Source organism: Halorubrum tebenquichense DSM 14210, from assembly GCF_000337415.1.
GTDB lineage: Archaea > Halobacteriota > Halobacteria > Halobacteriales > Haloferacaceae > Halorubrum > Halorubrum tebenquichense.
Map to the genome: position 1 here is coordinate 1 of NZ_AOJD01000038.1, position 92,526 is coordinate 92,526.

A 92,526-nucleotide genomic window follows, 5' to 3' on the forward strand; every position below is an offset into this window, starting at 1 on the left:
TCACTCGACGAACTTACAACAGCGATCGACAGTGCTCTTGATCAGCTCTCGATTCCAAAAGTGAGTAATTATTTCTAGTAACTACTATAATAATTGCGTTCCCAATTGAGAATATCAGATTGACAGTGGGGTTTCTGGTGGATGATAGATTACGCCAGGGAACTGTTCGGGTTCGTATTTGACGTTCTCCAAACCAAGATGAATTATCAACGTTTCTAACTGAATGTTGGTCTCAACGTCCTCAGAAACGATAGCAAGGATATCTGCTTGATTACGGCTAACGTACTTAGAAACAGTTTGTAGTCTCAGCAGAGACACAAAAAACGGCATATCCCAGAATAACCCCTACTAATCAAACAGCAAAAGTCACAGCTAACAATCAGGTTGCCACACCACTTACAAACTGCTTCAAATCAGATACAGAGACATTCATTTTTGACTATTCACCTGACAGAGGCCCTTCTACGAACACATGTAATCCTTATTCCCCCAATTATTGAGCAAGTACAGGAGGACATTCGTACTCTTGGAGTAAATAAGCCATCCTCAGCTCAATAAAGATCTAGAGCCGATCGAATAGAACCTCACCGTGTCAATTATTAATGCATGAGCAATGGTCTTGGTTCACTGTGAATCGCCAGACGGAAGCGACCCCCGTGATGTGGCATTACGAACTTGATCCGCCGGATGGTGGGCTTCTTTATAAGGAAGTCTACGCCGTCCTGTGTTTCAGAAACGTAATGCAGCGACACGGGCGCGACGGGATTTGAACCCGCGGCATCTTGGTCCGGAACCAAGTGCTCTGTCCGCTGAGCTACGCGCCCTCACGACCGCGTATCCGCGGCGAGCGTTTAACGCTTCTGACTCGGGTCGTCCTCGGGCGGCTCCGGGGCGGTCTGCCACTCGAAGGCGTCGGCCTCGGGGTCGACCGCCGCGTCCGCCCCGCCGTCGGTCCGCGGGCGCTCCGCCGGGCCGCGGTCGTCGTCGACCGGCCGGTCGAGACGAAACGGCGGGAGCTGCGGCAGCGGATCGAGACGTGCGAGTCGGGGAAATCAGATCTGATAGACCGGTTGGCGGACGCCGAGACGACGGACGACGAGTTCTGGACCGCCGCGGTCGGGGCGGACGACTCCCTCGACCTGCGCTTCGGGCGGATCGACGCCGCCGAGGAGTCGATCGTCGTCGTCGCCACCGACGTGTCGGCGCAGTTCGACGTCGACCGCGAGGGGCCGGAGCTGCTCGACCGGCTCCTCGGCGCGATCCGGAGCGGCGTCGACGTCTCCGTGCCGCTCTCGCCGGACGTGTTCGACGACGCGCGCGCCGCGGTCGACGCGGACCGGGCGACGCTGACGATCGCGCAGGGGCCGTTCGAACTCCGGATCGCGGAGGACGCGTACGGGAACTTCTACCTCATCGACGGCGAGGAGGTGTGTCTGGAGGTGGCCGACCCGCTCGCGCCCGACCGGCTGTTCGGCATGCTCGACCTGCGCGACCGCGGGTTCGCGGCCCGCGTCCGCGACGGCTTCGAGGCCGCGTGGGCGGACGGGACCGTCGTCGACGACGTGTGACGCGCCGAGGCGCTCCGCGCCGCAGTTATCACGACTGATTCCGGCGGCGCGCAGCTTTATCATCCCGCGTCCGTACCGTCGGTAGAACTGACAGTGACGCTCCGCCCATCCGACACGTCGACGCCCGGCCCCGGCGGCGACGAGGGAGAGGTCCCCGACACGGACGACCGAACCGCGGCCGGCGCGCCCGCCGACGCCCGAGACGGGGCCGTGCCTCCGGCGGAACGCGCCGGGACCGACGAGCCTCCGAGCGCCTCCGCCGGTTCCGGTCGGGCGTCGGGAGAGGGAGACGCCGGCACGACGCCCGCGGGCGGCGCGTCGCGCCCCCGTGAGGCCGACCGCTTCCTCCTCGCCGTCGCCGTCGACGGGGAGGTGCTGTTCGCCGGGCCGTCGGTGCCTGACGTCGTCGGCGTGGAGCGCGAGGCACTCGTCGGGAGCGACCTCCTCGACCGCGTCCACCCGAGCGACCGCGATCCGGTCGCGGAGGCGCTGTCGGCGGTCGCCGCGACGCGGACGGTCACCCACCGGATCCGGCGCGCGAGCGGCGGGTACGCCTGGGTCGAGTCCGTCGTCGACGAGGAGCTGGCCGAGGAGTTCGGCGGACGGGTCGTCACCGTCCGGCGCGTCGACGTCGACCGCACCTTCCCGGAGCGCTACCGCGCCTTCCTGGAGTACGGGAGCGACCTCGTCACCGTCGTCGACGGGGACGGGCTCGTCGTCTACGAGAGCCCGTCCGTCGAGGAGGTGCTCGGCTACGAGCAGGGCTCGACCGTCGGACGGTCGCCGCTCGGGTACGTCCACCCGGACGACCGCGATCGGGTGACTGAGCGGTTCTACCGCGCGCTCAACGAGCCGGAGGCGGCACCGACCTTGGAGTACCGCTACCGCACCGCCGACGGCGACTGGGTGTGGCTGGAGTCGCGCACCCGATCGCTGCCGGCCGACAGCCCCGTCGGCGAACTGCTCGTCAACTCCCGCGACGTGAGCGAGCGGAAGGCCCGCGAGCGCCGGCTCACCGACCGGAACGAGCGGCTCGACCGCTTCGCGAGCATCGTCTCGCACGACCTTCGGAACCCGCTGTCCGTGATCCGCGGCTCCATCGAGATGGCACGGCTGCGCGGCGAGACGGACCCCCTCGAACGCGGCGAGCGGGCGGTCGACCGGATCGACCAGCTCGTCTCCGAGCTGCTCACGCTCGCGCGACAGGGGACGGGGATGGACGAGCCGACCGAGTTCGGGCTGGCGAGCGTCGCGCACGAGGCCTGGGAGACCGCCGCCGAGGGCGACGACGACGCGGAGCTGGCCGTCGCCCGCGACGCCCGGGTGTACGGCGACCGCGGCCGGGTGCGGCAGGCCTTGGAGAACCTGTTCCGCAACGCGACCGAACACGCGAAGCCGGACGCGACCGACGGGGACGGGGTCGTGGCCGACGACGCCCGGACCGACGAAACGCCGGCCGAGGACGCCACGACCGACGGCGACGGAGCCGACGCCGCCGACGGCGACGCCGACGACGAAGCGCTCACCGTCCTCGTGACCGCGACCGACGGGGGGTTCCTCGTCGCCGACGACGGGACCGGCGTCGACCCCGATGACCGGGAGTCGGTGTTCGACTCGGGGTTCACCACGCGGGCGGACGGAACGGGGTACGGGCTGGACATCGTCCGCGAGGTCGTCGAGTCCCACGGCTGGGAGGTGACGCTCCGCTGCGAGTCCGAGGGTCCGATTGGTCTCCCCGACGGGCGTCGACTCCGCCCGCCGGCGGGCGCGTGCTTCGAGGTGCGCGCTCCCGGGCCGGCCGACGCCGACCCGGACGAGCCGTGGATCGATGGGTAGGAGGAACCCGGCGCGCTTATTCCCCGCGGGCCGTAAACCGACCCGTGAGCGCCGCCGACGTGACGATCCGACAGGCCGAGCGCGCGGACCTCCTCGCGGTGGTCCGGATCGAGCGCGCCTGCTTCGCGGACCCGTGGCCGCACGACGCCTTCGAGCGGCTGCTCGGCGAGTCGGCGTTCCTCGTGGCGGAGCGGGCGGGCGCGGTCGTCGGGTTCGTGGTCGCCGACCGGACGCCGAACCACGGCCGCGACATCGGCCATATCAAAGACCTCGCCGTCCACCCCGACGCCCGCGGGGAGGGGATCGGCCGGACCCTCCTCCGGTCGGCGCTGGCCCGCCTCCGCGCGACCGGCGTGGCCGTCGCCCGACTGGAGGTGCGCGAGGGGAACGACCCCGCCCGGTCGCTGTACGCCGACGAGGGGTTCGACCCGATCCGGCGTGTCGGCGGGTACTACCCCGACGGCGAGGACGCGCTCGTCCTCGTCGTCGACCTCGCGGAGTGGGTGGGCGGCGACACCGAGTGACGCGGTGACGCGTCGCACGCCTATCGGTCCGCCGCGCGGGGTTTGCCAAGGCTTAGTGTGCGGGAGTCCGACTCGACTGGTATGAGTTCGGTTCCCGAGCGGTCCGAGATCGACGCCGAGTACAAGTGGGACTTGGAGGGCATCTACGCCGACGACGAGGCGTGGGAGGCGGCCCGCGAGACCGTCGCTGACCGGATCGACGAGCTCCGCGACTACGAGGGGCGCGCGACCGAGGACGCCGCGACCCTGCTCGAACTGCTCGAGCTGCGCGAGGAGATCTTCCGCGAGCTCCAGCAGGTGACCACGTACGCCCGGCTCCGCAGCGCCGAGGACACGCGGAATCAGGAGTATCAGGCGATGTCCGCGCGGGCGTCGTCGCTCGGCTCCGAGGCGTCGAGCGCGATCTCCTACCTCGAACCGGAGCTACAGTCGCTGACGGACGGGGACGTGGCGGCGTTCGTCGACGAGGAGCCCGACCTCGCCGAGTACGAGCACTACTTCGACGACGTGTTGCGAAAGAAGCCGCACACGCGGTCAAGCGAGGTCGAGGAGGTGCTCGCCGACCTGTCGGAGGTCACCGACGCGCCGAGCGAGATCTACTCGATGCTGACGAACGCCGACATGACCTACGGCGTCGTCGAGGACCCCGACGGGGAGGACGTGGAGATCACGCAGGCGAACTTCACCAAGCTCCAGACGAACCCGGACCGCGAGTTCCGCGAGCGCGTCCACGAGACGTTCTACGACGAGTGGGCCGACGTGCGCAACACGGTCGGCACCTCCTTGGAGAAGGCCGTCCGCGAACACGTCGCGAGCGCCGAGATCCGGGACTACGACTCCGCGCGCGCCGCCGCGCTCGACGGCTCGAACGTCCCCGTCGAGGTGTACGACACCCTCGTCGACACCGTCGACGACAACCTCGACGTGCTCCACCGGCACGCCGACCTGAAGGCCGAGGCGCTCGGCGTCGACCAGCTTCAGAGCCACGACCTCTACATGTCGCTGACGGGCGATCAGGGTCCCGACGTGGAGTACGAGCAGGCCCGCGAGTGGGTGATAGAGGCGGTCGCGCCGCTCGGCGACGCGTACCAGGAGCGCATGGCCGAGGGCCTCGACTCGCGGTGGGTCGACGTGTACGAGAACCGCGGGAAGCGCTCGGGCGCGTTCTCCTCGGGAACCTACGACACCCAGCCGTACATCATGATGAACTACCAGGACGACATCGCCTCGATGTACACCCTGGCCCACGAGCTGGGCCACTCGATGCACTCGGAGCTGGCGGGCGACGCGCAGCCGTGGCACGACGCGAGCTACGAGATCTTCGTCGCGGAGATCGCCTCCACCGTCAACGAGACGCTGCTCACCCACCACCTGCTCGACACCGTCGAGGACGACGAGCTTCGGACCCACGTCCTCGACGAGTACCTCGAACGCTTCCGCTCGACGCTGTTCCGCCAGACGATGTTCGCGGCGTTCGAACAGCGGATTCACGAGCGCGTGGAGGCCGGCGACGCGCTCACGCCCGACGCCCTCGACGAGCTGTACGCCGACCTGAAGGGCGACTACTACGCGCCGGCGGAGCTGACGGGCGGCATCGAGCGCGAGTGGCAGCGGATCCCGCACTTCTACTACGACTTCTACGTCTACCAGTACGCGACCGGCATCTCCGCCGCGGCCGCCATCGTCGAGCGCGTCTTAGACGAGGGCGAGTCCGCGGCCGCCGACTACCGCGAGATGCTGAAGGCCGGCGGCTCCGACTACCCGCTGGAAGTCGTCGAACTCGCCGGCATCGACATGGCCTCCCCGGACCCGATCGAGTCCGCGGTCGGGGTCTACGACGAGTACCTCGACGAGGTCGCGGCGCTGCTCGACCTGGAGTGAGCGACTGACCGAGTGCCGGGGTATTTTCTGTGCGGCCGAGGGCCTTCGACAGGCATGGGAATTCTCGACGCGTTCGGTTCGCTGGCTAGTGCGCTGATCGCAGGCTTCGTGATGTTGGCGTTCGCGGTGTTGAGCCTGTTCGTCACCGTCTTCGTCGTCGACATTGCCGCGTCGATCGGCGGCCTCAACCCGGACGACGGGTTCGTCGTCCTCGGCGCGACGATCCTCGCCGCCGCGGCGATCGTCGCGGGCGGCAGCGGGTTCGCGCTGCCGGAAGGCTCCTCGTAACGACTGCTGTCCGCCGCGATGCCGACTTTCCTTTCCGCCGATCGCGTCCGACCCGAGAGCGACGGGTCGATCGGTTTTAGCCGGGCGAGCGCGACCCACGGATATGGACGAACGCGTACGCGAGCACGCCGAGGTGCTCGTCGACTGGAGCGCGCGGGTCGAGGCCGGCGACGACGTCGTCGTGAGCGTCGCCGAGGACGCCCACGAGCTGGGTGTCGCAGTCGCCGCGGCGCTCGGCGAGCGGGGGGCGAACGTCACGACGCTGTACGGCTCCGACGAAGTCTCCCGAGCCTACCTGAAGGGCGTCGAGGCGAGGGTCGAGTCCGAGGGGGACGACGCGGTCGACGCGGACGACTTCGACTCGGACCCCGCGGTCGAGCGCGCTCTCTTCGAGGCCGCCGACGCCTACCTCCGGATCGGCGGCGGGCGCAACGTCACCGCGACCGCGGACGTGGACCGCGCGACGCGGCGGGCGCACGCGACGGCGCGGCAGGGCGTCCGCGAGGCGCGGATGGACACCGACTGGGTGTCGACGGTCCACCCGACGCGGAGCCTCGCCCAGCAGGCGGGGATGGCCTACGAGGAGTACCGGGAGTTCGTCTACGACGCCGTCCTCCGCGACTGGGAGGCGCTGGCCGACGAGATGGCGGAGATGAAGGCGGTCCTCGACGACGGCGACGAGGTCCGGATCGTCACCGAGCGCGACGACGCCCCCGACACCGACGTGACGATGTCGATCGCGGGCCGGACCGCGGTCAACTCCGCCGCCTCCGTCGCGTACGACTCCCACAACCTCCCCTCCGGCGAGGTGTTCACCGCGCCGTACGACACGGCGGGCGAGGTGTTCTTCGACGTGCCGATGACCATCGACGCGACGCGCGTCCGGAACGTCCACCTCGCTTTCGAGGACGGCGAAGTCGTCGACTTCTCCGCGGAGGCGGGCGAAGACGCGCTCGCGAACGTCCTCGACACCGACCCCGGCGCGCGGCGGCTGGGCGAACTCGGGATCGGGATGAACCGCGGCATCGACCGGTTCACGGACTCGATCCTCTTCGACGAGAAGATGGGCGACACCGTCCACCTCGCGGTCGGCCGCGCCTACGACGCCTGCCTCCCCGAGGGGGAGTCGGGCAACGAGAGCGCGGTCCACGTCGACATGATCTCCGACGTGAGCGCGGACTCCCGGATGGAAGTCGACGGCGAGGTCGTCCAGCGGAACGGGACGTTCCGGTGGGAGGACGGGTTCGAGGCGGGGGACTGACGGCGCGGCGCGTCAGTTCGTCGCCGCCTCGATGGCGTCTTCCAGGTCGGCGACGATGTCCGCGGGGTCCTCGATGCCGACCGAGAGTCGCACCATGTCGTCGGTGACGCCCGCGGTCTCCTTCTCCTCGTCGGTCAGCTGCTGGTGGGTCGTGGAGCTCGGGTGGATGACGAGCGTCTTCGCGTCGCCGACGTTCGCGACCAGCGAGGCGAGGTCCGCCTCCTCGACGGTCGCCCGCGCGGCGTCGTAGCCCGCCTCCAGCCCGAAGGTGAGCATCCCGCCGTAGCCGCCCTCCAGGTACTCGGTCGCCTCCTCGTGGGTCTCGTGGCTCTCCAGGCCGGGGTAGTTCACCCACGCGACCTCGTCGTGGTCTTCGAGGTACTCGGCGACGACCGCCGCGTTCTCGCAGTGGCGGTCCATCCGCAGCGGGAGCGACTCCGTCTGCTGGAGCGTGTTCCACGCGTCGAACGGCGACTGCTGGTCGCCCAGGTCGCGCAGCCCGCGGGTGACCGCCGCGAACGTGAACGCGGCGTCGCCGAACCGCTCGGCGAAGTTGATCCCGTGGTACGCGGGGTTGTCCTGTGCGATCTCCGGGTACTTCTCCGCGTGGTCGGCCCACGGGAACGAGCCGCCGTCGACGACGACGCCGCCGACGGTGGTGCCGTTGCCGGTGAGCCACTTCGTCGTCGACTCCCAGACGAGGTCCGCCCCGTGCTCCAGCGGCCGGCAGAGGTACGGCGTCGCGAACGTGTTGTCGACGAACAGCGGGACGCCGTGGTCGTGGGCGATGTCGGCGATGCGCTGGATGTCGGGCGTGACCAGCGCGGGGTTCCCGATCGTTTCGAGGTGGACGTAGGCGGTGTCCTCGTCGATGGCCTCGGCGTACCCCTCGTAGTCGAGCGGGTCGACGAACCGCGTCGAGACGCCGCGGCGCTCAACGGAGTGGGTGAGGTAGGTGTAGGTGCCGCCGTACAGCGCCGACGACGAGACGACGTTGTCGCCCGCCGAGGCGAGCAGGAACGTCGTCACGTCGAGCGCGGCCATGCCCGAGGCGGTCGCCACCGCGCCGACGCCGCCCTCCAGCGAGGCGATCCGCTCTTCGAGCGCGGCGTTCGTCGGGTTCATCAGCCGCGAGTAGACGTTGCCCGGCTCCTCTAGGGCGAACAGGTCGGCCGCGTGGTCGGCGTCGTCGAACTGGTAGGCGGTCGTCTGGTAGATCGGCGTCGCGCGGGCACCGGTGGTCGGGTCCGGCTCCGAGCCGGCGTGGACGCTTCGCGTGCTGAACTTTCGGCCGTCGTCCCCGTCGTCTGCTGGCATGGCTTCCCCTTCCGTCGCTGCGCAGTTAAAGCCGGCCGGCCTGTACCGGCGTTTCCGGTATCGCGGACATCGCCGAACCGGTCCGGGCGGGCCGACGGGACCCCGAGATCGCGTCGCCGACCGGGGGATCGGCGGACGCGACGCGCTCGCGGCCCGGTCTCGTGCCAACGGTTAACAGCGTCGGGCCGTAACCCCGCGTATGGGAACACAAGGTCCGCGCGGCGAGCCCGCCGAACTGGAGGAGCTGCTGGAGGAGATCCCGGACGGGGTCTGGCAGTACCTCGCGCTCGGCGTCGCGGTGCTCGTCGGCGTCGCCCTCCTCGGTCAGAGCCTCGTCTACGGCGTCGCGGCGCTCGCGGTGCTGCTGGCGGCCGTCACGGTCGTCAGCGCCGTCGAGATCGTCGACGCCTACGACAAGGAGGCGCTCACCGTCTTCGGCGAGTACCGGGAACTCCTCCAGCCCGGCGTCCACCTCATCCCGCCGTTCGTCTCCCGGACGTACGCGTTCGACATGCGGACCCAGACGATCGACGTGCCGAGCCAGTCCGCGATCACGCGCGACAACTCACCGGTGACCGCGGACGCGGTCGTCTACATCAAGGTGATGGACGCCAAGAAGGCGTTCCTCGAAGTGGACGACTACAAGAACGCCGTCTCGAACCTCGCGCAGACCACCCTCCGCGCAGTCATCGGCGACATGGAGCTCGACGACACGCTCTCGCAGCGGGAGCTGATCAACGACCGGATCAACGAGGAGTTAGACGAGCCGACAGACGAGTGGGGGATCCGCGTCGAGGCCGTCGAGGTCCGCGAGGTGAGCCCCTCCCAGGAGGTCCAGCGCGCGATGGAGCAACAGACCGGCGCGGAGCGCCGCCGCCGCGCGATGATCCTCGAAGCGCAGGGGGAACGCCGCTCCGCGGTCGAGCAGGCGGAGGGGGACAAGCAGTCCAACATCATCCGCGCGCAGGGCGAGAAGCAGTCACAGATCCTCGAAGCGCAGGGTGACGCCATCTCGACCGTGTTGCGGGCTCGCTCCGCCGAGTCGATGGGCGAGCGCGCCATCATCGAGCGCGGCATGGAGACCCTCGAAGAGATCGGCAAGGGCGAGTCCACGACCTTCGTCCTGCCGCAGGAACTCACCAGCCTCGTCGGGCGCTACGGCAAGGCGCTCTCCGGCTCCGACGTCCAGCAGATGGAGGGGTTAGAGGGCAAGGAGTTCGACGAGGAGACGGAGAAGCTGCTCGGCCTGGAGGACATCGAGAGCGCGCTCGAACAGCTCGACACCGTGGCCGACAGCGACCTGCGGACCGACGAGACCCGGGACTCGGACACCGCCCGCGACGTCGACCTCGCTCGGCAGGCGGACGAGGAGCGGGAGGCCGACCGCGACATCGAACTGGAGGCCGAGAGCGAGCGGCCGGGGGACTGATCGCCGGCCCGCGACGGTGGCGGCTCGGGACGGGAGACGGGGAGACTCGATTCAGGGCCGCCAGCGGTCGGGGTCGACCGCCCAGAGGAGGCCGACGGCGGCCGCGCCGCCGACGCCGCCGGTGACCAGCGAGAGTGGGTGAGAGGCCCCAACCGCCACCGCGGCGAGGAGCAGGATCGACCCCGCGAGTAGCGCCGGCGTGTCCTCGGTGACCGTCGCCTGAACCACCGGCGCGACGGCGCTACCGACGACCGCGCCGGCGACGTGGAGAGCGGGCAGTTCGGAGAGGAGCGCCGCCTGTGCCGCTGGGTTCGTCGCTGTTTCGGGAACCGATGCGGGCGCGAGGAAGAGACCGACGCCGAACGCGAACGCGGCCACGGTACTGAGCGCAGGCGCGACCAGCGCGGCGCGGGCGGAGGCGTCGGTGCCGCCCGCGGCGGCCGTACCGCCGACGAGCAGGACCGAACCGGCCGCGAGGAGCGCGGGAGTGGCGAGCGACGAGACGGGCGAGGGGGTGACGAACGCGATTCCGTCAGGCGCGGACGAGGAGGGGACGAAGCCGGAGGAGACCGTTCCGGCGAGACCAAGCGCGCCGACGCCGACGACGAGGAGGGCCGGACCGAGGAGTCGACTGCGGAGTGACATGGAGGGTCGAACGCGACGCGGCCACAAAACGATCGCGGGACGGAGTCGTGGTCGGAGTCCCGACCCCCGAGCCTCACACCGTGATTCCGGCGCGCCCGTCACCGATGACGACGATCACCCGCTCGGGGGGCCCGCGCTCGTCGGTGAGCCGCAACAGCAGCGTCTTGACGACCGGCTCGTCGGTCTCGACCTCGCCGCGGACGCCCCCTTGGTCGATCGCGATCCGGAGGGAGTGGTCGCCGGTGCGGCTGATCCCGCCGAGGCGGAGTTGGACTTCCGGGACCGTGAGCCGCTGGGCGATCACGAGGATCGCGTCGCCGCCGCCGCCGACGAACTCCGTGCGGTCGACGAACTCGCGGGACTCGGTCGCGTCGGGTTTGAGCGCGCTCCGGGCCGCGGCGGCGGACCGGAAGGAGGCGGCGTGTGTCAACAGTCCCTCGGGCCGGGCGAGGACGCTCTGGCTGTCGACCATCGGGTTGCCGTCGACGTACCGGCTCCGCACGCCGAGGTCGCGGGGGGTGGAGGCGGCGACGTCGTGGAGGCGGTCGACGCACCCGGCAGTGGCGACGGCGAGCGCCCCGGAGACCACTGCGCGGCGGTACATATCCCCGATTGTGACGCACCGAGGTAAAAACCCCGCCGTCACGGTGACGCGGACTGAGAATCGGGCGCTACCTGTCTATCGCCGGTGCCGGATCCTCACTCGTCTATCGCCGGTGCCGGAACGCCGTCGTCGTCCGCGTCGATCTCGAAGGCGCGCCGCAGCTCCGCGATCCGGTCGCGGATGTCGGCCGCCAACTCGAACTCTAAGTTGCTCGCGGCCTCGTCCATCCGGTCTTCGAGCGCCTCGATCTGCGCTTTCGCCTCGTCTTCGCTCTCCACGTCGCCGACGCTCACGTTCGAGGTGTCCGTCTTCGACCCCGGGAGGTTCGTCTCGCTGACCGGCTTGTCGATGGTGGTCGCCTCGTAGCCGTGCTCCTCGTTGTATTCGAGCTGGATCTCGCGGCGGCGCTGGGTCTCGTCGATCGCCGCCCGCATCGAGTCGGTCATATCGTCGGCGTAGAGGACGACCTCGCCGTTGACGTTGCGCGCGGCCCGCCCCATCGTCTGGACGAGGGTGGTCGTGGAGCGCAGGAACCCCTCCTGGTCGGCGTCGAGGATGGCGACGAGACTCACCTCGGGGATGTCGAGCCCCTCGCGGAGGAGGTTAATTCCGACGAGCACGTCGATGTTGCCGAGCCGGAGGTCGCGGATGATCTCGTGGCGTTCGAGGGTGTCCGTCTCGTCGTGCATGTACGCCACGTCGACGCCCGCCTCTTCGAGGTACTCGGTGAGGTCCTCGGCCATGCGCTTGGTGAGGGTGGTGACGAGGACGCGCTCGTCGCGCTCGATGCGGTCGTCGACCCGCTCTAAGAGGTCGTCGACCTGCCCCGTCGCGCCCGTCACCTCCACCTTCGGGTCGACGAGGTGGGTCGGGCGGACGATCTGTTCGACGATCCGGTCGGAGGTCTCGCGCTCGTAGTCGCTCGGCGTCGCCGACACGTAGAGGGTGCGGTCCGTCTTCTCCTCGAACTCCTCGAACGTCAGGGGGCGGTTGTCGTAGGCGGTCGGGAGCCGGAACCCGTTCTCGACCAGCGAGTCCTTGCGCGACTTGTCGCCCTCGTACTGGCCTTTGATCTGCGGGATCGTCTGGTGGGACTCGTCGACGACGGTGAGGAAGTCGTCGGGGAAGTAGTCGAGTAAGGTGTACGGCGCGTCGCCCGACTCGCGGTCGTCCATGTGGACCGAGTAGTTCTCGATCCCCGAGCAGTAGCCCGCCTCCCGGAGCATCTCCAGATCGAAGGTGGTCCGCTCCTCGATGCGCTGGGCGGCCACGAGGTCGCCCTGCCGCTCGAAGTAGCTGACGCGCTTCTCCATCAGGTCCTCGATCTCCGCGACCGCCTGTTCGAGCTTGTCGTCCGGGATCGAGTAGTGCTCCGCCGGGTGGAGCATGACGGCGGGCTCCTCCGAGACGACCTCGCCGTGCATCGGGTCGACCTTCAGCATGCGGTCGATCTCCTCGCCCCACAGCTCGACGCGCACCGCGTAGCGCCCGTACATCGGGTAGATCTCGACGGTGTCCCCCCGGACGCGGAACGTGCCCTGCGTGAAGTCCACGTCGTTTCGCTCGTAGTTCAGGTCGACGAGGCGGGTGAGCAGCTCCTCGCGGCCGACCGCCTCGCCGACTTCGAGCCGGAGCGCCATGTCCCGGTAGTTCCCGGGGTCCCCGAGCCCGTAGATGGCGGAGACGCTTGCGACCACGATCACGTCGTCCCGGGTGAGCAGCGAGCGCGTCGCGGAGTGGCGGAGGCGGTCGATCTCCTCGTTTATCGACATCTCCTTGTCGATGAACGTGTCCGTCTGCTCGACGTACGCCTCCGGCTGGTAGTAGTCGTAGTAGGAGACGAAGTACTCCACCGCGTTGTCGGGGAACAGCTCGCGGAACTCCTCGTACAGCTGGGCCGCGAGCGTCTTGTTGTGGGCCAAGACGAGGGTGGGCTGATCGAGTTCCTCGGCGACCCACGAGACCGTGTTCGTCTTCCCGGACCCGGTGACGCCGAGCAGCGTCTGTTTGTCCGCGCCCGACTCGAACCCCTCGACCAGCTGCTCGATCGCCTCCGGCTGGTCGCCCGCGGGCTCGAACGGGGCGTCGACGCGGAGGGGGCGGTCGACGGTCGGGCGGTCCTCCGAGAGGGGGGAGTCGGCGTCGCTCACGATACGCGTCGTTGGCGGCCGAGACACTTGAGCGACGCGGCGCGCGGTTCGTCGGGGACCGCGGTGGTCAGTCGCGTTCCGTTCCCCGCCGTCGGCGAGGGTCGACGAGGATCGCGATCGAACCGAGGAGCGCCAGCGTCGTTCCGGCGACGCCGAACGCGTGGTACGGGTTCGCGAGGTCCGCGATCGGTAGCATCATCGCCAGCGTGAACGCGGACCCGAGCAGACAGATCACCGTCGCCCGCGGGTCGGGATCGTAGTAGTCGCCGAGGCGGGAGCGGAGGGCGTTCGTCACGCAGTGGTGTCTCGGAGCGCGAGTGTATGTCTTGGGGTCGACCGCGCCGTCAGCGGAAAGTACCTGCCCTCGCCGGACCGACCGGCCGCAGCATGAGAAGACTGACAACTGGTCCGGTGGAACGTCCGGGTGTGTTCCCCGCCCTCACGCCCGCCGTCGCGTTCGGTGCGGCCCTCGTGGTGTTCGTCTGGGCCGCGATGGGTGCGTGGGTGAACTTCGACGCTCGCGCTCGCGGCAGCCGCCGCCCCGCGATCTGGGGCGTGTTCGCGCCGCTTTCGGGGATCGTGCTGTGCTACTACCTCCTGTGGTGGCGTCGCGGGCGGTCGCGCGAGTGGCCGCCGGGACGGGCGGAACGGGCCGCGGCGGTCGTCGTCGTCGCCGGACTCGGAGGACTGATCGTCGGCATCCTCGTCTCGCCGCCCGACCCGGCTTCACAGCTGACCACGTGGCCGGTCGCGGTCGCCGGCTGTCTCCCCGTCGCGTACTGGGCGGTGAGACGAGGCGTGTGAGCCGGCGGGTTCCGCGCGTCAGCGCTCGCGGACAGCTTCCGTTTCGGCCGCACCGTCGCTCTCGTCCAGAAGGTGGTCGCGCGCGGTCGATCGGTCCTCCGTTTCGAGGAGTCGCTCGACTCGCCGCTCGAACTCGTCTTCGGTCAGTTCACCGCGTGCGTAGCGGTCTCGAAGCGACTCCAGCGGGTCCGGTTCGTCGTCGGTCACGGCCTCGTCTTCCTCGTCGTCGATCCGATCGGCGAGGACGAACGACACCGCGATGGTACCGACGATGAGTCCGGTGAGGACCGCGCCGGAGATGCTTCCGGACAGGAGGAGGGCACCGACGATCGGGACGGCGATAGCGAGTGAGAGGAGGGCTGCTCCCGTTCCGTCGTCCATGCGTACGGACGGAGCAGCGAGGACGAAAACGTTTCCCCCCGTCCCCGCGACGCTCTCCGTATGCGCATCGCCGTCCCCAACAAGGGCCGCCTGCACGAGCCGACGCTCTCGCTGTTAGAGCGCGCCGGACTCCACGTCGAGGAGACCGCCGACCGACAGCTGTACGCCGACACCGTCGACGAGGACGTGACGGTGCTGTTCGCGCGGGCGGCCGACATCCCCGAGTACGTCCGCGACGGCGCGGCCGACCTCGGCGTCACCGGCCTCGATCAGGCCGCCGAGTCGGGCGGCGTCGTCGACGGGGCCGGCGCGGCCGCGGAGGGGGACCTCGTCGACCTCCTCGATCTGGGGTACGGCTCCTGTCGGCTCGTCCTCGCAGCGCCGGAGGACGGCGACATCGCGGCGGTCGAGGACCTGGTCGACAAGACGGTCGCCACCGAGTTTCCGAACGTCACCCGCGACTACCTCGACCGCGTGGGCGTCGACGCCGACGTGGTCACCGTGACGGGCGCGACGGAGCTGACCCCGCACGTCGACATGGCCGACGCCATCGTCGACATCACCTCGACGGGGACGACCCTGAAGGTGAACCGGCTGGCGGTGATCGACGACGTGCTCGACTCCTCGGTGCGGCTGTTCGCGCGCCCGGACGTGGTCGACGACCCGAAGGTCGAGCAGGTGCTGACCGCCTTCGAGTCCGTCCTCGCCGCCGACGGCCGCCGCTACCTGATGATGAACGCCCCGAAGGCGCGGCTCGACGAGGTGAAGGACGTGATCCCCGGGCTGGGCGGCCCGACCGTGATGAACGTCGAGGCCGACGCGGACGGCAACGGGATGGTCGCGGTCCACGCGGTCGTCGACGAGCGCGACGTGTTCGAGACCATCTCGGAGCTGCGGTCCGTCGGCGCGACCGGCATCCTCGTCACCGAGATCGAGCGGCTCGTGGAGTGACTCGGCGGGTCACTCGTCGCCGTCACCGTCGATCAGGCGCTCCTTCTCGGCGCGCGACAGCGACTTGATCGCGTACTCCCGCGACATCGCCGCCGACTTCGAGTCGAACGACTCGACGTGCCGCAGCGTGACGGGGGTCCGGCCGCGGGTGTACTTCGCGCCCTCCCCGGCGTCGTGTTCGGCGACCCGACGCTCCACGTCGGTCGTGTAGCCGGTGTAGAGGGTGCCGTCCGCGCACTCGATCACGTAGACGTGGTGGTCGGCCACGGGCGGCCGTGGGACCGCGAGGGCAAAGTGCGTGCGGATGTGCGCGGGCGCTCGGACGTGCCCGAACCGTCGGTGAGACGGCGCTGCCGCTCTCCGTGCGCTCGGTCTCCGATCGGCGTTTCGCCGGTCAGTCCCCGGTTTGAGTCCGCTCGCGAGACACCTCTGCGATGCCCGCGTTGGCGGAGCACTTCGGGCACGCGTTCAGGTCGCCGTGCTCGTCCGCGAAGACGCGAGCGAAGCGGTCCGAGACGTGCGACCCGCAGTGGTCACAGCGTGGCATGTGATACCGACGTTCGTCGGTAACATCCTTACGGACTGGACGAACAAATACCCTTTCTCGACCCCGCCGACTTCCGGTATTCGCGCGTTTAATGTGATCCGGTACCGGCGGCCTCCGAGGGGCCGATCGAAGCCGTCGACGGGGGTCGTCGGCCGCCGAGGACGGGGGCGCTCACGGGGCGCGCGCCGCGTCGACGGCGCGGGCGATCAGGCCGGCCTGCGCGCCAGCGACGAACCCGGCGTCGACGTTGACGGTCGTGAGCACGGAACACGACTGGAGCGCGCCCTCCAGCGCCGCGACCCCCTCGCCGCCGACCCCGTAGCCGGTCGAGACCGGGAGGGCGATCACGGGGGCGTCGACGAGGCCGGCGACGACCGTCGGGAGCGCCCCCTCGCGGCCCGCCGCGACGACGACGGCGTCGGCCTCGCGGATCCGGTCGGCCTGATCCAATATCCGGTCGAGGTTGGCGACGCCGACGTCGTCGACCCGGTCAACCGTCGCGCCGACCTCGCGGGCGACGACCGCCGCCTCGCCGGCGACCGGCGCGTCGGCGGTGCCGGCGGCCACGACCGCGACCGTCGCGTCCAGCGACGGCGGCTCGAAGTCGGCGGCGTGCGCGACGACGGTCCCCGTCCGGTCGTCGCGGTCGACCGTCGCGGACGCGTCGCCGTCCGCAGTCGACCCCTCCGGGCCGCCGACCGCGGACGCGACGGCCGCCGCGGTCGCCTCGTCCGCGCGGGTCACCAGCGCCCGGCCGGTGGTGTCGAGCGCGGTCGTCGCCAGCGCGGCGACCTCCGCCGGCGTCTTCCCCTCCGCGAGGATCGCCTCCGGGATCCCGCGCCGTCGCTCGCGGTCGGCGTCGAACCGCCCCGCGTCCGTGGTCGCGTAGCCCGCGAGCCGGGACTCCGCCTCCTCGACGCCGATCTCGCCCGCTTCGAGCGCCGCTAACGTCTCTCGCATGAGCGACCGTGGGGGACGGGCCCGGTCGAACCTGTCGGTTCGGCGTCCGTCGCTCCAGCGGCACCGGCCGGGCGCGAGCCGCGCACGCGAGGCGAGGGAAGCGGGTTCGCGACCGATTCCGCCGGGTTCGAATCGCGTTCGCGTCGGTGGGGAGACACGAATCTCACAAGATTTATAAGTGATTGTGCTCGCAACCCCCCGTGAACCGGCGGCACGGCGTCCCTCGCGGTCGAATTCAGGAACTCTTATTAACCATCACCGGGTAGGCCCGACCGCATGGCAGACCTTATTGTCAAAGCGGCCGTCAAGGAAGCCCTGGACGACAAGAACGTCGCTTCGGACTTCTACGACGCGCTGGACGACGAAGTGGACGAGCTGCTCGAAGACGCCGCGCGCCGCGCCGAGGCCAACGACCGGAAGACGGTCCAGCCTCGCGACCTCTAAGACGGACGCGCCTTCCGTTCTTCATTTTTTGAGCGACCGTCGACCGGCGAGCGACGCGTCCGTCGGCCGGGGGTCGGACCGCGGTCAGCGCCTCGCGACCCGGACGCCCGACGCGGTCCCGACGTGGACCTCGTCCGCGAGCCCGACGAAGAGCCCGTGTTCGACGACGCCGGGCGTCGTCGAGAGGGTCGTCGCCAGCGAGGCCGGGTCGTCGATTTCGCCGAACGAGGCGTCGAACACGAGGTTCCCGTTGTCCGTGACGACCGGGCCGTCCTTCCGTTCCGCGCGCCGCAGGGTCGGCTCGCCCCCGGCCGCCCGCACCGCCTCGGCGACCGCGGAGCGACCGGCGGGGAGGACCTCCACCGGCACGGACCGGTCGAGGACCGGCGTCTCCTTCGAAGGGTCGGCGACGACGAGGAAGCGGTCGGCCGCCGCGTCGACCAGTTTCTCCCGGGCGTGCGCGGCCCCGCCGCCCTTTATCAGCGGGCCGACCGCCGGGTCGTCGCCGCGGCCGATCGCGACCCGGTCGGCTCCGTCGATCGCGACGTCGATCCCCGGCCCGTCGGGACCGACCGCCTCGGGCAGGCCGAGGCAGGGGACGCCGGCGTCGCGGGCCAGTTCGCGGCTCGCGAAGGAGGTGGGGACGCCGCGCGCGTCGAGGCCGGCGTCGACCCGGTCGCCGATCCGGCGGATGGCGTGGGCCGCCGTCGATCCGGTCCCGAGCCCGACCACGTCGCCGTCGGTCACCGCCTCGGCCGCCGACTCGCCGGCGCGTCGCTTCATCGCGTCGCTCCCGCCGCTCGTCTTCATGCGACGAGGTGCGGGCGGAGCTATTGAAAAGGCGTCGGCGGTTCGCTCCGACCGCGCGACCGCCGAAATGTATTACTCGCGACGTGATCAGTCGGGAGTATGTCCTCGGCAACCGCTGTCCTCCCGCTGGTCGGCCTGACGCTCCTCGGCGCGATGTTCGTGATCGCGTCGCTTCGGGCGCGCGACGGGCTCCCGTTCGCGGTCCCCGAAGGCGCGTACGTCAGCGTCTCGATCGGTGCCGTGTTCCTCGTCGCGAACTTCCTCGTCGGGTCGGACCGAGAGACCGTCGCGATCCTCGCCGTCGGAGCCCTCGCGTGGGCGACCGGGTACGAGACGGCGCGCGGTGACGACGAGGGGTAGTCGCCGCCTACTCCAACCGGTCCAAGACGGCCTCCGCGTCGTAGGCCAAGGAGAGTTCGCGGGAGCGGCCGCGTCCCTCCACGTCGGCGTACTCGGCGTCGATCACGCCGAGCTGGTCGAGCTTGTTGGTGATCTCCGAGTAGCGGGTGTACCCCAGCCCGGTCGCGTCGTTGAACGCGTCGTACACCGCCCCGGCGCGCTCGCCGTCGTGTTCGGCGAGGACGCGGACGAGGTCGCGCTCGGAATCGGAGAGCCCGCGGAGCGACCGCGAGAGGTGGACGTGCTTCGACTTGTCGTACGCCTCCTCGACGTCTTCCTCCGAGATCGTCTTCGAGGCGCGCATCTCGGCGTTGAGCCCGGCCCGGCGCAGGAGGTCGATGCCGACCCGGAGGTCGCCGCTCTCGGCCGTGAGGTCGGCGACGCGCTCCAGTTCGGCGTCGCCGATCACCCCCTCGTGGAAGCCGCGCTTGGCGCGCTCCACGAGGATGTCGTAGATCTCGGTCGCGTCGTAGACGGGAAAGTACACCTCCTCCGGGCGGAAGACGGACTGGACCCGCGTGTCGAGGTCGTCGATCACGTCGAGGCCGAGGTCGGAGGAGACGACGATGACGCCGATCTTCGCGCCGGAGTGCGCCTCGTGGGCGCGCAGCAGCGAGTAGAGCGTGTCGGAGGCCTCGTTCTCGTAGAAGAGGTAGTTCACGTCGTCCAAGGCGACGACCAGGACCTCGTCCTCCTCGACGAGCCGGTCGGTGATCTGGCCGAACAGCTTCTTGAAGGAGATGCCCGAGGAGGGGGGTTCGTACTCGAATATCCCCTCGAACAGCCGGGAGAACACCGCGTAGCGCGTCGAGTCGACCTGACAGTTGACCCGGACCGTCCGCACCTCGGTGCGCGCGCCCAGCTCGCCGAACAGCTTCTGCACCGCGGTGGTCTTGCCGGTGCCGGGCGGGCCGCGGACCATCGTGTTGAGCGGGCGGGAGCCGCGGACCGCGGGGCGGAGCGCGTACTTGAGGTTCTCCAGTTGGCTCTCGCGGTGGCGGAACGTCTCGGGGACGTGGTCGATCTCGAACACCGACTCGTCGCGGAACACCGACTCGTCCCACGAGAGCATGTCTCCGGCGTCCCCGGTCATGCGAGTACCACGAGAGGCCGCGCACTTAACCGTTGCCCGGAGCCGAGGCGGAACTGAAACTTGTCGCACGAGCGCTCGATAGGGGCGATTCCGGCGATCGGTCGTTCACTCCCGGTCCGCCGGGGACGCGGCCGCGTCCGGCCGGCTCGGCTCCGCGTCCCCGCGGCGCAACACCAGCACATGCCGCGTCAGCGACCGGTGGACGCGGCGCTCGAACGCGGCGTCGACGGTCCACCCCGCCTCGTGGGCGGGGCCGCGCCAGTCGCGGTCGGCGACCAGCACCGCGCGCGGCGCGACGCGGGCGGCCTCTGCGAGCGCGCCCGCGACGAGGTCCGCCAGCTCGTGGCGCGCGATCTTCGACTGTCGGCCGTAGGGCGCGTCGAACGCGACGCCGTCGACGGCGTCGTCCGGGAACGGGAGCGCGGTCGCGTCGCCGCGCGCGACGTGCCAGTCCGGCGACCCGTCGGCGGGGTCGCCCACGTACTCGCGGAGGTTCTCGCGCGCGCCGCGGACCATCTTCGCCTGCGCGTCGCAGGCGACCGCGTCCGCGCCGACGAGCCCGGCCTCCAGGGGGAGGCCGCCGGTGCCGCACATCGGGTCGAGCAGGGTCCGGCCCGGGGCCGCGCCGGCGAGGTTGGCGTAGGCGCGGGCGTCCGCCGGGGCCATGCTCCCCGGCTGGAAGAAGGGGCGGTCGGTGGGGTCGGGCGCGAAGTCGCGGGCGGCCTCGGCGGCGACCCAGCCGAGCGCGCAGACGTCGGCGTCGCCGCCGTCGGCCCCGGCCACCGCGTCGTGGTCGGCGCGCGGGCCGGCCGCGAACAGCGCGCGGAGGACGTGGTCGGGGTCGTCGAGGTCGACGTCGAACCCGCGGTCGACGAGGACGCCGCCGAGCGCGCGCTCCGCGGCCGCCGTCGAGACGCCGGACGTCCCCCGGACGTTCCGGGCGCGGACCGCGACGCTCCCCGACCGGTCGATCGACGCCGCCCGGAGCGCGGCGACCGCGGCGTCGAGGTCGGCGTCGGTCCGGGCGAGCGCCTCGTGCGCCGCGCGGGTGTACGCGAGTCGGCGAACGCGGGAGGGGTCTATCCCGCCGGCGCGCGCGAGCCCCGGCGCGACGAGGTCGACGGCGGTCGCGGCGGTCGCGGCCTCGCGGGCGGCGAAGGCGTCGGTCTCGCCGGCGAGTTCGAGCCAGTACACGCCGACGGCTCCGCGCGGCGAGGGGAATAGCGTGGCGGTTCCGACCAGCCACCTTTTTACGGCGTTCGGGCGAGAACGTAGGTAATGACGGCCGATCCGAAGGAGACGATCACCGTAGAGAACGTCGTTGCCTCCACGGGGATCGGACAGGAGCTCGATCTCCAGAGCGTCGCGATGGACCTCGAAGGCGCGGACTACGACCCCGAGCAGTTCCCCGGCCTCGTCTACCGGACCGCGGACCCGAAGTCGGCGGCCCTGATATTCCGGTCGGGGAAGATCGTCTGTACCGGCGCGAACTCGATCGAGGCGGTCCACGGGAGCCTCGACATCGTGTTCGAGGAGCTGCGCGCCCTCCAGATCCCGATCGAGGACCCGGAGATAACCGTCCAGAACATCGTCACCTCGGCCGACCTCGGCGAGAGCCTGAACCTGAACGCGATCGCGATCGGCCTCGGCTTGGAACACATCGAGTACGAGCCGGAGCAGTTCCCCGGCCTCGTCTACCGGCTCGACGAGCCGGAGGTCGTCGCCCTGCTGTTCGGCAGCGGCAAGGTGGTCGTCACTGGCGGCACCAGCCCGGCGGACGCCGAGGCCGCGGTCGACGTGATCGTCGAGGAGCTGAACGGGCTGGGGCTGCTGGACTGACGGCGGTCCCGAGACGACGACGCCGGCGGGATCGACGCCGGGACGCGGCGGGCCGGAAACGGCGGCACCGCGGCCGCGTTCCGCGGCCACTTTTACCCCTCGTCCCGTAGACCGACCATGCTCTTACAGACGGTGACGCCGGTGTCCGTGCTCGGGACGACCGTCCTGTTGGCGCTGTTCCTCTCCCTGACGGCGCACGTCGCGGCCCGGAACGTCCTCGGCGACGTCGACCCGCGCCGCGCCCTCTACGTCGGCCCGCTCCCGGCGGTGATCAGCGTCGTCGGGAACGCGTTCGAACTCCCCGCGGCGCTCATCCTCCTCGCGGCGCTCCTCGTCGACGGGACGATGTTCTGGTGGAGCTACGAGGAGCCGCGGCGGGTCGTGGCCGGGATAACGCTCATCCACGCCGTGGTCACGACGCTGCTCGCCGGCGTCCTGATCCTGGTCTCCGTCCTGCTCGCGTCGATGCCCGGGTGAACTCGCCCGCGTCGATGCTCGCTCGCCGGACTCACGGCGACGGCGGCGGCCCGTCGTACGCGTCGTGGTCCTGATAGAAGTTGAGCATCGCGAACTTCAGCTTCTCGGGGTCGACGTCGAGTAGCTCCTCGCGCTCCTCCGGCGGGAACGCGGAGCGGACCGAGTACTTCCCCATGTCGGCGGTCGTGTAGCGGCGGTCCGCGAGGATGCGAACGCCGAAGTCCTCGGGCCCGCGGATCACCCGGCCGAGCGCCTGCCGGGTCTTGCGGATCGTCGGGATCTCGACCGCGTACGTCCACCCCGGGTCGCGGGCGCGGTCGCGGTCGGCGAACGCCCGGTCGTAGGCGTCCTGGACCGCCTCGGTGCGGTCCGAGAGGTGCGGGTACGGGACGCCGACCACGACGACCGTGCGGGCGTCGTCGCCGTCGAAGCTCACCCCCTCGCCGAGCGTTCCCCACAGCGACGTGAACAGCGCGGCACCGTCGTCCGCGACGAACTCGCTGCGGAGTCGCTCCTCGTCCTCGCCGGGACCGTCGAGGTGGATCGGACCGGGGTCGGCGGGGGCTCCGGCGTCACCCCGCGGCCCGGAACCGGCTCCGCCGCTCCCGGGGCTCGCACCGGTCAGGCGTTCGTGGTAGCGCTCCGCCTCCGCGTACGACGGGAAGAAGGCGAGCGTGTTGCCGGGCGTGAACCGGATCGCGTCGCGGAGCAGCGACGCCACCGCCTCCTGCGTCTCCGGATCGTTGCGGTCGGCGGCGAAGAGCGGCGGCACGTCGGCGGCGAACGTCCGGCGGTTCGCCTCGGGGTAGCCCATCCCGTAGGCCATCGACGCGACGTCCTCCAGCCCCAGCACGTCCTCGGTCACGTCGAACGGGCGCAGCGTCGCGCTCATCAGGACCGAGGCCGCCACCTCGTCGAACAGCTCGCTGGTGACGTTCCGCGGGATACAGGTGTACAGCTCCGCCCGGCCGTACACCTCGTCGGTGCCGGCGTCGCGGCGGACCGAGACCACGGGGAACTGCCCGAACTCGGTGCCGTCCTCGATCCACGTCGCGACGAACCGGGCGGCCGCGAGCGTCTGCGACTCCGACCGGGTCGTCGCCTCGCCGTCGCGGTAGCGGCGCTCGTACTCCTCGTCTATCGCCTGCCCGAGCTGGACGGCGAGCTCCGTCTCCGCGTCGATCCCCTTCCCCTCGTAGTTGCGGAGGAACGCGAGCGTGAGGTCGTCGCGGCGGTCGTCGTTGGCGATCGACACGTCCTCCCAGCTCTCGTCGACCGCGCCGAAGCCGAGCCCGTCCTCGTACGTCTCGACGAGGGCGTCGCGGAAGGCGCGGAGGACGTTCTCGGCCGGTTCCGCGCGGGAGTCGTCGCTGTCGGCCACCTCGTCGAGCGCGGCGTCGAGGGTGTTCTCGGTGAGGGTCCGGGTGGCGTGGTCGCGGGCGGCGTCCTCGATGTTGTGCGCCTCGTCGAACACGGTGATTATCTCCGAGGGGTCGCGGTCGATCCAGCGGAAGAACTGCTCGCGGATGTTCGGATCGAGCAGGTGGTGGTAGTTACAGACCACCAGGTCGACGCCCTCCATCCCCTCCTTCAGCAGCTCGTAGCCGCACAGCTCGCGCTCGTCGGCGTACTCGTACACGTCGTCGGGCGTCCGGACGTCCTCGAAGAGCCACCCGAAGAACGCCTCCGTGTCGCGGGTGAGGTTGTTGCGGTAGTGCTCGCAGACGTTCGCGGCCTCGTACTCGTCGACCTCGGCCTCCAGCTCGTCCAGCTCTTCCATGATCGCCTCGCGGGCCTCGGCCGCGCCCGCGTCGCCCTCGCGGCTCTCGGCCAGCAGCTCGCGCTGGCGCGACTCCAGTTCGCGGACCTCGTTCTCGGTCTCCACCATCTCGCGGGTGGTGTCCCGGAGGGTCTGACACTCCTGGTAGTCGACGTCGATGTGGCACATCGACGACTTCCCCTTGAAGACGACCGCGCGGATCGGTTCCTCGCGGGTGATCGCGCGGGCGTCCTCGACGAACTGCCGCATCTGCTGGTGGACGTTGGTCGTGATGACGACCGTGCGGTCGTGCTCGCGGGCGTGTTCGAGGGCGGGCACGAGCGCGGAGAGGGTCTTCCCCGTCCCGGGCGCGCCCTCGAACAGCACGTCCTGCCCCCGGTCTAACGCGTTGGCGACCCTGTCCATCGCCTCGCGCTGGTTCGGGTACGGCTCCTCGTACGGGAAGAACCGGAGATGCGACGACTCTGACACGGGGTGGGGTTCGGCGTCACCGGGCAAAAGGGGTCGGGTGGCGGGGCGGAAGTGGTCCGATCGCGACGCAGCCGCCTTTTTACCCCCGCACCACGACGGTCCGAAGTAACGAATGTTCGACGAGATCCTCGAGAAGTTCGAGGGGTCACCGAGCCAGCAGGCCGTCATCCGGCTGTTCTTGGAGCGCGGGTTCTCCGTCAACGAGGAGGGGCGCGTCGTCTCCGGCGGGATCGAGATCCCCTACACCGGCATCGCGCGCGAACTTGACGTGGACCGGCGCGTGGTGGACTCGACGACCGACGCAATCTTGGCCGACCCGGAGCTGGAGCGCATCTTCACCAACATCTCGTCGATCCCGAGCCTGATGGATCTGGCTCCGGTCCTCGATCTCACGGTCCTCACCATCGAGGTCGCCGCCGCCGACGAGGCCGGGATCGTCGCCGAGGTCACGTCGATCTTAGGCGACCGCGACGTGTCGATCCGGCAGGTGTTGAGCGAGGACCCCGAGTTCACCGACGACCCGAAGCTGTACGTGATCACCGACGCGGAGCTGCCGGGCGACCTGCTCGTCGAGATCCGCGACCTCGATTACGTCCGCCGGGTCGGTTTCTGAGCGGGCGGCCGCCGAGTTCCGGGACCGACGACCAGTTTCACTGCTCAGGAGATCCGCTCGCTCCGACGAGCGCTTCCGAGAGATGACGAGCCGCCAGCGAGCGGGATCGACGCCGGCTTTTCACTTTCACAAGGGTGTAAACCAGTCTTTATACCCGATGGCGAACAAGGGTCGAGTACATGCCCGAAGACGAACTCGAGGACCTCCCCGGCGTCGGTCCGGCGACCGCGGACAAGCTCGTTGACAACGGATTCGAGAGCTACCAGTCGATCGCGGTCGCCAGCCCCGGCGAGATGTCGAACACCGCCGACATCGGCGAGTCGTCCGCGAGCGACATCATCAACGCCGCCCGCGAGGCCGCCGACGTCGGCGGCTTCGAGACCGGCGCGAGCGTACTGGAGCGGCGACAGGAGATCGGGAAGCTCTCCTGGCAGATCGACGAGGTCGACGACCTCCTCGGCGGCGGCATCGAGACCCAGTCGATCACGGAAGTGTACGGCGAGTTCGGGTCCGGCAAGTCGCAGGTCACCCACCAGATGGCCGTCAATGTCCAGCTGGAGCCGGAGAACGGCGGCCTCGACGGCGGCTGTATCTTCGTCGACTCCGAGGACACGTTCCGACCGGAGCGGATCGACGACATGGTCCGCGGGCTCGACGACGAGATCCTCGCCGACGAGATGGAGCGCCGCGAGATCGAGGGCACGCCCTCGGACGAGGAGGCGCTCGAAGAGCTGGTCGAGGCCTTCCTCGACCAGATCCACGTCGCGAAGGCGTTCAACTCCAACCACCAGATCCTGCTGGCCGAGAAGGCGAAGGAGCTGGCCGGCGAACACGAGGAGACGGAGTGGCCGATCCGGATCGTCTGCGTCGACTCGCTCACCGCGCACTTCCGCGCGGAGTACGTCGGCCGCGGCGAACTCGCCGAGCGACAGCAGAAGCTCAACAAGCACCTTCACGACCTGATGCGGCTCGGCGACCTGTACAACACCGCCATCCTCGTCACCAACCAGGTCGCGTCGAACCCGGACTCCTACTTCGGCGACCCGACGCAGGCGATCGGCGGCAACATCTTAGGCCACGCCTCCACGTTCCGGATCTACCTCCGGAAGTCGAAGGGCGACAAGCGGATCGTCCGGCTCGTCGACGCGCCGAACCTCGCCGACGGCGAGGCCGTGATGCGCGTCCAGAACGAGGGGCTGAAGCCCGAGTAACCGCCGTTCGGCGGCGGTCGTCGACGGCGACGGCCCCCACACCGCCGTCGCTTCGCCGAGGGAGGCGGGCGAGGCGATCGGTCGGCCATGGAACGGGTTGACGAACGTCAATTTCTCACGAGGCGTCCCGAAACGCCCGAATTCGCCGCTACCGAGCCGTGTGACGGCGAACCGCGAGACGACGGAGTGGCAATACTCGCCAGAGGCGGCCGCGCACGCCCTCAAGGCCCCCCTCAACGGCGGATCGTGCCGAAAAGAATAGAAATTTTACACAACAGGCGTCGAGTTCGAGCGCAGCAATTGCCGCGAAACACCTGAGGAAACGTCCTTATATTCCATTGCCACGTCATTATATCGGACGCCCTCCGTATTATCAAGCGTTTTTGTTGTGAAACTCAACTCGAACGTTTATGTATGGCCGTTCCCCGCAGTCGAAACGTGATTCAACGCATGAACACGACTGAAATGCGGTTCGAACCGAACGAGCGTTCAGTAGAGGTGACCGAGGCGTGACGGGTGCGGTGCTCGCCTCGATCGATCCGAGCGTCCTCGCCGAGGGCGTGAACCTGATGTGGGTCGCGGTGGTCTGTTTCCTCATCTTCTTCATGCACGCCGGCTTCGCGATGCTCGAAGCGGGGCAGGTGCGCGCGAAGAACGTGGCGAACCAGCTCACCAAGAACCTGCTGACGTGGAGCGTCGGCGTGCTGGTCTACTTCCTCGTCGGGTTCGGTGTCGAGGGCCTCTCCGCCGGGGGGGGCTTCTCCGCGGCGTCCGCGCTCGGTGACGGCGGCTGGGTGAACAGCTGGCTGTTCGGTGCCGTCTTCGCGATGACGGCCGCGACCATCGTCTCCGGCGCGGTGGCCGGGCGGGCGAAGCTCCGCGCGTACGTGGCGTACACGATCGCTATCTCGGCGGTCATCTACCCCGTGGTCGCGGGCATCACCTGGGGCGGCGGCTTCCTCGGCGGTGCCGGCCTCGGCTTCACCGACTTCGCGGGCGGGATGATCGTCCACGGGATGGGCGGCATCGCCGGTCTCACTGCGGCGTACGTGCTCGGGCCGCGGATGGACCGCTACGCCGAGGACGGCTCCTCGAACGTCATCCCCGGTCACTCGATGACGTTCGCGGTGCTCGGCACGCTCATCCTCGCGTTCGGCTGGTACGGGTTCAACGTCGGCACGACCGCGACGGTGTTCGCGGTCGACGGCGGCGAACTCGTCTTGGACGGCTACGCGTCGGTCGGCCGCGTCTCGCTCGGCACGACGCTCGGCATGGCCGCGGGTGGCGTCGGTGCCGCGCTCGCGTCGGTCGCGCTCTCGAAGAAGGTCGACACGCTGTACGTCGCGAACGGGCTGCTCGCCGGGCTGGTCGGCGTGACCGGCATCGCGAACCTCGTCACGTGGTGGGGTGCCATCGCCGTCGGCCTGCTCTGCGGCCTCCAGCTCCCGCTGGTCTTCGAGTTCGTCTCGGACACGATGAAGATCGACGACGTCTGCGCGGTGTTCCCGGTCCACGGCTCCGCCGGCGTCCTCGGCGTGCTCGCGCTGCCGTTCGTCAGCATCAACGGCTTCTCGCTCGATCTCCTCATCTCGCAGGTGATCGGCGTGGTCGTCATCGGGGCGTGGACCGTCGTCGGGACGGCGGTCGTCTTCGGCGCGTTCAAGGCCACCGGACAGGCCCGCGTCACCCCGGAACACGAGCGCGACGGGCTCGACGTCAGCGAACACGGCGTCGAGACGTACCCCGAGTTCGGCAAGCCCTCCGTCACCACCGACGGCGGCCGCGTGGTCGGCGCGGACGCGGACGACGGCTCGCCCCGCGCGGACGGCGGCGAGGAGGACGGCGCAGATATCAAGATGGTCACCGCGGTCGTCCGCCCCGACAAGCTCGGGGACATCAAGCAGGCGCTCGCGGAGATCAACGCCCCCTCGCTCACGGTGACGAACGTCTCCGGCCGGGGCAGCCAGCCCGCGAAGAAGGGCCAGTGGCGCGGCGAGGAGTTCACGGTCGACCTCCACCAGAAAGTGAAGATCGACGTCGTCGTCGCCGACATCCCGGCCGACGAGGTCGCGGAGGCGATCGCCGACGCCGCCGAGACCGGCGAACCCGGAGACGGCAAGGTGTTCGTCCTGCCGGTCGAGGACGCGCTTCAGGTCCGCACGGGCGCGACCGGACCGGAGGCGGTGTAGGCGGGGCGCGCGCGAACCGACGGTCAACGGTTTCTCTCGGGCCGGTCGCGGGCCGGCCGCGTCGGGACCGGTTCGGCAACTACTTTCAGCCCGCCGACCCAACCGATCGGCATGAACCACGAGCGCTCGCGCGGGCTGTACGACCGCGCGCTGTCGGTCATGCCGGGCGGCGTCAACTCCTCGGTCCGGGCGAACATGCCGCACCCGTTCTTCATCGAGCGCGGGGACGGCGGCCACGTGATCGACGCCGACGGCAACCGCTACGTCGACTGGGTGATGGGGTACGGGCCGCTTTTGTACGGCCACGACCTCCCGGACCCGGTCGAGGCCGCGGTCCAGTCGCACGTCGCGGAGGGACCGATGTACGGCGCGCCGACGGAGGTCGAGATCGAACACGCCGAGTTCGTGGCGCGGCACGTCCCGAGCGTCGAGTCGATCCGGTTCGTCAACTCGGGGACGGAGGCGACCGTCTCGGCGGTGCGGCTCGCGCGCGGCCACACCGGCCGCGACAAGATCGTCGTGATGCAGGGCGGCTACCACGGCGCGCAGGAGTCGACGCTCGTGGAGGGGTCGCCCGAGGACCACGGCCCGTCGACGAAGGGGATCCCCGAGGAGTTCGCCGAACACACCCTCCCGATCCCGTTCAACGACCCGCAGGCGGCCAAGGAGGTGTTCGCCGAGCACGGCGACGACATCGCGGCCGTCCTCGTCGAGCCGATCTTGGCCAACATGGGGATCGTCGCGCCGATCGACGGCTACCACGAGACGCTGCGGGACCTCTGTGACGACCACGGCTCGCTTCTGATCTTCGACGAGGTGATCACCGGCTTCCGCGTCGGGGGACTGGGCTGCGCGCAGTCGAAGTTCGGCGTGACGCCGGACGTAACCACGTTCGGGAAGATCATCGGCGGCGGCTTCCCGGTGGGGGCGATCGGCGGGAAGGCGGATATCATCGAGGGGTTCACTCCCGCGGGCGAGGTGTTCCAGTCGGGCACGTTCTCCGGCCACCCGGTGACGATGGCCGCGGGGAAGGCGACGCTTGAGTACGCGGCCGAGAACGACGTGTACGAGCACGTCAACCGGCTCGGCCGGAAGCTCCGCGAGGGGATCTCGGAGATCTGCGCCGAGCGCGCCCCGGAGTACACCGTCGTCGGCACCGACTCGATGTTCAAGACGGTGTTCACCCGCGACGCGCCCGACGACCCGGACGCCTGCTGTGCGGGCGGTTGCCGGCAGGACCCGGACTGCGCCCGCTACGACGCGTGTCCGAAGACCGGCGCGGACGTGGCCGCGGCCGCGACCGACCGCTGGGAGCGCGTGTTCTGGCAGGAGATGAAAGACCGGGGCGTGTTCCTCACCGCGAACCAGTACGAGTGCCAGTTCACCTCCTACGCGCACACCGAGGAGGACGTCGAGCGGACGCTGGAGGCGTACCGCGAGGCGATCTGAACGGCCGGGAACCGCCCGGAGCGCCCCGATCGGCAAGTGTTGCGACCGATTTTCGGTGCGGAATATTTTTATACTGAAACGGGAGTAGCTACAGGTAGTGACCGCAGTGGCTCGTCTCGACGCCGCCTGCTTCCGAGGCCGACGAGCCCTGCGACCGCGACGAGACGTCCGACCGCCGCGACCGGCCTCCGGCGCGGCGCGACGACGAGGCCCCTCGGGCCGATAACACTTCATCCCTCGTCGCGTTCGCGCCGTTTCGTTCCGTGGAGTCTCGACTGTCGTCTCCGTGAGCGACCGCGTTCCCGCTTTCTTTCGGCTTCAATACCGCTGAATTTAAGGGCGTAGACCGTGTCTCCTCCGGTAATGACGAGCGTTGCACTCGCGTTCAGCGGGGGACTCGACACCACGGTGTGCGTACCGCTACTGAAAGAGGAGTACGGCTACGACGAGGTCATCGGCGTCAACGTCGACGTCGGCCAGCCGACCGAGGAGTTCGACGAGGCGGAGGAGACCGCCGAGGCGCTGGGACTCGACATCCACGTCGTCGACGCGAAGGCGGAGTTCGCGGACCTCTGTTTCGACGCGGTGAAGTCGAACGCCAGCTACCAGGGCTACCCGCTCGGGACCGCCCTCGCGCGTCCGGTCATCGCCGAGGCAATCCTGGAGGTCGCCGAGGAGGAGGGCTGTGACGCCATCGCCCACGGCTGTACGGGCAAGGGGAACGACCAGCTCCGGTTCGAGGCCGTCTGGCGCGGCTCCGACCTCGAAGTGATCGCCCCCGTGCGCGAGCTCGGGCTCACCCGCGAGTGGGAGATCGACTACGCCGCAGAGAAGGACCTGCCAGTCGAGGCCGGCGACGGCGGCGTCTGGTCCATCGACGAGAACATCTGGTCGCGCGCGGTCGAGGGCGGGAAGCTGGAGAACCCGGACTACGAGCCGCCGGAGGACATCTACGAGTGGACCGCGGAGCCGGAAGGGGAGACCACCATCGAGGTGACCTTCGAGGAGGGCGTCCCGGTCGCCGTCGACGGCGAGGCGATGGACCCCGTCCCGCTCATCCAGCACCTCAACGAGTACGCCGGCGGCTACGGCGTCGGCCGCACCGACGTGATGGAGGACCGCATGCTCGGGCTGAAGGTGCGCGAGAACTACGAGCACCCGGCCGCGACCGTCCTCCTGACGGCCCACCAGGCGCTCGAAGACCTCGTCCTCACCAAGAACGAGCGCTCGTTCAAGAAGGGGATCGAACAGGAGTGGTCCGAGAAGGCGTACGAGGGGCTCGTGTTCGCGCCGGTCGTCGACGCGCTGAACGCCTTCGTCGACGAGACGCAGGACGTGGTGACCGGCACGGCGACGGTGAAGGTCTCCGGCGGCGACTGCCGCGTCGTCGCCCGCGACTCCGAGTACGCCGTCTACTCGGAGGAGATGGCCTCGTTCAACACCGAGGACGTGGCCGGCATCGCGCAGTCGGACGCGACGGGCGTCGCGAAGTACCACGGGCTTCAGGAGCGCCTCGCCAACGACGTGAAAGCGAGCGTCTCGAAGCCCGAACTGGCGACGGACGGGTCGGGAGCCGACGCCGCCGAGACCGACGAGAACTGAATGACCGACGACGATCCCGGTACGGCCGACGCGAGCGCGGGCGACGACGGCGCGGGTGACGGCGACGCCGACGGCGGCACCGCCGTCCGCCGCGACCGCTTCAGCGGCGGCCCCGCCCGCGAGTTCCTGTCGAGTCTCGCCGCCGACGAGGCCATCTTCGAGGCCGACCTCGCGGTCGACCGCGCGCACGTGGTCATGCTCGCGGAGCAGGGGATCGTCGAGAGCGCGGTCGCGGGGGAGATCCTCGCGGCGCTCGGCGACGTCGAGGAAGCCGGACACGGCGCGCTCCCCGACGGCGAGGACGTCCACGAGGCGATCGAGACCGCGGTTATCGACCGCGTGGGTCCCGACGGCGGACGGATGCACACCGCCCGCTCGCGGAACGACGAGGTGGCGACCTGTATCCGCTACCGGCTGCGCGAGGATCTCCTCGCGGCGGTCGAGGCGACCGTCGCCGCCCGCGAGGCGCTCGTCGACGCCGCGGACGACCACGCGGAGACCGTGATGCCGGGGTACACCCACCTCCAGCCGGCTCAGCCGACGACGGTCGGCCACTACCTGCTGTCGTACGAGGGCGCGCTCGCCCGCGACACGGAGCGGCTGCTCGACGCGTACGACCGGGTGAACCGGTCGCCGCTCGGCGGCGCGGCGTTCGCGGGCACGCCCTTCGATATCGACCGCGACCGGACCGCCGAGCTGCTCGGGTTCGACGGCACGGTCCGCAACTCGACCGACGCCGTCTCCGCGCGCGACTTCCTCGCGGAGTCCGCGAGCGCGCTCGCGACGCTCGCGACGACGCTGTCGGGGCTGGCGGAGGACCTGATCGTGTTCTCGAACAAGGGCGTGATCGAGCTGGCGGACGCGTACGCCTCCACCTCCTCGATCATGCCCCAGAAGAAGAACCCCGACACGCTGGAGCTGACCCGCGGCGTCGCGGGCGACGCGATCGGCGAGGCGACCGGCACGCTGAGCCTGCTGAAGGGGCTGCCGCGCGCCTACAACCGCGACCTCCAGCGCGCCCACGCGAGCGTCTTCGCGATCGCCGACGACGTGCGCGAGGCGACCGAGGTCGCGGCCGGCGCGGTCGCGACCGCCGACTGGGACGAGGACGCGCTCGCGGCCGCCGCGGGCGAGGGCTTCTCGACCGCGACGGGCGTCGCGGACCTGCTCGCGGCGAACGGCCTCCCGTTCCGCACCGCCCACGAGATCGTCGCGAGCGCCGCCCCCGCGGTCGCGGACGGCGACGACCCCGCGGCGGCCGCCGCAAAAGTTGACGAGGCCGCACGGACCGTGCTGGGCGAGTCCCTCTTCGAGCGCGTGTCCCGCGAGGCGGTCGAACGCGTGCTCGACCCGGCGGAGAGCGTCGCGAGCCGCGACTCGGCCGGCGGGCCCGCCCCCGCGGCGGTCGCCGAGGAGTTGCCGGCCGCGACCGCGGGGATCGACGCGGACGCGGCGGCGCTCGACGAGCGCCGCGAGTCGCTCGCGGCGGCCGCCGACGCGCTCGCCGCGGAGGTGACGACGTATGCGTGATCGCCCGCCGCAGCCGGACCGGATGCGACGACCGCCGCGGTCGGCGGTCGGTCCGCGACCGCCGGCCGCGACCCCGCTCCCGCGAGGGGGCGAACCGGTGCTCGAATCCTGACAGTCGGTCTCGTCCGACCGGCCTCGGCCGCTCTTCCTCCGATAGCCGGTGCTCTAGTTAGTGTAAACTATTTGGTAAGTTCGGAACCTTTATGCGTTCCCGTCGCCGAGAACGTGGTACGATGACGAGCGACACCGACACGCTGACCGCGGAGGACCCGATCACGGGCGAGGAGATCGAGATCCCGGCCGACGTCGAGGTCGGCGAGATCATCGACAGTCCGGTCACCGGGACCGAGCTCGAAGTGATCTCACTCGATCCGGTCGTCTTGGAGGAGGCACCGGAACTCGAGGAGGACTGGGGCGAGTAGATGGCGACGAGCGCCGCGGACCCGACACGCGAGTGGTCGACATGCGCGTGAGCACCGACGCGAACGGAGGGGGATGGCCGTGCGCGTAGGCGTCCTCTACTCCCGGATACGGAAAGACGAGAAGCTCCTGCTCGGGGAGCTCCGCGAGCGCGGCCACGAGGTCGCGAAGATCGACGTGCGCGAGGAGCGGTTCGGGCTGGAGTCCACGACCGCCCCGGTCGACGACCTCGATCTCGTCGTCGACCGCTGCCTGTCGACGAGCCGGTCGCTGTACGCGGCCCGCTTCCTCGACAGCTACGGCGTTCCCGTGGTGAACTCCCCCGAGACGGGCGACGTCTGCGCCGACAAGGCGAAGAACTCGCTCGCGCTCGCCGAGGCGGACGTGCCGACGCCCGCCACGGAGGTGGCGTTCACCAAGGAGGCCGCCCTCGAGGCGATCGAGTCGTTCGGCTACCCCTGCGTCCTCAAGCCGGTCACCGGCTCGTGGGGGCGGCTGATGGCGAAGATCGACTCGCGGAACGCCGCCGAAGCGATACTGGAGCACAAGGAGACGCTCGGCCACTACGAGCACAAGGTGTTCTACGTCCAGGAGTTCGTCGACAAGCCCGGCCGCGACGTCCGCGTGCTGGCGGTCGACGGCGAGCCGGTCGCCGCGATGACGCGGTCGTCCGACCACTGGCTCACGAACGCCGCGAAGGGCGGCGAGACGGCGGCGTTCGACCTCGACGAGCGCGCGACCGAACTGGTCGAGAAGGCCTCCGACGCGGTCGGCGGCGGGATGCTCGGCGTCGACCTGATGGAGGTTGGAGTCGAGCCGGAAGCGGACGCCGGCGAGACCGGAGTCGACGGCGACGGAGCCGACGACTACACCGTCCACGAGGTGAACCACACCGTCGAGTTCAAGGCGCTCGACGCGGCCACCGACGTCGACGTGCCCGCGCGGGTCGTCGACTGGCTGGAGACGAAGGCGGCCGCGGCGGCCGGCGAGGGCGCGGAGGAGTCCACGGAGGCGACCACATGACCGACGAGACGTACACCGCGAGCGTCGTCGGCGGCACCGGCTTCACCGGCGGCGAACTGCTTCGGATCCTCGCCGGGCACCCGGACTTCGAGGTCGTTCAGGCCACCTCGCGGTCGGCGGACAACATGACCGTCGGGCGCTCGCACCCGAACCTGCGCGGGCTGGACCTGCGCTTCTCGGACCCCGACGACCTGGAGTCGGTCGACGTGCTGTTCGCGGCGACGCCGCACGGCGTCTCGATGGGCCGGATCGACGAGTTCTTCGAGGCCGCCGACACCGTCGTCGACCTCTCGGCCGACTTCCGGCTGCCCGAGGCCGACGCCTACGACGAGTGGTACGACGGCCACGAGTCGCCGGAGTACCTCGAACGCGCGGAGTACGCGCTCCCCGAACTCAACCGCGAGAACCTCCCCGGCGCGGACCTGATCGCCGGCGGCGGCTGTAACGCGACCGCGACGATCCTCGGCCTCGAGCCGCTGGTCGACGCGGGCGCGCTCGGCCCGGGGACGGGCGAGGTCGTCGTCGACGTGAAGGTCGGCTCCTCGGAGGGCGGCGCGGGCGGCGGCGCGGCCTCCTCGCACCCGGAGCGCTCGGGCGTCGTGCGCCCGTACGCGCCCACTGGCCACCGCCACGAGGCGGAGATCGAGGCGTACCTCGGCCTCTCCGTCTCGTTCACCGTCCACGCGGTCGACATGGTGCGGGGCGCGAGCGCGACCTGCCACGTCTTCCCCGACGAGCCGGTCTCGAAGGGGGACCTGTGGGGCGCGTACCGCGACGCCTACGCCGACGAGCCGTTCATGCGGATCGTCTCCGGCGGGGGCGGCGTCTACCGCTACCCCGAGCCGAAGTCGGTCGCCGGGACCAACCACGGCGAGGTCGGCTTCGAGCTCGACCCCGGCAACCGCCGGGTCGTCGTCTTCTCCGCGATCGACAACATGACCAAGGGGTCGGCCGGCCAGGCCGTCCACGCGGCGAACGTCGCGCTCGGCCTCGACGAGACCGCCGGCCTCGAGTTCGACGGGCTTCACCCGGTGGGATCGCCATGAACGGGACCGAGTCCGACGCGGGCGACGCGCCCGCGGACGAGCCGCCGGTCGTCGTCAAGGTCGGCGGCGCGAAGGCGGTCGACCCGGCCGGCGCGGTCGGCGACGTGGCCCACCTCGTCGCCAACGGCCGGCGAGTCGTCGTCGTCCACGGCGGCTCGACGGTCGTCGACGAGACGCTCGAACGACTCGGCATCGAGCCGGAGTACGTCGAGTCCGCCTCGGGCGTCACGGGGCGGTTCACCGACGCGGAGACGATGGAGGCGTTCGCGATGGCGATGGCGGGCAAGCTCAACACCGAACTGACGGCACAGTTCCGGTCGGCCGGAGTCGACGCGGTCGGCCTCTCCGGGGTCGACGGCGGCCTCCTCTCGGGGCCGCGCAAGTCGGCCGTCCGCGTGGTCGAGGACGGCAAGAAGAAGATCCGGCGCGGCGACCACTCCGGACGGATCGAGTCGGTGAACGCCGACCTCCTCGCCGACCTCCTCGCGGACGGCTACACGCCGGTCGTCTCGCCGCCCATGGCGGGCGACGAGGGCGACGGCGAGGTCACCCCGGTCAACGCCGACGCCGACCGCGCGGCCGCAGCCGTCGCGGGCGCGCTCGGTGCCGACCTCGTCCTGCTGACGGACGTGTCCGGCGTGTACGCCGACCCGGACGACCCCGAGACGCGCATCGACGCGGCCGCGACGCCAGACGAGCTGGCGGCCGTCGAGGACGCCGCCGAGGGGTTCATGGGTAAGAAGGTGATGGCCGCGCGGGAGGCGCTCTCCGGCGGCTCCGGCCGCGTCGTGATCGCGGACGCCAACGTCCGCGACCCGGTCGTCGCCGCGCTCGGCGGCGCGGGGACGACGATAGAGCGGTCGGCGCTCGGCGGCGAAGGTGAGTCCGGTGCCGAAACGGGAGGTGAGACCGCGTGAGCGGCTTCGTCTTCTCCGAGAAGCCGATCGAGATGGCGTCGGGCGACGGCGTCCACCTCACCGACACGAACGGGACCGAGTACCTCGACTTCGGCGCGAGCTACGCCTGTACGCCCGTCGGGCACTGCCACCCCGAGGTCGTCGACGCCGCGACGAGCCAGCTGGAGGAGCTCATGTACGTCCAGGCGTCGTACCCGCACGCGGCGCGGACGGCGCTGTACGAGCGCCTCGCCGAGGTCGCGCCGGTCGACGTCGACAACGTCTGGCTCTGTAACTCCGGGACGGAGGCCAACGAGGCCGCGCTGAAGTTCGCCCGGCACGCGACGGGCCGCGAGAAGATCGTCGCGACCACGCAGGGGTTCCACGGCCGGACGATGGGGACGCTCGCGACCACCTGGAAGGACAAGTACAAGCAGGGGTTCGGTCCCCTCGCCGGCGGCGTGGAGTTCGTCGAGTACGGCGACGCCGAGGCGATGCGCGAGGCCGTCGACGAGGACACCGCCGCCGTCATCCTGGAACCGCTCCAAGGCGAGGGCGGGATCAACCCCGTCTCGACCGAGTACCTCCAGGCCGTCCGGGTCGCCACGGCGACGAACGGGGCCGCGATGATACTGGACGAGATCCAGACCGGGCTCGGCCGCACCGGTTCGATGTGGGCGGCCGACCGCCACGACGTAGTGCCGGACGTGCTGACGACCGCGAAGGGGCTCGGCAGCGGGCTCCCCATCGGCGCGACGCTGTGTCGCGACTGGATCGCCGCCGACGCCGGCGACCACGGCTCGACGTTCTCCGGCGGCCCGGTGGTGTCGGCCGCGGCGGGCGCGACCCTCGACGTGATCGAACGGGAGGGCCTGCCCGCACACGCCGAGGAGATGGGGGAGTACCTCCGCGGCGAGCTCCGCGACCGCCTCGGCGACGACGTGCGCGACGTGCGCGGCGACGGACTGATGGTCGGCGTGGAGGTCCGCCGCGGGTCGAACCGCCTGCTGCGCGACCTCGCCATCGACCACCAGATCCTCGCGCTGCCAGCGGGCCGCACCGTCCTGCGGCTCCTGCCGCCGCTGACGGTCGAGCGCGAGCACGCCGACCGCGTGGTCGACGCGATAGCCGAGGTGATCGGCTGATGGCGGCCGGGAAGGAGCGGGGGGCGGAGCCGGAAGCGGATCCCGAGGACGCCGACGTCGTCGCCGGCGGCGGCTACCCCGCGGCCTGCGACACGGCCGCCCGGAAGCTGCTGTACGACATGGTCTCGATCCCCTCGCCGTCGGGCGAGGAGGGGCGGGCGGCCGAGCGCCTCGTCGACTTCTTCGAGGCGAACGGCCGGGAGGCGCGGATCGACGAGGTCGGGAACGTCCGCGCGCCCGCGGACGACGCCGTCCTCTTGACCTCGCACGTCGACACCGTGCCTGGCGATATCCCAGTCGAGGTGCGGCCGGCACCGCCGGAAGGGGAGCTTCCGGAGCCGTCTGACGTGCGCGTCGGCGACCCCGGCGACCCCGTCCTGTGGGGTCGCGGCGCGGTCGACGCGACGGGCCCGCTGGTCTCGATGGCGGTCGCGGCGGTGAAGACCGGCGTCTCCTTCGCGGGCGTCGTCCGCGAGGAGGTCGACTCCGGCGGCGCGCGCCACCTCATCGGCGACCGCGACGCCCCCGAGGCGGTGATCAACGGCGAGCCGTCGGGCTGGCAGGGGATCACCCTCGGCTACCGCGGCCTGCTGGAGGGGACGTACGTGAACACGAGCGAGTCGGGCCACTCCTCGCGGCCGGAGCCGAACGCGATCCAGCACGCGATCGACTGGTGGCACGGCGTCGAGGAGACGTTCACGCCGGACGACGCCGAGACCGCCGTGTTCGATCAGGTGACGACCAAGCCCATCTCGGTCGACGGCGGGCTGAGCGACGACGGCCTCGCCGTGGAGACGACGATGGACGTCCAGCTCCGGGTCCCGCCCTCGCGGCCGGTCGACGAGATCCACGAGCTGGCGGAGGCGGAGCTGTCGACCGGCTCGGTCCAGTGGGACGAGCCGATGCCGCCGGTGATGGAGAGCCCGCGGACCGACCTCGCGCGGGCGTTCCGCGTCGCGATCCGGTCGGCGGACGGCGACGTGCGCCTGCTGCGGAAGACCGGCACGAGCGACATGAACCTCTTCGCGGCCGCGTGGGACTGCCCGATGGTCACCTACGGCCCGGGCAACTCCGACCTCGACCACGCCCCCGACGAGCGGCTGCCGCTGTCGGATCTCGACCGCGCCGTGCGCGTCCTGACCGACGTCTGTCGCGAGCGACTGTAACGCCACCCGATCACCCGACCCGTTTTCAACATCATGCCACTCGCCACCGACGACTTCCTCGACATCGACGACGTGACGCCCGCCGAACTGGACGCCCTGCTCGACCGCGCCGCCGCGATGAAGGCGGGCGAGACCGACCCGCGACTCGGAGACGCGACGCTCGGGATGATCTTCGAGAAGCCCTCGACGCGCACCCGCGTCTCCTTCGAGACGGGCATGACCCGACTGGGCGGTCACGCGATGTTCCTCGGCCCCGACGACATCCAGCTGGGTCACGGCGAGCCGCTGAAGGACACGGCGCGCGTCCTCGGCCGTTACGTCGACGGCGTGATGGCGAGGCTGTTCGACCACGAGGACGTCGAGACCCTCGCCGAGTACGCCGACTGCCCCGTGATCAACGGGCTCACCGACGAGGCGCACCCCTGTCAGACGCTCGCGGACCTCCTCACGATCCGGGAGACGGTCGGCGAAGACGCGACGGTGGCGTGGGTCGGCGACGGCAACAACGTCGGGCAGTCGTTCGTCGTCGGCGCGGCGATGGCCGGGATCGACGTGCGGGTCGCCACGCCCGCCGACTACGGGATGGATCCGGACGTCTTCGACCGCGCCGCGGCGTTCGGCGCGGACGTGACCCCCACGAACGACCCCGAGGCGGTGGTCGACGGCGCGGACGTCGTCTACACCGACGTGTGGATCTCGATGGGCCAGGAGGACGAGCGCGACGAGAAGCTCGCCGCCTTCGACGGGTTCCAGGTGAACGCCGACCTGCTCGCCGGCACGGACGCGACGGTGATGCACTGCCTGCCCGCGCACCGCGGCGAGGAGATAACCGACGGCGTGCTCGAATCCGACCGCGCCCTCGTCTGGGACCAGGCGGAGAACCGGATGCACGCGCAGAACGCGCTGCTCGTCGAACTGCTCGGCGGCGAGTAGCCGACCGGCGAGAGCGAACGATCCGTCGTCAGCGACCCTCCGGCTGGTCGCGGTCGTCGACGAGGAAGACGCTGTCCTGATTCGGGTCGAAGTACACCTGTAGCGCGCGGAGGGCACCCACGTACGCCGCGAGCGCACCGATCACGAACGCGACCGCCGCCGGAACGAGCAGCGTGAGGACCATGTTCCGACTTTCCCGATCCGGAAACAAATACGTGCCGCGTCATTGGCGGCCGTGTTGGCTCATTTATAAACATACGGTTGCGGTGGCGCGTGCCTGCGAGCGGCCGACAGGCCGCGAGTCAGCACGCGCGAGGGACGCCGCGAGCGCAGCGAGCGGCGAGGCTGGGGAGGCGTGAGGCGCTGTGCGGAGCGGTCAGGGGCGGGACTCGAAGGGGCAGTCGCGAGGCGGACGGAGGCGACGCAAGCACCGCAGGAGCGAACGAAGTGAGCGACGAGGAGCGCAGCGAGCGTCCGTCCGCCTCGCGGCTGGGGCTTCGGAGGCACCCATGTTGGTTGAGTGTTTATAAGTGATAACGTCCAGCCGAGCGGCTGGGGCTTCGGAGGCACCCATGTTGGTTGAGTGTTTATAAGTGATAACGTCCAGCCGAGCGGCTGGGGCTTCGGTGGCGTTCGTGCCGATGGTTGATTTATAAGCAGAAACCGAGTCGTAGCGAGCGACTGAGGCTTCGGCGGAGATCACCGGCCATCCGCCAGCGATCACTTATAAACAAACGACCGGATCTAGTTGCCGGTCCAGCGCAGCATCGCGAGCGTCCCCTCGAAGAGGGCGATCATCGTGAGCGTCACGATGATCGGGGCCATTCCGGTCGGATCCGGGCTAAAGAGGAAGGCGATCCCGAGGAACGACCCCCAGAATATCAGCCGCTTCGACTCCAGCCACCGCCGCGTGACGAGGTTCATCATGATGGCGAGCATGATGAAAAGCGGGATCTGGAACACGATCGCCATGAACGCGAGCATCACGACGATCAGGTTGAACGTCTCCGCGAGCCCGAAGGCGATGGTCGCCGCGTCGGAGGTGTAGGTGGTGAAATACGAGAAGATCGTGGGCAGCACGATGAAGTGCGCGAACACGATGCCGACCCCGCCGAGGACCAGGCTCGTCGGCACCGCCGCGAGGTAGTAGCGCCGCTCCTGCTGGTAGAGCCCGGGGCGCATGAACCGGTACGTCTCGTAGACGAACGCCGGAAGCCCGACCACCACGCCCGCGAGGCCGGCCACCTTCAGCCGGGTGAGCGGGAGCTCCAGCGGCCCGTACAGCCGCGGCCGGTTCTCCAGCGGGGCCGGGATGTGGTAGCTCCAGAAGTAGTTGATGAGCTCCGTCGACTCGGTGACGACGACGAGCGTCGCCAGCCCGCCGACGAGGAAGACGACCGCGAGCCGGCGCATCATCTCCTCGATGTGGGCCGCAAGCGGCATCTCCTCGTCCGTCTCCGGCCCCTCGATGCCCTCGAAGGGCTCGTCCTCGCCGGCGGTGGCTGGGGCCGCGTTCGGCGACGCCGCGGGCGTGCCGCCGTCGCCGAGGCTCTCGGCGCTCTCGTCGTCGGCGGTCGTCTCCTCGTCGGCGTCGTCGGCCTCCGCGCCGGTGGTCGTCTTCTCGCCCGCGTCGCCGGCGCTCTCCTCGCCCGCGTCGGGCCCGATCTCGGCGGAGACCTCGGGCGTCACCTCCGACTCGACGGTCTCGGCGTCGGCCGGCTCGGATCCCGCGTCGGCGTCGGCCTCGTCGGCGGCCGGATCGCCGGCACCCGCCGAGTCGTCGTCGCGCGACCGATCCGAGTCGTCCATTCAGTTGCCCTACGCGACCGGGCCGTTATCAACCTTTTCGGATAGCGACGCCGCGAGGGGGCGATCGGGGCCCCGTGGCCGGACCGGCGGGGGTCACTGACCGGACCGGCGAGAGCTACGCACCGGACCGACGGTCTCCCCGACCGGGCCGCTCGCGGATGGCGCGGGGGCTCGCGTGCGAAACTGCCCGCGGTCGAAAAGGTTGATAACGGCCACGGCCTTCGGCCTCCGTATGGCGAGCGCCCTCGACGATGACACCCAGCGGTCGATCGCGGAGGGCCGCGAGACGGCGAAGGCGTTCCTTCGGTCGATCCAGAAGGACCTCCAGAAGGTGTTCGTCGTCTTCCTGCTCGGATTCCTGCTGTCGTTCTGGGCGCTGCGCGTCTACATCTGGGACTGGCTCAAGGCGGTGACGGAGTCGAACATGAGCCCCGCGGTCGCCGCGGAGGCGGACATCATCGCGACGACGCCGTTCGAGGTGATCCTCCTCCAGGCGAAGATCGGGCTTATCATGGGCGCGATAACCGCGATCCCGCCGCTGATCTACGTCACCCGCGACGAACTCCGCGCCCGGGGCATGTGGCCGCGGTCACCCGTCGCGCGCTGGAAGCTCGCGGGGATCGCGCTGCTCGGTGCCGGGCTGTTCGCCGCCGGCGTCGCCTACGGCGTCCTCGCGTTCTTCCCGCTGATGTTCGGCTTCCTCGCGGAGTTCGGGCTGGAGGCCGACATCCAGCCCACCTACGGGATCGTGATGTGGACGGAGTTCATCGTCTTCCTCTCGCTGTCCTTCGGGCTCGCGGGGCAGATGCCCCTGCTGGTCACCGGGCTGTCGTACGCCGAGATCGTCCAGTACGAGACGTTCCGCGACAAGTGGCGCTACGCGGTCCTCGCGATCTTCGTCTTCGGCGCGTTCTTCTCGCCCCCCGACCCGTTCACGCAACTGCTGTGGGCGTTCCCGCTGACGGCGCTGTACGGGTTCAGCCTCTACCTCGCGAAGCTCGTCGTCACGGCCAAGCGCAGCTCCGAACAGATCGACGTGCCGGGGGCCGTGCGGAACCACTGGAACGTCGTCGGGGGCGTGACCCTCCTCGGCGGCGCGCTCGTGTACGGATTCTACGAGTACGGCGGTCGCGCGGCGGTCAACGCCGTCCTGCGGCACCCGCTCGTCGACAGCACCTGGCGGTTCCTCGAACCCGGCGCGGGGCTCGGGGTCGACCCCGCGACGGCGCTCGGGGTCTACGCCGCCGCGTGGGCGCTGGCGTTCGCCGTGGTCGCGACGCTGTGGGCCGTGTACACCGACCTCGACACCACGAGCGCGGGCTACCGGTACGGCGACCCGACCGCGATCGACGTGGGCGAACTCGACGCGGCGGGCGTGCGGGCGGCCCCCGCCGACGCCTTCTCGGAGATGGAGGAAGCGGAGTCGCTCGCGCTCGCGCAGGCCGCGATGGAGGACGACGAGCCGGAGAAGGCGCAGGCGATCTTAGACCGGTTCGACGAGGTACACGAGGGCGGCGAGGACGGCGGTTCGGCCGACGGCGACGGGGACGGCGGTTCGGCCGACGGCGACGCGAGCGCCGGCGGCGACGGGGGCGGAGGCGACGACGGGCTGATCGGGTCGGTGCGGAACCGCGGGTCCCGTGCGGGGTCGACGTTCCTCGCCGAGTTCACTGACGGCGACGGGGAGGCGGCCGAGGACGACATCGGCGGCTACTACACGGACCTCAAGTTCATCCTCGACTCGCTGCGCTCGGGGTCGTTCCGGATCGTCGCCGTCTTCGGCGCGGTGATGGCGGCGGCGTTCATGTGGCTGTACCTCGGGGGGCTCGGCACGGTCCGGGGCGACCTCGAACGACGCGTGCCCGCGGAGGTCGAGGGCGGGATCAACATCATCACGCTCCACCCGGTCGAGGCGCTGATCTTCATGGTGAAGTTCTCGGTGGTGATCGGGATCTTCGCGGCGTTCCCGCTCGTCCTCTACTACGCGTGGCCCGCGCTCCGCGAGCGCGGCTTCGTCGCCGGGCGGGTGTACCAGGTGTACCTGTGGGCCGGGGCGCTCGGTGCCGGAATGGTCGGCGGCTTCGCGCTCGGCTACGCGTACATCGCGCCGGGGCTCATCGGCTGGCTCGTCACCGACGCGCGCCTCGCCGACATGATCATCACCTATCAGGTGAGCGACTTCCTCTGGCTCGTCATCTACACCACGGTCGGGATCGGCTTCCTCGCCGACATCCCGATCGCGATGGTGCTCATGAACAAGGCGGGCGTCCCGTACCGCGTGTTCCGCGAGCGCTGGCGCGAGGCGACGATCGCGACCATGCTGATCGCGACGGTGTTCACCCCCTCCGACGTGGTCACGATGTTCCTCGCGACGGTCCCGCTGATGGCCGCGTACGGCGTCGGCGTCGGGGCCCTCTTCCTCGTCACCTTCGGGGGGCGGCGGAACCTCTCGCCGCCGGCGGAGTTCGTCGGGCGCTGAGCCGCCCGACGCCGGGAGTCCTCCCTCGACGCCACCCCTGCGACCGACGGGTATTCCCGCGCGCGCCCGCAACGGAGGGATAGAAATGAGCAAGGACTACATCGAGGTCCGCGGCGCTGAGGAACACAACCTCAAGGACCTCGACGTCCGGATCCCGCGCGAGGAGTTCACCGTCGTCACCGGGCTGTCCGGGTCGGGGAAGTCGTCGCTCGCGTTCGACACCGTCTACGCCGAGGGACAGCGCCGCTACATCGAGTCGCTGTCCGCGTACGCCCGGAACTTCCTCGGGCAGATAGACAAACCGCAGGTCGAGTCCGTCGAGGGGCTCTCGCCGGCGATCTCGATCGACCAGAAGAACGCCGCGAACAACCCCCGGTCGACGGTCGGCACCGTCACCGAACTCCACGATTACCTCCGCCTCCTGTACGCCCGGATCGGCACCCAGTACGACCCGGTCACCGGCGAGGAGGTCGGCGAGCAGTCCGCACAGGACATGGTGAACCAGATCCTCGAACTGCCGGAGGAGACCCGCGCGAAGGTCGCCGCCCCGGTCGTCCGCGACCAGAAGGGGGCCTTCGAGGAGCTGTTCGAGGAGCTGGTGGGCGACGGGTACAGCCGCGTCGAAGTCGACGGCGAGTCCGTCGACCTGACCCTCGACGACCCCGAGTTAGACGAGAACTACGACCACACGATAGACGTGATCGTCGACCGGGTCAAAGTCTCGCCGGACGCCCGCTCGCGGATCACGGACTCCGTCGAGACCGCGCTGGAGGAGGCCGACGGTTCCCTCAAGCTGATCGTTCCCGACCCGCCCGAGGACGTGCCGTTCGCGTCGAACGCGCGCTCGACGGGCTCGCTCGCGGCCGACGCCGAGAGCGACGACCGGCTCGTCGTGGAGTTCTCCGAGGAGCTGGGCAACCCCAACTCCGACGTCCAGTTCTCCGCGATCGAGACGCGCTCCTTCTCCTTCAACAGCCCGTACGGGGCCTGTCCCGAGTGCGAGGGGATCGGCTCGACGAAGGAGGTCGACGAGGACCTCGTGGTCGAGGACCCGTCGAAGCCGCTCAAGCACGTGTTCGAGCCATGGAGTTACGACCGCACCTACTACTCGCGGCAGCTCGACAACGTCGCCGACCACTTCGGGGTCGACCTCGACACGCCGTTCGAGGAGTTAGACGAGGAGATTCGGCGGCAGTTCCTCTACGGCACCGACGACCTCGTCCACTTCGAGTGGACCACGAAGAACGGCACGCGCGAGAAGACGGAGCGGTTCGAGGGCGTCATCCCCAACTTGGAGCGCCGCCACGTCGAGACCGACTCCGAGCGCGCCCGCGACCACATCGAGGAGTACATGGCCGTGACGACCTGCCCCGAGTGCGACGGGACTCGCCTCAAGGAGCAGTCGCGGCACGTCCTCGTCGCGGGCACGTCGATCACGGAGGTGAACGAGCTGTCGATCGCCGACGCCCGCGAGCACTTCGAGGGGATGGAGTCCGACCTGAACGAGCGCGAGACCACCATCGCCGAGGAGATCTTAAAGGAGATCCGCGCGCGGCTCGGCTTCATGGAGGAGGTCGGCCTGGAGTACCTCACGCTCGACCGCGAGGCCTCGACGCTCTCCGGCGGCGAGAGCCAGCGCATCCGGCTCGCCACGCAGGTCGGTTCCGGGCTGGTCGGCGTGCTGTACGTCTTAGACGAGCCCTCCATCGGGCTCCACCAGCGCGACAACGACCGGCTCCTGAACACCCTCGAAGGGCTCCGCGACCTCGGTAACACCCTCCTCGTCGTCGAGCACGACGAGGAGACGATGCGCCGCGCAGACGAGATCATCGACATGGGGCCGGGACCGGGCAAGCGCGGCGGCGAGATCGTCGCGCAGGGCACCTTCGACGAGGTGGTCGAGGCCGACGAGTCGGTGACGGCCGACTACCTCGCGGGCCGGGAGGCGATCCCGGTGCCCGACGAGCGCCGCGAGGCCGAGGGCGAACTCGTGGTGCGGGGGGCCCGCCAGCACAACCTCGACGACCTCGACGTGCCGATCCCGCTCGGCACGCTGACGACCGTCACCGGCGTCTCCGGCTCCGGGAAGTCGACGCTCGTCAACGACATCCTCTACAAGGGGCTCGCCCGCGAGATGAACGACAACACCTCGGTCGACCCCGGCGAGCACGACGCGATCGAGGGGCTGGAGGGGATCGAGACGGTGCGGCTCATCGACCAGTCGCCCATCGGGCGGACGCCGCGCTCGAACCCCGCGACGTACACCGACGTGTTCGACCACGTCCGGGAGCTGTTCGCGGAGACGAAGCTCTCGAAGCGCCGCGGCTACGAGAAGGGGCGCTTCTCCTTTAATGTGAAGGGCGGCCGCTGCGAGGAGTGCGGCGGGCAGGGGACCGTCAAGATCGAGATGAACTTCCTCTCGGACGTGTACGTCCCCTGCGAGGAGTGCGGCGGCGCGCGCTACAACGACGAGACGCTCGACGTCGAGTACAAGGGGGCGACCATCGCCGACGTGCTCGACATGAGCGTCGCGGAGGCGTACGACTTCTTCGAGAGCCACCGCGGCCTCGAACGACGCCTGAAGCTGCTGAAGGACGTCGGGCTGGGCTACATGGAACTCGGCCAGCCCTCCACCACGCTCTCCGGCGGCGAGGCCCAGCGGGTGAAGCTCGCCGAGGAGCTGGGCAAGCGCGCGACCGGCGACACGCTGTACCTGCTCGACGAGCCGACGACGGGCCTCCACAAGGCCGACGAGCGCAAGCTGATCGACGTGCTCCACCGCCTCGTCGACGCGGGCAACACCGTGGTCGTCATCGAGCACGAACTCGACTTGGTGAAGAACGCCGACCACGTGATCGACCTCGGTCCCGAGGGCGGCGACGGCGGCGGCGAGCTCGTCGCCAGCGGCACGCCCGAGGCGGTCGCCCGCGATGACGACTCGCACACGGGGCGCTACCTCCGGGACATGCTCCCCGATGTCGACCTCGAAGGCCCCCGCGACGACCGCCGGAAGCCCGCGGTGGCCGACGACGACTGAAGGCGACCAGATCGCCGCGCTCCGGCCGTCTATGGCGCACATTCGGAAAACGTTTTTATTATGGCTTTTCTTCACGAGTGATCATGGAGCGGCGATCGTTCCTGTCCGCGGGCGGTGCGGCGGCCCTCGCGCTCGCGGTCGGGAGTCCCTCCATCGCACGTATCGAATCGGACGGTCCGGTTGCGGTCGTCGAGGCGTACTACCGGCGAGCGAGCGACGCCGAGGACGCCGAGGCGTTCGCCGACGACGTGCGCGACCTCGCTCACTCCGCCTCCCCGCTGTCGGAGCTCGCCGGTGACGCACCCATGGCGTTCGACGGGACGGTGCGGCAGCGGTTCGTCGAATCCGTGGTGATCGCCGAGGACCTCTCTCCCGACCGGATTCGAAGCGTCTCCGGGTTCCTCGCCGCGTCGCTCACCGCCGACGGTACCGAGTCGATCGCCGCGGAGAACGCCCTCGTCTCCGTGACCGTGGAGGCCGACGACGGCGAGTTGGAACTCCGGTGGCTCGTCGCGACCGACGGCGGCGAGTGGCGGCTCGTCTGGCCAGGCGAACCGGACGAGACGTGAACGCCCGAGCGATCCGGCGAGACCGACGACTCGGGGGGTGCCGCCCGGCGGTCACCGACCTGCGACCGAGCGTCGGCCACCCCGGTCGGCGACGGTGACCGACGCGACGAGCACGGCGAGATCGACGGCGACGGTCGCGACGACGCCGAAACGGAACAGGACCAGTGCGCCGAGCGTCGCGACGGCGAGGCCGACCGCGGCGCGGCGAGCGCGGTCGCGGGCGGTGAGCGAGCGGGACGCCTGAACGCCGACGCCGACCTGAGCCGCGAAGAGGAGGACGCCGAACGGGGACACTGCGGGCATGCGACGCGATATCGGCGGACGGAATATGAACGTACCGGCGGTGTCCCTCTATCGAGGGCGGACGTGCGAGGTCTCAGAACTTCTCCAACAGGTCGCCGTAGAACTCGCCGCCGCGGTCGTCCGCGAGCTTCTCGACGATCAGCTCCGGCGTCGACCGCGCGAGGTGGCCCTTCTTCGGCGAGCGGTTCACCCGGAGTTCGCCGTCGGCGAGCCCCGCCGCCTCGATGCCGTCGACCGCGACCTCGAAGTCGGCGGCGTCTCTGATCTCGCGGGCGAGGTGCGAGACGAACACCGCGGTCGCGTGCTGGTCGTCGAGCGCCTCGAGGATGCCCGCGATGATCTTCGCGGAGGCCCCCGGCTCGGTGATCGACTCCAGTTCGTCGACGAGGACGAGGCGGCCGTCCGCGCCGTCGACGAGGTCGCCGAAGTCGCGGAGCGTGGCCTCGAACGCGCCCGCGTCGAGGGTCCCCTGCGACTTCGCGTAGTAGTGGATCTCCTCGAAGCGCTCGACCGTGGCCGACTCGGCGGGGACGGGCAGCCCCATCTGCGCGAGCACGACGACGAGCGCGACCAGGTCGAGCGTCGAGGTCTTCCCGCCGGAGTTGACCCCCGACAGGAGCGTCGCGCCCGAGACGGCGTAGTCGACCGGCTCGGCGTCGGCGAAGTCGACGTCGAGCAGCGGGGAGCGGCCGCCCTCGATTCGGAAGCCCTTCGCGCCGTCGCCGGCGTCGGCGTCGCCCTCGGCGGCGGCGTCCCCCTCGGCGTCCGGGTCGACGACCTCGGGCAGCACGCAGTCGAAGTCGCGGGCGAACCGCGATATCGCGAGCTCCACGTCGAGTTCTAAGGCGTCGCGCACCAGGGTCTCGACCGGCTCGCGGAGGTCGCCGAGGTCGCTCGCGAGGTCGGCCTTCAGCTTCGCGGCGCGGCGGTCTCGGGCCGCCGAGAGTTCGGTGCGGAGCCGGGAGACCGCGCTCTCGTCGTGGTCGACGGGGAACGAGGGGTCGCCGCCGAAGACGCGCTCGGCCAGCTCCGCCTCCTCCGGCTCCAAGCGGAGCGCGTCGGCGAGGTGGTCGCGGGCGGCGTCGACCGCCTCGTCGTACTCGTCGGCGAGCTCGCGGTCTAAAAGGGAGTCGACGCGCGCCCCCTGCTCGACGAGGGAGAGGAAGTCCGTCCCCTCGATGGTGACGTCGCGCTCGCGGATCGCCTCGCGCAGGCGGTCGTCGGCGACCGAGGCCGCCGTCGACACCGCGGCGTCGAGGTCGTCGACGGCGGCCGTCAGGCGGTCCAGCTCCGCGTCGCCGGCGATCGTGCCGTCGTCGTCGAGCCGCGAGAGCGCGTCGCGCAGTCGGTCGAGGTCGACCGGCGCGTCGGCCGCGGTCCCGGCCGCCTCGTGGACCGCCGCGGCCGCCTCCAGCCGCTCGCGGTTCTCCGCGAAGAAGGTCAGCAGCCGCTCGGGGACCGTCTCCGCGGGGGTTTCGAGTGCGTCCGGGCGGACGACCACGTCGCCCTCGACGTCGAGGCCCGCGAACGACTCGTCCAAGACGATCACGGAGGCGTACGACCGGCCGAGCTCGGAAATGTCGCGGGCGTCCTCGACGGTCTCGACGGAGAGCTCGGGGACGGCCGCCTCGGCGCGCGCGAGCGTCTCGGCGTCGGCGGTCGCGAGGCAGCGGTCGCGGACGCGGACGGTCGGGGGGTCGGAGAGGGGCGCGCAGTCCGTGAGCGCCTCGCGGACGGCGGGATCCGGGTCGCGTTCGGCGGCGGCCGCCGCGAACGACTGCGCCTCCGCGATCCGCGAGGCGGACGCACTCGGGTAGAACGTCTCCAGCCGCTTCGCGGCGTAGTCGGTGACGGTGCGCTCGCGGAGCAGGTCGATCGCCTCCCGGTACAGCTCGCGGGCGCGGTCGGTCGCCAGCACGCGCCCCTCGTCGTCGTGGCGGCGGCGGATCGCCCCGCGGGCGATGCGGGCCGCGCGGGCCTCGTTGACGCCCGGGGCGCGGGCGATGGCGGCCACGTCGCCGGACTCGACGGTCGCGGCCGGGTCGTCCAGTTCGCGAAGCGCCGCGGCCGTCTTGGTCCCGACGCCGGGGATCGCCTCCAACTCCATCCACTCGCCGGTATCGCGGCAACGGTCTAAAGCGTGCGGGTCGATCCCGCGCGTCGAGTCCCCGCGGGTCCCTCGGACCGGAGCGGAGCGCCGTCGGGGGCGTCAGCCGGTCGCGCCGACCGCGGGGCGCGGGGGGTCGCTCGCCGGGAACCGCCGCGGCGACGACGCGAGGCGGTCGCGGAGCCGGCGGAGCCGGGCCCGCGGCCGGAGCGCCCGACGGAGGGGGCGCAGTCGGGGCCCGGTCGGCGGGCGGGCGAGGAGTCGGTCGGTCGAGCGCACGATACCGCCGGTTCGGGTGCGGGAGAGATGGTCGTCACTCATGGTGTCGGTGTCGTTTCGAAGGGGCCACTCGGAACAAAGCGTTTCGTCGGCGGGCGACGCTTCCGCGACCGGATCCGCGTGCGACGGGCTTTTTCGCGCTCGCCGCCAACGCCGGCCATGAGTCAGAACGCGCGGCCCGTCGGCGACGGGTCGCTCGCGCCCGAGACGGCGGCGAAGGCGGCGACCGCCCGCGACGCGATCGGCGAGCGCGACGGGGTCCTCGTCGCGTTCTCGGGCGGGGTCGACTCCGCGGTGGTCGCGGCGCTGGCGGCGGACGCGCTCGGCGACGACGCCGTGGCGTGTACCGCCCGCAGCGAGACGCTCCCGGCCGCGGAGCTGGCGGACGCGGAGCGGGTCGCCGACGAGATCGGCATCCCCCACGAGACCGTGACCTTCTCCGAGCTGGACGACCCGAACTTCGTCGCCAACGACGGCGACCGCTGTTACCACTGCCGGACGATGCGACTCGGCAAGATGTACGAGACGGCGAAGGACCTCGGGATCGACACGGTCTGCGACGGGACGAACGCGGACGACCCCGGCGAAGGCCACCGCCCCGGTCTCCGCGCCGTCGAGGAGCTCGACGTGTTCTCGCCGCTGCTCGATGCCGGCGTATCGAAGGAGGAGGTGCGCGCGGTCGCCGACGCATACGACCTCTCCGTGGCCGACAAACCCTCGATGGCGTGTCTCTCCTCGCGGATCCCGACCGGACTGGAGGTGACCGAGGAGCGGCTGAGCCGCGTCGAGAAGGCCGAGCGGGTGCTCCGCGAGTGGGGCTTCGAGGGGTTCCGCGTGCGCGACCACGACGGGCTGGCGCGCGTCGAGATCGCGCCGGAGGAACTGGAGCGCGCGCTCGACCCGGCGTTCGCCGACGCCGTCCACGAACACCTCACCGACCTCGGCTTCGAGTACGTCACGCTCGACATGGCCGGCTACCGGACGGGGAGCGTGAGTCCGGGCGGCGACGAGGAGGGTTCGGACGACGCGGCCGACGACGAGGAAAGGAATTCGGACGGTTCGGCCGACGACAGCGTCGACCTCGGCCGGCGGTACCCGCGCTGAACCCGCCGCCGGACCGCTCGCACGGCCGACGGCGTTATCACCGGAGAGAACCCGGCACGAACGCTTATAAGCCGTGTTGCTGAAGCGACACCTATGCGAGAGGCACAGACGCTGGCGGTGATCGCCGGCGGCGTCGGCGGGGCGGTCGGGGCGTTCGTCGGCGTCGCGGTCGGCGGGTCCGTGATATCGGTGACCCTGACCACCCTCGGGGTCGCCACCCTCGTCGGCGTCGGGGTCATCGCCAGCGCGGTCGTCGCCGGCGACGTGGAGTTCCTCGCCGACGCGGACGGCGAGTGACCCCGCGACCGCGCGCTTCAAGGTCCCGCCGGGACGAACGGGAGCCATGAGTCTCATCGCGTTCGACTTCGACGGGACGCTCTCCGACTCCGAGATGACGGTGCTGCTCGCCGAGCGGGCGGGCGTCACCGACGAGGTCGCCGAGATCACCGAGCGGGCGATGAACGACGAGATGAGCTACGCCGAGAGCCTCTACCGGCGCGCGGAGCTACTGGAGGGCCTCCCGGAGGAAGACGTCGCGGACGCCTTCGACGCGGTCCGGATCCGACCCGGCGCGGCGCGGCTCATCGAACGCCTGCGCGGCGAGGGACACCACGTCGCGGTGTTGACCGGCGGGTTCGAACGCGGGGTCGAGGCGGCGCTGGAGCGGGAGGGGGTCGCGGTCGACACGATCGTCGCGAACCGCCTGCCGACCGGAGCGAACGGCGCGCTCACCGGGGCGGCCGAGGGGCCGCTCATCGAGGGGACGAAAGACGACGCGCTCGCGGATCTAGCGGCCGAGGTCGGCGTCCCGATGGCCGACACGGTGGCGGTCGGCGACGGCGCGAACGACCTGCCGATGCTGGAGGTCGCGGGCCTCGCCGTCGGCTTCGTCCCCAAGTCCGCGGTGCGGCCCGTCTGCGACGCCGTCGTCGCCTCCATGTACCGTCTCGGGAAGGTACTGGAGGCGCACGGCGTGCTCGCGGCGGAGTGAACTGACCCCGGCCGATACCTGACCATGTTTGGATCAAGCCTTAATCAACGACGAGCCGAACGTGATCGCATGAGCGTCCTCGCCGGGGTGACCCGATGCTGCCGACGCTGACGTACCTCCAGTTCCACCTCGTCTTCAGCCTCCCCGTGCTGGCGCTGCTGTGGTACCTCGCGCCGCGGTACGAGGCCGTCCGCCAGCGGCGGGCGACGGTCGGGATCGCGATCCTCGTCGCCATCGCGTACTTCTACACGACCCCGTGGATCAGCTACATGATCCGGCAGGGCGCGTGGTGGTACGCCGACGGCGCGGTGCTCGTCCGGGCGCTGTCGATCCCCCTCGGCGAATACCTGTTCTTCACCATCCAAACCGTCGTCACCGCGTTCGCGCTCCACCTGATCGGGTTCGACCCGACGTTCCGCGAGGGCGACTTCGACCGGAAACCGCGGGCCGCCGGCGTCGTCGCCGGGGTCGCGATGGTCGGCGGCGGGCTCTGGCTGACGACGCTCGACCCCTCGTACCTCTACCTCGGCGGCCTGATCGCGTGGGTCGGTCCGGTGGTCGCGCTCCAGTGGGCGGTCGGCGGCGGCTACCTCGTCCGCACGCCGCGGATGTGGCTCGCCGCGACGCTGATCCCGGCCGCCTACTTCTGGGTCGCCGACCGGATCGCGATCGCGATGGGGACGTGGAAAATCTCCGCCGAGTACACCACCGGCGTCGCCGTGTTGGGTCTCCCGGTCGAAGAGATGCTGTTCTTCGCCGCCGCCGGGGTGATGACGGTCAACGGGCTGGTGCTGTTCGAGTGGGTCCTCGACTGGAACGACCGCCGCGGGAGCGTTGCGGAGTCGGTCCCGTCGAGAGCGGCCGAGCCAGACGTGCCCGGCCCGGAACCGGCCGCCGACCCGGACCCCGACGTGGTCGATGACTGAGGCCGCCGCGACGGAGTCGACCGAATCGCGCCCCGCCTCGCCGGGGGGGCGCGGGTCGACCGCGCAGTCGGCGGAGGAACGGGTCGACCGGTGGTTCGCGCGACGCCCCGCGCTGGCGCTGGCCGCGCTCCTCCCGATCGGTGCCGTGACCCCCCTGTTTCCGGTCGAGGTCGGCGTCGCGACGTTCGCGCTCGGCACGCTCGTCGTCGGGATGGCCCACGGCGCGGTCGACCACCTCGTCCCGCTCCGAGCCGCGCCGGACGTGTCGCTGCGGCGGTCGATCGCGGCCGTCTCCGTCGTCTACGCGGTCCTCGGCGGGGCGGTGGTCGCCGCGTTCTTCCTCGCGCCGGTCGCGGCGTTCGTCGGCTTCATCGCGCTCACGTGGCTCCACTGGGGGCAGGGCGACGTGGCGACGCTCTCCATCGCCGGCGTCGACCACCTGCCCACGTCGGCGGAGCGGTGGCTGGCGCTCGTCGTCCGCGGCGGTCTCCCGATGGGCGTCCCGCTGCTCGCACACCCCGAGGAGTACCGGCTGGTGGCCGAGTGGACCGTCGGGCTGTTCCTCGTCGACGCGGGCGCGGCCGCGACCGCGGTCGACCCACTCTTTACCCCCGCGGTCCGGGCCGCGGTCGGTGCGGGGATGGCGACTGCGACGCTGGCGTCGGTCGGACTGGGGTACCGCCGAGTCCGGAGCGGTGGCGGCGGCGGCAGCAACGACGGCGGGGGGAGACGCGACCCCGCCGGGTGGCGGCGCGACGTCGGCGAGCTGGCGGTGCTGTGGGCGTGGTTCCTGCTCGCGGCACCCGTGTTCGCGATCGGGGTGTACTTCGCGCTGTGGCACGCGCTCCGGCACGTCGGACGGCTCGTCCTCGTCGACCCCGAGGCCGCGAGCGCCGCGTCTGCCGGCGACGCCGTCGGAGCGCTCGCCCGCTTCGGCCGCGACGCGGCACCGCTCACGCTCGGCGGGTTCCTCGTGGTCGGCGCGGTGGGCGCGAGCGTGCCGGCGGGCGTGGCCGCGCCCGGCGACCTGCTGGCCGTGTCGCTGGTCGCCATCGCCGCGTTGACCCTGCCCCACGTCGTCGTCGTCGCGTGGCTCGACCGGCGGCAGGGCGTCTGGCGTCCCGGCGTCGGAGCCTGACGAGGGGTCGAATCAATCGCGGTTCCGACACCGCATCGCTCTTGCTCCGGGAACCCCTCGCTCCGGTGGATGGACGAGATCGCGATCCGAGAGCCCCGCCCCGGCGACGCCGAGCCGCTGGAGGAACTCATCACGTCGCACTTCAGCGAGGGGAGCTCCTACGGCGTCGACCTCGGGCTCGACGACCCGACGTACCGCGTGCTGGTCGCGGTCGAGGCCGACAGTGCCGAGGCCGATAGCGCCGAGGCCGACTCCGAGGGTTCGATCCTCGGCGTCATGGCGCTCCGCGAGTTCGCCGACCCCGCCGCCGTCGCCGACGAGATGTACTTCTTCGACGACCCCGGCCTCTTGCCCGCCGCGGAGCTGTACGGCCACCTCGAGATGGGGTACGTCGCCGAGTCGGCGACCGGCCGCGGGATCGGGAGTCGGCTGCTCCAACGGCTCCACACGGTCGGAGCCGAGCGCGGCGTCGACCTGTTCGTCGCGGACTCGTGGTACCACGGGGGCGACGACTCGCCGGAGCAGCTGTTCGACGGGCACGGGTACGAGACGGTCCACCGCGACCCGATCGACCGACCGGCGTCGGAGTGCCCGAAGTGCGAGGGCGAGTGCGTCTGCGAGGGCGCGCTCGCGGTGCGGCGAGTCGGGGGCGACGGAGCGTGACTGACCGGTTCGGGGGCCGGAAGCCGTCGTGAACCACGACCGCGTCCACGCGAAGGAGCCGTCGCATCACGTCGATCGGTGGTCGGTCGGCGTGATCGAGTCGATCCGCGAGCGGGACGGCCACTGCGTCGTGACGGTCCGACCGGTCGAAGCGGGGGGGTCGACAGCGGAGCCGGAAGGCGGCGAAACCGGAGCCGGCGGGGGGTCCGTCGAGCTGCTGATCACGTTCGCCGTCAGGGACCTGTTCGTGGGTCGGCTCCCGATCGCGGACGGGGAGTCGTCGGTCGGCGAGCGCGTCTGGTACCGGAAGCGGGGCGGGTGAGCGGAGGCGGACTCGCGGTCACTCCAGCTGGTGGTAATCCAGTTCGTGGCCCTCGTCGAGCGCGGCCTTGACCGCCTCGCTCGGCTCGTCGACCGGTTCGGTCCGGAGCCGCATCCCGCCCACGTCGGCCGCCTCGAAGTGGACGTTTCGCCGCCAGTCGGCGTCGAGGTCGGGGAAGTCGGTGCGGTAGTGAGCGCCGCGGGACTCCTCGCGTTCGAGCGCGCCGCGGAGCACCGCCTCGGCGGCGACGATCATGAAGCCGAGGTCGACCGCGAACTCGAACGACTCGCTGGTGACCGGGCCGACGCGTAAGTCGGCGGCGCGCTCGCGCACGTCGGCGAGGCGGTCGAGGCCCTCTCGGAGCGACGCCTCGTCGCGGAGGATGCCGGCGTGGTCCCACATCAGCTCGCGCAGGTCAGCGAGCACCGCGTCCACGTCGTGTTCGCCGTCGCGGTTCGCCATCGCGCGGAGGTCGCGGAGGTGCGGTTCGACGACCGACTCGCGGAGGTCGTCCGGGACGGTCCCCGGCCCGTCCGCGCGGTCGGCGATCCGCTCGCCGGCGACGACGCCGTACGCGACGGTCTCGGCCAGCGAGTTCCCGCCGAGCCGGTTCGCGCCGTGGACCCCGGCCATCGTCTCGCCGATGGCGAAGAGCCCGTCCACGTCGGTCTCCCCGTGGTCGTCGACCGCGACCCCGCCCATCCCGTAGTGGGAGGTCGGGGCCACCTCGACCGCCTCCTCGGCCATGTCCACGCCGAGGTCCTGGAAGCGCTCGTACATCCGCGGGAGCCGCTCCCGGACGAAGTCGGCGTCGCGGTGAGAGATGTCGAGGTAGACGCCGCCGTTCTCGGTGCCGCGCCCCTCGGCGACCTCGCGGGCGATCGCCCGGGCGACCACGTCGCGCGCGTCGAGTTCCATCTGGTCCGGCGAGTAGCGCTCCATGAACCGCTCGCCCGCCGCGTTGAACAGTCGGCCCCCCTCGCCGCGGACCGCCTCGGTCACGAGGCGGCCGCTCCACGGCTCCCACTCGGGATCGCTCTCGTCGACGGCCATCCCGGTCGGGTGGAACTGCATGAACTCCATGTCCATCAGGGACGCGCCGGCGTCGTACGCCAGCGCCGCCCCGTCGCCGTTGTTCTCGTCGTCGCGGGAGGTGTGCCGGTTGTAGATTGCGGCGTGGCCGCCGGCGGCGAGGACGACCGTGCCGGCGTTGAACAGCACGAACTCGCCGTCGTCCATGTCGAAGCCGACGGCACCGCGGACCGCGCCGCCGTCGGAGACCAGTTTCGTTACCATCACGTTCTCCCGGTATGGGACAGACAGGGACTGTGCGCGGTCGACGAGCGCGTTCAGCAGCGACTCGCCGGTGTGGTCGCCGGCGAAGGCGGTCCGGCGGAACGACTGGGCTCCGAAGTAGCGCTGGTCGATCTCGCCGTCGTCGGTCCGAGAGTACTCCATGCCCCACTCGTCGAGTTCGCGGAGGCGCGCCGGCATCTGTTCCGTCACCGTCTCGACCTTGGCCGGGTCGTTGACGTGGTGGCCCTCGTTGAGCGTGTCGGCGGCGTGGATCGCCGGCGAGTCCTCGGGGTCGCGCGTGCCGAGCGCGCCGTTGATCCCCCCGCGCGCCCACGTCGTGTGCGCGTCGCCGTGCCCGCGCTTGCCGAGCACGAGCACGTCGTCGACGCCGCGCTCGGCCAGTTCGATGGCCGCGCGTGCGCCCGCCGCGCCAGCGCCGACGACGAGGACGGAGACGTCTTCGCGCGCGTACTCGACCGGCTCGTCGGTGTCTCGTTCGGTCATAACGGAAGTGAGGGGCCCTACACGGGTAAGCCTCACGCGCGTGTGCGCGCGAAAGGAGCCGGAGCGTCGGTCCGGGTCCGCGCGGCCGCCGCTTCAGTCCCACCCCGGCGTGCCGGGCGCGCCCCTGTCGTCCTCCACGTCGCGCACCAGTCGGTCGAGCGCGTCGGCGTCGAGCGCGACGGAGTCGCCGTCGCCGGCGGCCCGTTCGGTCCACTCGCGGATCGCCGTCCCGACCCACGAGTCGGTCTCGCGGGCGCGCTCCCGGGCGTCGGCCATGCGGTCGCGGTCGACCGACAGCGATCCGGGGCGAGAGCCGGCAGCGGCACCGGCGAAGCGGGCGCGGTCGTCGGCGGTCGCCGCGCCGTCGCGGAGGCGGGCGACGACCCCGTCGAGGGCGTCTGGCTCGGGGTAGGCGAACACGGTCGCGCCGAGCGCCTGCGGGCCGAACGCGGGTGCCGGGAGGTCCTCGGGCGGGTCGTCGTCCAGGAGCCGGTCGCCGCCGCCGGCGGCCTCGACGCGCTCGCACTCCGTCTCCGCGCCGAGTTCGAGGTTGTGCCCGGGGTACGTCGCGCAGGTGCGCGGGTAGCGCTCGTCGCCGTGGATCCGGCACTGGAGCGTCGTCGGGTCGAGGAAGACGCAGGCGTCGAGCCAGCGCGGCTCGTCGGTCCCGACCGGCGCGACCGGCTTCGGCGGCTTGCGGAGGCCGACGACGAAGACGGGGCGGCCGTCGACCGCGGCGAGGTCGACGCCGTCGACCCGGACGCTGTCGTCGCCCTCGACCGGCTCGAACAGCCGGGGAGTCAGCGCGGCGGCGAGGCCGTCGTCGACGAAGCCGGCCACCTCGTCGCGGGTGAGCGGCGCGAGGTCGTAGACGTCGTCGAGCGGGGGGCGCGGCCCGGTGCGGTCGGAGCCCGCGGCGGCCGGGTCGAGCGGTCGCCAGTCGACGCAGCAGCCGGCGCACCCCTCACAGCGGAGGTCCATACGATCGTGGGGACGGTTCGCACGGGGATAAGCGATCGGCGGGGAGGGTATCGGACTGATAACCGATCGGCGGAGGGTCCCGGAGGCGTCGCCGGCCTACAGTTCGCCCTTCGTGCTGGGCGTGTCGCTGCGTCGCTCGTCGAGGCGGGTGGCGTCGTCGAGCGCGCGCGCCAGCGCCTTGAACAGCGCCTCGACCTCGTGGTGGGCGTTGTCGCCGCGCTCGACCGCCGCGTGGAGCGTCAGCCCGGCGTTGTGGGCCAGCGACATCGCGAAGTGGTCGGCCATGACGCTCGTGAACTCGCCGACCGACTCCTGTGAGAACTCGCCGGCGAACTCGTAGTACGGGCGGCCCGCCACGTCGACGACGACGCTCGCGACCGCCTCGTCGAGGGGGACCCGTCGGTCGGCGTACCGGCGGATCGCGCGCTTGTCGCCGAGCGCCTCGTCGAACGCCTCGCCGAGGCAGATCGCCACGTCCTCGACGGTGTGGTGGTCGTCGATCTCCAGATCGCCGTCACAGCGCACGGTGAGGTCGAAGAGGCCGTGTTTGGCGAACGACTCCAGCATGTGGTCGTAGAAGCCGATACCGGTGTCGACCTCGCTGTCGCCGTCGCCGTCGACCGCGAGCGTCAGCTCGATCGTCGTCTCCGCGGTCTCGCGGGTGACCGCCGCGGTCCGGTCGTGCTCGCTCATACGTGTCCGTCGCGGCCGGCTCTTAAGGGGATTGCGGGGAACGGGGTGTCATCAGTTATAAGTTCAACTGCGGTGGCGCGCGCCTCCGAGGCCGCCTTGCGGCCGAGGAGCGTCGCGCGAGGGAGTCGCTGTCGGCCGAAGCGTGAGCGAAGGCCGCCAGCGACGAGGCTGGGGAGGTGTGAGGTGCGGTAGGGCGGGACTCGAAGGGGCAGCCGCGAGGTTGACGCAGGCGACGCAAGGACCGCAGCGAAGGAGCGACAGCGACTGAGAGAGGACCGCAGCGAGCGTGCGTCAACCTCGCGGCTGGGGCTTCGGCGGTCTCGGTCATGGGGACGCGCTTGTGTCCGACCGAGTCATCCACGACTCCACATCCGAACGCCTCGTCTCAGACCTCGTCGGCCGCCTTTTGCGCCTCACGAAGCGTGAACTCGCCCTCGTACAGCGCGGTCCCGACCACGACCGCGGCCGCGCCGGCCTCCTTCAGCGCGATCACGTCGTCGACCGTCGCCACGCCGCCGGAAGCTATCACGGGAATCTCGACCGCCTCGACCACCGACTCCACCGCCTCCCGGTTTATCCCGGCCAGTTGACCCTCCACGTCGACGTTCGTGAATAAGATTGCGCCCGCCCCCAGCTCCTCGTAGCGCGCGGCCGCCTCGCCGGGGTCGAGGCCGGTCCCCTCGGTCCACCCCGACACCACGACCTCGCCGTCCTTCGCGTCGAGGCTGACGACGACGCTCCCCGGGTGCGTCTCGTCGATCTCCGCGACGATCTCGGGCGTCTCGACCGCCGCGGTCCCCAGAATGACGCGGTCGAGCCCGAGATCGAGGAGGTCGCGCGCGCCCTCGGCGGTGCGGATGCCGCCGCCGAGTTGGAGGCCGATCGCGTCGTCGCCGTCCGCGCCGCCGACCGCCTCCACCACCGCCTCGATCGCCGCGGCGTTGACGCGCTCGCCCTCGAACGCGCCGTCGAGGTCGACGAGGTGGAGCGTCTCCGCGCCCGCCTCGATCCAGCGCTCGGCGGCGTCGACCGGGTCGCCGTAGCGTTTGCCCGTGCCGCGCTCGCCGCCGACCAGCTGGACGACCTCGCCGTCCTGCACGTCGACGGCGGGGATCACCTCGAACTCGGGGAAGTCGCTCATACGGGACGAGAGCCGACGACGGCGATTAAACCGGTCGGTTCGAGGCGAAACGAGGGGGTTCGGCGGTGAACTCCTCCGAGGAGGTAGTGATTTACTTATGAATGGCTGTGGCTGAATCTCCGGCGAACGCCTCCCCAGCCTCGTCACCGGCGCTACGCGCCGGTTGTAAGCGAGAGCGAAGCTCTCGCCCTGTCGCTGGCGGTCTTCGCTTCGCTCGACCGCCAGCGACTCCGGCGAGAATCGAAGATTCTCTGGCAGCGAGGGACGCGATCTCTCGGGCGACCGGGCTTCGTCCGGTGACAGCCGGCGGCTTCGCCGCCGGCGACCTCGCGCGTGCGACTCGCGGCCTGGCGGCCGCTCGTCGGCACGCGCCACCGCACCTATTTATAAACAATCGCGTTTCAACAGAGTCGGATATTCCGGATCTCCGACCCACTCACGCCACGGAGATGAGCAGCTGCGAGACGTCCACGTCGAAGGCGGCCGGGTCGGTCGCGAGCGCCTCCGCGGCCTCCGCGCCGGCGAGTTCCGTCACGAGCGTCTCCGCGTCCGCGAGGTCCGGCAGCGCCTCGCCGATCACCTCGATGAGCGGGTCGATCGGGTACGCGCCGCCCGCGACGATCACGTCGGTCCCGTCGTGCCAGACGCCGAGCCGCGACTCCATCTCGACGGTCTCGCTGACCGACTCGGTGGAGCCGTCCGGGAGCGGGAACTCGCCCGCGAGCGGGAACTCGCCCGCGAGCCGCCACGCCGTCGCGGTGTGCCCGCTCCGGACCGTCGTCGTCCCCTCGTCTGCGACCTCGACGTTCTCGATCCCGCTGTCGCGGAGCTGCGCGCGGAACGCGTCGACCGCCGCGCCCTCCACCTCCGCCATCAGCCGGTCGCGGCCGACGCCGGCCGGGAGCTGATCGACCGCCGGTCGGAGGTCGATCCGGGTGGCGAAGAAGACGAGGGGCGACCCCGACGCGTCGAACGTCGCCGCGAGCGCCTCGGCGACGTCGACGTACTCGTAGATCAGCGTCCGCTCGCGCGCCCGGACCGTCACCGGGCCGTACGACTGCTCGAACACCGTGCTCCGCGACTCATCGATCTGCCGCCAGTCCTCGATCCGGTCGCCGGTCACCGTCGGTTCCGGGACCGGCCCCTCCCGCGTGCCGAGACAGCCCGCGAGTCCGAGCAAGCCGAGGCTCCCGGCACCGGCCAGCAGTCGCCGTCGCGTAGTCCCCGCTGACCGTCCCGTCGGTGAGTCATTCATGCCGATCTGGAGGGCGCGACCGGACAAAGCGGTGTCGGCGGCGATATCTCGGCGAACGAGGTGCGACACCGCGACCGACACGGATCCCTTTTGTAACCACCGAGTACAACAACCGAGTGATGACTACCGACGAGAGCGAGACGCGGCGGCGACCCGCCCGGCCACACACCCGACGACGGTTCCTGACGGCGGCCGGGGCGGCGGGGGCCGTCGCCCTCGCCGGCTGTAGCGCCGAGCGTACCGGCGACGGGGACGAGGGCGGCGACGAGAGCGGCGGCGACGGCTCGGACGGGTCCGACAGTTCGGACGGCTCCGACGGAGAGGGGGACGGCGAGACGCCGACGCTGACCGTCGCCACCTACGCCAACTTCATCGACGCGCCCTCGGTGAGCCCCGGCGAGTGGCTCAAAGAGGAGTTCGAGAGCCGCTTCGACGCCGAGCTGGAGTGGGCGACGCCCGACAACGAGGTGAACTACTACGTCGAGCGCGCGGCCTCGGGAGCCGGCGTCGACGCCGACCTCTACGTCGGCCTCACCACGGAGGACCTCGTGCGCGTCGATGAGGAACTCGACGACGACCTCTTCGCGGAGCGGGGGTCGGTCGACGGGTTCGACGACGTGCGGGAGGGGCTGCTGTTCGACCCGTTCGAGCGGGCGGTCCCGTTCGACACCGGCTACGTGAGCCTCGTGTACGACGGGACGACGGCGGAGGCCCCGGAGACGTTCGACGGGCTGCTCGACGACGAGCACGCGGGCGCGCTCATCGCGCAGAACCCCGGCGGCTCCGCGACCGGTCGGGCGTTCCTCCTCCACACGATCAACCGCTTCGGCGACGGCGGAGTCGCGAGCGACGGAGACGGGGAAGCCGTTTCGGGCGAGGACGGCGACCCCGACTACGACTACCTCGACTACTGGGCGGACCTTCAGGCGAACGACGTGCGCGTGCTGGGGAGTTGGGACGACGCGTACACGGCCTGGAGCGAGGGGGAAGCGCCGATCGTCGTCTCCTACTCCACCGATCAGGTGTTCGCTGACATGGAGGGCGAGAACCTCGAAGAACACCAGATCCGGTTCCTGAACGATCAGGCGTACGCGAACCCGGAGGGGATGGCCGTCTTCGCCGACGCCGACGAGCCCGACCTCGCCCGACAGTTCATGTCGTTCGTGCTGGAGCCGGACGTTCAGGGCGAAATCGCGCAGCGCAACGTCGCGTTCCCGGCGACCGGAACCGCCGAGCTGCCGAGCGACTACGCGGAGCTGGCACAGGAGCCGGCCGACCCGGTTACGTTCACCTACGACGAGCTCCAGGGCTCGGTCGACGCGTGGGTCGAGGCCTGGGAGCGGCAGTTCGCCGGAAACTAAGCGCGTGGCCGACGAGGAGAGCGCGTGACCGACGGCGACGACCACGGCGGGGACGCCGACGACGGCGGGGACGCCGACGATCACGGCGACGACACCGACGATCATGGCGGCCGCTTGGCGCGGGTCCGCGCCGGGACCGAGGCGCGCGCGCTGACCGCGCTCGCGGTCCTCACCAGCCTCACGCTCGTCGTCGCCTTCTACTACCCGACCGCGACCGTCCTCGTCGAGGCGGTCGTCGTCGACGGTGCCGTTACCCTCGGCGTCTTCGCCGACGTGCTCACCGACCCCTTCTACTTCGGCGAACTCGCGCGCCTGCTGTCCGGCGAGCCGCCAGGAGTCGTCGCGCGAGCGCTGCTCTCGCCGGACCGCCGGCTGGGGATCGTCGGGTTCACCGCGTATCAGGCGGTGCTCTCGACGGTCGCGAGCGTCGCCCTCGGCCTCCCCGCCGCCTACCTGCTCGCCCGCTTCGAGTTCCCGGGCCGGAAGACGCTGCGCTCGCTGACCATCGTCCCGTTCGTCCTGCCGTCGATCATGGTCGGGGTGGGGTTCGTTGCCACGTTCGGGCAGAACGGCACCCTGAACGCCGCGCTGAGCGCGCTCGGACTGCCGCCGGTCGATCTCATGTTCACCCTCGAAGCCGTGGTGATCGCCCACGCGTTCTACAACGCGCCGCTCGTCGCGCGCGTGACGACCGCGGCGTGGGAGTCGGTGGACGCGAGCGCGGTCGAGACCGCCCGGAGCCTCGGTGCCGGCCCGGTGCGGGCGTTCGTCGACGTGGTCGCGCCGCAGGTGTACCCGGCCGTGCTGACGGGCGCGGCGCTCACCTTCGTGTTCACGTTCGGGACGTTCCCCATCGTCCTCGCGCTCGGCGGGTTCGAGCTGGCGACGGTGGAGGTGTTCGTCTACCGGCTGGTGCGCGACCTGAACTACGCCGAGGCCGCCGCGCTGGCGGTCGTCGAACTCGTCGTCTCGCTCGCGGTCCTCCTCGCGTACCTCCGCTACGAGGCCCGGAACGCGACCAGCACGCGAGGGGCGCGACCGCTGCCGCGCCGGTCGCTCGTCCCGCCGTCGCTCTCCCCCCGCGAACTGCTGCCGCGGGCGGGGCTGGCCGCCTACGGCGTCGTGGCCGCGGTCGTCTTCCTCGCGCCGATCGCGTCGATGATCCTCGCGTCCGTCACGGGCGGCGACGGCGCGCTCACGCTCGACAACTACCGGTTCCTGGTCGAACGGCAGCAGACGGGCGCGGCGTTTCAGGTGCGGCCGTGGCCCGCGATCCGGAACTCGCTGGCGTTCGCGGGGGCGGCGACCCTGCTCGCGCTCCCGATGGGCGTCGTCGTCGCGGTGCTGACCACGCGGCGGTACCGGGGGCGGACGCTCGTCGACGCGGCCGCGATGGCCCCCCTCGCGGTGTCCGGGATAATCGTCGGGCTCGGGCTGCTCCGGGGGCTCGTGTTCGGGGTCGAGATCGCGGGCTGGCGGATCGCGGCCGGCGGCGCGGTCGCCATCGTCGTGGCGCACGCGGTCGCGGGCTACCCGTTCGTCGTGCGCACCGTCTCGCCCGGGCTCTCGGGGCTGGACCGCTCGCTCGTCGAGTCGGCGCGGGCGCTCGGCGCGTCGCGGGCGCGGGTGATCCGCGACGTGGAGCTCCCCCTCGTCTGGCCCGCGGTCGTCGCGGGCGCGGCGTTCGCGTTCGCCATCTCGATCGGGGAGTTCACCTCGACGGTGGTGCTGGCGACGGGGGCCGACGCGTACACGATGCCCGTCGCGATCGAACGGTTCATCGGGCGGCGGCTCGGACCGGCGACCGCCATGGGCGTCGTCCTGCTGGTCGTCACCGGACTCAGCTTCGTCGTCATCGAGCGGCTGGGAGGTGAACACCGTGGCCTCTGACCCGGACGGACTGGCGGAAGGTAGCGGCGACAGCGACCCCGTCGCCGTCGAACTCGACGGCGTGACGAAGCGCTACGGCGACGCGACCGCCGTCGGCGACGTGAGCCTGCGGGTGCGCGAGGGCGAGTTCTTCACGCTCGTCGGCCCCTCCGGCTGCGGGAAGACGACGACGCTCCGCCTGATCGCGGGGTTCGAGGACCCCTCGGCGGGGACGGTCCGCTTCGCCGGCGAGTCGGTCGCCGGGGTTCCGCCCGAGGACCGCGACGTGGGCGTCGTCTTCCAGAGCTACGCGCTGTTCCCGCACATGACCGTCGGCGAGAACGTCGCGTACGGGCTCAACTTCGCGGACCCGCCCGAGGGCGTCACGCGCGACGAGCGCGTCGCCGACCTGCTCGACCTCGTCGACCTCCCCGACGCCGCCGACCGCGACCCGGAGAGCCTCTCGGGCGGCCAACAGCAGCGGGTCGCGATGGCGCGGGCGCTCGCGCCCGGCCCGGACGTGCTCCTCTTAGACGAGCCGATGAGCGCGCTCGACGCCCGCCTGCGCGAGCGGCTCCGCGCGCAGGTCAAGCGGATCCAGTCGGAACTCGGGATCACCACGATATACGTCACCCACGACCAGGAGGAGGCGCTGGCCGTCTCCGACCGCGTCGCCGTGATGAACGACGGAACTCCGGAGCAGGTGGCCCCGCCGCGGACCGTCTACCGCGAGCCCGCCACCCGGTTCGTCGCCGAGTTCGTCGGCGACAACAACGTCTTCTCGGGCGAAGTCCGCGACGCGCCCGCCGACGGCGAGTTCGCGGTCGCCGTCGACGACGCGGACGAGACCCTGCGCGTCGGGACCGACGAGTCCGACACCCGCCCCGAACCGGGCGACCGCGCCGACTTCTGCGTCCGCCCGGAACACCTCCGGGTCGCGGGGGACGGGGACCCGAGCGCGACACGCGACGCGGACGCGACGCGCGACGGCACCGAGAACGCGCTGCGCGCGACCGTCGCCAGCGCGGAGTTCCTCGGCGAGACGACCAGAGTCACCCTCGACTGGGGCGACCGCGAACTGCTCGTCCGGACCGTCGACCCCCTCGACGGCGCGGTCACCGTCTCGTTCGACCCCGGCGACGCGCACGTGATCGAGGTCGAGGGCGAGAACGACAGATAACGGCGGTGGCGCGTGCCTGCGAGGCCGCACCGCGGCCGAGCAGCACGCGCGAGGGAGTCGCGAACGTAGTGAGCGACGAGGCTGGGGAGGCATGAGGTGCGGTCGCTGTGCTGTGCTGGGCGGGACTCGAAGGGGCAGTCGGGAGGCGGGCGCAGGTGACGTAAGCACCGCAGCGAAGGAGCGATAGCGACTGAGCGAGGAGCGCAACGAGCGTGCGCCCGCCTCCCGGCTGGGGCTTCGGCGGTCTCGGTCACAACGTCGGCGCTGTAGTCGCTAAGGCTTCGACAGCGCTCACGAGATCCGCGCCGTTATTCCCGCCACTTGTGGCCGCACTCGACGCAGGTGAACAGCCGGACCTCGTAGGAGCCGCCCGGCTTCGGTATCATCTCGGAGGTGGCCCGGTCGCCGTCGCAGTCGGCCGCCGGGCAGGGCTCCTGTACCGTCTCGGCGGCGTCCCGCGTCGCGTCGGCCACGTCCGGCGCGCCGTCGTCCCGCTGCCCGTCCCGGGTCGCCATCGCCGCTTCCGCCTGCGAGTCCCGCGGCTCCTCGTTCTCGCAGGAGCGACACGCCCACCTGTCGCCCTCCGTGTGCATCATCGAGCCGCACTCGTCACAGAACTTCATGTGGCGTGGACGTACGCGGCTTCGGATATACGTGTTAACTTCCGGTCGACGCGGATTCCCCACGCCCGCTCGGACCGACCCGCCCGAGACCGACCCGCCCGGGACCGACCCGCCCGGGACCGACCCGCCCAGACCGACCCGCCCAGACCGACCCGCCCGAGACCGTGCCGACACCTCTTACCGCGCCGACCCGTTAGGTCGGGTATGGCCTCCGAGTCGTGCGACGTCTGCGAGCGGTCCGTGCGGATCGCCGGCGGGATCGGCGACCTGTGGAACTTCGCGTTCGAGTCGACGCAGGGGCTGACCCTCGAACTCACCGACGGATCGGAGTTCTTCCTCTGTTTCGACTGTATGGAGAAACTGCCCGACGACCACGAGCCGACCGCCGAGGACGTCGCCGACCTCCGCGAGCGCACCGAGCCGGTCGAAGACGACGGCAACCACTTCTGGCACTGGCGCTGACGCGAGGGACTTCTCGGACCTCCGCGTACCGCTCGAAAAAGGGACCGTCGCGTCAGTTATCGCCCGACTCTTCTCCCGACTTCTCGCCCGACTCTTCTCCCGACTTCTCGCCCGACTCTTCTCCCGACTTCTCGCCCGACTCCTCGTCGATCTCCGGCGTCGACGGCTCCGGCTCGACGCCGGTGTCGGCGGGCGTCTCGGTCGCGTCCGTCACGTCGTTCGACCGCGAGCCGCTGCCGAACAGGCGGGCGCGGAGCCCGCGCTCGCTCCGCGGTTCGGCGAGCAGCACGGAGCAGTTCACCTCGTTGAGCACGTCCAACACGAGCGACCCGCGCACAAGCCGCGAGAGCAGCCCCTTCTGGGTCGCGCCGACGATCAGCATCGTGGCGTCGCGGGCGGCGCGCTCGATGCTGGTCTCGACGTCGCCGCTCTCGATCCGCAGCGCCGCGTCCGAGAGGTCGTGCGCGTCGGCCCACTCGGAGAGGAACGCGCGGCCCGCTTCCTCCTCGCCCGCCTCGGTGACGTGGAGCAGCGTGACCTCGCCGTCGAACTCGGTCTGGAGCATCTTCGCCACCGCGCCCGAGAGGTCCGAGGCCGGACCGCCGGCCGTCGGCACGAGGATGCGCGAGGGGTCGAACCCGCGGTCGCGGAACACGAGGAAGTCGGAGGGCAGCGAGTACGCCAGCTCGTCGATGGCGGACTCGGCGCGCCCCGGAGCCCCGTGGGAGTCCTCGCCCCAGCCCATCACGGTCATGTCGGCACCGTAGGTGCGCGCGGCGTCGAACACCTCCTCGAACACGCGGTGCGATAAGACGACGTGCGTCTCGACGTCGACGCCGAAGGTCTCCGCGTCCTCGCGGGCCTGGTCCAACAGGCCGTGGGCCGCCTCGTGCGCGCCGCGGTCGCGGGCCGCCTCCAGCGAGGTCTGGTCGGGCACGTTCGCGATGTTGACCGCGACGACCGTCCCGTTCCGCTGCTTGGCGATGGCCGACGCGAGCGTGATCAGGTGTTCCTCGGTCTTGGGGTTCGCGAGCGGCACCATCACGCGGTAGTCGCCGCCGCTCGGCTGGACCGAGGTGGCCGCGGAGACGGCCTGATCGGGCAGCTCGTCGGAGCGGTCGAGGATCCACGTCCCGAGCACGCCGCGAGACTCCACCTTGCCGCGGGCGTACAGCAGGTACCAGAGCACGGCGAAGGCGACGAGGCCGGCGGAGAGGAGAATGATCGTCGGCTCGATGTAGACGATCAGCGCGAACGACGACAGCGTCCCGATGATCGGGACGGCGGGGTAGAACGGGACCTCGAAGTCCGGGTCGTACCCCCCGACTTCCGACTCGCGCATCACGATCAGCGCGATGTTGAGCAGTCCGTAGACGATCAGGTGGAGCACGGAACCCATCGCCGACAGCGACTCGACGCCGCCGGCGACGAGGAAGAGGAGGATGAGCGCGCCGGTGAGCGCGATCGACTTGTACGGCGTGCCGAACCGGTCGTGGATCTCGTTGAGCTTCGGGGTGACGATCTTCTCGCGGCCCATCGCGAAGTTGATCCGCGACGACGAGAGGATGGAGGCGTTCGCCGACGAGGCGGTCGCGAGCAGCCCGCCGATCAGGAGCATGCCGGCACCGACCGCGCCGAGTGAGTAGCCGAACACCTCGTAGTTGCCGAACAGCAGGCGGGCGGCGTCGACGACCGCGGTCTCGTTGTTCGCGACGAGTTCGTTCGGGACCGCCGCGAGCAGCACCAGCAGGAACAGCGCGTACACGACCGTGACGATAACGACCGAGCCGAGGACCGCGAGCGGGAGGTTCCGGCCGGGATTTTTGATCTCCTCGGCGACCGAAGTGATCTGTACGAAGCCGAGATACGAGACGAAGATGACCCCCGTCACCGGGAGCACTTGGCTCGTCGTCTCCGAGGTCGCGAACGGTCGCAGGGAGTCCACATCGGCGTTCAGCAGGCCGACGACGGTGAAGACGGCGAGGATGCCCAGAAGCGACATCACGATGACGATCTGGAGGCCGCCGGTCTCCTTCGCGCCGAAGTAGTTGACCGCGATGAACAGCAGCGCGCCGGCCAGCCCGATCACCTGCGCCGCTTCCAGCGTCAGCGGGCCGAGTCCCACCGGGCCGATCCCGACGAGCGCGTTGACGTACTCGCCGAAGCCGTACATGTAGAACGCGGAGGCGAAGGCGAGTCCGAGCCAGTTCGCCCAGCCGGCGATCGAGCCGAACATCGGGCCGAGCGCGCGGTTGACGTAGAAGTACGCGCCGCCGGACTTCGGCATCGCGGTCCCGAGTTCGGAGGCGGACAGCGCGGTGAAGAGGGCGATGACCCCGCCGAGGACGAACGTGGCCGCCGCGAGCGGGCCGGCGCGGGCGACCGCGGTGCCGGGCAGGACGAAGATCCCCGCGCCGATCATCGTCCCGATCCCGATCGTGAGCGCCGCGAGCGGACCGAGGTCCTTTGCGAGTTCCTCGTCCCCGCTCACGGCGGATCACCTCGGGCGGTTGTGACTCTTCGGGCGTGTATCATACCTGTTTTCGCTCCCCCGTTCGTATAAACCCGGTTGATCCGGTCGGCTGCGCCGTCTTCGGAAGGTCAGACTGTCCGCGGGCGGCCGGAACGCCCCACGGGGCGGGCCGCGTCGGATCGCGCCTTTTGAACGGAACACAAGGTCCATACCCTCACGCGACGCGGTACGATCCAAGGTGGATCCCGTGACGAAGAAACGCGAATACCGCGACGACTACGACGACAAGACGCTGTACATCCCCGGGCCGACCGAGGTCCGCGAGGACGTGATCGAGGCGATGACTGAGTCGACGTTCGGCCACCGGATGGACCGGATGACCGACCTCTACACCACCATCGTCGAGGACACGAAGGAGTTCCTCGGCACCGACAACGAGGTGGTCATCCTCACCGGCTCCGGCACGGAGTTCTGGGAGGCGACGACGCTGAACCTCGTCGACGAGCACGTCCTCGTCCCGACCTGCGGCGCGTTCAGCGAGCGGTACGCCAACGTCGCCGAGCGCCTCGGCAAGACGGTCCACCGGCTGGAGTACGAGTGGGGCGAGGCGGTCAAGCCCGCGGACATTCGGGAGGCGGTCGAGTCCGCCGACGTCCACTACGACATGGTCGCCGGCGTGATGAACGAGTCCTCTACCGGCGTCCGGAACCCGATCGAGGAGATCGGCGACGTCCTCTCCGAGTACCCGGACACCTACTTCGCCGTCGACGCCGTCTCCTCGCTCGGCGGCGACTACGTCGACATCGACGAACACGGCATCGACGCGATCTTCGCGTCGACCCAGAAGGCGTTCGCGATGCCGCCGGGACTGGCGGTCTGCGTCGTCAGCGACGACGCCTACGACCGCGAGGTCGAGAAGGGGGACTCCTCGTGGTACGGCGGCTTCCGCCGCACGATCGACTACTACGACCGGAAGGGACAGACCCACTCGACGCCCGCGATCCCGATCATGTTGGCGTACCGCAAGCAGATGAAACACATGCTCGACGAGGGGCACCGCGCCCGCGACGAGCGCCACCGCGAGATGATGGAATACGTCCACGACTGGGCCGACGAGCACTTCGCGATGTTCCCCGAGGAGGGCTACGAGTCGCAGACCGTCGCCTGCATCGAGAACACCCGGGGGATCGACGTGGCCGCGACCATCGAGGGAGTGAGCGAGGAGTACGACATGGCCTTCTCGAACGGTTACGGCGACATCGGCGAGGAGACGTTCCGGATCGGGCACATGGGCGAGCACACCGTCGAGAGCGTGAAGGAACTCACCGACGCCATCGAGGACGTGGCGGACCTCTAGTCCGCTAAACCCTGAACTCAGTCCTCGTCGCGGTCGGCGACCCGTTCGATCCGGTAGATCCGGCCGCCTCCCTCGGTCCGGTCGGTTCCCGTGACGACGAAGGCGTGGTCGCCGACGTCGACGATGTCGCCCGCGGCGAGCGGCTCCGACGGGTCGTCCGGATCTCCCGCGTCCGCGTCCGGTTCGGCTCCGCCGTCCGCACCGACCGCGTCGACGGCGTCCGCGCCGACGCCGAGCGCGGCCTCCCCGCGGTCGATCGCGCGCCGCCAGAAGGCGTCCGAGGGCGGCCGCGGTCCCAGCCGCGACGCCAGTTCGCTCCGCGTGAGTCGTCTCATCGGGTTCCCCTCGTCGCGCGAGCCCTTATCCGGTTCGGATCCCCGCCGACCGAGGCGAGAAGAGTCGCTACAGCCAGAGCAGCTGCGCGTGCCGCGTCTCCTCGAACTCCAAGACGGTCTCCTCGTCGACGAGGCCGGCCTCGACGGCGACGCCGACCGCCTCCGTTCCGACGATGTTCGCGACCTGCGCGCGCTGGAGGCCGGCGACGACCTCCTCGGCGGTCGCCTCGACCGCGTCGTCGCCCCCGTAGAACTCCTCGCTCACGGTAAGCGTGACCGGACCGTCCTCGTACGTCTCGCCGAGGCAGTCGGGGTCGCAGACGGAGACGAGCCGTCCCTCGGCGGTCTCGCGCTCGCGGAGGAGCATTCAGAAGCCCTCGGGACCCTCGCCCTGGAGCTCGCGCTCCGGTCCCTCGGCCTCGCCGTCCTGCCCGCCGCGGCCGCCGGCTCCGGGCTGGCTGCCGGGTTCACCGGGCTGCCCGCCCCGACCGCCGGGGCCGGGCTGGCCGCCGCGACCGGCCGCGCCGGCCTGCCCGCCGGGACCCGGTGCCTGACCGGTCTGTTCTTCGATCAGCTGTTCTTCAGTCTCGCGGCGGAGCTCCTCGGCGCGGTCGGCGACCTCCTCGGCCTGTTCGTGTTCGCCGGCCTCTTCGAGGGCCCGCGCCTTCTCCTCTAAGACGCCCGCATCGCGGTAGCCGAGGCGGATCGCGTTGTCGAAGCACTTGACGGAGTCTTCGGCGAGCCCGCGCTCGACCAGCAGGAAGCCGCGGTTGTACCACGCTTCGGCGAAGCGGGGGTCGGCCTCGACGGCGCGTTCCGCGTGTTCGAGCGCCTGCTCGCTGCGGCCGGACTCCCAGAGGGCGTACGCGAGGTTGGTCTCGGCGGTCGCGGCGTGCTCGGACTCCTCGTCGATGCGTAGCGCCTCCTGATACGCGCCGATAGCCTGGTCGAACTCCTCCAGTTGGGCGTGGGCCGCCCCCTTGTTCACCCACGCCTCCTGCGCTTCGAGCGAGTCCTCCTCGGCGAAGCGGGCGGCGCGTTCGAACGTCTCGGTCGCCTCCTCGAAGCGGTTGATCCCCATGTACGAGAGGCCGACGTCGATCAGTTGTTCGACGTCGACGTCCTCGCTGCCGATGTTCCGGCGGTCGAGCTCGTCGGTCAGCGCCCGGGAGTCGACCGGGTCGACGCGGCTCGGGTCCTCGCCGAGCTCCGGCGGGTCCAGCGTGAACGCGTCGTAGTCGGCGTCGACGCCCTGCCCCGAGGAGAACTCGTGGCCGTCGTCGTCGCGTTCGTCGGTCATGCCCCGAGGTTGGCGGTCACGACGCGTAAGGGTTGCGTCGCGCGGGTCCTTCGGGGGCTGTTCCCACGGGAAACGGCCGGGAGCGCGGTCGCTCCGGCGAACGCGGCCGAACGCTTCCCTCCTGTCGCGGCCGGCCGAGCGGACGGGTGCGGTCGAGACGATCACGAGGTGATCCGAGCTTCGTCGGGAGTACAGCGCTCGAAACGGCGGATCGCGGCGTGGTTTTATTACGTCGGCGCGCGGATCTCGGAGAGATGACACGTCCCCGACTCTCCACGCGGCTCCGGTTCGGCGCGGCGGCCCTCCTCGTCGCCGTCGGTGCCGCGGCCAGCCTCGCGGTCGCGCCGGACCTCCCCGAGCGGATGGTGACGCGGTGGAACGCCGCCGGCGAGCCGGTCGGCACGCTCTCGAGGGCGGCCGGGATGTGGTTCGTTCCGGGGCTCGCGGCCGGGCTGCTCGGCCTGTTCGCGCTGCTCCCGCGGATCGACCCGCTCGGCGCGAACATCGCCGCGTTCCGGGTCCACTACGACCGGTTCGTCGTCGTGTTCACCGCGTTCCTCGTCGGGCTCCACCTCGCCGTGCTCGCCGTCAACCTCGGCTACGCGGTCGACGTGACGACGCTCGCGGTGGCCGGCGGGGCCGCGCTGTTCTACTACCTCGGCACGCTCTTACCGCACGTCGAGCCGAACTGGTTCGTCGGGGTCCGGACGCCGTGGACGCTCAGCGACGACGACGTGTGGGACCGGACTCACGCGCTCGGCGGCCGGCTGTTCAAGCTCTCGGCCGCGATCGCGGTCGTCGGCCTCCTCGTCGGCGAGTACGCCGTCTACTTCCTCGTCGGCCCGGCGCTGGCGACGGCCGCCGTCACCGCGGCGTACTCGTACGTCCTGTACGCGCGCCGCGAGGACGACGGGAGCGACGGCGACCCCGACGCCGCGGGCCGGACCGCGAAGTAGGCGACCGCCGAGCGTCGACGGACGGAGGCGACGGCGAGTTCCGCCCCGGTGCCGGGCGTTTATGTCCGCGGCCGCGAAGGGACGTGTATGACCGAGGAGTCACGCGCGGACCGGCGGTCCCCCGTCGGCGAGCCGGTGGTCCGGTCGGACCCGGCGGTGACCGGCGACCGGGCCACCGAGGCGGTGGGGTTCGACCCGAACGACCCCGACAGCGTCGCCGAGGCCGCGGAGACGGTGGCCCGGTTCGCGGCCGGCGACGTGGGGGACGACGACAACGTCCTAATGTTACGCGGGGCCGCGGCCTGCGCGGCGCTCGTCCGCGGCGTCGGCTCGTACAAGGAGGCGGCCGAGCGCGCGGGCGGCGACGTCTCCGTCGCGTTCATCCGCAAGTGGGCCCGGGTCCACGACCTCCCGCAGGCGATCCGGCGACAGGTCGCCAACGGGCGGATCGCGCCGAGCGCCGCGAAACACGTCGCGCGGCTCGGCGGCCGGGACCGGTACCTGCTCGCGTGGGCGGCGATCGACGGCGACCTCACGGTCCGGGAGGTGCGCGCGGTCGCCTCCGCGGTCAACGACGGGACGGACATCGAGAGCGCGGTCCGCGACGCGGGCGTCGAACTCGGGCGGCTTCAGGTCCGGCTCCCGGCGGACACCTACGTCGAACTCCGTCGACGCGCCTCCATGGAGAACGTCGAGCCGGGGGAGATCGTCGCCGAGGCGGTCGACGCGTACCTCGACGAGTAGCGGAGTCGGTTATGAGCCGGCGGCGCGGTCGGTCGCGAACCGCACCGCGGCGGCGGCGATCGCCTCCCTCGCTCGCTCGACTTCCCTCCACGCGATCGTCTCGTCGGGGTAGTGCGCCTCGTCGATGGTCCCCGGACCGAACAGCACCGCCGGGACGCCGGCCGCGACGAAGTGCCGCGAGTCGGCCCCGTACGTCGCGCCCCGCGGCTCGACGTCGGGGAGTCCCGCCGCGACGAGGCCGGCGCGGACCGCCTCGACGACCGGTTCGTCCACCGCGATCTCCGCGGGCTCGAACTGGACGGAGAACCGCTCGAACCGCGGCGGGTGGTCGCGAAGCCACGGGTCGTCCGCGACCACCGACGCCAGTCGCTCGCGGAACGCCGACTCGACCTCGGCCACGGTCTCGCCCGGGGCGACGCCGATCCGGAACTCGGCGGAGAGCGTCGCGGGGACCGTCGACGCCCACGACCCCGCCTCGACGCGCCCGCAGACGACGGGCCACGGGACCGGGGACTCGCCGTACAGCCGATGGGAGACCGACTCGCAGCGCTCCCGCTCCAGATCGGCGAACGCCTCTCGCACGGCCTCGAACCGGGGGAGAACGTCCTCGCCGCGCCACCGCGTGGCCGCGTGGGCGCTCCGCCCGTCGATCTCCAGTCGCGCCATCAGCGACCCCTCGGCGGCGACGACGGGGCACAGCTCCGTCGGCTCCGCGACGATGGCCGCGTCGCGCTCGAACGGGTACGGGCTCGCGAGCGCGGCGGTCGCCGCGCCGTAGCCGCCGTCCTCCTCGCCCGCGACGGCCTCGACCGCCAGCCGGAGCCCCGACGGCGGGAGCGAGACGGAGCCGTTCGCGACCGCGGCACGGAGGTCCGCGGCGGCACCGACGCAGGCCGCCAGCCCCGACTTCATGTCGGCCGCGCCGCGGGCGGTGAGCGTCGCGCCGCCCTCGTCGCCGCCGGCGTCGTCCCAGGCCGGCTCGAAGGGGTCGCTGGACCACTCGCCCGGCTCGGCGGGGACGACGTCGAGGTGGCCGTTCAGCGCCAGCGTGGGCGTCGAGGCGTCCTCGCCGTCCTCGCGAGCTGCGTCCGGGTCCTCGGCGTCGACCTCGCCCAGTTCGAGGACGCCGGCGACGCTCCGCCGTCCCTCGACCGCCGCCGCGTCGACGTCGTCGGGGAAGGAGGGGTGGTCGGCGAGGACGGCGGGGTCGGCGTCCCAGCCGTACGTCTCGAACCCGAGGTCGTCGAGCGCGCGCTCGACGAAGTCGGCCGCGGCCGCCTCCTCGCCCGCGGTCGACCGGAACCGACAGAGGTCGGCGGCGAACGCGCGCATGTCGAAGTCGGTCGTCACGTCCCCGGCGACGGCGGCGGCCGGGAAACCGTTTCGGGTCGCGGGGGCGACCCCTGCCGCGGTTCTAAACGTTTATCCGTCGGCTGACCCTACCTCGATCCGTCTGGGCCGGTAGCTCAGTTAGGGAGAGCGTCCGGCTTTTAACCGGACGGTCGGGGGTTCGAATCCCTCCCGGCCCGCTTATGCCGCCGCGAGCAAATCCGCGAGCGGCGGCACTGTGCTGAGGGAGGGTTCGGACCAGGGAGCACGCAGCGCCGAGCGGAGCGAGGCGACCGTGCGAGTGGGGTTCGAATCCCGTCGCACCCAGAGGTGCGACTGACCCACGCTCGCTTCGCTCGCGTGGATCCCTCCCGGCCCGTACAACGAGACGGTGAGCGACGCGAACCGCGGACCGCGTCGCCGTCACGCCGTCTCGGCGAGCCACTCCAGCGCCGCAGTCCGGTGATCGAGCAGCGTCCCGAGGTGGTCGGTCGCGGCGTGCTCCAGCGTGCCGCCGCGCTCTCGGACGAGCGATCGGACCGGCGGGAGCGGCGTGTTCTCGTCGTCCGTCCCGTGCCACGCGCGGACGGCCGCGTCGGACGGGCCGAGGTCGAACGTCCCGTCGGCGAACGACCGGTTCTCGCGTTCGACGGCGCGCGCGCCGGGGGCGAGGGCCTCGTGGAAGTCGGCCGCGACCGCGTCGGCGACGGCGTCGGGGACGGACCGGTCCGTGTACTGCGAGACGACCGCGTCGGGCCCCGAGACCGACGCGAACGCCTTCGAGAGGCGGAAGACCGCCCGCAGCGCGAACGGGACCGACGCGAGCGTCGCGAGGGCGTTGTCGGCCGGGGGGACGACGGTGCTGATCAGGGCGGTTCGGGTCACGCGGTCGTCGGTCGCGGCCGCGAGCGCGAACGGGCCGCCGCCCGAGAAGCCGAGCGCGCCGGCCCGGTCGACCGACTCCGCGTCGAGGAGCGCGGCGGCGTCGCCCGCCCAGTCCGACGGCGACCGCTCGCTCGGGGGCGGCGAGGAGCGACCGTAGCCCGGCCGGTCGGGAACGAGGAGGCGCACGCCGGCCTCGGTCGCGGGTGCCGAGAGCAGCGCCCCGAACAGCCGCGACCCCGGGGTTCCGTGGTGGACGACGACCGGGAAGCCGTCGGGGTCGCCGCCGGTCGCGTACGAGAGGGTGCGTCCGTCGGGGAGGGTACACGCGTCCGTCGGAAGGGTCGTCGACTGAGGCGTCATAGTGGGACCTACGCGCCGGTTCTCGGAGGGGCCGAAAACGGGTTGCGGTCTCGCGATCCGGCGTCGCGGCGACCATAGTCTCGGCGTCGCGGCGGTGCTGCGGCTCACGAGCGTCGAAACCGGGGGGAGAAAGCGTGTCGCCGTCGGGGGGACGAGCCGTCGGCCGAGTCAGTAGCCGAGCTGCTCGCGCACGAGGACGAGCGTCGTGCGGCCCTCCTCGGTCTCGCGTCGGTAGACGAGCTGTTTGGCGATGGCGGACTCGACGCCGTACGCCTCCTGCGCGCGCTCGTTCTCCAGCGGATACGCGACCGATTCGAGGCGGTCGAACGCGTCCGAGAGCGTCGGGACGATCTTGTTGATCCCGCTGACGATGACGACGTTGCCCGCGGCGAACGGGTACGCGCCGATCCGACTGCCGGAGAGGTCGGCGGCGACGAGCTCGCCCGTCTGCGCGATCGCGTTGATCCCGCCGAGGAAGTAGTCGGCCGTCTGCGACTCGCGGCGCGCGGTCTGTCGCTCGGCGTCGTCGTCGATGCCCCAGATCTGGTCCGGGAGGCTCTCCCAGTCGTGGTCGCCCTCGCCGAGGAAGTCGTCGAACCCGATCTCTTCGAGCGTCGTGGAATGTCCGTTCATCACGGAGACGCCGTCGGGGATCTGGGACTTCACCGTCTCCAGCGCCTCGTCGGCGTCGTCGACGACGATCACGTCGAAGCCGCGCTCCTCCAGGTTGGCGACGGCCTCCTCGACCGTCTCCGCGTCCGGGACCTCGTCCAGTTCCGCGTCGATCTCCGCGTCGTCTGCGTAGTCCGCCTTCTGCTGTGACATTGTGAACGTGAGAACCTCGTCTACGGATCGAAGGGTCGGGAGTCACTTAACCGCTCGCGGACACCGCCGTCCGGTGGTTACGCGGGTGTTACCCTCCTGTCGCGCGAACCGAATGTGAGTGGTGGTAGCGTGGTCCTCGATCGGGGATTCCGGAGACGCGGACGAACGACGAGCCGACGGCTCTCCGGTCGCCGGGTCGGTCGTCGATAAAAATCGCGTGTCGTCGTGGCCCGAAGGGGCGCGCGACGGTCGGTCGTGAGGCGGTTCGGTGAAACGGCTGCGGTCGGGTCAGGGGGCGTGTGAGTTCTCGCCGAACTTCACACCTCGCGGGTCGCGTGGGCTCACGGGGCGCGTCGCCCCGTTCGCTTCGAGGTCTCCCTGCGGTCGACCTCGCTCGCTCCCCGCTCGGTATCGAGGTTCTTTCAGAACCTCGCTTACATCGCGCCGCCCATGCCGCCCATGCCGCCCATGCCGCCGCCCATGCCGCCGGGCGCGCCGCCGGGGCCGCCCTCGTCGCCGCCGTCGTCGGTGCCGCCGCCCTTGAGGTCGCCGGCCGCGATGACGTCGTCGATGCGGAGGATCATGACGGCCGCCTCGGTGGCGGACTCGATGGCCTGGGTCTTGACGCGGAGCGGCTCCACGACGCCCTCGGCCTCCATGTCGATCACGTCGCCCGTGTAGGCGTCGAGACCGGCTCCGAACTCGCCGCCGTCGTGGCGGGAGCGGAGGTCGACCAGCGAGTCGATGGGGTCGAGACCCGCGTTCTCGGCGAGGGTGCGCGGGACGACTTCTAAGGCGTCGGCGAACGCCTCGACGGCGAGCTGCTCGCGGCCGCCGACGGAGTCGGCGAAGTCGCGGAGCTGCAGCGCCAGCTCGGCCTCGGGCGCGCCGCCGCCGGGCAGGACCTGCCCGTCGAGCAGCGTCGTGCGGACGACGCCGAGCGAGTCGTCGATGGCGCGCTCGACCTCGTCGACGACGTGTTCGGTGCCGCCGCGGAGGATGAGCGTGACGGACTTCGCCTCTTCGACGTCCTCGACGAAGATGCGCTCGTCGCCGCCGATGTCCTTCTGGGCGACGGAGCCGGCGAAGCCGAGGTCGTCGGACTCGATGTCGTCGAGGTTGGAGACGACGCGGCCGCCGGTCGCGCGGGCGAGGCGCTTGAGGTCGTCGGACTTCGCGCGGCGGACGGCGAGGATGCCCTCCTGCGCGAGGTAGTGCTGGGCCATGTCGTCGATGCCGTCGCCCACGAAGACGACGTCAGCGCCGATGTCGACGAGGTGGTCGACCATCTCGCGGAGCTGCTCTTCCTCCTGGTCGAGGAACTGCTGGAGCTGGTCGGGGTCGGTGACGTTGACCTCGGCGTCGATCTCCGTCTCCTTGACCTCGATGGCTCCGTCGAACAGCGCCACGTCGGCGTCCTCGACGGCGAAGGGCATGTTCTCGTCGACGCGCTCCTTGTCGACGATGACGCCCTCGACGAGCTCGGACTCGTCGATGGAGCTGCCGACGACCTTCTCGACGGAGACGTTCTCCGTGTCGATGCCGTCGTCGTCCTGAACAGCGAGGACGGCGTCGACGACGAGCTCGGCGAGGAGGTCCTTGGAGTTCTCCGCGCCCTTGCCCGTCATCGCCGTCTCGGCGATCTCGACGAGCGTGTCGTAGTCGTCCGCGGAGACGTCGATGGCCTCCTCGTCGAGGATCTCCTTGGCCTTCTCGGCGGCCTGACGGTACCCCTGCGCGAGGGTCGTCGCGTGGATGTCCTGATCGAGGAGCTCCTCGGCCTGATCGAGGAGCTCACCGGCGACCACGACCGCGGAGGTGGTGCCGTCGCCGACCTCCTCCTCCTGCGTCTCGGAGACCTCGACGATCATGTTGGCCGCCGGGTGGTCGATGTCCATCTCCTTCAGGATGGTGACGCCGTCGTTCGTGACGACGACGGACCCGCCGGAGTCGACGAGCATCTTGTCCATCCCTTTCGGGCCGAGCGTGGTGCGGACGGACTCCGCGACCGCCTTGCCGGCCGTGATGTTCATGTTCTGCGCGTCCTTTCCGGAGGTACGCTGCGACTCTTCGGAAAGTACGATCATGGGCTGATTGCCCATCCGCTGGCGCTGTGACATTACAACCATTGATTGTTTGTGATTCTATATAAACGTTTCGCTCGGTGCGTGCGAAACCGCAACACGGTGGGGGAACATCGGCCGCCATGAGTTACGTTCACACGCTCCTTTATATAGAACTCCAGATCGACCGTTGGCGGGNAGGAGCGCAACGAGCGTGCGCCCGCCTCCCGGCTGGGGCTTCGGCGATCTCGGTCGTGACGAGAGCAGCAGCGTATCATCTCCCGACTGAAGCTTCGGTGGTGCCCGTACCGTTCATCGATTGATAAGGTTTCAACTGTTGAGCCAGGCAAACGTGCCGATCAAAATAGTGAATAATCCAAGAAGAATCGTACGGAGATTGGGTTGTAGCAAAGAGATACCAAGAATAACGAATCCGGCTATAACGGAGAGAATCCCGGAGAGTTTCCGGTACTGCTGTAGAGACATACGACGCAGTAGTGTATCGTGTTTTTAGGTCCTTACTGGGGCGCGTTGAAGCTCACGTCGTCGTCGAGTTCGTTCGACATGCGCTCTAAGTACGAGTACACCGCGCCGTGGGGAGCCCCGTCCAGCAGCATCCCGACCGCCCGCCGAACGACCTCGAGCTCCTCGGGCTGGCCCACGGCCCCGACCGTCGAGCCGTAGACGACGACGTTCGCGCCCGACAGCTCCTCCATCAGCTCGCGGGTTCGGCCGTTCTCGCCGATGATCCGGCCCTTCTTGCGCTGGAGGTCGTTGTCGTTGCGGGTGTGCTCGGACAGATCGATCAGGTCGAGCGTCCGGAGGTCGTGGTCGAGGATCGACAGCGCCGTCTCCGGCTTGAAACCGCGCCCGATCGCCTTGATCACGTCCGGGGCCACCATGGCGGCCACCGGGTCGTCCCGCTCCTCGATGGCGACGCTGCCCGACTCCGAGTCGATGTCGAGCCGCACGTTCGCCCGCTCTTCGATCTCCCGCATCGTCTCGCCACCAGCGCCGATGACGACGCCGATCCGGTCCTGCGGAACCGTCACGTGTTGCATATCACGGAGTACCCGGCGGAGCCTTTTAAGCGTGTTCCGCCGGACGCGAGTGTGTGCCGGTGTGACGGTTCTCGCCGGCGATCTGGGGCCGCGACAGCGGCGTCGACACCGGCTGTCACACCCGCGGGAGCGTTTTATCATCGCGCGCCGATCCCCGGCCGTGGAGATCCGGCCTCCCGAGACCGACGAAGACCTGCGGGAACTGATCCGGGCGCACGGCCGCTCGTGGCGCGCGGCGTACGATGGGATCCTCCCCGATCCGGCGCTCGACGAGATGACGGTCGAGCCGGCTTCCGAGGACGTCGAGGAGTGGGCGGACAGGCTCGACGGCGACGACAGCGCCGTCTTCGTCGCCGTCGTCGACGGCGCGGTCAGGGGGTTCGCCGACGTGCGCTGGGGCGCGGACAACACGAAGTCGTTCGTCGGCGAGGGTGAGGCCGGGGTGAAAGCGATCTACGTCCACCCCGACCGGTGGGGAGAGGGGGTCGGCTCGGCGCTGCTCGACCGCGGCCTCGACGCGCTCCCGGACCGGGTGGAGCGGGTCCGACTCGAAGCGCTCGCCGACAACGACGTCGGGGCCCGGTTCTACGAGGCGCGGGGGTTCGAACGGGCGGAGGCGGGCGAAACCGAGGTCGCCGGCGAGACGTATCCGACCGCGATATACGCCCGCGACTGCTGAGCCGGGAGGCGCGTCGGAGCGTCGACCGGATTACTCCACGTCCGCTCCCGCGCTCGACTCCTCGTCCGGCTCCCCGCTCGGATCCGGCTCCGGCTCGGTCACGTACGCGCGGAGGTCGTCGGGGTCGACGTCGATCCCCTGTCGGGTGAAGAAGGCCGCCACGTTCTCGCAGTCGCGCGCGAGGAACTCGCCGGCGTTCGGGTGATGGACCGTCACGGCCTGCCCCAGATCGATTATCACCAGCTCCCCCTCGTGGATGATCATGTTGTACTCCGAGAGGTCGCCGTGGATCAGCCCCGCGCCGTAGAGCCGGCGCATGTACTCGCGGACGACCTCGTAGGCGGTCTCGGGGTTCTCCACGTCGACCTCGCTCAGCCGCCGGGCGCGCTCCTCGGCGTGCCCGACCAGCTCCATCACGAGGACGTTCCGCTGGACCGCGATGGGTTCGGGAACCCGGACACCGGCCTTGCGGGCGCGTTCGAGGTTCGCGAACTCCTTGCGCGTCCACGCCAGCACGACCGCCTTCTTGTCGCTCGCGATCCCCTCGAACCGCGGGTCCCCCTCGAGGTACTCGCGCATCTGCCGGAAGTTCGAGGAGTTGATCCGGTACACCTTCACCGCGACCTCGCGCTCGGGCGTGACGCCCTCCGGACCGCCGCCGGCCGCTTCCGACCCCGGCTCCGGGCGCTCGCCCGCCTGCCCGCCGAGCGCCTCGAAGACGCTCGCCTCCTTGCCCGTCGAGACGGGGCCGCCGAAGGCGTCGACGTAGCCGTCCTGGACGAGCTTGTACACCGCCGCCAGCGTGGCGTCGTCGAACACCGACTCCTGCAGTTTGAACTGCTCGGTGTCTTTGATCCGCTTGCGGAACTCGTCGAACTCGCGGTCCTGCCGCCGGGCGATCCGGTCGGCCTCGGTGTCGGAGACGTCGAGCTGCTCCCACTCGTCGCCGGGCTGGTCCGCGGGTTCGAGCAGGCCGAAGTCCTCGCTCATTCGTCACCGAGTTCGACGCCGCGAGGGATAAGCGAGGGGGTCATAACACGTCCATCGCGTCCTCGACGGGCATGTGGCCGTCGCGGACCGCCTCCAGTACCGTCCGACGCTCCTCGGCCTCCGGGTCGGTCGCGTCCGCGTCGTCGCCGTCGTCGCCGACCTCGCCGAGGGTCACCTTCTCCGTCTCGCCGACGAACTCGGGGAAGTCGGTCCCCTCCGCGAGCGCCGTCTCCTTCTTGACGCGGTACGAGCCGGCGTCGGTGGTGTAGAGGTCGCCCGGGTGGAAGAAGTACCAGTCCTCGCGGTCGAACCGCACCGCGATCCGGGCCTTCGCGCCGAAGTTGCGCGCGAAGAAGAGCAGCGCCTCCACCTCCTCGCCGGTGAGATAGATGGGGTCGCCCGCGCTCGACTTCGCCTCGATGGCGTAGAACGTCTCGCCGTCGCCCGCGAGGACGTCCGGCAGCTCGCGCTCGGTGGCGGAGCCGCTGGCCGGCGCGCGCATCACGGCGAAGCCCGCCTCGTCCAAGGCGTTCACCAGCTCGCGCTCCCGGCGGTCCCCCTTCCGGTTAGCGGACACGGTCGTCGTCACCCGGTTCGGTCATGGGCGTCGTAGACGCGAGCCGGGCAAAAGCCCGGCGGGTCGCGGAGCGACGGACGGGGGTCGCGACCGGAGTCGCGCGCGGACGGTCACTCCCGAAGCCGCTCCGCGTGTTCGACGACGACGCGGCCCAGCCGCTCGGTGCGCCGGCGGATGTCGTCGTCCGTAATCCGCGCCCCGCCCGCCGGATCGCTCCCGGCTCCGGTTCCGCCCGTCTCGACGACCGAGGAGGCCCCCTGGATTCCGACCTCGTGGGGGACCGTCCACGCGTGGACGTTCCGGAACGTCGACCGGAGGTGTTCGAGCGTGCCGCCGTACGAGCCGCCGCCGGCGGTCGCGAGCAGCCCCACCGCGGTGTTCGCGTACTCGTCGGAGCCGCAGAAGTCGTGGAAGTTCTTGAACGTCGACGAGTAGGAGCCGCGGTAGACGGGGGTCCCCGCGAGGACGCCGTCGGCCTCGCGGACGCGACGCTTCAGGGCCTCGCTGTCGCCCTGCGCGTCCTCGTCCGGGTGGTACAGCGGGAGGTCGACCGCCCCGAGGTCGATCAGGTCCGTCTCCGCGCCCGCGTCGGCCGCGGCGTCGAGCGCGACCGACAGCGCGGCCCGCGTCGTGCTCTCCGCCCGCCGGCTGCCGGAGATGGCGGCGATCCGTGTCATACGCCGGATTCGGAGCGAGGCGACAAAAACGGGACCGGTTCGACGGGGCGAGCGCGTCGCTCCGTTTTCCATGACCGCCGCGGTGGCGTCGCCGGCGGCAGGGCCGCCGACTACAAGAGGCGCGTCGCGCCTCCCGGCTGGGGCTTCGGCGGTCTCAGTCACAGTGTCGGTTCCGTAGTACCGAGCGACCGGGATTTCGGAGGCGGTCGCGACGACCCTCGCGAAACCCTCGTAGACGCGACACCGGGCATTATGAGCCTCGCCGTCAACGACGGACACATGGACCAGATCAGTTTCGGCACGGACGGCTGGCGGGCCACGCTCGACACCTTCACCGACGATCGCGTGCGGATCGTCGGGCAGGCCGTCGCCGACCACCTCGCGGCGGCGGGTCACGACGCTCCCGTGGCGGTCGGCTACGACGCCCGGGAGACCTCGGAGGGGTTCGCGGAGAGCCTCGCCGAGGTGCTCGCCGGCAACGGCTTCGACGTGATCCTCCCCGAACGCGACGCGCCGACGCCGGTGATCGCCCACGCCATCGTCGACCGCGGGCTGGCCGGCGCGTGCATGATCACCGCCTCGCACAACCCGCCCGAGTACAACGGCGTGAAGTTCATCCCCGACGACGGCGCGCCGGCGCTGCCCGAGGTCACCGAGGACATCGAAGCCCGCCTCGCGGAGCCCGACCTGCTGCCCGAGACCGAGCGCGGCGAGGTGTCGCGCGTCGACCTCGTGAGCGACCACGCCGACGCGGCCCGCGAGGTGGTCGGGACGGCCCTCGGGGGCGACGAGGGCGGCGCGGTCGACCTCGACGGACTCACCGTCGCGTACGACGCGATGCACGGGAGCGGGCGCGGCGTCACCGACGCGCTGCTCGAATCCGCCGGCGCGGAGGTCGTCCGCCTGCGCTGCGACCGCGACGTGACCTTCGGCGGCGACTCGCCCGAGCCGTCGGCCGAACACCTCGAGGCGCTCGCCGAGCGCGTCACGGACCCCGACAGCGACGCGGACCTCGGCGTCGCCAACGACGGCGACGCCGACCGGATCGCGGTCGTCACGCCCGAGCGCGGCGTCCTCGACGCGAACCGCTTCTACGCCGCCTGCTACGACCGGCTGCTGGAGACCGACGCCGGCCCCGCCGTCAGAACGGTCTCGACGACGTTCCTCGTCGACCGCATCGCGGAGGCGCACGGCGAGGAAGTGTACGAGACCCCGGTCGGCTTCAAGTGGGTCGCCGAGGCGATGGGCGAGCGCGACGCGCTGTTCGGCGGCGAGGAGTCGGGCGGGTTCACCGTCCGCGGGCACGTCCGCGAGAAGGACGGCGTGTTGATGGCGCTGCTCGCGGCCGCGACCCACGCCGCGGAGCCGTTCGACGCCCGCGTCGACCGCCTGCTCGACGAGCACGGCCGCATCGCGGCCGGGAAGGTGTCGCTCGACTGCCCGGACGACCGGAAGGCGGGCGTCCTCGACGAACTGGAGGACCACATCCCGGAGTCGGTCCGCGGCTCCCCCGTCGCGAAGGTCGTCACCCTCGACGGGTTCAAGCTCCTCCTGGAGAACGGCTCGTGGCTGCTCGTCCGTCCCTCCGGCACCGAGCCGAAGCTGCGGGTGTACGCGGAGGCCGACTCCGAGGCGGCCGTCGACGACCTGCTCGACGCGGGGCGCGACCTCGTCGAACCGCTGATCTGACCCCGAACCGACGGCCGGACGAGCGGCGTCGCCGGACCGACGACCCGACCGCCGAGAGTTTCAGTTTCACTTTGCGTTCGGCTCGTTTATTTATGAATTAATCCCGTACCGTCGCGTGCGGCCGGAGTCCCGGCCGGGAGCGACTCATGATCGACGACCCGCTGCCGACGCCGAGTGGCAATGACGCCGAATCAGCGACGAGCGAGGGGGATCGAAGCGAGGCCGATCCGAACGCCAGACGGTCAAGCGACGGGGATCCGACGGAGCGAGACCCGAACGACCGGCGACCAGACGCGGAGCGGCCGGCCCGCGAATCAGAGGCCGTCCCGGATCGGGTTACCGATCCGCCGCCCGGTTCGAGCGAGGACGGCGAGGTCGATGACCGCGAGTCCGAGCCGGCGGGCGGCGGCGGCGACGCGAACGGTAACGGCGACGGCGACGAGGAGGAGTCGGAGCCGCTCGAATACCGGCTCGAACGGCTCCGGCTGTGGCGAACCGTCGCGACGCTCGCGGTCGTCGTCGGCCGCCTCATCCGGTCGCTTTGAGCGTTTCCGTGCCGACCCGATCGGGTGTCTTTTTAGGGGATACCGCCCAAGCTGAACGTATATGTTCAAGGCCATCGTGGGCGCGTCGACGTTTCAGGACGCGCTCGACTCGGTGAGCGTGTTGGTCGACGAGTGTAAGATCCGCTTAAACGAGGAGGAGCTCTCCATCCGCGCCGTCGACCCCGCCAACGTCGGCATGGTCGACCTCACCCTCGAAGCGGCCGCCTTCGAGTCCTACGAGGCCGACGGCGGCGTCATCGGCGTCAACCTCGCCCGGCTGGAGGACATCGCCGGGATGGCCAACTCGGGCGACCTGATCCACCTCGAACTCGACGAGGAGACCCGCAAGCTACACATCGAGATCGACGGCCTGAGCTACACCCTCGCGCTCATCGACCCCGACTCGATCCGGCAGGAGCCGGACATCCCGGACCTCGATCTCGCCTCCGAGATCGTCGTCGAGGGCGCGCAGCTCGACCGCGGTATCAAGGCCGCCGACATGGTCTCGGACCACATCCGCCTCCGCGTCGACGAGGCCGACGAGGCGTTCTTCATCGAGGCCGAGGGCGACACCGACGACGTCAACCTCAAGCTCGACCGCGAGGACCTCATCGCGCTCACCGCCGGGGCCGCGGACTCCCTGTTCAGCCTCGATTACCTCAAGGACATGAACAAGGCGATCCCCTCGGACGCCGAGGTCACCGTCGAACTCGGCGAGGAGTTCCCCGTCAAGCTCCACTACGGGTTCGCCGAGGGGCTCGGGCACGTGACGTTCATGCTCGCTCCGCGCATTCAGAGCGACTGAGACGGTAGTTTTCGAGGCTTTCGGCAGACTTCCGTTCTTCTCGCTTCACTCGGCCGCGACCACCGGGATCGACACCGTCACGCGCGTCCCCCGCGGCTCCCGGTCGGCGTACTCGACGTCGGCCCCGACGGCGGCGGCCCCCCACGCGACGACCCACAGCCCCAGCCCCGAGCCGTGTTCGAGGGCGGTCTCGCGCCCGGACTCGACCGCCTCGACCTCGTGGTCCGGGATGCCGGGCCCGTCGTCCTCGACGGTGAGGACGAACCGGGCGTCGCCCCCCTCGTCGCCGTCGGCCGCTTCCCGACGGAGCGACGCCCTGACCCACGCCCCGCCGTCGTCGCGTTCGACCCCCTCGCCGTCGTGGTGGTCGACGGCGTTCTCGATCGTGTTCTCGACGACCGCGCGGAGCGCGTCGGGCCTGACGCGCGTGGTCCAGTCTCCATCGGCATCGGCGTCAGCGTCGTCGCGGTCGACGTCGTCGAGGTCGAGTTCGACGGTCGCGTCGCCGTCGCGCTCGCGGGCGTCCGCGACGACCGAGCGCAGGAGGTCGCGGAGGTCCGTCGGTTCGGGGTCGCTGTCGGCGAGGAGGCGCTCGACCGTGCCGGCCTTCTCGCCGAGGGCGGCCAGCGCGCCCGCGCGGCGCTCGATGGCGTCGGCCATCCGCACCAGTTCCGGGTCCTCGAGGCGGTCGCGGAGGATCTCGCCGTAGCCGTGGACGACCCCGGCGTCGTTCCGGAGGTTGTGACGGAGGATCCGGTTGAGCACCTCCAACTGCTGGCGGCGGCGCTCGCGCTCGGTGACGTCCGAGAGGACGACCGTGTACCCGACGTGCGTCCCGTTGGGGTCGGTCAGTCGGGAAACCGACACGGCGTAGGTGCGTTTCCCGGTGCCGGAAGCGGCGTCGATCCGGACCGTCTCGCGGGAGCCGCCGCCCGCGTCCTCGTCGACGCCGGACTCGCCGCCCTCCGGCTCGCCTACGCCCGGCTCGCCCCCGCCCGAGTCGGTCGCGTCGCCGACCGAGACCGGGAGTTCGAGGAAGTCGGCGAGCGGGCGGTCGCGGGCGGTCTCGGCGTCGACGCCTAAGACCGCCTCGGCGGCGGGGTTGAGCCGGACGACGCGGCGGTCGAGCGCGAGCGCGACGATCGGGTCCCGGAGGTCGTCTATCGCCGTGCGCTCGGCGGCGCGGCTGGTCGTCGGGTTCCGGTCGAACATCTCCGCGCGGTCGAACGCGTAGGCGTCGAGGACCATGTGCGGGACGAACATCAGCGGGGCGAGCTGGAGCTGCGGGACCGGGCCGAGCTCCAGCGTCCACGCGACCAGCGCGAAGCCGGGCGGCAGCGAGCTGAGCGCGACCGCCGCGCTCTCCCGGCGGTACAGCGGGCCGTAGCTGAGCAGCGTGTCGACGAGGAGGAAGACCGCGCTGGCGACGAGGACGGTCTCGACGGCGACGGTGAGGTACGCCCACGGGCCGAACGCGTACGAGACGGTCTCGACCCCGAAGGCGGGGTCCCGAGCGAATTCGGTCCAGAAGGCACCGTGGAGGGAGTTCGTGGCGACGAGCGCGGACGAGAGGAGCCCGAACCCGACGATCCCCGCGAACAGGCGGCTGCGGACGACGTCGCTCCGCCCCGTGTACTCTAAGGCGAAGCCGAGGAACGCGATCCCGGCCCAGATCACGCCGAGCCACATCGTCGCCTCCAGCGCGGCGCGGACCGTCGGGTCCGCGACGAGCAGTCCGACCCCGTAGGAGCAACACCACGTCGCCTGCGCGGCGAACACGCCGAGGAACCAGTCGACGCCCGGGCGACCGCGGTGTTCGCGGATCGCCCACGCCAGCGCCAGCGCCCCCGCCCCGCCCGCGAGCGAACCGACCGCCGGCCACGCGGGGACGAGGTCGAGGGCCATGTGTCGCGTACGACGGAGAGCGCGGGCGTAAAACTGTCGTGCGGCGACGGGTCGCCCGTTCCCGTCCGGTCGGCCGGTCCGTCACCCGGTTCGGCGGCCGAACGCCGCGGCCACGGGCACGAGGAGGAGCGCGCCCACGAGGAACGGCGACGCGACGGCGACGGTGTAGAGGACGGCCATCAGCGGCGGGCCGACCGTCCGCCCGAGGCTCGACGCCCCCTGCGTCACGCCGAACGCCGCGCCCTGCGCCGCGTCGTCGGCCGACGCCGAGACGAGCGTCGCCAGCGAGACGTTCACGAGCGCGTTCCCGAGCGAGAGCGCCGCGAGCGCGGCGAGCAGCGCGATCAGCGGGAGCGTGAGCCACGCCGGGCCGCCGACGGCGAGGTCGCCGGTCGCCCGGTCGACGGAGCCGGACGCCGGGATGGCGGCGAGCGCGACCGCGAGGACGACCGACCCGACGGCGACGAGCGTCCGCGAGGGGACGACCCGCGAGAGCCGGCCGACGAGGACGCCCTGGTTCACCGCGCCGAGGACGCCGACGTACGTGAGCAGGAACGCCGCCGCGGTCGCGTCGTAGCCGAACGCGTCCGCGACGTACGGGATGAACATCACCTGAACGCCCGCGAACGCGACGGCGACGACGAAGTACGCGACCGTCAGCGGCCGGAGCGTCGCGGAGGCGAGCGCGGCGCGGAACTGGCCGACCACCGTCGCCGACCGCCCGTCGACCGCGCCGGCGGGTCGGGTCCGGGCCGGCTCGTCGAGGAACGCGAACCCGACGGCGACCGCGAGGAAGCTCATGCCGGCCGCCGCGAAGCTCGGCAGCGAGTACGCCGTCGCCGGGACGAACGCCGGGAGGAGCGCGTCGGCGCGGGCGACGACCGGATCGGCGGCGAGCAGCCCGCCGATCGCCGGGCCGAAGACGAAGCCGAGTCCGAACGCAGCGCCGATGAGCCCGAGCGCGCCCGCCCGCCGGTCCCGTGGCGTGATGTCGGCGACGTACGCCTGCGCGGCGGCGACGTTGCCGCCCATCGCGCCCGCGAGCGTCCGGGAGGCGAACAGCGTCGCCAGCGCCGCGACGGGACCGAACCGCGCCCCCGCGGCCCCGGCGTAGCCGAACGTTACCCAAGCGACGCCGGCCGCGGCGAGCGACGCGAGCAGGACGGGCCGGCGGCCGATCCGGTCGGAGAGCCGGCCGAGCGTGGGGGCCGCGAGGAACTGCGCGAGCGAGTACGACGCCGCGAGCAGCCCGATGAAGGCGTCGCTGACTTCGAACGACCGCACGTAGAAGGGCAGTATCGGGATCACGATCCCGAAGCCGACGAGGTCGATGAACACGACGCCGATCACGACCGCGAGCGCGCGCCGCGGGTTGGCGACGGCCGGGGATCGGGGGGAGTCGTCGCCGGGGCCAGTCTGGTCGTCGACACCGCCGAGATCGGCGTCGGTCGACGCCGCGCCCGCCTCCGGATGTGTCACGGTGGCGAGACGCCGCGTGCGGGGTTAAAAGACTGTGCTGCGGGGAGGGTTGCGGGGGGAGTCGCGAGCGACGAGAACGGGACTACAGGTGTCGCTCGATCACGCGCTTCGCCGACTGTCCCTTCTCCTTCCAGCCGTATCCCTCGTCGTACACGTGGCGCTTGGCGTCGACCAGTTCCTCGGGCGTCGACTCCTCGAAGCCGCCGCGGTCCCACGCGCCCGACTCGCGGAGCCACTCGATCACGTTCTCGCGGGTCTCCGGCCACGAGAGGCCGACCATCTCGTACCACGCCACCATCGCGAAGACGGCGTTGTCGTGACAGCCCGGGACGGAGCCGTGTTCGTACACCGTCCGCATCGGCTCGCGGGTCGGCTCGGAGACCAGCTCCTTGAACTCCGCGGCGGTGAGCAGCCGGAGGTCGTCGCCGTCCTCGACGACGCGCTGGTCGCGCCGGAGCGCGCCGAGCGCCGCCTTGTGGAGGCCGCCCCAGTCGGCCGGAATCGCGTCCCGCAGCGCCGCCTCGGAGAGGCCGTCCGGCTCGGCGGACAGCACCGACAGCAGGTCCGTGTACGCCTTCTCGACGGTCGGCCAGCTCACGCCCTCGAACTCGCAGTCGGCGTCGTGGAGGCTGTTCGTCGTCCGACAGCCGGGACACGGGTAGCGGAACGTCGGCACTACGACCCCCTGCGTCGCCGCCGGAGTTAGGCGTTTCGCGACGGGCGGCCGCGACCGACGGCCGAGACCCGCACGGTCGATCGGGTCGTTCCGAAACGTTTACTCGCCGGCCGGACCCGATTTCAGACGGTATGACAAAGGTAAGCGTTATCGGTGCGGCGGGGACCGTCGGAGCCGCGGCGGGCTACAACCTCGCGTTACGCGACGTGGTCGACGAACTCGTCTTCGTCGACATCCCGGACCAGCGCGAGACGACGATCGGACAGGCCGCCGACGCGAACCACGGCGTCGCCTACGACTCGAACACGACCGTCCGGCAGGGCGACTACGCGGACACCGCCGGCTCCGACGTCGTCGTGATCACGGCCGGCATCCCGCGCAAGGAGGGCCAGACGCGGATCGATCTGGCCGGCGACAACGCGCCGATCATGGCGGACATCGGCTCCTCCATCGCCGAGCACAACGACGACTTCGTCACCGTCACCACCTCCAACCCGGTCGACCTCCTCAACCGCCACCTGTACGAGGCGGGCGACCGCGACCGGCACAAGGTGATCGGCTTCGGCGGGCGGCTCGACTCCGCGCGCTTCCGCTACGTCCTCTCCCAGCGGTTCGACGCCCCGGTCAAGAACGTCGAGGCGACGATCCTCGGCGAGCACGGCGACGCGCAGGCACCCGTCTTCTCGAAGGTGCGCGTGAACGGCCGCGACCCGTCGTTCGACGCCGACGAGAAGGAGGAGATCCTCGCGGACCTCCAGGAGTCCGCGATGGACGTGATCAGCCGGAAGGGGGCCACGCAGTGGGGTCCCGCCACCGGCGTCGCCCACACGGTCGAGGCCGTCCTGAACGACACCGGCGAGGTGCTGCCCTGCTCGGTCGTCCTCGACGGCGAGTTCGGCTACGAGGACACCGCGCTCGGCGTGCCCGCGAAGCTCGGGTCTGACGGCGTCGAGGAGGTCGTCGAGTGGGACCTCGACGAGTACGAGTCCGACCTGCTCGACGAGGCCGCGGAGAAGCTCTCCGAGCAGTACGAGAAGATCGCCTGACGGACGCGCTCGCGTCACCCACGGATTTTTGTCGCTGCCCCGCCCCGAGTACGGCATGAACCGCGCCGAGATCGACACCGACGACCTGCTGAAACTCGTTCTGCTCCTCGTCGTGGTATGGCTTCTCGTGGAGATCGTCGAGGGCGTCCTCGACATCGCGTTCTGGCTGTTCGACGCGATCCCGACGCTGATCGGGGTCGCGCTCGTCGTCGTGATCGCCTTACGCCTCGCCGATCGGATCTGAACCGGCCCGCGACGTGTTCAGCCTCAACGTCCCGCTCTCTCCGGCTGTCGACCGCCTCGCGGGCGATCTCCACCCGAAACTGGAGGGGTTCGATCGGGTGCGCGAGCGGCACACTCTGGTCTGTAAGCGGTTCGGCGTCGGCGACGTGCGCGACGCGGAGGGAGACGCCGACGAGACGCCGGCGAGGGAGGACGCCCTCGACCGCCTTCGCGGGCGGCTGAGCCGCCCTCTCAGGGTGGTCGACCCGTTCGAGGTCGCCATAACCGGCGTCGGCGTCTTCGACGCGCCCGCGTCCGGGTCGCGCCCGGTGGTGTATCTCGCGGTCGAGAGCGAGGGGCTCGTGCGGCTTCACCGGCGGCTCTGCGCCGCGTTCGGAGCCGTCGAGGGGATCGAGGGCGACGACTACGTCCCGCACGTCACGCTGGCGCGGGGCGGGAACCCCGAGCCGGGGGCGGTCGCGGGGCTGGCGGACGCCGCGTTCGAGCCGATCCGGTGGCGCGTCCACGCGCTCGACGTGTGGGACCCCGAGTTCCGCGAGGTCGCGGCGACGATTGCGTTGTAGGTCGTCGTCGGGGACGTAGTCGGTCGGGGAAACGGGATCCGTACGTCACTGCTCAACGCGAACACCGCCGAAGCCCCAGCCGCGAGAACTCCCGCGGCTCGCCGTGCTCCTCGTCGCTCACTCCGTGCTCCTGTGGTGCTTGCGTCACCGAGGTTCGTTCTCGCGGCTGCCCCTTCGAGTCCCGCCCCGC

Annotated in this window: 90 protein-coding genes and 2 tRNA genes; 51 read left to right on the forward strand and 41 right to left on the reverse strand. The window is 70.8% G+C overall.

Annotated features, from left to right (window positions below; genetic code table 11):
- Nucleotides 1-114: 114 nt before the first annotated feature.
- Both C472_RS18125 and C472_RS06620 read right to left on the reverse strand, forming a co-directional pair.
- Nucleotides 115-330: a hypothetical protein gene (locus tag C472_RS18125; RefSeq protein WP_082238243.1), complete on the reverse strand. Its 216-nt coding sequence runs from the start codon at nt 328-330 to the stop codon at nt 115-117.
- 421 nt (nt 331-751) lie between these two features.
- A tRNA-Arg gene (locus C472_RS06620) sits at nt 752-824 on the reverse strand.
- Here C472_RS06620 and C472_RS16305 point away from each other — a divergent pair.
- From C472_RS16305 to C472_RS06645, 6 genes are all read left to right on the forward strand, one after another.
- Entirely contained in the window at nt 798-1,568 is a 771-nt protein-coding gene (locus tag C472_RS16305) for a DUF7436 family protein (protein ID WP_006629040.1), read from the forward strand. The genes C472_RS06620 and C472_RS16305 overlap by 27 nt on opposite strands.
- Nucleotides 1,569-1,661: 93 nt before the next feature.
- Nucleotides 1,662-3,404, forward strand: coding sequence for a PAS domain-containing protein (locus tag C472_RS06625; RefSeq protein WP_006629041.1), 1,743 nt, complete (start codon nt 1,662-1,664; stop codon nt 3,402-3,404).
- A gap of 44 nt (nt 3,405-3,448) precedes the next feature.
- Nucleotides 3,449-3,928, forward strand: a complete 480-nt coding sequence (gene rimI / locus C472_RS06630) for a ribosomal protein S18-alanine N-acetyltransferase (protein ID WP_006629042.1) — start codon at nt 3,449-3,451, stop codon at nt 3,926-3,928.
- A gap of 81 nt (nt 3,929-4,009) precedes the next feature.
- Nucleotides 4,010-5,809 carry an oligoendopeptidase F gene (pepF, locus tag C472_RS06635; RefSeq protein WP_006629043.1) on the forward strand — a complete coding sequence of 600 codons (1,800 nt, stop codon included), beginning with the start codon at nt 4,010-4,012 and terminating at the stop codon, nt 5,807-5,809.
- Nucleotides 5,810-5,863: 54 nt separating this feature from the next.
- Nucleotides 5,864-6,097 (forward strand): hypothetical protein, encoded by a 234-nt coding sequence (locus C472_RS06640; RefSeq protein ID WP_006629044.1) that lies wholly within the window; start codon nt 5,864-5,866, stop codon nt 6,095-6,097.
- A gap of 103 nt (nt 6,098-6,200) precedes the next feature.
- On the forward strand, nt 6,201-7,358 hold the full coding sequence (locus tag C472_RS06645; protein ID WP_006629045.1) for an aminopeptidase: 1,158 nt from the start codon (nt 6,201-6,203) through the stop codon (nt 7,356-7,358).
- A gap of 12 nt (nt 7,359-7,370) precedes the next feature.
- On the opposite strand, the gene C472_RS06650 is transcribed toward C472_RS06645, so the two are convergent.
- On the reverse strand, nt 7,371-8,675 hold the full coding sequence (locus C472_RS06650; protein ID WP_006629046.1) for an O-acetylhomoserine aminocarboxypropyltransferase/cysteine synthase family protein: 1,305 nt from the start codon (nt 8,673-8,675) through the stop codon (nt 7,371-7,373).
- 199 nt (nt 8,676-8,874) lie between these two features.
- Between C472_RS06650 and C472_RS06655 the strand changes: the two genes are divergently transcribed.
- The gene (locus C472_RS06655) at nt 8,875-10,104 is read left to right on the forward strand and encodes an SPFH domain-containing protein (protein WP_006629047.1); all 1,230 of its coding nucleotides are present in this window, start codon (nt 8,875-8,877) and stop codon (nt 10,102-10,104) included.
- A gap of 51 nt (nt 10,105-10,155) precedes the next feature.
- On the opposite strand, the gene C472_RS06660 is transcribed toward C472_RS06655, so the two are convergent.
- From C472_RS06660 to C472_RS06675, 4 genes are all read right to left on the reverse strand, one after another.
- The gene (locus C472_RS06660; protein ID WP_006629048.1) at nt 10,156-10,749 is read right to left on the reverse strand and encodes a hypothetical protein; all 594 of its coding nucleotides are present in this window, start codon (nt 10,747-10,749) and stop codon (nt 10,156-10,158) included.
- Nucleotides 10,750-10,822: 73 nt separating this feature from the next.
- Complete coding sequence (locus C472_RS06665; protein WP_006629049.1) at nt 10,823-11,353, reverse strand: hypothetical protein; 531 nt, start codon at nt 11,351-11,353, stop codon at nt 10,823-10,825.
- 95 nt (nt 11,354-11,448) lie between these two features.
- Nucleotides 11,449-13,503, reverse strand: a complete 2,055-nt coding sequence (uvrB, locus tag C472_RS06670) for an excinuclease ABC subunit UvrB (protein ID WP_006629050.1) — start codon at nt 13,501-13,503, stop codon at nt 11,449-11,451.
- Nucleotides 13,504-13,570: 67 nt separating this feature from the next.
- Nucleotides 13,571-13,798 carry a hypothetical protein gene (locus tag C472_RS06675; protein ID WP_006629051.1) on the reverse strand — a complete coding sequence of 76 codons (228 nt, stop codon included), beginning with the start codon at nt 13,796-13,798 and terminating at the stop codon, nt 13,571-13,573.
- A gap of 92 nt (nt 13,799-13,890) precedes the next feature.
- On the opposite strand from C472_RS06675, the gene C472_RS06680 reads away from it, so the two are divergent.
- Nucleotides 13,891-14,307 (forward strand): hypothetical protein, encoded by a 417-nt coding sequence (locus C472_RS06680; RefSeq protein ID WP_049906399.1) that lies wholly within the window; start codon nt 13,891-13,893, stop codon nt 14,305-14,307.
- 18 nt (nt 14,308-14,325) lie between these two features.
- On the opposite strand, the gene C472_RS06685 is transcribed toward C472_RS06680, so the two are convergent.
- The gene (locus C472_RS06685) at nt 14,326-14,688 is read right to left on the reverse strand and encodes an SHOCT domain-containing protein (RefSeq protein WP_006629053.1); all 363 of its coding nucleotides are present in this window, start codon (nt 14,686-14,688) and stop codon (nt 14,326-14,328) included.
- Between the two features lie 60 nt (nt 14,689-14,748).
- On the opposite strand from C472_RS06685, the gene hisG reads away from it, so the two are divergent.
- The gene (gene hisG, locus C472_RS06690; RefSeq protein ID WP_006629054.1) at nt 14,749-15,639 is read left to right on the forward strand and encodes an ATP phosphoribosyltransferase; all 891 of its coding nucleotides are present in this window, start codon (nt 14,749-14,751) and stop codon (nt 15,637-15,639) included.
- A gap of 9 nt (nt 15,640-15,648) precedes the next feature.
- Here the strand turns inward: hisG and C472_RS06695 are convergent, their stop codons facing one another.
- The 3 genes from C472_RS06695 to larB form a co-directional block, all read right to left on the reverse strand.
- Nucleotides 15,649-15,906: a GIY-YIG nuclease family protein gene (locus C472_RS06695; protein WP_006629055.1), complete on the reverse strand. Its 258-nt coding sequence runs from the start codon at nt 15,904-15,906 to the stop codon at nt 15,649-15,651.
- A gap of 127 nt (nt 15,907-16,033) precedes the next feature.
- Nucleotides 16,034-16,186 (reverse strand): DUF7563 family protein, encoded by a 153-nt coding sequence (locus C472_RS17475; protein WP_006629056.1) that lies wholly within the window; start codon nt 16,184-16,186, stop codon nt 16,034-16,036.
- 171 nt (nt 16,187-16,357) lie between these two features.
- The gene (larB, locus tag C472_RS06700; RefSeq protein ID WP_006629057.1) at nt 16,358-17,146 is read right to left on the reverse strand and encodes a nickel pincer cofactor biosynthesis protein LarB; all 789 of its coding nucleotides are present in this window, start codon (nt 17,144-17,146) and stop codon (nt 16,358-16,360) included.
- Nucleotides 17,147-17,422: 276 nt separating this feature from the next.
- Between larB and C472_RS06705 the strand changes: the two genes are divergently transcribed.
- Nucleotides 17,423-17,590 (forward strand): DUF1931 family protein, encoded by a 168-nt coding sequence (locus C472_RS06705; protein WP_004047560.1) that lies wholly within the window; start codon nt 17,423-17,425, stop codon nt 17,588-17,590.
- A gap of 84 nt (nt 17,591-17,674) precedes the next feature.
- On the opposite strand, the gene rpiA is transcribed toward C472_RS06705, so the two are convergent.
- On the reverse strand, nt 17,675-18,400 hold the full coding sequence (gene rpiA / locus C472_RS06710) for a ribose-5-phosphate isomerase RpiA (protein ID WP_006629058.1): 726 nt from the start codon (nt 18,398-18,400) through the stop codon (nt 17,675-17,677).
- A gap of 99 nt (nt 18,401-18,499) precedes the next feature.
- Between rpiA and C472_RS06715 the strand changes: the two genes are divergently transcribed.
- A complete protein-coding gene (locus C472_RS06715) occupies nt 18,500-18,760 on the forward strand; it encodes a hypothetical protein (protein ID WP_006629059.1) in 261 nt (86 codons plus the stop codon).
- 7 nt (nt 18,761-18,767) lie between these two features.
- Here C472_RS06715 and C472_RS06720 read toward each other — a convergent pair whose 3' ends face one another.
- Nucleotides 18,768-19,892, reverse strand: a complete 1,125-nt coding sequence (locus tag C472_RS06720) for an ORC1-type DNA replication protein (RefSeq protein ID WP_006629060.1) — start codon at nt 19,890-19,892, stop codon at nt 18,768-18,770.
- Nucleotides 19,893-19,997: 105 nt separating this feature from the next.
- Complete coding sequence (locus C472_RS06725; protein ID WP_006629061.1) at nt 19,998-21,086, reverse strand: methyltransferase domain-containing protein; 1,089 nt, start codon at nt 21,084-21,086, stop codon at nt 19,998-20,000.
- Between the two features lie 84 nt (nt 21,087-21,170).
- Here C472_RS06725 and C472_RS06730 point away from each other — a divergent pair, with 84 nt between their 5' ends.
- Nucleotides 21,171-21,731 (forward strand): TATA-box-binding protein, encoded by a 561-nt coding sequence (locus C472_RS06730; protein WP_006629062.1) that lies wholly within the window; start codon nt 21,171-21,173, stop codon nt 21,729-21,731.
- Nucleotides 21,732-21,848: 117 nt separating this feature from the next.
- The gene (locus C472_RS06735) at nt 21,849-22,208 is read left to right on the forward strand and encodes a DUF7473 family protein (RefSeq protein ID WP_006629063.1); all 360 of its coding nucleotides are present in this window, start codon (nt 21,849-21,851) and stop codon (nt 22,206-22,208) included.
- 31 nt (nt 22,209-22,239) lie between these two features.
- Here C472_RS06735 and C472_RS06740 read toward each other — a convergent pair whose 3' ends face one another.
- A complete protein-coding gene (locus C472_RS06740) occupies nt 22,240-24,459 on the reverse strand; it encodes an ATP-dependent DNA helicase (RefSeq protein WP_006629064.1) in 2,220 nt (739 codons plus the stop codon).
- 112 nt (nt 24,460-24,571) lie between these two features.
- Here C472_RS06740 and C472_RS06745 point away from each other — a divergent pair, with 112 nt between their 5' ends.
- The 13 genes from C472_RS06745 (at nt 24,572) to argF (ending at nt 39,682) form a co-directional block, all read left to right on the forward strand.
- The gene (locus tag C472_RS06745) at nt 24,572-25,072 is read left to right on the forward strand and encodes a hypothetical protein (protein ID WP_006629065.1); all 501 of its coding nucleotides are present in this window, start codon (nt 24,572-24,574) and stop codon (nt 25,070-25,072) included.
- A 179-nt stretch (nt 25,073-25,251) separates the two neighbouring features.
- Nucleotides 25,252-26,283: a DNA repair and recombination protein RadA gene (gene radA, locus C472_RS06750; RefSeq protein ID WP_006629066.1), complete on the forward strand. Its 1,032-nt coding sequence runs from the start codon at nt 25,252-25,254 to the stop codon at nt 26,281-26,283.
- 509 nt (nt 26,284-26,792) lie between these two features.
- Entirely contained in the window at nt 26,793-28,472 is a 1,680-nt protein-coding gene (locus C472_RS06755) for an ammonium transporter (protein ID WP_049906400.1), read from the forward strand.
- 111 nt (nt 28,473-28,583) lie between these two features.
- Nucleotides 28,584-29,921, forward strand: a complete 1,338-nt coding sequence (gene hemL / locus C472_RS06760; protein ID WP_006629068.1) for a glutamate-1-semialdehyde 2,1-aminomutase — start codon at nt 28,584-28,586, stop codon at nt 29,919-29,921.
- A 363-nt stretch (nt 29,922-30,284) separates the two neighbouring features.
- Entirely contained in the window at nt 30,285-31,523 is a 1,239-nt protein-coding gene (locus C472_RS06765; RefSeq protein ID WP_006629069.1) for an argininosuccinate synthase, read from the forward strand.
- Complete coding sequence (argH, locus tag C472_RS06770) at nt 31,524-33,053, forward strand: argininosuccinate lyase (RefSeq protein WP_006629070.1); 1,530 nt, start codon at nt 31,524-31,526, stop codon at nt 33,051-33,053.
- A 233-nt stretch (nt 33,054-33,286) separates the two neighbouring features.
- Complete coding sequence (gene lysW, locus C472_RS06775; RefSeq protein ID WP_004599337.1) at nt 33,287-33,475, forward strand: lysine biosynthesis protein LysW; 189 nt, start codon at nt 33,287-33,289, stop codon at nt 33,473-33,475.
- A 79-nt stretch (nt 33,476-33,554) separates the two neighbouring features.
- On the forward strand, nt 33,555-34,496 hold the full coding sequence (gene lysX / locus C472_RS06780; RefSeq protein ID WP_049906407.1) for a lysine biosynthesis protein LysX: 942 nt from the start codon (nt 33,555-33,557) through the stop codon (nt 34,494-34,496).
- A complete protein-coding gene (gene argC, locus C472_RS06785) occupies nt 34,493-35,542 on the forward strand; it encodes an N-acetyl-gamma-glutamyl-phosphate reductase (RefSeq protein WP_006629072.1) in 1,050 nt (349 codons plus the stop codon). The genes lysX and argC overlap by 4 nt, the downstream gene beginning before the upstream one ends.
- Entirely contained in the window at nt 35,539-36,459 is a 921-nt protein-coding gene (locus C472_RS06790) for an acetylglutamate/acetylaminoadipate kinase (RefSeq protein ID WP_006629073.1), read from the forward strand. The genes argC and C472_RS06790 overlap by 4 nt, the downstream gene beginning before the upstream one ends.
- Nucleotides 36,456-37,583 (forward strand): aspartate aminotransferase family protein, encoded by a 1,128-nt coding sequence (locus C472_RS06795; RefSeq protein ID WP_006629074.1) that lies wholly within the window; start codon nt 36,456-36,458, stop codon nt 37,581-37,583. The genes C472_RS06790 and C472_RS06795 overlap by 4 nt, the downstream gene beginning before the upstream one ends.
- Nucleotides 37,583-38,749 carry a [LysW]-lysine hydrolase gene (locus C472_RS06800; protein ID WP_006629075.1) on the forward strand — a complete coding sequence of 389 codons (1,167 nt, stop codon included), beginning with the start codon at nt 37,583-37,585 and terminating at the stop codon, nt 38,747-38,749. The genes C472_RS06795 and C472_RS06800 overlap by 1 nt, the downstream gene beginning before the upstream one ends.
- A 33-nt stretch (nt 38,750-38,782) precedes the next feature.
- On the forward strand, nt 38,783-39,682 hold the full coding sequence (gene argF, locus C472_RS06805; protein WP_006629076.1) for an ornithine carbamoyltransferase: 900 nt from the start codon (nt 38,783-38,785) through the stop codon (nt 39,680-39,682).
- Between the two features lie 28 nt (nt 39,683-39,710).
- On the opposite strand, the gene C472_RS17480 is transcribed toward argF, so the two are convergent.
- Nucleotides 39,711-39,866 carry a hypothetical protein gene (locus tag C472_RS17480; RefSeq protein WP_006629077.1) on the reverse strand — a complete coding sequence of 52 codons (156 nt, stop codon included), beginning with the start codon at nt 39,864-39,866 and terminating at the stop codon, nt 39,711-39,713.
- Between the two features lie 560 nt (nt 39,867-40,426).
- Nucleotides 40,427-41,491: a twin-arginine translocase subunit TatC gene (locus C472_RS06810; protein WP_006629078.1), complete on the reverse strand. Its 1,065-nt coding sequence runs from the start codon at nt 41,489-41,491 to the stop codon at nt 40,427-40,429.
- A 232-nt stretch (nt 41,492-41,723) separates the two neighbouring features.
- Between C472_RS06810 and tatC the strand changes: the two genes are divergently transcribed.
- The 3 genes from tatC (at nt 41,724) to C472_RS06825 (ending at nt 47,576) form a co-directional block, all read left to right on the forward strand.
- On the forward strand, nt 41,724-43,970 hold the full coding sequence (tatC, locus tag C472_RS06815; RefSeq protein ID WP_006629079.1) for a twin-arginine translocase subunit TatC: 2,247 nt from the start codon (nt 41,724-41,726) through the stop codon (nt 43,968-43,970).
- A gap of 85 nt (nt 43,971-44,055) precedes the next feature.
- Entirely contained in the window at nt 44,056-47,007 is a 2,952-nt protein-coding gene (gene uvrA, locus C472_RS06820; RefSeq protein WP_006629080.1) for an excinuclease ABC subunit UvrA, read from the forward strand.
- 83 nt (nt 47,008-47,090) lie between these two features.
- The gene (locus tag C472_RS06825) at nt 47,091-47,576 is read left to right on the forward strand and encodes a twin-arginine translocation signal domain-containing protein (RefSeq protein ID WP_006629081.1); all 486 of its coding nucleotides are present in this window, start codon (nt 47,091-47,093) and stop codon (nt 47,574-47,576) included.
- 51 nt (nt 47,577-47,627) lie between these two features.
- On the opposite strand, the gene C472_RS06830 is transcribed toward C472_RS06825, so the two are convergent.
- The 3 genes from C472_RS06830 to C472_RS06840 form a co-directional block, all read right to left on the reverse strand.
- Complete coding sequence (locus C472_RS06830) at nt 47,628-47,879, reverse strand: hypothetical protein (RefSeq protein WP_006629082.1); 252 nt, start codon at nt 47,877-47,879, stop codon at nt 47,628-47,630.
- Nucleotides 47,880-47,952: 73 nt separating this feature from the next.
- The gene (locus C472_RS06835; protein WP_006629083.1) at nt 47,953-49,986 is read right to left on the reverse strand and encodes a MutS-related protein; all 2,034 of its coding nucleotides are present in this window, start codon (nt 49,984-49,986) and stop codon (nt 47,953-47,955) included.
- A gap of 102 nt (nt 49,987-50,088) precedes the next feature.
- The gene (locus C472_RS06840; RefSeq protein ID WP_006629084.1) at nt 50,089-50,307 is read right to left on the reverse strand and encodes a hypothetical protein; all 219 of its coding nucleotides are present in this window, start codon (nt 50,305-50,307) and stop codon (nt 50,089-50,091) included.
- Between the two features lie 117 nt (nt 50,308-50,424).
- On the opposite strand from C472_RS06840, the gene larE reads away from it, so the two are divergent.
- From larE to C472_RS06875, 7 genes are all read left to right on the forward strand, one after another.
- A complete protein-coding gene (gene larE, locus C472_RS06845) occupies nt 50,425-51,369 on the forward strand; it encodes an ATP-dependent sacrificial sulfur transferase LarE (protein WP_006629085.1) in 945 nt (314 codons plus the stop codon).
- A 93-nt stretch (nt 51,370-51,462) separates the two neighbouring features.
- Nucleotides 51,463-51,666 (forward strand): hypothetical protein, encoded by a 204-nt coding sequence (locus C472_RS06850; protein ID WP_006629086.1) that lies wholly within the window; start codon nt 51,463-51,465, stop codon nt 51,664-51,666.
- A gap of 46 nt (nt 51,667-51,712) precedes the next feature.
- Nucleotides 51,713-52,360, forward strand: a complete 648-nt coding sequence (gene serB / locus C472_RS06855) for a phosphoserine phosphatase SerB (protein ID WP_006629087.1) — start codon at nt 51,713-51,715, stop codon at nt 52,358-52,360.
- A gap of 95 nt (nt 52,361-52,455) precedes the next feature.
- Complete coding sequence (locus C472_RS06860; RefSeq protein WP_006629088.1) at nt 52,456-53,286, forward strand: lycopene cyclase domain-containing protein; 831 nt, start codon at nt 52,456-52,458, stop codon at nt 53,284-53,286.
- A complete protein-coding gene (locus C472_RS06865) occupies nt 53,279-54,424 on the forward strand; it encodes a Brp/Blh family beta-carotene 15,15'-dioxygenase (protein WP_006629089.1) in 1,146 nt (381 codons plus the stop codon). The genes C472_RS06860 and C472_RS06865 overlap by 8 nt, the downstream gene beginning before the upstream one ends.
- 69 nt (nt 54,425-54,493) lie before the next feature.
- Nucleotides 54,494-55,087 (forward strand): GNAT family N-acetyltransferase, encoded by a 594-nt coding sequence (locus tag C472_RS06870; RefSeq protein ID WP_006629090.1) that lies wholly within the window; start codon nt 54,494-54,496, stop codon nt 55,085-55,087.
- A gap of 28 nt (nt 55,088-55,115) precedes the next feature.
- Nucleotides 55,116-55,409, forward strand: a complete 294-nt coding sequence (locus tag C472_RS06875) for a DUF7861 family protein (protein WP_006629091.1) — start codon at nt 55,116-55,118, stop codon at nt 55,407-55,409.
- Nucleotides 55,410-55,427: 18 nt separating this feature from the next.
- Here C472_RS06875 and C472_RS06880 read toward each other — a convergent pair whose 3' ends face one another.
- The 5 genes from C472_RS06880 to C472_RS06900 all read right to left on the reverse strand — a co-directional run bounded on the left by C472_RS06880 (nt 55,428) and on the right by C472_RS06900 (nt 61,279).
- Nucleotides 55,428-57,209, reverse strand: a complete 1,782-nt coding sequence (locus C472_RS06880) for an L-aspartate oxidase (RefSeq protein WP_006629092.1) — start codon at nt 57,207-57,209, stop codon at nt 55,428-55,430.
- Nucleotides 57,210-57,302: 93 nt separating this feature from the next.
- Nucleotides 57,303-58,190: a YkgJ family cysteine cluster protein gene (locus C472_RS06885; RefSeq protein ID WP_006629093.1), complete on the reverse strand. Its 888-nt coding sequence runs from the start codon at nt 58,188-58,190 to the stop codon at nt 57,303-57,305.
- 96 nt (nt 58,191-58,286) lie between these two features.
- Nucleotides 58,287-58,883 (reverse strand): imidazoleglycerol-phosphate dehydratase HisB, encoded by a 597-nt coding sequence (gene hisB, locus C472_RS06890; protein WP_006629094.1) that lies wholly within the window; start codon nt 58,881-58,883, stop codon nt 58,287-58,289.
- Nucleotides 58,884-59,268: 385 nt separating this feature from the next.
- Nucleotides 59,269-60,024, reverse strand: a complete 756-nt coding sequence (gene hisA / locus C472_RS06895; RefSeq protein ID WP_006629095.1) for a 1-(5-phosphoribosyl)-5-[(5-phosphoribosylamino)methylideneamino]imidazole-4-carboxamide isomerase — start codon at nt 60,022-60,024, stop codon at nt 59,269-59,271.
- Between the two features lie 436 nt (nt 60,025-60,460).
- Nucleotides 60,461-61,279: a hypothetical protein gene (locus tag C472_RS06900; protein WP_049906409.1), complete on the reverse strand. Its 819-nt coding sequence runs from the start codon at nt 61,277-61,279 to the stop codon at nt 60,461-60,463.
- Nucleotides 61,280-61,398: 119 nt separating this feature from the next.
- Between C472_RS06900 and C472_RS06905 the strand changes: the two genes are divergently transcribed.
- Genes C472_RS06905 through C472_RS06915 form a run of 3 tightly spaced genes read left to right on the forward strand, consistent with a single transcriptional unit; the run spans nt 61,399 to nt 65,689 of the window.
- Complete coding sequence (locus tag C472_RS06905; protein ID WP_006629097.1) at nt 61,399-62,640, forward strand: thiamine ABC transporter substrate-binding protein; 1,242 nt, start codon at nt 61,399-61,401, stop codon at nt 62,638-62,640.
- Between the two features lie 24 nt (nt 62,641-62,664).
- Nucleotides 62,665-64,530, forward strand: coding sequence for an ABC transporter permease (locus C472_RS06910; RefSeq protein WP_006629098.1), 1,866 nt, complete (start codon nt 62,665-62,667; stop codon nt 64,528-64,530).
- Nucleotides 64,511-65,689 (forward strand): ABC transporter ATP-binding protein, encoded by a 1,179-nt coding sequence (locus C472_RS06915; protein WP_006629099.1) that lies wholly within the window; start codon nt 64,511-64,513, stop codon nt 65,687-65,689. The genes C472_RS06910 and C472_RS06915 overlap by 20 nt, the downstream gene beginning before the upstream one ends.
- 308 nt (nt 65,690-65,997) lie before the next feature.
- Here C472_RS06915 and C472_RS06920 read toward each other — a convergent pair whose 3' ends face one another.
- Nucleotides 65,998-66,312, reverse strand: a complete 315-nt coding sequence (locus tag C472_RS06920) for an RPA12/RPB9/RPC11 RNA polymerase family protein (RefSeq protein ID WP_006629100.1) — start codon at nt 66,310-66,312, stop codon at nt 65,998-66,000.
- Nucleotides 66,313-66,516: 204 nt separating this feature from the next.
- Here C472_RS06920 and C472_RS06925 point away from each other — a divergent pair, with 204 nt between their 5' ends.
- Nucleotides 66,517-66,774 carry a DUF7561 family protein gene (locus C472_RS06925; protein ID WP_006629101.1) on the forward strand — a complete coding sequence of 86 codons (258 nt, stop codon included), beginning with the start codon at nt 66,517-66,519 and terminating at the stop codon, nt 66,772-66,774.
- Between the two features lie 52 nt (nt 66,775-66,826).
- On the opposite strand, the gene C472_RS06930 is transcribed toward C472_RS06925, so the two are convergent.
- The gene (locus C472_RS06930; RefSeq protein WP_006629102.1) at nt 66,827-69,265 is read right to left on the reverse strand and encodes an amino acid permease; all 2,439 of its coding nucleotides are present in this window, start codon (nt 69,263-69,265) and stop codon (nt 66,827-66,829) included.
- Nucleotides 69,266-69,494: 229 nt separating this feature from the next.
- On the opposite strand from C472_RS06930, the gene C472_RS06935 reads away from it, so the two are divergent.
- A complete protein-coding gene (locus C472_RS06935; protein ID WP_006629103.1) occupies nt 69,495-70,604 on the forward strand; it encodes a pyridoxal-phosphate-dependent aminotransferase family protein in 1,110 nt (369 codons plus the stop codon).
- A 17-nt stretch (nt 70,605-70,621) separates the two neighbouring features.
- On the opposite strand, the gene C472_RS06940 is transcribed toward C472_RS06935, so the two are convergent.
- The 3 genes from C472_RS06940 to C472_RS06950 all read right to left on the reverse strand — a co-directional run bounded on the left by C472_RS06940 (nt 70,622) and on the right by C472_RS06950 (nt 72,239).
- The gene (locus C472_RS06940) at nt 70,622-70,939 is read right to left on the reverse strand and encodes a hypothetical protein (RefSeq protein WP_006629104.1); all 318 of its coding nucleotides are present in this window, start codon (nt 70,937-70,939) and stop codon (nt 70,622-70,624) included.
- A gap of 67 nt (nt 70,940-71,006) precedes the next feature.
- Nucleotides 71,007-71,306, reverse strand: a complete 300-nt coding sequence (locus tag C472_RS06945; RefSeq protein WP_006629105.1) for a DUF424 domain-containing protein — start codon at nt 71,304-71,306, stop codon at nt 71,007-71,009.
- A complete protein-coding gene (locus tag C472_RS06950; RefSeq protein ID WP_006629106.1) occupies nt 71,307-72,239 on the reverse strand; it encodes a tetratricopeptide repeat protein in 933 nt (310 codons plus the stop codon).
- A gap of 254 nt (nt 72,240-72,493) precedes the next feature.
- Between C472_RS06950 and C472_RS06955 the strand changes: the two genes are divergently transcribed.
- Nucleotides 72,494-73,195 carry an SdpI family protein gene (locus tag C472_RS06955; RefSeq protein ID WP_006629107.1) on the forward strand — a complete coding sequence of 234 codons (702 nt, stop codon included), beginning with the start codon at nt 72,494-72,496 and terminating at the stop codon, nt 73,193-73,195.
- Nucleotides 73,196-73,282: 87 nt separating this feature from the next.
- Complete coding sequence (locus tag C472_RS06960; RefSeq protein ID WP_006629108.1) at nt 73,283-73,939, forward strand: DUF7119 family protein; 657 nt, start codon at nt 73,283-73,285, stop codon at nt 73,937-73,939.
- Nucleotides 73,940-73,948: 9 nt separating this feature from the next.
- Here the strand turns inward: C472_RS06960 and C472_RS06965 are convergent, their stop codons facing one another.
- A complete protein-coding gene (locus tag C472_RS06965; protein ID WP_049906414.1) occupies nt 73,949-75,271 on the reverse strand; it encodes a M20/M25/M40 family metallo-hydrolase in 1,323 nt (440 codons plus the stop codon).
- 123 nt (nt 75,272-75,394) lie between these two features.
- Here C472_RS06965 and C472_RS06970 point away from each other — a divergent pair.
- Nucleotides 75,395-75,468: transfer RNA gene (locus C472_RS06970), tRNA-Lys, on the forward strand.
- 223 nt (nt 75,469-75,691) lie between these two features.
- On the opposite strand, the gene C472_RS06975 is transcribed toward C472_RS06970, so the two are convergent.
- From C472_RS06975 to C472_RS06990, 4 genes are all read right to left on the reverse strand, one after another.
- Nucleotides 75,692-76,513: an alpha/beta fold hydrolase gene (locus C472_RS06975; protein ID WP_006629110.1), complete on the reverse strand. Its 822-nt coding sequence runs from the start codon at nt 76,511-76,513 to the stop codon at nt 75,692-75,694.
- Between the two features lie 168 nt (nt 76,514-76,681).
- On the reverse strand, nt 76,682-77,338 hold the full coding sequence (locus C472_RS06980) for a lactate utilization protein (protein ID WP_006629111.1): 657 nt from the start codon (nt 77,336-77,338) through the stop codon (nt 76,682-76,684).
- Nucleotides 77,339-77,772: 434 nt separating this feature from the next.
- On the reverse strand, nt 77,773-79,425 hold the full coding sequence (gene thsA, locus C472_RS06985) for a thermosome subunit alpha (protein WP_006629112.1): 1,653 nt from the start codon (nt 79,423-79,425) through the stop codon (nt 77,773-77,775).
- A 494-nt stretch (nt 79,426-79,919) separates the two neighbouring features.
- On the reverse strand, nt 79,920-80,462 hold the full coding sequence (locus tag C472_RS06990; RefSeq protein WP_006629113.1) for a KH domain-containing protein: 543 nt from the start codon (nt 80,460-80,462) through the stop codon (nt 79,920-79,922).
- A gap of 160 nt (nt 80,463-80,622) precedes the next feature.
- Here C472_RS06990 and C472_RS06995 point away from each other — a divergent pair, with 160 nt between their 5' ends.
- On the forward strand, nt 80,623-81,141 hold the full coding sequence (locus tag C472_RS06995; protein ID WP_006629114.1) for a GNAT family N-acetyltransferase: 519 nt from the start codon (nt 80,623-80,625) through the stop codon (nt 81,139-81,141).
- 30 nt (nt 81,142-81,171) lie between these two features.
- Here C472_RS06995 and rio1 read toward each other — a convergent pair whose 3' ends face one another.
- From rio1 to C472_RS07010, 3 genes are all read right to left on the reverse strand, one after another.
- The gene (rio1, locus tag C472_RS07000) at nt 81,172-82,131 is read right to left on the reverse strand and encodes a serine/threonine-protein kinase Rio1 (protein WP_006629115.1); all 960 of its coding nucleotides are present in this window, start codon (nt 82,129-82,131) and stop codon (nt 81,172-81,174) included.
- Between the two features lie 40 nt (nt 82,132-82,171).
- Nucleotides 82,172-82,720, reverse strand: a complete 549-nt coding sequence (gene hjc / locus C472_RS07005) for a Holliday junction resolvase Hjc (RefSeq protein WP_006629116.1) — start codon at nt 82,718-82,720, stop codon at nt 82,172-82,174.
- 98 nt (nt 82,721-82,818) lie between these two features.
- Nucleotides 82,819-83,385 carry an NADPH-dependent FMN reductase gene (locus C472_RS07010; protein WP_006629117.1) on the reverse strand — a complete coding sequence of 189 codons (567 nt, stop codon included), beginning with the start codon at nt 83,383-83,385 and terminating at the stop codon, nt 82,819-82,821.
- Nucleotides 83,386-83,664: 279 nt separating this feature from the next.
- On the opposite strand from C472_RS07010, the gene C472_RS07015 reads away from it, so the two are divergent.
- From C472_RS07015 to C472_RS07025, 3 genes are all read left to right on the forward strand, one after another.
- Nucleotides 83,665-85,074 carry a phosphoglucomutase/phosphomannomutase family protein gene (locus tag C472_RS07015; protein WP_006629118.1) on the forward strand — a complete coding sequence of 470 codons (1,410 nt, stop codon included), beginning with the start codon at nt 83,665-83,667 and terminating at the stop codon, nt 85,072-85,074.
- A 146-nt stretch (nt 85,075-85,220) separates the two neighbouring features.
- Complete coding sequence (locus C472_RS07020; RefSeq protein ID WP_006629119.1) at nt 85,221-85,619, forward strand: hypothetical protein; 399 nt, start codon at nt 85,221-85,223, stop codon at nt 85,617-85,619.
- 61 nt (nt 85,620-85,680) lie between these two features.
- Nucleotides 85,681-86,424: a DNA polymerase sliding clamp gene (locus C472_RS07025; protein WP_006629120.1), complete on the forward strand. Its 744-nt coding sequence runs from the start codon at nt 85,681-85,683 to the stop codon at nt 86,422-86,424.
- Nucleotides 86,425-86,469: 45 nt separating this feature from the next.
- On the opposite strand, the gene C472_RS07030 is transcribed toward C472_RS07025, so the two are convergent.
- The 3 genes from C472_RS07030 to C472_RS07040 form a co-directional block, all read right to left on the reverse strand.
- The gene (locus tag C472_RS07030; protein ID WP_006629121.1) at nt 86,470-88,329 is read right to left on the reverse strand and encodes a sensor histidine kinase; all 1,860 of its coding nucleotides are present in this window, start codon (nt 88,327-88,329) and stop codon (nt 86,470-86,472) included.
- 81 nt (nt 88,330-88,410) lie between these two features.
- Nucleotides 88,411-89,808, reverse strand: coding sequence for an MFS transporter (locus C472_RS07035; RefSeq protein ID WP_006629122.1), 1,398 nt, complete (start codon nt 89,806-89,808; stop codon nt 88,411-88,413).
- A gap of 82 nt (nt 89,809-89,890) precedes the next feature.
- The gene (locus C472_RS07040) at nt 89,891-90,484 is read right to left on the reverse strand and encodes a DUF7474 family protein (protein ID WP_006629123.1); all 594 of its coding nucleotides are present in this window, start codon (nt 90,482-90,484) and stop codon (nt 89,891-89,893) included.
- 131 nt (nt 90,485-90,615) lie between these two features.
- Here C472_RS07040 and mdh point away from each other — a divergent pair, with 131 nt between their 5' ends.
- The 3 genes from mdh to C472_RS07055 are packed head-to-tail and all read left to right on the forward strand — an operon-like array spanning nt 90,616 to nt 92,336.
- Nucleotides 90,616-91,530 (forward strand): malate dehydrogenase, encoded by a 915-nt coding sequence (gene mdh / locus C472_RS07045; protein WP_006629124.1) that lies wholly within the window; start codon nt 90,616-90,618, stop codon nt 91,528-91,530.
- Nucleotides 91,531-91,585: 55 nt separating this feature from the next.
- Nucleotides 91,586-91,774: a DUF7554 family protein gene (locus C472_RS07050; RefSeq protein ID WP_006629125.1), complete on the forward strand. Its 189-nt coding sequence runs from the start codon at nt 91,586-91,588 to the stop codon at nt 91,772-91,774.
- Between the two features lie 13 nt (nt 91,775-91,787).
- Complete coding sequence (locus tag C472_RS07055; protein WP_006629126.1) at nt 91,788-92,336, forward strand: 2'-5' RNA ligase family protein; 549 nt, start codon at nt 91,788-91,790, stop codon at nt 92,334-92,336.
- The last annotated feature ends 190 nt before the right edge of the window (nt 92,337-92,526 follow it).

Coding starts and splice junctions, on each gene's coding strand:
- C472_RS18125 (WP_082238243.1), bottom strand. CDS start 330: ATGCCGTTTTTTGTGTCTCTGCTGAGACTACAAACTGTTTCTAAGTAC.
- pepF (WP_006629043.1), top strand. CDS start 4,010: ATGAGTTCGGTTCCCGAGCGGTCCGAGATCGACGCCGAGTACAAGTGG.
- C472_RS06640 (WP_006629044.1), top strand. CDS start 5,864: ATGGGAATTCTCGACGCGTTCGGTTCGCTGGCTAGTGCGCTGATCGCA.
- C472_RS06645 (WP_006629045.1), top strand. CDS start 6,201: ATGGACGAACGCGTACGCGAGCACGCCGAGGTGCTCGTCGACTGGAGC.
- C472_RS06650 (WP_006629046.1), bottom strand. CDS start 8,675: ATGCCAGCAGACGACGGGGACGACGGCCGAAAGTTCAGCACGCGAAGC.
- C472_RS06655 (WP_006629047.1), top strand. CDS start 8,875: ATGGGAACACAAGGTCCGCGCGGCGAGCCCGCCGAACTGGAGGAGCTG.
- C472_RS06660 (WP_006629048.1), bottom strand. CDS start 10,749: ATGTCACTCCGCAGTCGACTCCTCGGTCCGGCCCTCCTCGTCGTCGGC.
- C472_RS06665 (WP_006629049.1), bottom strand. CDS start 11,353: ATGTACCGCCGCGCAGTGGTCTCCGGGGCGCTCGCCGTCGCCACTGCC.
- C472_RS06680 (WP_049906399.1), top strand. CDS start 13,891: ATGAGAAGACTGACAACTGGTCCGGTGGAACGTCCGGGTGTGTTCCCC.
- C472_RS06685 (WP_006629053.1), bottom strand. CDS start 14,688: ATGGACGACGGAACGGGAGCAGCCCTCCTCTCACTCGCTATCGCCGTC.
- hisG (WP_006629054.1), top strand. CDS start 14,749: ATGCGCATCGCCGTCCCCAACAAGGGCCGCCTGCACGAGCCGACGCTC.
- C472_RS17475 (WP_006629056.1), bottom strand. CDS start 16,186: ATGCCACGCTGTGACCACTGCGGGTCGCACGTCTCGGACCGCTTCGCT.
- larB (WP_006629057.1), bottom strand. CDS start 17,146: ATGCGAGAGACGTTAGCGGCGCTCGAAGCGGGCGAGATCGGCGTCGAG.
- C472_RS06705 (WP_004047560.1), top strand. CDS start 17,423: ATGGCAGACCTTATTGTCAAAGCGGCCGTCAAGGAAGCCCTGGACGAC.
- rpiA (WP_006629058.1), bottom strand. CDS start 18,400: ATGAAGACGAGCGGCGGGAGCGACGCGATGAAGCGACGCGCCGGCGAG.
- C472_RS06715 (WP_006629059.1), top strand. CDS start 18,500: ATGTCCTCGGCAACCGCTGTCCTCCCGCTGGTCGGCCTGACGCTCCTC.
- C472_RS06720 (WP_006629060.1), bottom strand. CDS start 19,892: ATGACCGGGGACGCCGGAGACATGCTCTCGTGGGACGAGTCGGTGTTC.
- C472_RS06730 (WP_006629062.1), top strand. CDS start 21,171: ATGACGGCCGATCCGAAGGAGACGATCACCGTAGAGAACGTCGTTGCC.
- C472_RS06735 (WP_006629063.1), top strand. CDS start 21,849: ATGCTCTTACAGACGGTGACGCCGGTGTCCGTGCTCGGGACGACCGTC.
- C472_RS06745 (WP_006629065.1), top strand. CDS start 24,572: ATGTTCGACGAGATCCTCGAGAAGTTCGAGGGGTCACCGAGCCAGCAG.
- radA (WP_006629066.1), top strand. CDS start 25,252: ATGCCCGAAGACGAACTCGAGGACCTCCCCGGCGTCGGTCCGGCGACC.
- hemL (WP_006629068.1), top strand. CDS start 28,584: ATGAACCACGAGCGCTCGCGCGGGCTGTACGACCGCGCGCTGTCGGTC.
- C472_RS06765 (WP_006629069.1), top strand. CDS start 30,285: ATGACGAGCGTTGCACTCGCGTTCAGCGGGGGACTCGACACCACGGTG.
- argH (WP_006629070.1), top strand. CDS start 31,524: ATGACCGACGACGATCCCGGTACGGCCGACGCGAGCGCGGGCGACGAC.
- lysW (WP_004599337.1), top strand. CDS start 33,287: ATGACGAGCGACACCGACACGCTGACCGCGGAGGACCCGATCACGGGC.
- argC (WP_006629072.1), top strand. CDS start 34,493: ATGACCGACGAGACGTACACCGCGAGCGTCGTCGGCGGCACCGGCTTC.
- C472_RS06790 (WP_006629073.1), top strand. CDS start 35,539: ATGAACGGGACCGAGTCCGACGCGGGCGACGCGCCCGCGGACGAGCCG.
- C472_RS06800 (WP_006629075.1), top strand. CDS start 37,583: ATGGCGGCCGGGAAGGAGCGGGGGGCGGAGCCGGAAGCGGATCCCGAG.
- argF (WP_006629076.1), top strand. CDS start 38,783: ATGCCACTCGCCACCGACGACTTCCTCGACATCGACGACGTGACGCCC.
- C472_RS17480 (WP_006629077.1), bottom strand. CDS start 39,866: ATGGTCCTCACGCTGCTCGTTCCGGCGGCGGTCGCGTTCGTGATCGGT.
- C472_RS06810 (WP_006629078.1), bottom strand. CDS start 41,491: ATGGACGACTCGGATCGGTCGCGCGACGACGACTCGGCGGGTGCCGGC.
- tatC (WP_006629079.1), top strand. CDS start 41,724: ATGGCGAGCGCCCTCGACGATGACACCCAGCGGTCGATCGCGGAGGGC.
- uvrA (WP_006629080.1), top strand. CDS start 44,056: ATGAGCAAGGACTACATCGAGGTCCGCGGCGCTGAGGAACACAACCTC.
- C472_RS06825 (WP_006629081.1), top strand. CDS start 47,091: ATGGAGCGGCGATCGTTCCTGTCCGCGGGCGGTGCGGCGGCCCTCGCG.
- C472_RS06830 (WP_006629082.1), bottom strand. CDS start 47,879: ATGCCCGCAGTGTCCCCGTTCGGCGTCCTCCTCTTCGCGGCTCAGGTC.
- C472_RS06835 (WP_006629083.1), bottom strand. CDS start 49,986: ATGGAGTTGGAGGCGATCCCCGGCGTCGGGACCAAGACGGCCGCGGCG.
- C472_RS06840 (WP_006629084.1), bottom strand. CDS start 50,307: ATGAGTGACGACCATCTCTCCCGCACCCGAACCGGCGGTATCGTGCGC.
- larE (WP_006629085.1), top strand. CDS start 50,425: ATGAGTCAGAACGCGCGGCCCGTCGGCGACGGGTCGCTCGCGCCCGAG.
- C472_RS06850 (WP_006629086.1), top strand. CDS start 51,463: ATGCGAGAGGCACAGACGCTGGCGGTGATCGCCGGCGGCGTCGGCGGG.
- serB (WP_006629087.1), top strand. CDS start 51,713: ATGAGTCTCATCGCGTTCGACTTCGACGGGACGCTCTCCGACTCCGAG.
- C472_RS06860 (WP_006629088.1), top strand. CDS start 52,456: ATGCTGCCGACGCTGACGTACCTCCAGTTCCACCTCGTCTTCAGCCTC.
- C472_RS06865 (WP_006629089.1), top strand. CDS start 53,279: ATGACTGAGGCCGCCGCGACGGAGTCGACCGAATCGCGCCCCGCCTCG.
- C472_RS06870 (WP_006629090.1), top strand. CDS start 54,494: ATGGACGAGATCGCGATCCGAGAGCCCCGCCCCGGCGACGCCGAGCCG.
- C472_RS06880 (WP_006629092.1), bottom strand. CDS start 57,209: ATGACCGAACGAGACACCGACGAGCCGGTCGAGTACGCGCGCGAAGAC.
- C472_RS06885 (WP_006629093.1), bottom strand. CDS start 58,190: ATGGACCTCCGCTGTGAGGGGTGCGCCGGCTGCTGCGTCGACTGGCGA.
- hisB (WP_006629094.1), bottom strand. CDS start 58,883: ATGAGCGAGCACGACCGGACCGCGGCGGTCACCCGCGAGACCGCGGAG.
- hisA (WP_006629095.1), bottom strand. CDS start 60,024: ATGAGCGACTTCCCCGAGTTCGAGGTGATCCCCGCCGTCGACGTGCAG.
- C472_RS06900 (WP_049906409.1), bottom strand. CDS start 61,279: ATGAATGACTCACCGACGGGACGGTCAGCGGGGACTACGCGACGGCGA.
- C472_RS06905 (WP_006629097.1), top strand. CDS start 61,399: ATGACTACCGACGAGAGCGAGACGCGGCGGCGACCCGCCCGGCCACAC.
- C472_RS06920 (WP_006629100.1), bottom strand. CDS start 66,312: ATGAAGTTCTGTGACGAGTGCGGCTCGATGATGCACACGGAGGGCGAC.
- C472_RS06925 (WP_006629101.1), top strand. CDS start 66,517: ATGGCCTCCGAGTCGTGCGACGTCTGCGAGCGGTCCGTGCGGATCGCC.
- C472_RS06940 (WP_006629104.1), bottom strand. CDS start 70,939: ATGAGACGACTCACGCGGAGCGAACTGGCGTCGCGGCTGGGACCGCGG.
- C472_RS06945 (WP_006629105.1), bottom strand. CDS start 71,306: ATGCTCCTCCGCGAGCGCGAGACCGCCGAGGGACGGCTCGTCTCCGTC.
- C472_RS06950 (WP_006629106.1), bottom strand. CDS start 72,239: ATGACCGACGAACGCGACGACGACGGCCACGAGTTCTCCTCGGGGCAG.
- C472_RS06955 (WP_006629107.1), top strand. CDS start 72,494: ATGACACGTCCCCGACTCTCCACGCGGCTCCGGTTCGGCGCGGCGGCC.
- C472_RS06960 (WP_006629108.1), top strand. CDS start 73,283: ATGACCGAGGAGTCACGCGCGGACCGGCGGTCCCCCGTCGGCGAGCCG.
- C472_RS06965 (WP_049906414.1), bottom strand. CDS start 75,271: ATGCGCGCGTTCGCCGCCGACCTCTGTCGGTTCCGGTCGACCGCGGGC.
- C472_RS06975 (WP_006629110.1), bottom strand. CDS start 76,513: ATGACGCCTCAGTCGACGACCCTTCCGACGGACGCGTGTACCCTCCCC.
- C472_RS06980 (WP_006629111.1), bottom strand. CDS start 77,338: ATGTCACAGCAGAAGGCGGACTACGCAGACGACGCGGAGATCGACGCG.
- thsA (WP_006629112.1), bottom strand. CDS start 79,425: ATGATCGTACTTTCCGAAGAGTCGCAGCGTACCTCCGGAAAGGACGCG.
- C472_RS06990 (WP_006629113.1), bottom strand. CDS start 80,462: ATGCAACACGTGACGGTTCCGCAGGACCGGATCGGCGTCGTCATCGGC.
- rio1 (WP_006629115.1), bottom strand. CDS start 82,131: ATGAGCGAGGACTTCGGCCTGCTCGAACCCGCGGACCAGCCCGGCGAC.
- C472_RS07010 (WP_006629117.1), bottom strand. CDS start 83,385: ATGACACGGATCGCCGCCATCTCCGGCAGCCGGCGGGCGGAGAGCACG.
- C472_RS07015 (WP_006629118.1), top strand. CDS start 83,665: ATGGACCAGATCAGTTTCGGCACGGACGGCTGGCGGGCCACGCTCGAC.
- C472_RS07020 (WP_006629119.1), top strand. CDS start 85,221: ATGATCGACGACCCGCTGCCGACGCCGAGTGGCAATGACGCCGAATCA.
- C472_RS07025 (WP_006629120.1), top strand. CDS start 85,681: ATGTTCAAGGCCATCGTGGGCGCGTCGACGTTTCAGGACGCGCTCGAC.
- C472_RS07030 (WP_006629121.1), bottom strand. CDS start 88,329: ATGGCCCTCGACCTCGTCCCCGCGTGGCCGGCGGTCGGTTCGCTCGCG.
- mdh (WP_006629124.1), top strand. CDS start 90,616: ATGACAAAGGTAAGCGTTATCGGTGCGGCGGGGACCGTCGGAGCCGCG.
- C472_RS07050 (WP_006629125.1), top strand. CDS start 91,586: ATGAACCGCGCCGAGATCGACACCGACGACCTGCTGAAACTCGTTCTG.